General features: G+C 65.9%; 91 protein-coding genes, 1 tRNA gene, 1 pseudogene and 1 riboswitch. Of the genes and pseudogenes, 41 read left to right on the top strand and 52 right to left on the bottom strand.

Annotated elements, in window-relative coordinates; all coding sequences use genetic code 11:
- Window positions 1-74 precede the first annotated feature (74 nt).
- From MA09_RS02975 to MA09_RS02950, 6 genes are all read left to right on the top strand, one after another.
- The gene (locus tag MA09_RS02975; protein WP_036245303.1) at window positions 75-1100 is read left to right on the top strand and encodes an IS110-like element ISMass1 family transposase; all 1026 of its coding nucleotides are present in this window, start codon (window positions 75-77) and stop codon (window positions 1098-1100) included.
- 465 nt (window positions 1101-1565) lie between these two features.
- Window positions 1566-2456, top strand: a complete 891-nt coding sequence (gene prpB / locus MA09_RS02970) for a methylisocitrate lyase (RefSeq protein WP_036245302.1) — start codon at window positions 1566-1568, stop codon at window positions 2454-2456.
- A gap of 22 nt (window positions 2457-2478) precedes the next feature.
- Complete coding sequence (prpC, locus tag MA09_RS02965) at window positions 2479-3639, top strand: 2-methylcitrate synthase (RefSeq protein ID WP_036245301.1); 1161 nt, start codon at window positions 2479-2481, stop codon at window positions 3637-3639.
- A 9-nt stretch (window positions 3640-3648) separates the two neighbouring features.
- Window positions 3649-6255, top strand: coding sequence for a Fe/S-dependent 2-methylisocitrate dehydratase AcnD (gene acnD, locus MA09_RS02960; RefSeq protein WP_036245276.1), 2607 nt, complete (start codon window positions 3649-3651; stop codon window positions 6253-6255).
- 128 nt (window positions 6256-6383) lie between these two features.
- Entirely contained in the window at window positions 6384-7607 is a 1224-nt protein-coding gene (gene prpF, locus MA09_RS02955) for a 2-methylaconitate cis-trans isomerase PrpF (RefSeq protein WP_036245273.1), read from the top strand.
- Window positions 7608-7748: 141 nt separating this feature from the next.
- Entirely contained in the window at window positions 7749-10391 is a 2643-nt protein-coding gene (locus MA09_RS02950) for an EAL domain-containing protein (protein WP_051933112.1), read from the top strand.
- Window positions 10392-10429: 38 nt separating this feature from the next.
- Here MA09_RS02950 and xth read toward each other — a convergent pair whose 3' ends face one another.
- On the bottom strand, window positions 10430-11197 hold the full coding sequence (gene xth, locus MA09_RS02945; RefSeq protein WP_036245360.1) for an exodeoxyribonuclease III: 768 nt from the start codon (window positions 11195-11197) through the stop codon (window positions 10430-10432).
- 536 nt (window positions 11198-11733) lie between these two features.
- Here xth and MA09_RS02940 point away from each other — a divergent pair.
- From MA09_RS02940 to MA09_RS02930, 3 genes are all read left to right on the top strand, one after another.
- Window positions 11734-12084, top strand: a complete 351-nt coding sequence (locus MA09_RS02940) for a hypothetical protein (RefSeq protein WP_036245271.1) — start codon at window positions 11734-11736, stop codon at window positions 12082-12084.
- 2 nt (window positions 12085-12086) lie between these two features.
- The gene (locus MA09_RS02935; RefSeq protein WP_036245268.1) at window positions 12087-12302 is read left to right on the top strand and encodes a DUF1653 domain-containing protein; all 216 of its coding nucleotides are present in this window, start codon (window positions 12087-12089) and stop codon (window positions 12300-12302) included.
- 127 nt (window positions 12303-12429) lie between these two features.
- Window positions 12430-12840, top strand: coding sequence for a hypothetical protein (locus tag MA09_RS02930; protein WP_229440531.1), 411 nt, complete (start codon window positions 12430-12432; stop codon window positions 12838-12840).
- 122 nt (window positions 12841-12962) lie between these two features.
- On the opposite strand, the gene MA09_RS02925 is transcribed toward MA09_RS02930, so the two are convergent.
- Complete coding sequence (locus MA09_RS02925) at window positions 12963-14465, bottom strand: leucyl aminopeptidase (RefSeq protein ID WP_036245358.1); 1503 nt, start codon at window positions 14463-14465, stop codon at window positions 12963-12965.
- A gap of 76 nt (window positions 14466-14541) precedes the next feature.
- Here MA09_RS02925 and lptF point away from each other — a divergent pair, with 76 nt between their 5' ends.
- The 4 genes from lptF to MA09_RS23555 all read left to right on the top strand — a co-directional run bounded on the left by lptF (window position 14542) and on the right by MA09_RS23555 (window position 20307).
- Window positions 14542-15708, top strand: coding sequence for an LPS export ABC transporter permease LptF (gene lptF, locus MA09_RS02920; RefSeq protein ID WP_036245261.1), 1167 nt, complete (start codon window positions 14542-14544; stop codon window positions 15706-15708).
- Complete coding sequence (lptG, locus tag MA09_RS02915) at window positions 15705-16889, top strand: LPS export ABC transporter permease LptG (RefSeq protein ID WP_036245259.1); 1185 nt, start codon at window positions 15705-15707, stop codon at window positions 16887-16889. The genes lptF and lptG overlap by 4 nt, the downstream gene beginning before the upstream one ends.
- Entirely contained in the window at window positions 16889-17257 is a 369-nt protein-coding gene (locus tag MA09_RS02910; RefSeq protein WP_036245257.1) for a sirohydrochlorin chelatase, read from the top strand. Before lptG ends, MA09_RS02910 begins: the two co-directional genes overlap by 1 nt.
- Before the next feature lie 197 nt (window positions 17258-17454).
- Window positions 17455-20307, top strand: a complete 2853-nt coding sequence (locus tag MA09_RS23555; RefSeq protein ID WP_051933111.1) for a DUF4214 domain-containing protein — start codon at window positions 17455-17457, stop codon at window positions 20305-20307.
- A 6-nt stretch (window positions 20308-20313) separates the two neighbouring features.
- Here the strand turns inward: MA09_RS23555 and cobA are convergent, their stop codons facing one another.
- The 6 genes from cobA to MA09_RS02875 are packed head-to-tail and all read right to left on the bottom strand — an operon-like array spanning window position 20314 to window position 26323.
- On the bottom strand, window positions 20314-21051 hold the full coding sequence (gene cobA / locus MA09_RS02900) for a uroporphyrinogen-III C-methyltransferase (RefSeq protein ID WP_036245255.1): 738 nt from the start codon (window positions 21049-21051) through the stop codon (window positions 20314-20316).
- Between the two features lie 13 nt (window positions 21052-21064).
- Complete coding sequence (locus MA09_RS02895; protein WP_036245252.1) at window positions 21065-22372, bottom strand: sulfate adenylyltransferase subunit 1; 1308 nt, start codon at window positions 22370-22372, stop codon at window positions 21065-21067.
- Complete coding sequence (gene cysD, locus MA09_RS02890) at window positions 22372-23310, bottom strand: sulfate adenylyltransferase subunit CysD (protein WP_036245250.1); 939 nt, start codon at window positions 23308-23310, stop codon at window positions 22372-22374. The genes MA09_RS02895 and cysD overlap by 1 nt, the downstream gene beginning before the upstream one ends.
- A 38-nt stretch (window positions 23311-23348) precedes the next feature.
- Window positions 23349-24065 carry a phosphoadenylyl-sulfate reductase gene (locus tag MA09_RS02885; protein WP_036245248.1) on the bottom strand — a complete coding sequence of 239 codons (717 nt, stop codon included), beginning with the start codon at window positions 24063-24065 and terminating at the stop codon, window positions 23349-23351.
- A 13-nt stretch (window positions 24066-24078) separates the two neighbouring features.
- Complete coding sequence (locus tag MA09_RS02880; RefSeq protein WP_036245247.1) at window positions 24079-24642, bottom strand: DUF934 domain-containing protein; 564 nt, start codon at window positions 24640-24642, stop codon at window positions 24079-24081.
- Window positions 24635-26323: a nitrite/sulfite reductase gene (locus MA09_RS02875; protein ID WP_036245245.1), complete on the bottom strand. Its 1689-nt coding sequence runs from the start codon at window positions 26321-26323 to the stop codon at window positions 24635-24637. The genes MA09_RS02880 and MA09_RS02875 overlap by 8 nt, the downstream gene beginning before the upstream one ends.
- Before the next feature lie 191 nt (window positions 26324-26514).
- On the opposite strand from MA09_RS02875, the gene MA09_RS02870 reads away from it, so the two are divergent.
- The 3 genes from MA09_RS02870 to MA09_RS02860 all read left to right on the top strand — a co-directional run bounded on the left by MA09_RS02870 (window position 26515) and on the right by MA09_RS02860 (window position 30995).
- Window positions 26515-27453 (top strand): CysB family HTH-type transcriptional regulator, encoded by a 939-nt coding sequence (locus MA09_RS02870; protein ID WP_036245242.1) that lies wholly within the window; start codon window positions 26515-26517, stop codon window positions 27451-27453.
- Between the two features lie 34 nt (window positions 27454-27487).
- Window positions 27488-28159: a class I SAM-dependent methyltransferase gene (locus MA09_RS02865; RefSeq protein WP_036245240.1), complete on the top strand. Its 672-nt coding sequence runs from the start codon at window positions 27488-27490 to the stop codon at window positions 28157-28159.
- A gap of 121 nt (window positions 28160-28280) precedes the next feature.
- Window positions 28281-30995 (top strand): PEP/pyruvate-binding domain-containing protein, encoded by a 2715-nt coding sequence (locus MA09_RS02860; protein ID WP_161783188.1) that lies wholly within the window; start codon window positions 28281-28283, stop codon window positions 30993-30995.
- 106 nt (window positions 30996-31101) lie between these two features.
- On the opposite strand, the gene MA09_RS02855 is transcribed toward MA09_RS02860, so the two are convergent.
- From MA09_RS02855 to MA09_RS02840, 4 genes are all read right to left on the bottom strand, one after another.
- The gene (locus tag MA09_RS02855) at window positions 31102-33195 is read right to left on the bottom strand and encodes a catalase (RefSeq protein WP_036245235.1); all 2094 of its coding nucleotides are present in this window, start codon (window positions 33193-33195) and stop codon (window positions 31102-31104) included.
- 123 nt (window positions 33196-33318) lie between these two features.
- The gene (nhaA, locus tag MA09_RS02850) at window positions 33319-34536 is read right to left on the bottom strand and encodes a Na+/H+ antiporter NhaA (RefSeq protein WP_036245233.1); all 1218 of its coding nucleotides are present in this window, start codon (window positions 34534-34536) and stop codon (window positions 33319-33321) included.
- A 204-nt stretch (window positions 34537-34740) separates the two neighbouring features.
- A complete protein-coding gene (locus MA09_RS02845) occupies window positions 34741-36228 on the bottom strand; it encodes a sodium:alanine symporter family protein (protein WP_051933110.1) in 1488 nt (495 codons plus the stop codon).
- 237 nt (window positions 36229-36465) lie between these two features.
- On the bottom strand, window positions 36466-36906 hold the full coding sequence (locus MA09_RS02840) for a DUF2141 domain-containing protein (RefSeq protein ID WP_051933109.1): 441 nt from the start codon (window positions 36904-36906) through the stop codon (window positions 36466-36468).
- Between the two features lie 128 nt (window positions 36907-37034).
- Here MA09_RS02840 and MA09_RS23975 point away from each other — a divergent pair, with 128 nt between their 5' ends.
- Window positions 37035-37562, top strand: coding sequence for a sterol desaturase family protein (locus MA09_RS23975; RefSeq protein ID WP_081897383.1), 528 nt, complete (start codon window positions 37035-37037; stop codon window positions 37560-37562).
- Here the strand turns inward: MA09_RS23975 and crtB are convergent.
- From crtB to MA09_RS02795, 9 genes are all read right to left on the bottom strand, one after another.
- Window positions 37465-38439 carry a 15-cis-phytoene synthase CrtB gene (gene crtB / locus MA09_RS02835; RefSeq protein ID WP_036245229.1) on the bottom strand — a complete coding sequence of 325 codons (975 nt, stop codon included), beginning with the start codon at window positions 38437-38439 and terminating at the stop codon, window positions 37465-37467. The genes MA09_RS23975 and crtB overlap by 98 nt on opposite strands.
- Window positions 38436-40001, bottom strand: coding sequence for a phytoene desaturase (locus MA09_RS02830; RefSeq protein WP_051933108.1), 1566 nt, complete (start codon window positions 39999-40001; stop codon window positions 38436-38438). Before MA09_RS02830 ends, crtB begins: the two co-directional genes overlap by 4 nt.
- Window positions 39998-41176, bottom strand: coding sequence for a lycopene beta-cyclase CrtY (gene crtY / locus MA09_RS02825; RefSeq protein ID WP_036245226.1), 1179 nt, complete (start codon window positions 41174-41176; stop codon window positions 39998-40000). Before crtY ends, MA09_RS02830 begins: the two co-directional genes overlap by 4 nt.
- Window positions 41177-41180: 4 nt before the next feature.
- A complete protein-coding gene (locus MA09_RS02820; protein WP_036245224.1) occupies window positions 41181-42488 on the bottom strand; it encodes a glycosyltransferase in 1308 nt (435 codons plus the stop codon).
- Between the two features lie 17 nt (window positions 42489-42505).
- Window positions 42506-43522, bottom strand: a complete 1017-nt coding sequence (locus MA09_RS02815) for a polyprenyl synthetase family protein (RefSeq protein WP_081897382.1) — start codon at window positions 43520-43522, stop codon at window positions 42506-42508.
- Window positions 43523-43880: 358 nt separating this feature from the next.
- Complete coding sequence (locus MA09_RS02810; protein ID WP_036245222.1) at window positions 43881-44894, bottom strand: porin; 1014 nt, start codon at window positions 44892-44894, stop codon at window positions 43881-43883.
- Between the two features lie 150 nt (window positions 44895-45044).
- Window positions 45045-46190: an ATP-binding protein gene (locus tag MA09_RS02805; protein WP_229440530.1), complete on the bottom strand. Its 1146-nt coding sequence runs from the start codon at window positions 46188-46190 to the stop codon at window positions 45045-45047.
- Between the two features lie 251 nt (window positions 46191-46441).
- Window positions 46442-47233: a LytTR family DNA-binding domain-containing protein gene (locus MA09_RS02800; protein WP_081897381.1), complete on the bottom strand. Its 792-nt coding sequence runs from the start codon at window positions 47231-47233 to the stop codon at window positions 46442-46444.
- 103 nt (window positions 47234-47336) lie between these two features.
- Window positions 47337-48617, bottom strand: coding sequence for a sensor histidine kinase (locus MA09_RS02795; protein WP_036245216.1), 1281 nt, complete (start codon window positions 48615-48617; stop codon window positions 47337-47339).
- A 294-nt stretch (window positions 48618-48911) separates the two neighbouring features.
- Between MA09_RS02795 and MA09_RS02790 the strand changes: the two are divergent.
- A pseudogene (locus MA09_RS02790) lies at window positions 48912-49848 on the top strand (exopolyphosphatase).
- 31 nt (window positions 49849-49879) lie between these two features.
- Here the strand turns inward: MA09_RS02790 and MA09_RS02785 are convergent.
- The 3 genes from MA09_RS02785 to MA09_RS02775 all read right to left on the bottom strand — a co-directional run bounded on the left by MA09_RS02785 (window position 49880) and on the right by MA09_RS02775 (window position 54286).
- On the bottom strand, window positions 49880-52252 hold the full coding sequence (locus tag MA09_RS02785; RefSeq protein ID WP_036245214.1) for an EAL domain-containing protein: 2373 nt from the start codon (window positions 52250-52252) through the stop codon (window positions 49880-49882).
- A 129-nt stretch (window positions 52253-52381) separates the two neighbouring features.
- Window positions 52382-53650, bottom strand: a complete 1269-nt coding sequence (locus tag MA09_RS02780; protein ID WP_036245211.1) for a nitronate monooxygenase — start codon at window positions 53648-53650, stop codon at window positions 52382-52384.
- A 150-nt stretch (window positions 53651-53800) separates the two neighbouring features.
- A complete protein-coding gene (locus MA09_RS02775; RefSeq protein ID WP_036245209.1) occupies window positions 53801-54286 on the bottom strand; it encodes a YajQ family cyclic di-GMP-binding protein in 486 nt (161 codons plus the stop codon).
- A 192-nt stretch (window positions 54287-54478) separates the two neighbouring features.
- Here MA09_RS02775 and murB point away from each other — a divergent pair, with 192 nt between their 5' ends.
- The gene (gene murB, locus MA09_RS02770) at window positions 54479-55507 is read left to right on the top strand and encodes a UDP-N-acetylmuramate dehydrogenase (RefSeq protein WP_036245207.1); all 1029 of its coding nucleotides are present in this window, start codon (window positions 54479-54481) and stop codon (window positions 55505-55507) included.
- Window positions 55508-55518: 11 nt separating this feature from the next.
- Window positions 55519-56235 (top strand): SDR family oxidoreductase, encoded by a 717-nt coding sequence (locus tag MA09_RS02765; RefSeq protein WP_036245204.1) that lies wholly within the window; start codon window positions 55519-55521, stop codon window positions 56233-56235.
- A gap of 22 nt (window positions 56236-56257) precedes the next feature.
- Here MA09_RS02765 and MA09_RS25500 read toward each other — a convergent pair whose 3' ends face one another.
- The 7 genes from MA09_RS25500 to MA09_RS02735 all read right to left on the bottom strand — a co-directional run bounded on the left by MA09_RS25500 (window position 56258) and on the right by MA09_RS02735 (window position 64535).
- Window positions 56258-58882, bottom strand: coding sequence for an EAL domain-containing protein (locus MA09_RS25500; protein WP_081897380.1), 2625 nt, complete (start codon window positions 58880-58882; stop codon window positions 56258-56260).
- A 144-nt stretch (window positions 58883-59026) separates the two neighbouring features.
- Window positions 59027-59356 carry a YkgJ family cysteine cluster protein gene (locus tag MA09_RS23970; RefSeq protein WP_081897387.1) on the bottom strand — a complete coding sequence of 110 codons (330 nt, stop codon included), beginning with the start codon at window positions 59354-59356 and terminating at the stop codon, window positions 59027-59029.
- 271 nt (window positions 59357-59627) lie between these two features.
- Window positions 59628-60860 (bottom strand): argininosuccinate synthase, encoded by a 1233-nt coding sequence (locus tag MA09_RS02755; RefSeq protein WP_036245203.1) that lies wholly within the window; start codon window positions 60858-60860, stop codon window positions 59628-59630.
- A gap of 125 nt (window positions 60861-60985) precedes the next feature.
- Complete coding sequence (argF, locus tag MA09_RS02750) at window positions 60986-61909, bottom strand: ornithine carbamoyltransferase (protein WP_036245201.1); 924 nt, start codon at window positions 61907-61909, stop codon at window positions 60986-60988.
- Window positions 61910-62032: 123 nt separating this feature from the next.
- A complete protein-coding gene (gene rsgA / locus MA09_RS02745) occupies window positions 62033-62947 on the bottom strand; it encodes a ribosome small subunit-dependent GTPase A (protein ID WP_036245198.1) in 915 nt (304 codons plus the stop codon).
- A complete protein-coding gene (locus tag MA09_RS02740; RefSeq protein ID WP_036245196.1) occupies window positions 62944-63276 on the bottom strand; it encodes a 4a-hydroxytetrahydrobiopterin dehydratase in 333 nt (110 codons plus the stop codon). The genes rsgA and MA09_RS02740 overlap by 4 nt, the downstream gene beginning before the upstream one ends.
- Window positions 63273-64535 carry a M48 family metallopeptidase gene (locus tag MA09_RS02735; RefSeq protein ID WP_036245193.1) on the bottom strand — a complete coding sequence of 421 codons (1263 nt, stop codon included), beginning with the start codon at window positions 64533-64535 and terminating at the stop codon, window positions 63273-63275. The genes MA09_RS02740 and MA09_RS02735 overlap by 4 nt, the downstream gene beginning before the upstream one ends.
- A gap of 69 nt (window positions 64536-64604) precedes the next feature.
- Between MA09_RS02735 and orn the strand changes: the two genes are divergently transcribed.
- Window positions 64605-65189, top strand: coding sequence for an oligoribonuclease (gene orn, locus MA09_RS02730; RefSeq protein ID WP_036245191.1), 585 nt, complete (start codon window positions 64605-64607; stop codon window positions 65187-65189).
- A gap of 63 nt (window positions 65190-65252) precedes the next feature.
- A complete protein-coding gene (locus tag MA09_RS02725; RefSeq protein ID WP_229440529.1) occupies window positions 65253-67784 on the top strand; it encodes an ATP-binding protein in 2532 nt (843 codons plus the stop codon).
- Here MA09_RS02725 and MA09_RS02720 read toward each other — a convergent pair.
- The gene (locus MA09_RS02720) at window positions 67762-68712 is read right to left on the bottom strand and encodes an MBL fold metallo-hydrolase (RefSeq protein WP_036245189.1); all 951 of its coding nucleotides are present in this window, start codon (window positions 68710-68712) and stop codon (window positions 67762-67764) included. The genes MA09_RS02725 and MA09_RS02720 overlap by 23 nt on opposite strands.
- A gap of 45 nt (window positions 68713-68757) precedes the next feature.
- Between MA09_RS02720 and MA09_RS02715 the strand changes: the two genes are divergently transcribed.
- Window positions 68758-69054, top strand: coding sequence for a hypothetical protein (locus MA09_RS02715; protein ID WP_152594538.1), 297 nt, complete (start codon window positions 68758-68760; stop codon window positions 69052-69054).
- Here MA09_RS02715 and MA09_RS02710 read toward each other — a convergent pair.
- Window positions 69051-69743, bottom strand: a complete 693-nt coding sequence (locus tag MA09_RS02710) for a UPF0149 family protein (protein WP_036245186.1) — start codon at window positions 69741-69743, stop codon at window positions 69051-69053. The genes MA09_RS02715 and MA09_RS02710 overlap by 4 nt on opposite strands.
- 89 nt (window positions 69744-69832) lie before the next feature.
- On the opposite strand from MA09_RS02710, the gene MA09_RS02705 reads away from it, so the two are divergent.
- Together MA09_RS02705 and MA09_RS25450 are read left to right on the top strand one after the other, a co-directional pair.
- The gene (locus tag MA09_RS02705; protein ID WP_036245184.1) at window positions 69833-70840 is read left to right on the top strand and encodes a serine/threonine protein kinase; all 1008 of its coding nucleotides are present in this window, start codon (window positions 69833-69835) and stop codon (window positions 70838-70840) included.
- Window positions 70841-70953: 113 nt separating this feature from the next.
- On the top strand, window positions 70954-73314 hold the full coding sequence (locus tag MA09_RS25450; protein ID WP_081897386.1) for a hypothetical protein: 2361 nt from the start codon (window positions 70954-70956) through the stop codon (window positions 73312-73314).
- Window positions 73315-73401: 87 nt separating this feature from the next.
- Here MA09_RS25450 and MA09_RS02695 read toward each other — a convergent pair whose 3' ends face one another.
- Together MA09_RS02695 and MA09_RS02690 are read right to left on the bottom strand one after the other, a co-directional pair.
- On the bottom strand, window positions 73402-73806 hold the full coding sequence (locus MA09_RS02695; RefSeq protein WP_036245182.1) for a hypothetical protein: 405 nt from the start codon (window positions 73804-73806) through the stop codon (window positions 73402-73404).
- A gap of 120 nt (window positions 73807-73926) precedes the next feature.
- On the bottom strand, window positions 73927-74973 hold the full coding sequence (locus tag MA09_RS02690) for a DUF475 domain-containing protein (protein ID WP_036245179.1): 1047 nt from the start codon (window positions 74971-74973) through the stop codon (window positions 73927-73929).
- 188 nt (window positions 74974-75161) lie between these two features.
- On the opposite strand from MA09_RS02690, the gene MA09_RS02685 reads away from it, so the two are divergent.
- From MA09_RS02685 to MA09_RS02675, 3 genes are all read left to right on the top strand, one after another.
- Window positions 75162-75581: a divergent PAP2 family protein gene (locus MA09_RS02685; protein ID WP_036245176.1), complete on the top strand. Its 420-nt coding sequence runs from the start codon at window positions 75162-75164 to the stop codon at window positions 75579-75581.
- Window positions 75582-75831: 250 nt separating this feature from the next.
- Complete coding sequence (locus MA09_RS02680) at window positions 75832-77019, top strand: efflux RND transporter periplasmic adaptor subunit (protein WP_036245173.1); 1188 nt, start codon at window positions 75832-75834, stop codon at window positions 77017-77019.
- A 22-nt stretch (window positions 77020-77041) separates the two neighbouring features.
- A complete protein-coding gene (locus MA09_RS02675) occupies window positions 77042-80248 on the top strand; it encodes an efflux RND transporter permease subunit (protein WP_036245170.1) in 3207 nt (1068 codons plus the stop codon).
- Between the two features lie 433 nt (window positions 80249-80681).
- Here MA09_RS02675 and MA09_RS02670 read toward each other — a convergent pair whose 3' ends face one another.
- From MA09_RS02670 to MA09_RS02655, 4 genes are all read right to left on the bottom strand, one after another.
- Window positions 80682-81134: a hypothetical protein gene (locus MA09_RS02670; protein ID WP_051933106.1), complete on the bottom strand. Its 453-nt coding sequence runs from the start codon at window positions 81132-81134 to the stop codon at window positions 80682-80684.
- Between the two features lie 249 nt (window positions 81135-81383).
- Window positions 81384-82403, bottom strand: a complete 1020-nt coding sequence (locus MA09_RS02665; protein WP_036245168.1) for an NAD(P)H-hydrate dehydratase — start codon at window positions 82401-82403, stop codon at window positions 81384-81386.
- A 9-nt stretch (window positions 82404-82412) separates the two neighbouring features.
- On the bottom strand, window positions 82413-83174 hold the full coding sequence (locus tag MA09_RS02660; RefSeq protein ID WP_036245164.1) for a histidine phosphatase family protein: 762 nt from the start codon (window positions 83172-83174) through the stop codon (window positions 82413-82415).
- Window positions 83175-83284: 110 nt separating this feature from the next.
- Window positions 83285-84685 (bottom strand): L-cystine transporter, encoded by a 1401-nt coding sequence (locus MA09_RS02655; protein ID WP_036245161.1) that lies wholly within the window; start codon window positions 84683-84685, stop codon window positions 83285-83287.
- A 268-nt stretch (window positions 84686-84953) separates the two neighbouring features.
- Between MA09_RS02655 and MA09_RS02650 the strand changes: the two genes are divergently transcribed.
- Window positions 84954-86666, top strand: a complete 1713-nt coding sequence (locus tag MA09_RS02650; RefSeq protein ID WP_036245160.1) for a methyl-accepting chemotaxis protein — start codon at window positions 84954-84956, stop codon at window positions 86664-86666.
- 157 nt (window positions 86667-86823) lie between these two features.
- On the opposite strand, the gene MA09_RS02645 is transcribed toward MA09_RS02650, so the two are convergent.
- On the bottom strand, window positions 86824-87006 hold the full coding sequence (locus MA09_RS02645; protein ID WP_036245158.1) for a hypothetical protein: 183 nt from the start codon (window positions 87004-87006) through the stop codon (window positions 86824-86826).
- A gap of 801 nt (window positions 87007-87807) precedes the next feature.
- Here MA09_RS02645 and MA09_RS02640 point away from each other — a divergent pair.
- From MA09_RS02640 to MA09_RS02630, 3 genes are read left to right on the top strand one after another with little or no spacing between them, the layout of a single operon-like run.
- Window positions 87808-89091 carry a CmpA/NrtA family ABC transporter substrate-binding protein gene (locus MA09_RS02640; RefSeq protein ID WP_373887833.1) on the top strand — a complete coding sequence of 428 codons (1284 nt, stop codon included), beginning with the start codon at window positions 87808-87810 and terminating at the stop codon, window positions 89089-89091.
- A 27-nt stretch (window positions 89092-89118) separates the two neighbouring features.
- A complete protein-coding gene (gene ntrB / locus MA09_RS02635) occupies window positions 89119-90024 on the top strand; it encodes a nitrate ABC transporter permease (RefSeq protein ID WP_036245156.1) in 906 nt (301 codons plus the stop codon).
- A 13-nt stretch (window positions 90025-90037) separates the two neighbouring features.
- Window positions 90038-90844: an ABC transporter ATP-binding protein gene (locus MA09_RS02630; protein WP_036245153.1), complete on the top strand. Its 807-nt coding sequence runs from the start codon at window positions 90038-90040 to the stop codon at window positions 90842-90844.
- Between the two features lie 57 nt (window positions 90845-90901).
- Here the strand turns inward: MA09_RS02630 and MA09_RS02625 are convergent.
- From MA09_RS02625 to MA09_RS02585, 9 genes are all read right to left on the bottom strand, one after another.
- Window positions 90902-90977 (bottom strand) — tRNA-Lys (locus MA09_RS02625).
- Between the two features lie 73 nt (window positions 90978-91050).
- On the bottom strand, window positions 91051-91806 hold the full coding sequence (ybgF, locus tag MA09_RS02620; RefSeq protein ID WP_036245151.1) for a tol-pal system protein YbgF: 756 nt from the start codon (window positions 91804-91806) through the stop codon (window positions 91051-91053).
- A gap of 216 nt (window positions 91807-92022) precedes the next feature.
- Window positions 92023-92547 (bottom strand): peptidoglycan-associated lipoprotein Pal, encoded by a 525-nt coding sequence (pal, locus tag MA09_RS02615; RefSeq protein WP_036245148.1) that lies wholly within the window; start codon window positions 92545-92547, stop codon window positions 92023-92025.
- A 37-nt stretch (window positions 92548-92584) separates the two neighbouring features.
- Complete coding sequence (gene tolB / locus MA09_RS02610) at window positions 92585-93850, bottom strand: Tol-Pal system beta propeller repeat protein TolB (protein WP_036245146.1); 1266 nt, start codon at window positions 93848-93850, stop codon at window positions 92585-92587.
- A gap of 19 nt (window positions 93851-93869) precedes the next feature.
- Window positions 93870-94811: a cell envelope integrity protein TolA gene (tolA, locus tag MA09_RS02605; protein WP_036245144.1), complete on the bottom strand. Its 942-nt coding sequence runs from the start codon at window positions 94809-94811 to the stop codon at window positions 93870-93872.
- A 19-nt stretch (window positions 94812-94830) separates the two neighbouring features.
- A complete protein-coding gene (locus MA09_RS02600; protein ID WP_036245142.1) occupies window positions 94831-95262 on the bottom strand; it encodes a biopolymer transporter ExbD in 432 nt (143 codons plus the stop codon).
- 16 nt (window positions 95263-95278) lie between these two features.
- Window positions 95279-95962: a protein TolQ gene (gene tolQ, locus MA09_RS02595; protein WP_036245140.1), complete on the bottom strand. Its 684-nt coding sequence runs from the start codon at window positions 95960-95962 to the stop codon at window positions 95279-95281.
- Between the two features lie 45 nt (window positions 95963-96007).
- Window positions 96008-96412 carry a tol-pal system-associated acyl-CoA thioesterase gene (ybgC, locus tag MA09_RS02590; protein ID WP_036245139.1) on the bottom strand — a complete coding sequence of 135 codons (405 nt, stop codon included), beginning with the start codon at window positions 96410-96412 and terminating at the stop codon, window positions 96008-96010.
- Between the two features lie 235 nt (window positions 96413-96647).
- Window positions 96648-97394 carry an SDR family oxidoreductase gene (locus tag MA09_RS02585; protein ID WP_036245137.1) on the bottom strand — a complete coding sequence of 249 codons (747 nt, stop codon included), beginning with the start codon at window positions 97392-97394 and terminating at the stop codon, window positions 96648-96650.
- 157 nt (window positions 97395-97551) lie between these two features.
- Window positions 97552-97673: riboswitch (ZMP/ZTP riboswitch) on the top strand.
- 105 nt (window positions 97674-97778) lie between these two features.
- On the opposite strand from MA09_RS02585, the gene glyA reads away from it, so the two are divergent.
- From glyA to MA09_RS02540, 9 genes are all read left to right on the top strand, one after another.
- Entirely contained in the window at window positions 97779-99026 is a 1248-nt protein-coding gene (gene glyA, locus MA09_RS02580) for a serine hydroxymethyltransferase (RefSeq protein ID WP_036245135.1), read from the top strand.
- A 56-nt stretch (window positions 99027-99082) separates the two neighbouring features.
- Window positions 99083-99541: a transcriptional regulator NrdR gene (gene nrdR / locus MA09_RS02575; protein WP_036245133.1), complete on the top strand. Its 459-nt coding sequence runs from the start codon at window positions 99083-99085 to the stop codon at window positions 99539-99541.
- Between the two features lie 207 nt (window positions 99542-99748).
- A complete protein-coding gene (gene pilV, locus MA09_RS02570; protein WP_036245131.1) occupies window positions 99749-100264 on the top strand; it encodes a type IV pilus modification protein PilV in 516 nt (171 codons plus the stop codon).
- Window positions 100265-100302: 38 nt separating this feature from the next.
- Entirely contained in the window at window positions 100303-101205 is a 903-nt protein-coding gene (locus MA09_RS02565) for a PilW family protein (protein WP_229440527.1), read from the top strand.
- A 6-nt stretch (window positions 101206-101211) separates the two neighbouring features.
- Window positions 101212-101970 (top strand): pilus assembly protein, encoded by a 759-nt coding sequence (locus MA09_RS02560; RefSeq protein ID WP_051933104.1) that lies wholly within the window; start codon window positions 101212-101214, stop codon window positions 101968-101970.
- A 19-nt stretch (window positions 101971-101989) separates the two neighbouring features.
- Window positions 101990-102448, top strand: coding sequence for a type IV pilin protein (locus tag MA09_RS02555; RefSeq protein ID WP_036245125.1), 459 nt, complete (start codon window positions 101990-101992; stop codon window positions 102446-102448).
- An 11-nt stretch (window positions 102449-102459) separates the two neighbouring features.
- Window positions 102460-103014, top strand: a complete 555-nt coding sequence (locus MA09_RS02550; RefSeq protein ID WP_036245122.1) for a GspH/FimT family protein — start codon at window positions 102460-102462, stop codon at window positions 103012-103014.
- A gap of 146 nt (window positions 103015-103160) precedes the next feature.
- Window positions 103161-104255, top strand: coding sequence for a bifunctional diaminohydroxyphosphoribosylaminopyrimidine deaminase/5-amino-6-(5-phosphoribosylamino)uracil reductase RibD (gene ribD / locus MA09_RS02545; RefSeq protein ID WP_036245318.1), 1095 nt, complete (start codon window positions 103161-103163; stop codon window positions 104253-104255).
- Window positions 104256-104279: 24 nt separating this feature from the next.
- Entirely contained in the window at window positions 104280-104906 is a 627-nt protein-coding gene (locus MA09_RS02540; RefSeq protein WP_036245120.1) for a riboflavin synthase, read from the top strand.
- Between the two features lie 133 nt (window positions 104907-105039).
- Here the strand turns inward: MA09_RS02540 and MA09_RS02535 are convergent, their stop codons facing one another.
- From MA09_RS02535 to MA09_RS25165, 3 genes are all read right to left on the bottom strand, one after another.
- Window positions 105040-107976 carry a pitrilysin family protein gene (locus tag MA09_RS02535; RefSeq protein WP_036245117.1) on the bottom strand — a complete coding sequence of 979 codons (2937 nt, stop codon included), beginning with the start codon at window positions 107974-107976 and terminating at the stop codon, window positions 105040-105042.
- Window positions 107977-108068: 92 nt separating this feature from the next.
- Window positions 108069-110759 carry an EAL domain-containing protein gene (locus tag MA09_RS02530; RefSeq protein WP_036245114.1) on the bottom strand — a complete coding sequence of 897 codons (2691 nt, stop codon included), beginning with the start codon at window positions 110757-110759 and terminating at the stop codon, window positions 108069-108071.
- A 157-nt stretch (window positions 110760-110916) separates the two neighbouring features.
- Window positions 110917-111161: hypothetical protein (locus tag MA09_RS25165; protein WP_229440526.1), on the bottom strand; the 245-nt coding region annotated here is incomplete at its 5' end.

The raw sequence follows: 111161 nt of genomic DNA, 5'->3' as shown, positions 1-111161 counted from the left end.
TAATGAGATGGTCACCCTCCACCCTACAAGTTACTAAGCTTGTAGGGTGTTTTCATTTTTGGACGGAGGCCATCATGCAAGACGTCGCTCTCATCGGCATCGATCTCGGCAAGCACGGCTTTCACGTGCACGGACAGGATCGGCACGGCAAGGCGGTGTTGCGCAGGAAGTTCGACCGCAAGCACCTGATCACGTTTCTCGCCAACTTCCAGCCTTGCACGATCGTGATGGAAGCCTGTGCCGGCGCCCACTGGATGGCGCGGCAGCTGTCGGCACTTGGCCACGAGGCCAAACTCATTTCCCCTCAGTTTGTCCGGCCCTTCGTCAAGGGCAACAAGAACGACTTCATCGATGCAGAAGCGATCTGCGAAGCGGCCAGCCGGCCATCAATGCGTTTTGTCACGCCCAAGACTGAAGCCCAGCAATGCCTGTCGGCCCTGCACCGAACGCGCGAGTCGCTGATGCGCGACCGGGTCAAGGCAATCAACCAGATCCACGCCTTTCTGCTCGAGTTTGGAATCGGCCTGCCCAAAGGCCCGGCAATCATACGGCGCCTGCCTTCCGTACTGGCAGAGCACGCTCTGCCAGTACGGCTGGTCAGCCTGATCGAGAGACTGCGTGCCCACATCAAGTATCTCGACGAGCAGCTCGACGAGCTCGAAAAGGAGCTGGGCAGGCAACTGCAGGAAGACGACCTTGGACAGCGCCTGATGGCGATTCCTGGCGTCGGACCGATTACTGCGAGCGCCTTGTCGGCCGAGATGGGCGACGGCAAGCAATATGGCTGCGGACGCGATTTCGCCGCCTCGCTTGGCCTGGTGCCCCAGCAGCACAGTACTGGTGGGAGAGCGAATCTGCTGGGCATTAGCAAACGTGGCGACAAGAATATCCGACGCCTGCTGGTGCAATGCGCGCGATCCTACATGCGCGGTTTGGACCGGCATACCGACCGCCTGGCGCAGTGGGCCCGCTCCATGCTGGAGCGACGACACTCCAACGTCGTGGCGTGCGCACTGGCGTACAAGCTGGCCCGCACGGCCTGGGCCATGGCCGCACACCATACCGAATACAAAATGCAAGAGGCCGTCACATCGCTGTGACGGCCTCCCGAGCTTGCTGTACCTAACCACCTACTTGGTTTTGCGACGCTGATACTGGATGACGTGAACGGCACACCGGCCTGATGGATAACCTGGCAAAAAAATCGGCTCATCAAGCCGCAGGTTTTTTTAGGACCATCAGGCGCGAACTCTCATCGTGGCGCGGAGCAAGTCTCCAGCATGACGCCGGATAGATTTGAGCAAGCCAACTACATCATACAAAATCAGCTTGCAAAAAGGAGGGTGGCCATAGATTTTCTTGCCCGTTGGCCGGCTGGTGATGTTTCATTTGGCCTCCGTTTGTTTCATAATGAAACATCGATGAAACATCGGCTCAGACTCGACGATGCGCGGGCACCCGCAAGTGCTTGAATATAAAGAGAGGGAGCTTGCTGTCCGGGGGTGGCACACCACTTGCAATCAAGCGGGTGACATCCGTAACGCATCATTAGAAAGGTAAAAAGCATGAGCCAAACCTCCGCCGGCGCCGCCTTCCGCAAGGCCGTCCAGGAAGAATCCCCGCTGCAGGTCATCGGCGCCATCAACGCCAACCACGCGCTGCTGGCCAAGCGTGCCGGCTACCGCGCGATCTACCTGTCGGGCGGCGGCGTCGCCGCCGGTTCCCTGGGCCTGCCAGACCTCGGCATCTCCGGCCTGGAAGACGTGCTGATCGACGTGCGCCGTATCACCGACGTGTGCGACCTGCCGCTGCTGGTCGACATCGATACCGGCTTCGGCGCCTCGGCCTTCAACGTGGCGCGTACCGTGCGTTCGCTGATCAAGGCCGGCGCCGCCGCCTGCCACATCGAGGACCAGGTCGGCGCCAAGCGTTGCGGCCACCGTCCGGGCAAGGAAATCGTCGGCAAGGACGAAATGGTCGACCGCGTGAAGGCAGCCGCCGACGCCCGTACCGATGAGCAGTTCGTCATCATGGCGCGCACCGACGCGCTGGCGGTCGAAGGTCTGGACGCTGCCATCGAGCGCGCCGTTGCCTGCGTGGAAGCCGGCGCCGACATGATCTTCCCCGAAGCGATGACCAGCCTCGAGATGTATAAGCAGTTCGCCGATGCCGTCAAGGTGCCGGTGCTGGCCAACATCACCGAGTTCGGTGCGACCCCGCTGTTCACGCTGGATGAGCTGCGCAGCGCCAACGTCAGCATCGCCCTGTATCCGCTGTCGGCCTTCCGCGCCATGAACAAGGCGGCCGAGAACGTGTACAACGCGATCCGCCGCGACGGCACCCAGAAGAACGTGCTCGACACGATGCAGACCCGCGCCGAGCTGTACGACCGCATCGACTATCACAGTTTCGAAGCCAAGCTCGACGCACTGTTCGCCGAGAAGAAGACCAAATAAATCGATCACAGGAGATTCACGCATGAGCAACCAGAACAACGAGACCCCAACGTTCAAGCCGAAGAAATCGGTGGCCCTGTCCGGCGTCGCCGCCGGCAATACCGCGCTGTGCTCGGTCGGCAAGACCGGCAACGACCTGCACTACCGCGGGTATGACATCCTGGACGTCGCCAACTCCTGCGAATTCGAAGAGATCGCCTATCTGCTGGTGCACGGCAAGCTGCCCACAAGCGCCGAACTGAAGGGCTACAAGGCCAAGCTGAAGTCGCTGCGCGGCCTGCCGCAGGCGGTAAAGAGCGCGCTGGAAGCGCTGCCGGCCGGCGCCCACCCGATGGACGTGATGCGCACCGGCGTCTCGGTGCTGGGCTGCACGCTGCCGGAAAAGGACGACCACAACATCCCGGGCGCGCGCGACATCGCCGACCGCCTGATGGCTTCCTTCGGCTCGATGCTGCTGTACTGGTACCACTTCAGCCATAGCGGCAAGCGTATCGAGGTCGAGACCGACGACGATTCGATCGGCGGCCACTTCCTGCACCTGCTGCACGGCGAAAAGCCGCGCGAGTCGTGGGTGCGCGCGATGCACACCTCGCTGATCCTGTACGCGGAGCACGAGTTCAATGCCTCGACCTTTACCTCCCGCGTGATCGCCGGCACCGGTTCGGACATCCACTCGGCCATCACCGGCGCGATCGGCGCGCTGCGCGGCCCGAAGCACGGCGGCGCGAATGAAGTGGCGCTGGAAATCCAGAAGCGCTACGAGAACGCCGACGAAGCCGAAGCGGACATCCGTAACCGGGTGGCGAACAAGGAAGTCGTGATCGGCTTCGGCCACCCCGTGTACACCATCAGCGACCCGCGCAACGTGGTGATCAAGGAAGTGGCGCGCACCCTGTCGCAGGAAGCCGGCTCGATGAAGATGTTCGACATCGCCGAGCGCCTCGAATCGGTGATGTGGGAAGTGAAGAAGATGTTCCCGAACCTGGACTGGTTCTCGGCCGTGTCGTACCACATGATGGGCGTGCCGACCGCCATGTTCACGCCGCTGTTCGTGATCTCGCGCACCTCGGGCTGGGCCGCGCACATCATCGAGCAGCGCATCGACAACAAGATCATCCGCCCGAGCGCGAACTACGTGGGTCCGGAAGACCTGCAGTTCGTGCCGATCGCCGATCGAAAGTAATCAAGGATCATGAACACCAATCACCGCAAACCCCTCCCTGGCACGGGCCTGGACTACTTCGACACGCGCGCCGCGGTCGACGCCATCCAGCCCGGCGCCTACGACACGCTGCCATATACCTCGCGCGTGCTGGCCGAGAACCTGGTCCGCCGCTGCGACCCGGCCAGCATGCTGGATTCGCTCAAGCAGATCATCGAGCGCAAGCGCGACCTCGATTTCCCGTGGTTCCCGGCACGCGTGGTCTGCCACGACATCCTGGGCCAGACCGCGCTGGTCGACCTGGCCGGCCTGCGCGACGCCATCGCCCAACAGGGTGGCGATCCTGCCCTGGTCAACCCGGTGGTCCCGACCCAGCTGGTCGTGGACCACTCGCTGGCCGTCGAGTGCGGCGGCTTCGACCCGGACGCCTTCGCCAAGAACCGCGCCATCGAAGACCGCCGCAACGAAGACCGCTTCCACTTCATCGAGTGGACCAAGAAGGCCTTCCAGAACGTCGACGTGATCCCGCCGGGCAACGGCATCCTGCACCAGATCAACCTGGAGCGCATGTCGCCGGTGATCCAGCAGGAGCAGGGCGTCGCCTACCCGGATACCCTGGTCGGTACCGACTCGCACACCCCGATGGTCGACGCGCTCGGCGTGATCGCCATCGGCGTGGGCGGCCTGGAAGCCGAAAGCGTCATGCTGGGCCGCGCCTCCTGGATGCGCCTGCCGGACATCGTCGGTGTCGAGCTGACGGGCAAGCCGCAGCCGGGCATCACCGCCACCGACATCGTGCTGGCGCTGACCGAGTTCCTGCGCAAGTCGAAGGTGGTCTCCGCCTACCTCGAGTTCTACGGCGAAGGGGCATCGAGCCTGACCCTGGGCGACCGCGCCACCATCTCCAACATGGCTCCGGAATTCGGCGCCACCGCCGCGATGTTCTACATCGACGAGCAGACCATCAAGTACCTGCGCCTGACCGGTCGCGAGGAAGAGACCGTCCACCTGGTGGAGACCTACGCCAGGGAAGCCGGCCTGTGGGCCGACAGCCTGAAAAACGCCCAGTACGAGCGCGTGCTGTCGTTCGACCTGTCGTCGGTGGTGCGCAACATCGCCGGCCCGTCGAATCCGCACAAGCGCGTGCCGACCTCCGAGCTGGCCGCGCGCGGCATTGCAGGCGTGGTGGAGAACGAGCCCGGCCTGATGCCGGACGGCGCCGTGATCATCGCCGCCATCACCAGCTGCACCAACACCAACAACCCGCGTAACATGATCGCGGCCGGCCTGATCGCCCGCAACGCCAACCGTGCTGGCCTCACCCGTAAGCCCTGGGTCAAGAGCTCGCTGGCACCGGGTTCCAAGGCCGTCGCCCTGTACCTGGAAGAGGCCGGCCTGATGCCGGAACTGGAGAAGCTGGGCTTCGGCGTGGTGGCATTCGCCTGCACCACCTGCAACGGCATGAGCGGCGCGCTCGACCCGACCATCCAGCAGGAGATCATCGAGCGCGACCTGTACGCGACCGCCGTCCTGTCGGGCAACCGCAACTTCGACGGCCGCATCCACCCCTACGCCAAGCAGGCCTTCCTGGCCTCGCCTCCGCTGGTGGTGGCCTATGCGATCGCGGGCAGCATCCGTTTCGACATCGAGAAGGACGTGCTGGGCACGGACGCTTCCGGCAAAGAGATCCGCCTGGCCGATTTGTGGCCGAGCGACGAAGAGATCGATGCCGTGGTGACGAGCAGCGTCAAGCCGGAGCAGTTCCGCAAGGTCTATACCCCCATGTTCGCGCGTGTCGCGGATGATGGCGAAAAGGTCAGCCCGCTGTACGACTGGCGCCCGCAGAGCACCTACATCCGCCGCCCGCCGTACTGGGAGGGCGCGCTGGCCGGCGAGCGTACGCTGGCAGGCATGCGTCCGCTGGCGGTCCTGGGCGACAACATCACCACCGACCACCTGTCGCCCTCGAACGCGATCCTGCTCGATTCGGCGGCCGGCGAGTACCTGGCGAAGATGGGCCTGCCGGAAGAGGACTTCAATTCCTACGCCACCCACCGCGGCGACCACCTGACGGCGCAGCGCGCGACGTTTGCGAACCCGACGCTGAAGAACGAGATGGTGCGCGACGCCATGGGCAACGTGAAAGCAGGTTCGCTGGCGCGCATCGAGCCGGAAGGATTGGAGTCGCGCATGTGGGAAGCGATCGAGACCTACATGGAGCGCAAGCAGCCGCTGATCGTGATCGCCGGCGCCGACTACGGCCAGGGCTCGTCGCGCGACTGGGCGGCCAAGGGCGTGCGCCTGGCGGGCGTGGAAGCGATCGTGGCCGAGGGCTTCGAGCGCATCCACCGCACCAACCTGGTGGGCATGGGCGTACTGCCGCTCGAGTTCAAGCCGGGCGTGAACCGCCTGACACTCGGCATCGACGGCACCGAGACCTTCGACGTGATCGGCGCGCGTACCCCGCGCACCGACCTGACCCTGGTGATCCACCGCCGCAACGGCGAGCGCGTCGAGGTCTTGGTGACCTGCCGCCTCGATACCGCCGAGGAAGTGGCGATCTACGAGGCGGGCGGGGTGCTGCAGCGTTTTGCGCAGGATTTCCTCGAGTCGTCGGCGCCGAAAGCCGCAGCGTAAAACGCGAACGTGATTCGACCGCGTGGGCAGGGGACCTGCCCACCCTACGAACATCGATATCCGTAGGGTGGGCGGGTTTCCCGCCCACGCGGTCAACAATCGGTTGAGTCGCCACCACAAGGATTCATATGGCACATACCCCTCAAATCAAAATCCCGGCCACCTACATGCGTGGCGGCACCAGCAAAGGCGTGTTCTTCCGCCTGGAGGACCTCCCCGATGCCGCCCGTGTGCCCGGCCCGGCGCGCGATGCGCTGCTGCTGCGCGTGATCGGCAGCCCCGATCCCTACGGCAAGCAGATCGACGGCATGGGCGGCGCTACCTCGAGCACCAGCAAGACCGTGATTGTCGCCAGGAGCGAACGCCCGGACCACGACGTCGACTACCTGTTCGGCCAGGTCTCGATCGACAAGCCTTTCGTCGACTGGAGCGGCAACTGCGGCAACCTGTCGTCGGCGGTCGGCCCCTTCGCCATCGCCAGCGGCCTGGTCGACCCGGAACGCGTGCCGCAGAACGGCATGGCAACGGTGCGCATCTGGCAGGCCAACATCGGCAAGACCATCATCGCCCATGTACCGGTCACGAACGGCGAGGTGCAAGAGACCGGCGACTTCGAGCTCGACGGCGTGACCTTCCCGGCCGCCGAAGTGCAGCTGGAATTCCTCGACCCGGCGGCCGAGGAGGAGGGCGCCGGCGCGGGTGTGGCAAATTCGATGTTCCCGACCGGGAACGTAGTCGACGAGCTGGACGTCCCCGGTGTCGGACGGCTGGAAGCGACCATGATCAACGCCGGCATCCCGACCATCTTCGTGAATGCCGACGCGATCGGCTACACCGGTACCGAACTGCAGGACGCCATCAACGGCGACCAGCGCGCCCTGGCCATGTTCGAAACCATCCGCGCCCACGGCGCCCTACGCATGGGCCTGATCGCCAGCATCGAGGACGCGGCCAAGCGCCAGCACACCCCGAAGGTGGCCTTCGTGGCAAAGCCGGCAAGCTACGTCTCGTCGAGCGGCAAGCAGGTGGCGGCGTCCGACATCGACCTGCTGGTGCGCGCACTCTCGATGGGCAAGCTGCACCATGCGATGATGGGCACGGCGGCGGTGGCGATCGGCACCGCCGCCGCCATCCCGGGCACCCTGGTCAACCTGGCGGCCGGTGGCGAAGGAGGGGAAAGCAAGCGCTCGGCAGTGCGCTTCGGCCATCCGTCCGGTACCCTGCGGGTGGGGGCGGAAGCGGTGCAGGCGAACGGCGAATGGCGTGTTGCCAAAGCGATCATGAGTCGCAGCGCGCGGGTACTGATGGAAGGCTGGGTCCGGGTTCCCGGCAATTATTTCGAGGAGGCTTGAAATAAGCCTGCAGGTGAAGCAAGAATGATTGATGGGCCGTAACAACACGGCCCATTTTTGTGTCTGTTAGTTTTGGAACATCAAGGCTTTGTGGTTTATGATTGCTAAATGGCAAGTTAGCCGAGATAATCAAGAATCACTATGGACCGACACTCCCGCGAGCTCCAGCTCGCAGCCGGCAACGCCCCTGCCGACCAGCCGCTGGGCGATGGGGGCGACCTCGAGCACGAGATGCTGCGCATCGCCCTGCGCGACCAGCACGCCATCCTGGAAAGCGCGCCGGTCGGCATCGTCTTCACGCTGCCGGGCCAGTTCAAGTCGTGCAACCCGCGCATCTGCGAGATGCTCGACTATTCCTACTCCGACATGTGCGCCCTTCATCCGGCCGACATCTTCCCGACGCCCGAGGATTACCAGGCCCTGTTGGCCGAAGCCTATCCGGTGCTCGCTGCCGGCGGCCTGTACGAGAAGGGCGAGCAGCCGTTCCGCCGGCGCGACGGCTCGATCATCTGGGCGCGCCTGCGTGGCCGCGCGGTCGACCCCGCGGTGCGCGAGGCGGGCACGATCTGGATCGCCGAGGACGTGACCGATGTGCGCCAGACGCTGTTCGAGGTGCAGGCCATCATGAAGAACGCCACGATCGGCATCCTGTACACCCGCAACGGCATCATCCAGCGCTACAACCCGGCCTTCTCGGCGATATTCGGCTACCGCGACGGCGAGGCGCTGGGCCGCTCGACCCGCATCATCTACCCGGACGACCAGTCCTGGCACGACTTCGGCGCGCTCGCCTATCCGCAGCTGGCGCGCGGCATCCCCTATCGCGCCGAGACCGAGCTGGTGCGCAAGGATGGCTCGCGCGTCTGGAGCCAGCTCAACGGCTACCTGTTCAATCCCGAAGACCCGGAGCTGGGAACCATCTGGATGTTCGAGGATCGCACCCGCGAGCGTCTCGATGAGATCCAACTGCGCAATGCGCTGATGGAGAACCGCGCCATCCTCGACAACGCAGTGCTCGGCATCGCGGTGGTCAAGGACGGCGTCACCCTGCATTGCAACAGCAAGATGGAGGAGCTGTTTGGCAGCCCCGCCGGCGGCATGGATGGCAACCCGGTGCGCGCCTTGTACCCGGACGAGGCCAGCTGGAAGCTGGCGCGCATCGACACCGCGCGCAGCTTCGAGGCCGGCCAGGTGCACACGGCGGAATACCGGATGGCGCGTCGCGACGGCACGCTGTTCTGGGCGCGCCTGTCGGGCCGCCTGTTCGACGCTGCCGAGAAGACGGGGCGCAGCGTTTGGCTGATCGACGACGTCACCGCGCGGCGCGAGGCGGCCGACGCGATCCGGCGCGCGCGCGACGAGCTCGAGATCCGGGTGGCCGAGCGCACCGCCGAGCTGGCCGGGGCGAACGCCTTGCTGCAGGAAGAAATCGCCGAGCGCCGCCAGGCCGAGGCGCGGGTGCACCACATGGCCTACCACGACAGCCTGACCGGGTTGCCGAACCGCGCGCTGTTGTCCGACCGGCTCGAGTGCGCGTTGCGCTCGGCACACCGCAATGCCAAGGATGGCAAAGGTCGGCTGGCCGTGATGTTCCTCGACCTCGACCGCTTCAAGACCATCAACGACTCGCTCGGCCACGCCACCGGCGACCAGCTGCTGCGCGAGGTGGCGCGGCGCCTGTGCACGGCCGTGCGCGACAGCGACACCGTGGCGCGCCTGGGCGGCGACGAATTCGTGGTGCTGCTGTCGGATGTCGACGGCGCGCCGGACTGCGCGAAGGTAGCCGACAAGATCATCGACCTGCTCGCCACCCCGTTCCCGTTCGAGGGCCACAGCCTGCACATCTCGCCGTCGATCGGCATCTGCCTGTGCCCCGACGACGGCAACGACGTGGAAACCCTGATGCGCCATGCCGACGCGGCGATGTACCACGCCAAGGCGGCAGGGCGCAACAATTACCAGTTCTTCGACCAGCGCATGAACCAGGCGGCGGCCCGCCGCTTCGAGCTGGAGTCAAACCTGCGCGGGGCCCTGGCGCGCGAGGAATTCGAGCTGCACTACCAGCCCATCATCGACACCGCCACGCGGCGCCTGCATGCGCTCGAGGTACTGCTGCGCTGGCGCCGGGATGGAAAACTCCTGGTGGGACCGGACGAATTCATCCCCATCCTCGAAGAGAACGGGATGATCGTCCCCGTGGGCGAGTGGGTGATCCGCGCCGCCTGTGAACAGAACATGGCGTGGCAGCGCGAGGGGCTGCTTGCCGTGCCGCTGGCGATCAACCTGTCGGCGCGCCAGTTCATGCACGACGGGCTGGTGTCCTCGATCTGCCGCATCGTCGGCGAGACCGGGATCGACCCGTCGCTGGTGGAATTCGAGCTTACCGAAACCGCGCTGATGCAGCATGGCGGCCATACGCTCGACATCCTCCGCCAGATCAACGGCATGGGCATGCGCCTGTCGATCGACGATTTCGGCACCGGCTATTCGAGCCTGGCCTACCTGAAGCGCTTTCCGGTCCGCAAGATCAAGATCGATCGCGCCTTCGTGCGCGAGCTGGAAGCCAGTTCGGAGGACCGCGCCATCGTGGCGGCGGTGATGGCGCTGGCCAACAGCCTGGGGCTGTCAGTGGTGGCCGAAGGCGTCGAGACGGAAGGGCAGTACGAGCTGCTGGGCGGCTATGGCTGCCAGTACGCACAGGGATACCTGTTTGCGCGCCCGCTGCCGGCTGCGGAGGCGGCGCGGCTGCTCGTCAGTCCGGTGCCGGACGCAGTCGAGCAGTAGGGTGGGCGGGTCCCCCGCCCACCCTACAAAGGCATGTGTCAGTCTTCGAGGGTCGCGACCACGGGCACATGATCCGACGGCTGCTCCCACTTGCGCGTCTCGCGGTCGATGTGGCAGGCGATGCAGCGACTGGCCAAGGTCTCGCTCAGGAGGATGTGGTCGATCCGCAGGCCGCGGTTGCGGCGGAAGGCCATCTGGCGGTAGTCCCACCAGCTGTACTGTTTTTCCGACTGCTCGAACAGGCGGAAGGCGTCTTTCAGTCCCAGCCCCATCAGCTCCTGCATCGCTTCGCGTTCAGGCGGCGTGAAGTGGATGTGGTTTTCCCATTCGGCCGGGTCGTGCACGTCGCGCTCTTCCGGCGCGATGTTGTAGTCGCCCAGCAGGGCCAGGTTCGGATGCGCGCGCATCTCGGCGGCGATCCATTCGCGTAGTGCGGCCAGCCAGGCCATTTTGTAGGCAAACTTGTCGCTGCCGATTTCCTGCCCGTTCGGCATGTAGGCGCAGACGATGCGCATGCCGGCGATGGTCGCGGCGAGGATGCGTTGCTGCTCGTCCTCGAAGTGCGGGTTGTTCTTCTGGATATCGTCGATCGGGTGCTTCGACAGGATCGCCACGCCGTTATAGGTCTTCTGGCCAGTGAAAGCGGCGTGGTAGCCGGCGGCCTCGATGTCGGCCAGCGGGAATCTGTCGTCGGTAAGCTTGGTCTCCTGGATGCACAGGACGTCGACCGGATTGGCTTCCAGCCAGGTGAGCAGGTGCTGGAGGCGGACTTTCAGCGAATTGACGTTCCAGGTGGCGATCTTCATGGGCGGCAGGGCGGGGAGCAAAGGCGGCATGATAACCGTTTGCCGGATGGGCGAACAGCTGGCCGCCTTATCCATCATCATTTCACGGTTCCATCTGCTCTTGATCTATTGCAACGCATGTTGCGATAGGGGGCCATGCCGACCGCATCATGGCGAATGGTATGACAGTGGTATTTATACTAGTCACCCAGCAATTGTTATTGAAGGGCCACTAACATTGTGTACCGTACAAGTGGCTATGCTAGAATTGCTTAATAAATTAATAAAGAAGTTGGCGAATTTGTCCCGTGCGGACTATAAAAACGTTCGCAAAAGAATTAAACTAGCGCCACGGCATTTAACACTGTTTCTCTGTGGAATATACTAATTGCGCTAAGGCAACTAAAGTTGTACCATTTACGAATCCAGGAACAAGTTCGGTTGTCCCATGCGTGCTCAATCGTGCGGGCATGTTGGCAAGGTGCAAAATGGTACTATTCGAAACCTTGTTTTTTCGATAGCAAATGAACCCGAACGCTGATTTACAAAGGACTGAAATGCGCACTGCATTCGAAGCGTGGGCCCAACGCGAAGGCCACATCACCCGCCGCCGCGAAGACAAGCCCGAGGAATACCTCGTCTATGAAACCCAGCGCCGCTGGGTAATCTGGCAGGCGGCCCTGACGCATGGCGCCAAGGCCGCGGCCGAGGCGCCGTCGAAGTTCGCCAAGGAAGCCGAGCAGAAGCCTGCTGTCACGCAAGACGAAGCGGCGGTGCGTAACCGCGTGCTCAACGAAGTGCTCGACGCCTTCAGCGAGCTGGACGAGGCCGCCGGCATGGAAGGCGTGCTGAAGGTCATCCAGGGCCTCAAGAAGAAGCAGAAGACCCTCGAGGACAGCAAGGTCTGATCTTGCCGGCTGCCAGGCGCTACCGCCATTACAAGGGCGGCATCTACGAGCTGGTCTGCGAAGCCGTGATGGAAGCAGACCATACTCCCGTGATGGTCTACCGCGGCCAGGACGGCGCCGTCTGGGTGCGTCCGCGGGCTGCCTTCTTCGAGACCGTCAGCGTCGATGGCGCCATGGTGCCGCGCTTTACTGCACTGTGCGCCGACCAGGACAAATAGCGTCTCTGCCCTCAGGATATGCTTTCGCCTGCCGTTAATGGGGCATACAGCATTTCTGGTGGGCTCCATGTCGCGTTTCTCCCGCAGGCTTTTCCTTTCCGTACTTCCCTCGTTATCCGCAGCGCTCGTGCTGGGTGCTTGCGCCACCGTGTCCGATGCGCCTCTGCAACAGCAGGTCGAAGTGCACGCCGTGCTCGACTACCAGGAAGTCGGCGGAGTGGGATGCCTGCTGACCAACAACCTGGGACGCTGGTTCGTCGTGGCCCCCGGGCGCGTCACCATCTCGCGCAGCGCCGAGCCCCTGGTCGTCAGTTGCAAGAAAGAGGGCATGGGCACGGCGCAGGAAGCCTTCGGCTCGCGTCCCGATGCGATGAGCCTGATGGGCAATGTGATCATCAGCGCCGGCATGGGATTCGCGGTGGATAAATATTCGGGGGCCAGCTGGTCCTACCCGGCCAACCTGACGGTGCTGATGGCACCGGCCAAGCCGGCGGCGGAACTGGCGGCATCCCAGCGGGTCGAGAGCCCGGTGTTCTGAAGCGTAAAAATGAAACAGCCCCGCACGCGGGGCTGTTTTTTTCTGGGCTATTTTTCTCGGTGAAATAATATTTCACCTGAGAGCTGCGGTGAAAGGATATTTCATCGCAGCACTTTCGCGCATTACACGCGGTTCATCAGGAAGGTGGTCAGCAGCGGCACCGGACGGCCGGTCGCGCCCTTGGCTGCGCCCGACTTCCAGGCAGTGCCGGCGATGTCCAGGTGAGCCCAGGTGTACTTGCGGGTGAAGTTCTCCAGGAAGCAGGCCGCGGTGATCGAGGCTGCGCCCGGGGTGCCGATGTTGGCCAGGTCGGCGAAGTTCGACTTCAGCTGCTCGTTGTAGTGTTCGCCCAGCGGGAAACGCCATGCCACGTCGCCGGCCTGCTTGCCGGCGTCCAGCAGTTCCTCGGCCAGTGCGTCGTGCGCGTCGTCGTGGCGGGTGAACAGGCCGCTGGTGTGGTGGCCCAGGGCCACGATGCAGGCGCCGGTCAGCGTTGCGATGTCCACGACAGCGGCCGGCTTGAAGCGCTCGGCGTAGGTGAGGGCGTCGCACAGGATCAGGCGGCCTTCGGCGTCGGTATTCAGGATTTCGATGGTCAGGCCGTTCATCGAGGTCACGATGTCGCCCGGCTTGGTAGCACGGCCCGACGGCATGTTTTCGCAGGCCGCCACGATGCCGACCACGTTCAGCTTCAAGCCCATCTCGCCGATGGCGCGGAAGGTGCCGAGCACCGAACCGGCACCGCACATGTCGTATTTCATCTCGTCCATGTTCGGCCCCGGCTTGAGCGAAATGCCGCCGGTGTCGAAGGTGATGCCCTTGCCGACCAGCACCACCGGCGCATCCTTCTTGTTGCCGCCCATGTGCTTGAGCACGATGAACTTCGGCGCTTCGTCGCTGCCCTTGGCCACCGACAGGAAGCTGCCCATCTTCAGCGCCTCGAGCTGCTTGCGCTCCAGAACTTCGATGTCGAAGCCATACTCGTCGGCCAGCGAACGTGCGGTATTGGCCAGGTAGGTCGGGGTGCAGACGTTCGGCGACAGGTTGCCCAGCTCCTTGGTCAGCGCCATGCCGTTCGAGATTGCGATGGCCTGGGTCAGGACCGGCTTGAGTGCGGTGGCGGCGTTCGCGGCATCGGCGGCAATGGTGATCTTGCGCACGCCGGCAGGCGCCGGATCCTTCTTGCTCTTTTGCGTATCAGTTCTGTGTTCGGTCTCATTGGCGGCGATCACCAGTGCGCGCACCGCCCAGTTGATGTCGCGGTCTTTCACATCCGCGAGCGGGAATGCGATAATGGCATCCTGGCTGCCCAGGGTGGCGAACACCTTCACGGCTGCGCTGACGGCGGTGTTGTAGTTCTTTTCGGTCACGGCTTCGGCCGTGCCCATGCCCACCAGCAGCACGCGTGCCGCGGCGACGCCGGCCACGCCGCGCAGCAGCAGGGTTGAACCGGCCTTGCCGCTGATGTCGCCGGACTTGACCGCCGCGGTGATGTCGCCGCCGGCATCCAGGGCCTTGGCAGCCTGCGACAGCGTCTTGTTTTCGAACACGGCAACCGCCACTACGCCGGCTTTCGCAGCGGCCAGGGTGGTCTTGGTGTCGAATGCTTTTATGCTAAAGTCCATTTTTTGGTTCTCCGGTTTGTTTTCGCGGCGCATTTGCTTACCAACGTGCCTAACCTGCAATTATAGCTATTATTGAATGATCTTTCGACGCGCCCTGCAACGTGAATTGGCCAGCTCGGCCGGCGCCACTTTTACGGTGCTGTTCACGATCCTGGTCACCTGGACGCTCATCAAAGTCCTGGGCACGGCCGCCGGCGGCAAGGTTGACCCAAGCGACGTCCTGGCCCTTATCGGTTTCGCCATCCTCAATTACTTGCCCACCATCCTGACCCTCACGGTCTTCATCTCGGTGCTGGCCGCGGTCACGCGCAGCTACCGCGATTCCGAAATGGTCGTCTGGTTCGCCTCCGGCAGCTCCCTGATGCGCTGGATCCGCCCGGTGCTCACTTTCGGCCTGCCGATCGTCGCGCTGGTCGCGGCGCTGTCGCTGGTGGCGGCGCCATGGGCAGCCCTGAAACGCGCGGAATTCGTGGAGCGCTTCCAGAAGCGCGAAGACCTCAAGCGCGTGGCGCCCGGGCAGTTCCGCGAATCGTCCTCCGCCGACCGCGTGTTCTTCGTCGAGCGTTCCACCACCGGCGCCACCGTGGTGCAGAACGTGTTCGTCAATTCGCGCGACAAGAACGGCAATACCTCCGTGGTCGTCGCCAAGGAAGGCGTCATCGAGACCGATGCCAAGGGCGGCCAATACCTGGTGTTGAGCAACGGCCGGCGCTATTCCGGCACCCCGGGGCAGGCCGACTTCCAGTCGATGGAGTTCGACCGCTACAAGATGCGCGTCGCCACCCGGATGCCGGTACTCGGCACCGACACGCCGACCAATGCATTGCCCACCTCGGCGCTGCTGCAGGTCGAGAACCAGTACACCCGCGCCGAGCTGCTGGCGCGCATCTCTCCGCCCATCATCTGCCTGGTGCTGATGCTGCTGGCCATCCCGCTCGGCTTCGTCAATCCACGCGCCGGCAGTTCGGCCAACATGATCCTGGCGCTGCTGATCTTCTTCACCTACCTGAACCTGAACAAAATGATGGAGAGAAGCGTCCAGCGTGGCAGGCTCGAATTCGACATGGCCTGGTGGCCCTTGCACCTGGCCGCTGCGCTCACGGTGGCGGCGCTGTTCGCCTGGCGCCTGAACGTCAACCACCGCTGGCATCCGCTGGCCTTGCTCAATGCCTGGAAACGGCTCCGCGGCGCCCGCCGCAAGGCCCTGGCACCCCAGCCGCTGGCCAGGGTGGAGGCCGAATGAGCATCCTGCAACGCTACTTCGCGGTCAACATCCTGCAGGCGGTCGCCTTCGTGGCGGTCGCCTTCCTCGCCCTGATCTCGTTCATGGACCTGACCCAGGAGCTGCCTTCGGTGGGCAAGGGCGGCTACGAATTCGAGCATGCGTTGATGTACGTACTGCTGCTGGTGCCGGGCAACGTCTACCAGGTGATGCCGGTGGCGGCCCTGATCGGCACCATCTACACGATGGCGCAGTTCGCCTCGAGCTCCGAGTTCACCATCATGCGCGCCTCGTCGATGTCGACGCGGATGGCGGCCTCGATGCTGTTCAAGGTCGGCCTCGTGCTGGTCCTGGTCACCTTCATCTTCGGCGAACTGATCACGCCCCGCACCGCACCTTTGGCCGAGCGCGTGCGCCTGTCGGCCAAGGGCTCGGCCATGTCGGCCGAGTTCCGCTCGGGGATGTGGACCAAGGACAGCATCCATGCCGAGGGCGTCAAGGGCCCGGTGACCGGCACGCGCTTCTTCAACGTGCGCCAGATCCGCCCGGACGGCCAGCTGGTCGACGTGCGCCTGTACGAATTCGATGCCAACATGCGCATGCGCGCCCTGATCACCGCCAGCAGCGGCAGCTATCGCGGCAACAATACCTGGCGCCTGGCCGGCGTCACCGAAACCATGTTCTCCAACAGCCGCGTGCTGCCCGCGCCGGGCACCCCGGTGCCGCAGGGCCAGTCGATCGCCGCCGCCTTCGGCCAGGACACTGCCGCCGTCTCCACCCGCAAGCTCGACACGCTCGACCTGGCCTCGGAAATCACGCCCAAGATCCTGTCCGTGTCGCGTTCCGATCCCGAGCGCATGTCGGCCAACGAACTGGCCGTCTACACGCGCCACCTGGCGGAGAACCGCCAGGAGACCGGGCGTTTCAAGGTGGCATTCTGGAAGAAGCTCATCGATCCGCTGTCGATCCTGGTACTGATGGCGCTGGCGCTGCCCTTCGCCTACCTGCACACGCGCAGCGGCGGCGTAAGCCTCAAGATTTTCGTGGGCATCATGATCGGCGTCGGCTTCCTGCTGCTCAATGCCCTGTTCTCGAACCTCGGCCTGCTGACCGCGCTGCCGGCTTTCCTCACGGCCGCCGCACCGAGCCTGCTGTTCCTGTTGCTGGCCATTGGCGCCCTGATGTGGGTGGAAAGGCATTGATGAAACGCGCACTCGTCCTCTTCGCACACGGCGCCCGCGCCCAGTCCTGGGCGGCGCCTTTCGAGCGCCTGCGTGACCAATCGCAGCTCAGGCTGCCTGGCGTGCAGGTAAGGCTGGCCTTCCTCGAACTGATGGAACCGCGCCTGCCGGAGGCGGTCGGTGCACTGGTCGCCGAAGGCGTCGACGACATCACGGTGGTGCCGGTGTTCCTGGGGCAGGGCGGGCACCTGCTGCGCGACCTGCCGCAACTGGCGGAGGGCATCCGCAGCGCCCATCCGGGCCTGCGCCTGCAGCTTGCAGGAGCGATCGGCGAAGACCCGGAGGTGCAGGCGGCGATGAGCGATTACTGCATCCGCGCAATGGGCTAAGCACACTTCTTTCCAGCTTGTCCAGTTTTCTGCTGATAAAGCACTAACAGGCTTGGCAAACCCGGCAATATTACGTTGGTTTTCCGCCATATTGCCACACGGAATTTAATTTCCGTCTTTAAATACAGATTTCCGTAGGGCATCATGTTTCTGTCCAGTCCGCGCGCCGCGCGGCCTACTTTCAGAAACATGCGCCCATGAGCACCGATACCATCGATTACGCACCCGTCGGCATCCTCGACGACCGCGACTATCTTTTCACCACCCTGCGCACCGGCGATATTGCCGCCACGCTGACCCCGATCGACTGGGGACTGCCGACCGGCGGCCGCTGGGTCATCGACGCCCAGTCGGTGCCGGGACTGTTCTCGATTTCCTACAACCCGGCGACGGACACCACGGCGCGCCTGATCGTCAAGGACGCGGCCTTGCTGCCGGCTGCCGGCAGCGGCGTGACCGTCACCGTGCACTACTACGACCGCTACCAGATCGACGGCTACGGCAATCCGCTGCCGGGTAAGGGGATCGCCGAGACGCTGGTGTACAACGTCGAAGCGGGCAGCTCGCGCGACCTGGCCGGGTTCGGCAGCGAGTTCGGCCTCGGTGCGGCCGCGCCGTCGGGCAACCCCGAGCTGGCGACGCTGTCGACCGGCTCCTTCATCGTGGTGTGGCAGGCGCCCAACGGTAGCGTCGTCGGACAGCTGCGCAGCGCCGCCGGTGCCGCACAGGGCCCGGTGGTCGCCATCAGCTCGACCAGCGACGGGGCGGTGGAGGGCGCGCCGGTAGTGGCCGCGCTGGCGGCTGGTCGTTCGGTGGTGGCCTACACCAGCACGGATGGCGCCGGTAGCCGCATCGCCTACCGCGTCCTCGACGCCAACGGCAACCCGGGCGCCGAAGTCGTCGTGGGGGCTGCAGGCCCGGATACCGCCATGCCCGACGTGGCCGCATTGCGCGACGGTTCCTTTGTCGTCGCCTGGCGCAGCGCCGGCCAGGTGCATGTCCGCACGGCCGACGCCAACGGCAACCTGCAAGGTAGCGAACAGGTATACGGAACGCTGGGCACGGCCTTCAGCCCGAGCATCGCGGCAAGCGCCGGCGGCTATGTGGTCGCCTGGGGCGAACTGGGCGACGGCAACGTCTATGCCGCGCAGGCCGGCGGTGCGCCGATCCTGGTGAGCGGAGACGGGCTGGCCGCCAGCATCGCCACGGCGGCGCCGCAGCCGACGGTCACCGTGCTGGCCGGTGGCGGCTTCGTGGTGACCTGGGACAGCTATGCGAATTCCCCTTGGGGCTTCGCGAGCAGCGACATCTTCTTCCAGCGCTTCGACGCCGCCGGCAAGCGCCTCGGCTACATGACACAGGCGAACCTTGACGCCGGCGGCGGCCGTTTCGAGGCAACCACGGTCGCGCTTGCCGACGGCGGCTTCCTCATCGCATGGCAGAGCGCGGGCGGCGATTTCGATGGCAATGGCGTTTTCGGCCGGCGCTTCGGTGCCGACGGCGCCGCGATCGACGCGCGTGAATTCGGGATCAACGAAATGCGCCAGGGAGACCAGGCCAACCCCGTCTTGAGCGCGCTGGCCAACGGCGGATTCGCTGCCGCCTGGATCGATACCCAGGCCGACGGCACGGTCCAGGTCGAGGCCCGTGTGCTGGCCGGGCGCGAGCCGGCACCGGTGGGGTCCGCGCCCACGGTAAGCACGGCTCCGGCTCCGGCAGTAACACCGACCCCGGTCGTGACGCCTGCACCCGCACCGGCACCTGCACCGGCGCCGGCGCCGGTCGCTCCCGGAACTTCCGGGAGCGGCACCCAGACTGGCGGCGGAGCGGCAGCCACCTCGTATGGCAATCACCTCGGCGACGTGTTCGCTGCCCAGGCAGGAAGCCAGCGGATCGACGGACTGGGAGGCATCGACACCATGGTCTTTGGGGGGCGCAAAAGCGCCTACGGCATCGCACTCGGCAGCACCGGCGTCGTGGTGAACGATTTCTTCGGTTCCGGCGGTACCGACACCCTGGTGAATATCGAGCGCCTCCAGTTTGCCGACACCGCGCTCGCACTCGACATCGAAGGCAATGCGGGTCAGGCCTATCGCCTGTACCAGGCGGCGCTGAACCGCACGCCGGACAAGGACGGCCTGGGACATTGGATCAACGCCCTGGACAATGGCGCGAGCCTGGAGCAAGTCGCGCGCGGCTTCACGGGCAGCACGGAGTTCATGAGCCGCTTCGATGCGCGCACCGACGCCCAGTTCGTCGATCTCCTGTACCAGAATGTCCTGCATCGCCCCGGTGACGCCGAGGGCCGCAGCTTCTGGATCGGTGCGCTTGCTTCGGGCACCGCGTCGCGCGAACGCGTCCTCGCCGATTTCAGCGAAAGCGCCGAGAACAAGGCGCAACTGAGCGGCGCACTTGCAAACGGCATCGAGTACAACCCCATGATCAGCGGAAAAACGGGGAATGACGTGTTCAGGGCCATGCTGGGAAGCCAGAAGTATGACGGCGGCGCCGGCATCGACACCCTCGTCTACGAGGGCGCCAGGAACGAGTTCACGCTGGCGCGCGGCGCGGCCGGCATCACGGTCACCGACCGCGTCGGCGGCAGCGTCGACACGCTGGTGAACATGGAGCGCATCAAGTTCGCGGACGTGTCGATTGCGCTGGACATCGACGGGCATGCCGGCCAGGCCTACCGCCTGTATCAGGCGGCACTGAACCGTGCGCCCGACAAAGCGGGCCTGGGCGGCTGGATCAACAGCCTCGACCAGGGCGCCAGCCTCGCCCAGGCGGCGCGCGGCTTCATGGGCAGCGAGGAATTCGCCCGCCTGTATGGAAGCTCGACCACCGACGCCCAGTTCGTCGACCTGCTGTACAACAACGTGCTGCACCGCGCCGGCGATGCCGAAGGACGTCAGTTCTGGATCGATGCGCTGTCGGTCCACCGCGCGCCGCGCGAGGAGGTGCTGGTGTCGTTCAGCGAAAGCCCGGAAAACCAGGCGCAGGTGATCGGCACGATCCAGCACGGGATCGAGTTCACCCCCTGGGTATAAGGAGATTCAGTCGGACGGCTGGTGCTCGCGTCGCGCGAGCGCTTCGCCAAGCATCACCAGCACGGGCCCATGCCCGGGCTCGAGCCCGCGCGCCAGGTCCGACAGCGTCAAGCGCAGGATGCATTCATCCGCCCGGCTGCAGTTTTCCACGACAACGACAGGCAGATCCGGTCGCCGCCCTTCCGCCAGCAGGCGCTCGGCGGTTGCCGCCGCCTCGCGGCCGCCCATGTACTGGACCAGGGTGTCGGTCTCGGGCAGGGCGGGTGGTGCGGCATGCCGATGGTCGGGCTGGTCGGGCGCGGTGCTGGAAGTGAAGAAGGCGACGCTGCGCGCCACGCCGCGCTTGGTGAGCGGCTGCTTGGTCGCTGCCGCCGCCGCGACCGCGGTGGTGATGCCGGGGACGACTTCCACCTCGATGCCGGCCGCTTCCAGCGCCCGCAATTCCTCGTCGGCGCGACCGAACAGCATCGGGTCGCCGCCCTTCAGGCGCACCACGTGGCGGAACTTGCCGGCACATTCGACCAGCTGCTGGTTGATGAGGGTCTGCGCCGTGGAGCGCTGGCCCGAGCGCTTGCCGACGGAGATCAGCTCCGCCTGCCGGCACAGGTCCAGCATCTCGGGCGTGACGAGGGCGTCGTAGAGCACGACGTCGGCCTGCCCCAGCAGGCGCGCGCCGCGTACGGTGATGAGGTCGGCGGCACCGGGTCCGGCTCCTACCAGATAGACTTTGCCCAGTGCCGTCATACCTCTCCTTCGTTTATTGATCCAGACGGATCATACCTGCCGCAACGGTCTGGTGGGTGACTTCGTCGATCAGGATGAAGGCGCCGGTGGCGCGGTTGTCGGCGTAGGCGTCGGCCGCCAGCGGCTGCTGGACGGTGATCTGCACGGTGGCGATGTCGTTCAGCTTCAGGCCTTCAGCAGAATGGCGTTGCTGGGTGTTGACGTCCAGGATGCTGTCGACCTGCTTGATCTTGGCCGCGGTCTGGCGGGTGCCGTGCTTGATCCAGTACTTGCGGCGCGCATCCAGCGGCTCGTCCGACATCCAGCACACGTCCGCCACCACCTGCTTGAGCTGGGTCGCCGGCTGCTCGCTGCTTGCCAGCAGGTCGCCGCGCGAGATGTCCAAGTATTCGTTCAGCAGCAAGGTGACCGACTGCCCGGCCACGGCCGTCCGCAGCGAGCCGTCGAAGGTGACGATCTCCTTCACCGTGGCGGTCTGGCCAGAGGGCTGCACCACCAGCTTGTCGCCCACGGACACCTTGCCCGACTCGATGCGGCCCATGTAGCCGCGGAAGTCCTTGGCCTCGTGGCCGTTGTGGCGCGCCACCAGCTGCACCGGGAAGCGGAACGGGGCGGCGTGCGACTCGTCGTAGACCGACAGGCCTTCGAGCAGCTCGATCAGGGTCGGGCCCTGGTACCACGGCATGTTCTCGGAGCTCGTCACCACGTTGTCGCCGCTGAGTGCCGACAGCGGGATCGCGGTCACGTCCTTCAGGCCGAGCGATTGCGCAAACTCGCCGTAGGCGGCGACGATGCGGTCGTACACGGCCTGGTCGTAGTTCACCAGGTCCATCTTGTTGACGGCCACGATCACGTGCTCGATCTGCAGCAGCTTGGCGATGGTCGAGTGGCGCTTGGTCTGCACCAGCAGCTCCACGCCGCCATCTTCGCGCAGCTTCACCTTCGAGACGTCCACCAGGATGATCACGGCGTCGGCGGTCGAGGCGCCGGTCACCATGTTGCGGGTGTACTGCTCGTGGCCCGGGGTGTCGGCGATGATGAACTTGCGCCTCGGCGTGGCGAAGTAGCGGTAGGCCACGTCGATGGTGATGCCCTGTTCGCGCTCGGCTTCCAGGCCGTCGGTCAGCAGCGACAGGTCGATGGTGTCGCCCACGGTGCGCTTGTGCTTCGAGCGCGAGACGGCGGCCAGCTGGTCGGCGAAGATGCCCTTGCTGTCGAACAGCAGGCGGCCGATCAGGGTGCTCTTGCCGTCGTCGACGGAGCCGGCGGTGATGAAGCGCAGCAGACCGCGCTGGTTCAGGTTGTCAGTCAGGGCGTTCATCAGAAATATCCTTGCTTCTTGCGTTTTTCCATCGAGGCTTCGGAGGTCTGGTCGTCCATCCGGGTCGCGCCGCGTTCGGTCACTTCGGTGACGGCCGTCTCGGCGATGATGTTCTCCACGGTGCTAGCCAGCGAGGCCACCGGGCAGGTGCAGGAGATGTCGCCCACGGTGCGGAAGCGCACGGTACGGGTCTCGACCTGCTCGCCCTCGCGGGCCGGGGTCAGTGGCGTGAGCGGCACCAGCAGGCCGTTGCGCGGGATGACCTGGCGCTCGTGCGCGAAGTAGATCGACGGCAGGGCCAGCTTCTCGCGGGCGATGTACTGCCAAACGTCGAGTTCCGTCCAGTTCGAGATCGGGAACACGCGCATGTTCTCGCCCGGGTGGACGCGGGTGTTATACAGGTCCCACAGTTCCGGGCGCTGGGCCTTCGGGTCCCACTGGCCGAATTCGTCGCGGAAGGAGAAGATGCGCTCCTTGGCGCGGGCCTTCTCTTCGTCGCGGCGGGCGCCGCCGATGCAGGCATCGAAAGCGTGTTCGGCGATGGTTTCCAGCAGGGTCACGGCCTGGGCGGCGTTGCGCGAATCGGTCTGCGGGTTACGCAGGCGCACGGTGCCGCGCTTGATCGAATCCTCGACCGAGCCGACGATCAGGCGCTCGCCCAGTTCCGCCACGCGGGCGTCGCGGAAGGCGATCACTTCGTCGAAGTTGTGGCCGGTGTCGATGTGGACCAGCGGGAAGGGGAACTTACCCGGGCGGAAGGCCTTTTCGGCCAGGCGCAACAGGACGACCGAATCCTTGCCGCCCGAGAATAGCAGGGCAGGGTTGCTGCATTCGGCCGCCACTTCGCGCAGGATGTGGATGGCCTCGGATTCGAGGGCGTCGAGGTGGCGCGCATTCACGTCGGTGAGGACGGCCGGATTGTCGAAAACTGTCGTCATGTTGTTTTGCCTGCTTATTGGCTGATGGTGTGACCTGCTTACGCGGCCACGGATTTGATGCGAATGAGTTTGCCGTCGACCAGGTGCAGGCCGCATTCCTTCGATTCGGGGTTTTCCCACCACCACCGGCCGGCGCGCACGTCCTCGCCCGGCTGGATCGCGCGGGTGCAGGGTTCGCAGCCGATCGACGGGTAGCCGCGGTCGTGCAGGGCGTTGTAGGGCACTTTATTGGCGCGCAGGTAGTCCCACACGTTTTCCTCGGACCAGTCGGCCAGTGGATTGAACTTCTGCATGCCGTGCGCGGCGTCGTCCTCCTGCACCGCCAGTTCGGCACGCGTGGTCGACTGGGCGCGGCGCTGGCCGGTGATCCAGGCCTGCTTGCCCTGGAGCGCGCGGCCGAGGGGCTCGACCTTGCGCACGCGGCAGCACTCCTTGCGCATCTCGACGCTGTCGTAGAAGGCGTTCAGGCCGTTCTGCGCCACGTAGGCCTCGACCGCCTCCGGCTGCGGGCGGAACAGGGCGATCTCGACGCCGTAGGTCTCGCGCACGCGGTTCAGCATGTCCAGGGTTTCGGCGTGCAGGCGGCCGGTCTCGAGCGAGAAGATCCCGATCGGCAGTTGCGCCTTCAGGATCAGGTCGGTCAGGACCATGTCCTCGGCGGCCAGGCTCGACGCGAACACGGCGGGCGAGTAGTCGCGGGCAATGCGCGCCAGGATGGCCTGGGTTTCTTCGACGCGATGGTGCAGGTCGCTCATGGTGCTTCCTTTTTTAGATGCCGGCGCCGACGTCCGTCAGTTCCGGCGGCGTACCACGCGGCGCACGGCGGAACAGCGGCAGCGGCTGGTCGACCGAAGCCTGGTAGGTTTCCGAGAACACGGTCAGGCCCTTGAGGGCGTCGTGGATGCTGCGGTCCTGGCGGGTGGCGAAGGCATCGAAGCCGACGCGCGACATGGGCCACAGCTGGTCGCGCAGCACGTCGCCGATGGCACGCAGCTCGCCATTGTAGCCGAGGCGCTTGCGCAGGTTGAAGGCGGTCGAGTAGCCGCGGCCGTCCGAGAACTTCGGGAAGTCGACGGCGACCACCTTGAGGCGCTGCAGGTCTTCCTTGATGGCGGCTGCCTGCTCGTCCGGCGCCAGCCAGACGCCGATCTCGGCGCGCTGCGAGAGGCTCTCGCGCTGCGCCTGCCACACGGGGAGCGGCACGATGAACTTGCCTTCCGGGACCTCGACGGCCTCGGGCGTTTCGCCTTCGGCGAGGCGCAGCACGCTCCAGTCGTCCTCGACCACTTCGCGATGTTTGATGATCTGCTTGTGCAGGACGAAATTAGGCATAGTGGTCTTCCCCAACCAGTTCGCCCGCCGCGATCGGCGTGGCATAGACATGTTCCTTGAACGGCGCGATGCCGAGGCGCTGCACGGTGTCGACGAAACGTTCGCCTTCGTAACGCTCGCGCACGTAGACGTCGAGCAGGCGCTGGATGACTTCCGGCATCTGCACCGCCGAGAAGGACGGGCCGATGATCTTGCCGATGCTTGCATGGTTGCCCTGCGCGCCGCCGATCGACACCTGGTACCACTCGCTGCCGTCCTTGTCGACGCCGAGGATGCCGATGGCGCCCACGTGGTGGTGGCCGCAGGCGTTGATGCAGCCCGAGATGTTCAGTTCGATGTCGCCGATGTCGTGCTGGAAGTCGAGGTTGTCGAAACGCTCGGCAATCGCCGCCGCGATCGGGATCGACTTGGCATTCGCCAGCGAGCAGAAGTCGCCGCCCGGGCACGAGATGATGTCGGTCAGCAGGCCGATGTTCGGCGTCGCCAGGCCCTTGGCCTTGGCCAGCTGCCACAGCTCGAACAGCTTCGACTGTTCGACGTCGGCCAGCACCAGGTTCTGCTCGTGGGTCACGCGCAGTTCGCCGAAGCTGTACTTGTCGGCCAGGTCGGCCACGAAGTCCATCTGCTCGGCGGTCGCGTCGCCCGGCGGCACGCCGGTCTTCTTGAGCGACAGCACCACGGCGGCGTAGCCCGGCACCTTGTGCGGCTTGACGTTGCGGTTGACCCAGTTGGCGAAGGCGCGGTTGTCGGGGTGGGCAGCAGTCGGGTCGATGTCATCCAGCTTCGCGTAGGCGGGCGGCTGGAACCACTGGGCGACGCGGTCGAATTCTTCCTGGGTCAGGGTTTCCGGACCGTCCTTCAGGTCGGCCCATTCGGCTTCGACCTGGCGGGTGAATTCTTCCACGCCGACGGCCTTCAGCAGGATCTTGATGCGGGCCTTGTACTTGTTGTCGCGGCGGCCGTGCTGGTTGTACACGCGCATCACGGCTTCGGTGTAGGTCAGCAGGTGCTGCCACGGCAGGAATTCGCGGATGACCGAGCCCAGGATCGGGGTACGGCCCATGCCGCCGCCGGCCATGAACTTGAAGCCGACTTCGCCGGCGTCGTTACGCACCAGGGTCAGGCCGATGTCGTGGATGGCGATCGCGGCGCGGTCTTCGACGGCGCCGTTGATCGCGACCTTGAACTTGCGCGGCAGAGCGATGAACTCGGGGTGGAAGGTGCTCCACTGGCGCAGGATTTCGGCGAACGGGCGCGGATCGATGATCTCGTCGGCGGCCACGCCGGCGAATTCGTCGGTGGTGATGTTGCGGATGCAGTTGCCCGAAGTCTGGATGGCGTGCATCTCGACCGAGGCCAGGTCCTCCAGGATCTGCGGCGTTTGCTCGAGCTCGATCCAGTTGTACTGGATGTTCTGACGGGTGGTGAAATGGCCGTAACCACGATCGTACTTACGGGCAATATGAGCAAACATGCGCATCTGCTTCGATGCCAGCAGGCCATAGGGCACGGCCACGCGCAGCATGTAGGCGTGGCGCTGCATGTACAGGCCGTTCTGTAGGCGCAAGGGGATGAATTCTTCTTCGGTCAGCTCATCGTTCAGGCGGCGTTCTACCTGGCTGCGGTACTGCGCGATGCGTTCGCGCACGATGAGATGGTCGTAGTGGTCGTAGCGGTACATGGTCTCGTCCAGTGAGGGCAGACCCGACAAACATTGTCCACCCGTTAAATGTATGGCCAAGTGTACGGATGGGTGCTTATATTCCAAACTACGGAGATTTCATTTGCTTATATGCGTAACTTGAATAAGCATCTTAAAATGTCGTCTGCTGACGCTTTAACAAGACCAAGACAAGAAAACCGACCACCACAATGAACCTTCACCAGCTGCGCTTCGTGCGCGAAGCCGTGCGCCAGAATTACAACTTGACCGATGCGGCCAAGGCGCTGTTTACCTCCCAGCCGGGGGTGTCGAAAGCGATCATCGAGCTCGAGGAAGAGCTCGGCGTTGACATTTTTACACGCCATGGCAAGCGCATCCGCGGGCTGACCGAGCCCGGCCGGCTGGTCCTGCAGTCCGTCGAGCTGATCATGCAGGAGATCGACAGCCTCAAGCGCATCGGCAAGGAATACGCGGCCCACGACAGCGGCAGCTTCACCATCGCCACCACCCACACCCAGGCGCGCTACATGCTGCCCAAGGTGGTCCAGGCCTTCATGCAGAAGTTCCCGAAGGTGCGCTTGTCCTTGCTTCAAGGGAATCCCAGGCAGATCGCCGACATGGTGAAGAATGACCAGGCCGACCTTGCCATCGCCACCGAATCGATCGCCGCCATCGAGGGGCTGATCACGCTGCCGTGCTACCAGTGGGAGCACGTGCTGGTGGTGCCGCTCGAGCACCCGCTGCTGCGCTCGAAGGCGGTGTCGCTGGAGGAGATCGCCGGCTACCCGGTCATCACCTACGACGCCGCCTTTGCCGGCCGCAGCAAGATCGACCATGCCTTCGGCCTGCGCAACCTGAAGCCGGACGTGCTGCTGGAAGCGATCGACGCCGACGTCATCAAGACCTATGTCGAGCTGGGCATGGGTGTCGGCATCATCGCCGGCATGGCCTTCGACCCGGAACGCGACCGCAACCTGCGCGCGATTCCCGTCGGCCACCTGTTCGGCATGAACACGTCGCGGGTGGCCATCAAGCAGGGCGCCTACCTGCGCAGCTACATCTACACCTTCATCGAACTGCTCGCCCCGACGCTCAACCGCAAGATGGTCGAGTCCGCCATGCGCGGCGGCGAGAATTACGAACTTTAACTGCGACGAACTGTAAAAGTATTAAGGAAACACCATGAGCAACGAACTTGGCAAGAACGCTGTCGCCGACTTCTACACCGCGATTGCGGACCACTACGACGCCCAGTTCCACGACGAGACCGACGAAGACCGCCAGGACGACCTCGACGACGTCGCCGAGCAGGTCGCGGAGCTGATGCGCGGCCATGCCGTGCTGGAGCTGGGCTGCGGCACCGGATATTGGACCGACGTGATCGCGGAGACGGCGCAATCGGTGCTGGCGACCGACATCAGCGAAGCGATGCTGAACGTGGCGCGCGAGCACGGGGAAGGGCTGGAGAACGTGCAGTACCGCGTGGTCGATGCCTTGAACCTTCCGACCGACCTCGGAAAATTCACCGCGGTATTCGCAGGCTTCCTGTGGTCGCATTTCAGGAAGGAGGAGCAGGACGCCTTCATTGCCGGCCTGCGCGCCCGTGTCGGCGCCAATGCGCTCCTGGTGCTGATCGACGACGAATACGTCGAAGGCGCGAGTCCGACGATCGCGCGCACCGACCTGCAGGGCAATACCTGGGCCCAGTTCGTCGACGCGGAAGGCCATCGCCACGAGCTGCCCAAGAACTACCCGACCGACAGCGCGCTGCGCAAGCGCCTCGGCACGGCGGTCCGCGAGATCAAGATCGGCCGCTGGGACAGCTGCTGGGCGCTGACCTGCCGCCTGAAGTGATGCCCGCAGGGATGGGCAGGCCTCCAGTCGCCAAAGCCTCCGGCAGGGACTGTGGCGATGCCGCTATGCAACCCATCCCGTGCCTGCTATATTGTTAAAATACAAAGCTATGCGAGGCAGCATGGATGCGCAGATGGAGCGGGCGGGCCAAGCGGCCAGGGCAAGGTCGGGACTGGAAGCGGGGGATGCATGTGTGCTCCAGATCGGCGGCACTCATCCGGTCCCCCGTCATGTGGCCGGAGGCAAGGCGTATTCCCTCCACCTGCTGGCCTGCGCCGGATTCCAGGTACCTGCCGCGCAGGTCCTGACGACCGGGTTCTTCGCGCCATGGATCGCGCAACTCGACGGCATGCCGGCCTGGAATGCGCTCATCCGTGCCGCGCAGGACGACTGGCCGGCGCATTGCGCCGAACTGCAGGCTGCATTGGAAACGCTCGCCTGGACGCCTGCGCAGGCGCGCGTGCTCGACGGGCTGATGCGCAGACACGCAGCCCGGGATGGCGAAGCGCGCTTCGCCGTGCGCTCATCCTCGCCGGAGGAAGACCTCGATACGGCATCGTTCGCGGGCATCTACCGCAGCTGCCTGGGTGTGCCGGGACAGGACATCGGGCAGGCTATCCGTGCATGTTTCGCATCCTGCCTGGATCTTCCCGTGTTTGCCTACAAGGCTGCGTGCGGTCTGCCGGTGTTTGCGCCAGCCATTGCCGTCATCGTCCAGCAGCAGGTGGATAGCGATGTGTCCGGGGTTGGCTTCTCGATCAATCCCTTGACGAACGACCATGACGAGGCGCTGGTCAGCGCCAGCTGGGGGCTGGGGGACGCTGTTGTCGATGGACGGATCGTGCCCGATCAGTTCATCGTGGACAAGGCCAGCGGGCGCATGCTCGGAAGTATGTTGGGTAGCAAAAAAACCAGCAGCGTACTGGCGCCCGAAGGCGGAACCCGGCAACGTGCAGAACGCCGTGGCGGCGAAGCCTGCCTGCGGCCCGCGCAGCTGCATGCGCTATCGGATGCGCTCGTGCGTATCGAGGCCTTGTTCGGCAGGCCCGTCGACGTGGAATTCGCCTACGCCTCCGGCACCCTGCAACTGCTGCAAGCCCGTCCCGTGACCACCTGGGTACCTCTTGCTGCCGACATGATGTCGCAGCCGGGCGCGCCCCGCACGCTGTACATGGACATCTCCCTGGCCAAGGGCGTCACGACCAACGCTCCGCTTTCGCCGCTGGGGCAGGACTGGCTGAGGCACAGCATCGCCTCGCTGGTGCGCCATTTTGCCGGGGACATCGACTTTCCGCTCGACCGCGCCGATGGATGGCTATGCATCAATGGCGGCCGCATGTACCTGAACCTGTCGCGGATCCTGTGGCTGGCGACACCCCGGCAGCTCGCACGGAGCAATGCACCGACGGACGAATTGCTCGGCCGTACGCTGGCGACGATCGATATCGCACACTACCGTTCGCCGGCCCGGCCCTCGTGGCTGCCGCTGATGCGCGTTCTGCCGCGCATTGTGTGGAAATTAAGGCGCTCGATGTGGCGCAGCCTGCAGGCATTCGTCGCTCCGGAATACGCCCATCGCCGGTACCGCGCACGCGAGCGCGAGCTTATCGCCGCCCTCGCGGAGCCGGTAGGCGACGACACGACACTGCCCGCGCTGCAACGGCAGCTCGGCACATTCATGGTGGAGTCCGTCATCGATACCGCCATGCCCGCGATGATCGCGGGTTTGGGCGCATCCGGCGCCCTGGCCCGCCTCGCGCGCAAGGACTGCGTCATCGAGAAGGAGCTGGTCGGGAAGCTGACGCAGGGCACCAGCGGCAACCTGGTGGTCGAGATGGGGATCGCGATGTTCCGCCTGGCACGGATGCTGCCGTCCACCGACTTCAAGGATCCCGGCCTGCTGGCGCAGCGCATCCGACGTCGCGAGGTGCCCGATGCATTCCTGACCGCGTGGGATCGCTTCATGGAGACCTATGGATGCCGCGGCCCCGGCGAGATGGATTTGGCTAACCCGAGCTACCGGGACGATCCGGCCATGCTGCTGCGCCAGCTGTCTTTCATGACGGGGGCAGCCCCCGAACACGATCCCGAAGCCGCGCACCGGCAGCTGGCAACACAGCGGGAAGAGGCATACCGTCAGCTGCTCCAGCGCTTTGGGCCGGTACGGCGCCTGCTGCTGAAGCGCCTGTATGCGACGAGCAGCCTGTTTGCCGGTACGCGCGACACGCCCAAGTACTTCAACCTGCTTGCACGCCAGCGCATTCGCGAACACGCCCTGGCGACGGGCGCCGAACTGGCGGCAGCGGGCCGGCTGGACCGCGCAGACGACATCTTCGGACTGTCCTATGCCGACCTGGAAGCGGGCACACACGGCGCAGACGCATGCTTGCGGGACCGCCGCCGGGAGCGCAGCAGCTTTCTCGACCTGCTGGCACGCCAGGTCACGCGCTTCCCGGCGCTGATCGACTCGCGCGGCCGCATCCTGCGTGCTCCTCCGTGCGCGGGCCAGGCAGGCCGGCTGAGCGGGTTTGGGATATCTGCCGGCATCGTGCGGGGGCGCGTGAAATGCCTGCGTACGGCGCATGAAAAGGAGGTGGCACCGGGCGACATTCTGGTGGCGCACACGACGGATCCGGGCTGGACGCCGCTCTTCGTCAGCGCGGGCGCCATCATTCTCGAGGTTGGCGGCGTGCTGCAACATGGCGCGCTGGTGGCACGCGAGTTGAACAAACCCTGCGTGGCAGGCATCGACGACGTGTTTGCGCATCTGCGCGACGGCATGCTGGTGGAGGTCGACGGCGAACACGGCACGGTGTCGATCATCGAAGCGGTCTGAAGGCCGCCGGAGAAACTGCGTGGTATCGGACACTGCTGCTACACGGGCGCCCACGCTCGGGATTGCAGCCGAGCGCGGGCGCCATTGGCAGCGTCGGACATCCGGCTCAGGGCAGCATGCGCACCGAGGGCTCGCGTGTCCACAGCCGCTTGCCGGCCGCCGCCACGAAGTCGCGGGCGCTTGATGCGGGCATGATGCCGTCGTCGGCCTTCACGCCGGCGACCTGCAGCAGCCCCGCCGCGCCGCTGTCGTGTGCGATGGCCTTCAGGTGGCCGTAGGCGTCGCGCACGAAGTCGATCGCCGCGGATTCGCCCGCCAGCTTCTTCGTTCCTTCCTCGGTCAACACCAGCGCCACCGCATCGACCAGCACCGACGGCGTGCCGGACAGCTGGCCGTCGGCCGCCAGCCAGCTGCCGTCGCTCAGGCGTGCGCCGCCCACCTTGGGCGCCACCAGCTTGACCTTCACGCCCGCCGCCTCGGCAGCGTCGCGCAGCGCCGTGATGGTGGCGGCGTCGGAACCGTCCGAAAACAGGATGCCGATGCTGCGTCCTTCCGGCGAACCGGTCATCTTGCCGATCAGCTGGAGGGCGGGCGAAGGCGGCAGCTCCCGGACCGGCGCGGCAGTCGGGGGCGCCGGCGGCAGCTCGGTCATGCCGAGCCCGTCGGCCACCCGTTCGGCCAGCGATCCGTCGATATGGCGCAGGTGGCCGACCATGGCTTCGCGAATATGGACGTGCTCGACCTTGGACAACTCGAACACCAGGGCCGAGGCCAGGTGGGCCTGCTCGAGGTCGGTCTGGCTGATGTAGAACTGGCGCGCCTGGCTGTAATGGTCGGCGAAGCTTTCGGGGCGAATCCGACCCTTGTTGCCGGTGTCCGCCGGCGTGGCATGGCTGCGGAAACCGCGCACCGGGTCTTCGCGCGGCGAAGTCGGATCGAGCGAGCTCGGTTCATAGCTGACGCGGCCCTTGGGCACCCGCATCTGCATGTGGCCGTCCCGCTGGTGGTTGGCGAACGGGCACTTCGGCGCATTGATCGGCAGCTGGTGGAAGTTGGGTGAGTTGTGACGCAGGATCTGCGTGTCGAGATAGGAGAACAGGCGGCCTTGCAGCAGTGGATCGTTGCTGAAGTCGATGCCGGGCACGACGTTGGCGGGGCAGTAGGCGACCTGCTCGGTCTCGGCGAAGAAGTTATCCGGATTCCTGTCGAGCACCATGCGACCGACCACGGTCAGCGGCACCAGTTCTTCCGGGATCAGCTTGGTTGCGTCGAGGTGGTCGAAGGGGAAGGTGTCGGCCTGTTCCTGGGTGAACAGCTGGACCGCCAGCTCCCACTCCGGGAACTTGCCGGCCTCGATCGCTTCGTACAGGTCGCGCCGGTGATAATCCTGGTCGGCGCCGGCGACCTTGACGGCTTCGTCCCAGATGTGGGACTGCATTCCCAGCTTGGGACGCCAATGGAACTTGACGAAGGTGGATTCTCCCTTGTCGTTGACCAGCCGGAAACTGTGCACGCCAAAACCTTCCATCATCCGCAGCGAGCGCGGGATGGTGCGGTCCGACATGGCCCACATGATCATGTGCATCGACTCGGGCGTGAGCGAGATGAAATCCCAGAAGGTATCGTGGGCGGCGGTCGCCTGCGGATAACCCCGGTCCGGCTCCATCTTCACGGAGTGCACCAGGTCCGGGAATTTCATGGCGTCCTGGATGAAGAACACCGGGATGTTGTTGCCGACCAGGTCCCAGTTGCCTTCCTGGGTGTAGAACTTCACCGCGAAGCCGCGCACGTCGCGCGGGGTGTCGATCGAACCACGGCCGCCCACCACCGTGGACAGGCGGACGAAGACAGGGGTGCGCACCCCGACTTCGCTCAGCACGCGCGCCATCGTGTAGTCGCCCAGCGAGCGGGTCAGTTCGAAATAGCCATGCGCGCCGGCGCCGCGCGCGTGGACGATGCGCTCCGGGATGCGCTCGTGATCGAAGTGCATCATCTTTTCGCGGAAGACGAAATCTTCCAGCAAGGTCGGCCCGCGCGCACCGGCCGGTCTCAGGGAATTCTGGTTGTCGGCGATCGGGACGCCCTGGTTGGTCGTGAGTGGCGGGTGGCTGCCGCCGGCGCGCTGGTGCAGTTCGCCTCCCTGGCCGGTCTCGGCATGGGCTGCGGATGGCTGTCGCGGACTTGCTTTGGTGTCGTTCATGAATTGGCTCCTTGGTGTCCAGAAAGGGAGTGGACATGGCTGGGCCATGTCCGTCATGCACTTGCTTGCTAGTCATGCCCCGCGGCCGGCGCGGTTCGACGCGCCGGGCCGGCTGCTCCGCGATCAGCGCGCCGTGTCGGGCGCTTCGAAGTCCAGGGTGTTGGTGTCGGTATCCGTGGCCAGCGGCGCGCCCAGCAGCTTCAGCCAGACGAAGCCGGCGACGCCCGCCACCAGCGAGGCCACCAGGATCGCCATCTTGGAGGCGTTGATGGTCTCGTTGGCGCCCACGAAAGCCAGGTTGGTGATGAAGATCGACATCGTGAAGCCGATTCCGCCCAGCAGGCCGGCGCCCAGGATGTGGCGCCAGGCCAGGTCCAGCGGCAGGCGGCACAAGCCGAGCGACACCGCGGCAAAGCTGAACAGGAAGATGCCGACCGGCTTGCCGGCGACCAGGCCGAGGATGATGCCCAGGCTGTTCGCGCTCAGCAGTTCCGTGGTCCAGCCGGCGCCGATGATGATGCCGGTGTTCGCCAGCGCGAAGATGGGCAGGATCAGGAAGGTCACCGGCTTGTGCAGGATGTGCTCGAGTCGGTGCGAGGGCGATTTGGCATCGTCTTCCTTGCTCGAGTACGGAATCGCGAAGGCCAGCAGCACGCCGGCGATGGTTGCGTGCACGCCTGACTTGAGCATCAGGAACCACATCAGCGCGCCGCCCACCAAATAGGGCAGCAGCGCCATCACACGCAGCACGCGGTTCATCGTCATCAGGCCGGCGAACACGGCCAGCGCGCCCAGCAGGTAGAGGAAGGACAGGTCGGTGGTGTAGAACAGGGCGATGACGATGATCGCCCCGAGGTCGTCCATCACGGCCAGCGCCGTCAGGAAGATTTTCAACGAGGCCGGCACCCGGCTGCCGAGCAGGGCCAGCACGCCGAGCGCGAAGGCGATATCGGTTGCCATCGGGATGCCGACGCCGGCCTGGGTGGCGGTGCCGCCGTTCAGGCCGAAGTGGATCAGGGCCGGCACCGCGATGCCGCCCGCGGCGGCCAGCATCGGCAGCATCGCGTTCCTGAGGTCGGACAGCTCGCCGTTGTACAGCTCGCGCTCGAGCTCGAGGCCGATCAGCAGGAAGAAGATGGCCATCAGGGCATCGTTGACCCAGTGCTCGATGCTCAGTCCCGCCACGTACTGGTGCCAGAAGCCGATGTAGGCCGGGCCGAAGGTCGAATTGGCGACGCCGAGCGAGACCAGCGTGCACAGGATCAGGATGATGCCGCCGGCCTTGCTCGATTCGGTGAATTCCTTGAAAGTCTGGGAGAGAGGGCGCTCGATGCGGATCATGCGGTCCTCCGTGCGCGGAGGCTTGGGACTGCGGGAGCTGGGACGGCGGAATGGCTGCTGTTCATATGGTCGCGAATAAGCCGCGTGGCGGCCCGACCATCGCGCATCCTGCCGTACCGGAATTGGTACGAACACCCGCAGGCAAGTATAGCAGAAATGGCAAGCGGCCGCAGCGTACGGGGCGCGGCCGCTCGAGACGGGGGCTTAGCCGGTGGTTTCGGTCGCTACCGTGCCGCCGGTCGCCTTGCCCTGCTGGGCCTGGCTTGCGCGCTGTACCCAGTAGTCGGCATTCTTGATGCCCAGCGCCACCGGATCGAAGACCGGGTCCTTGCCCTGGGCTTTCTGGGCTTCGTAGTCGCGCAGGCACTTGAAGGCCACGTTACGCATCAACAGGATCGCGATAATGTTCAGCCAGGCCATCAGGCCCACGCCCAGGTCGCCCAGCGCCCAGGCCGCGTCGGCGGTGCGGATGGTGCCGTAGAAGGTCGCGCCGATGATCCCGAGCTTGAGCAGGAAGGCCATCCAGGGACGGCCGGTGCTGCGGTTGATATAGGCGATATTGGTTTCGGCGATGTAGTAGTAGGCCACGATCGTGGTGAAGGCGAAGAACACCAGGGCGATGGCGACGAACAGCGCGCCGAAGCCGGGCAGGATGTTCTCCAGCGCGGTCTGCACATAGCCCGGACCGGCCGCCACGCCCTGGATGCCGGTGAACATGGGGGAGCCGTCCGGCGCCTGCACGTTGTACTGGCCGGTAATGAGGAGCATGAACGCGGTGGCCGAGCACACGAACAGCGTGTCGACGTACACCGAGAAACCCTGTACCAGGCCCTGCTTGGCGGGGTGGCTGACTTCCGCGGCGGAGGAAGCATGCGGGCCGGTGCCCTGGCCTGCTTCGTTCGAGTACACGCCGCGCTTGACGCCCCACTGGATCGCCATGCCGAGGATGGCGCCGAAGGCGGCGTCGGCGCCGAAGGCCGAGCTGAAGATCAGCGAGACCACCTCCGGCAGCTGGCCGATGTGCAGGACGACGACGATGCAGGCGACCACGATGTAGCCGAGCGCCATGAAGGGAACCACGAACTCGGCGAAACTGGCGATGCGCTTGACGCCGCCGAAGATGATGAAGGCCAGCGCGATTGCCAGCAGCGCGCCCGTGGTGGTGGTCTCGACGCCGGCGGCGGTCTTCAGGCTCTCGGCGATCGCGTTGGCCTGCACGCCCGGCAGCAGCAGGCCGGTGGCGACAATGGTCACCAGCGCGAAGATCACCGCGTACCACTTCATGCCCAGTCCCTTCTCGATGTAGAAGGCGGGACCGCCGCGGTATTGCTTGTTGATCGATTCCTTGTAAACCTGGCCGAGGGTGGACTCGACGAAGGCCGAGCTGGCGCCGAGGAAGGCCACCATCCACATCCAGAACACCGCGCCGGGCCCGCCGAAGGTGATGGCGGTGGCGACGCCGGCGATGTTGCCGGTGCCGACGCGTCCGGCCAGCGTCATGGTCAGGGCCTGGAAGGACGAGACACCCTGGTCGGAGCTTTTCCCTTCCATCAGCAGGCGGCTCATTTCCCGCACGTGGCGCAGCTGCAGGAAGCGGGACCGGATCGAGAAATACAGGCCGGCGCCCAGGCATAGCGCGATCAGCGCCGTGCTCCAGACGTATTCGTTAAGGGTGTTGACCAACTCATTCATGTGCTTTTTTTCCCCGTAGCAAGGAGATACGGGCTTTGTGGGCCCGTCTTCGTGTTATGGACACGGCCGGAAACGCTGCCCGGCCTCTCGTGGATAGCAAAGATACATGAAGAGTTAACCGATTCCTATCGTTATTTTCGGCTGCGCCCGCCATGCCTCGGAATCGTGCGCTCCACGCGCCGGCAGGCAGCGCTGCAGGGCAAGCAGGCACGCTTTCGGTGCGCCAGCCGGTGGCCGTCAATGCAGCCGGATCGGTGCGACTGTCGTCCCGTCCCGCACTTCGATGGCCGCGTCGTCGAAGCCTGGCGGGCCGAAACGGCTGGCGGCATCGCGGCTGAAGCCGTAGTTTTCCTTGGGGATGCCGATGAAATTGCGGTCCAGTTGGCCGTTCGCGTTTTCGTCCTGGTAGGCCAGCACCGCCCAGGTGCCGGCCGGGATGTCCTTCAGGCTGACCACGGTCTCGCCGGCCTGGGCCGGCACCGAGGCGCTGTAGGCGCACTGCTTGAGGAAGCGCTCGCGGTCGCATACGGCGACGTTGACCTTGCCCTTGCCGCCGGCGACGTTCGTGACCCGCACCTCGACGGTGGCGGCGGAAGAGGGCAATGCCGCCGGCAGCAGGGTACAGGCGAGCACGGCCGCAGGTGCGGCGGAAAGCAGGGCGCGGAGCAGGTGACGCATGGAGGTCCTTTCGTTGATCGTGGGTGGGTTTGCTTGTACCGTCGCTGAACCGCAGCGGGGACGTTTGTCATTTGCGCGGGCCCGGGCCTGTGGTAGGCTCGACATATCTTTTCGAACCTGATCGCACCATGCTGCTCAACGCCCTCATCGTCGTGCTCACCGTCGTGCTGATGGAAGTGTTTTCCATCGTCGCGCACAAGTATGTGATGCATGGTTTCGGCTGGGGCTGGCACCGCTCGCACCACGAACCGCGCACGGGGTGGTTCGAGAAGAACGACCTGTACGCGGTGGTGTTCGCGGGCGTGGCGATCGCACTGATCTGGTTCGGTACCGAAGGCGCCTGGCCGCTGCAGTGGATCGGCGCCGGCATGACCGCCTACGGCGCCTTGTACTTCGTCGCCCACGACGGCCTGGTGCACCAGCGCTGGCCCTTCCGCTACACGCCGCGCAGCGGCTACCTCAAGCGCCTGTACCAGGCCCACCGCATGCACCATGCGGTCGAGGGCAAGGATGGCGCGGTCTCCTTCGGCTTCCTGTATGCGCCGCCGGTCCATAAGCTCAAGCAGGCCTTGCATGCGCAGCACGGGGGACGTCCACCGCGGCGCCAGGACGCTGCCACAGCGCCGCAGGACGCGTCCGTACCGCAGGATCACTGAAGCGCGAGCCAATGGCGCTTCCGGCGCCCTTTGCCAGCAGCCACAGCTTCGTCGCCTTGGTCGTGCCGGCGCGCTCGTCCCAGGCGTGCGGCCCGCGCCGCTTCACCTCGATGCCGATCTGCCGGTAGACGTTGCGCGCGCTGGCGATCGCCCAGGCCGAGCGCAGGGGCAGGGCGGCGATGCCTTCGCTGGCCGAGTCATAGTAGGGTTCAGCATGGTCCACCAGCCGTGCCGCCACTTGCGCCAGTTGCGCGCGGTGGCGCGGTTCGGCCAGCGCAGAGGGCGGGATGCCCGCTTCGCGCAGCCACTGCGCCGGCAGGTAGCAGCGGCCCATGCGGGCATCCTCGACGATGTCGCGCGCGATGTTGGTCAGCTGGAAGGCGAGGCCCAGGTCGCAGGCGCGGTCCAGCACGCGCGGATCATGGGCGCCCATGATCGAGGCCATCATCAGCCCGACCACGCCGGCCACGTGGTAGCAGTAGCGCAGGGTATCCTCGATGGTTTCGTAGTGCGTCTCCTGCACGTCCATGGCGAAGCCGGCCAGGTGGTCGAGCGCGAAGCGCGGGTCGATGCGGTGGCGCAGCGCCACTTCCTGGAAGGCCGCGAAGGCCGGGTCTCGCATCGGCTCCCCAAGGTAGGCGCGCCGGGTCTGGTCTGCCAGCACGGCCAGCTTGGCGGCCGCATCATGCGGCGCGCTGGCGGCGACATTGAAACCGAGCTCCTGGCCATCGACGACGTCATCGCAATGGCGGCACCAGGCGTACAGCATCAGCACGCTGCGCCGGGTCGCCGGGTCGAACAGGCGCGCCGCGGCGGCGAAGCTCTTGGACCCGACCTCGATGGTGCGGGTGGCATGGTCCATCAATGCTTCGCTCATGCCCGCAGCTCCTGCACGGCTGGCATGACGATGCTGGACTGCGCGGCTTCGCCGATCATCAGCCCGGCGGTCGCCTTGGCCGAGCCGATCACGCCCGGTACGCCGGCGCCGGGGTGGGTGCCGGCGCCGACCAGGTAGAGGTTGGCCAGCTGGCTGTCGCGGTTGTGCGGGCGGAACCAGGCGCTCTGGGTCAGGATCGGCTCGAGCGAGAAGGCCGAGCCGAGGTGGGCATTGAGCTGGTCGCGGAAGTCCACCGGCGTGAAGAAGCGGCTGGTGACGAGCTGGCTGCGCAGGCCCGGCATGTAGCGCTGCTCGAGGTAGTCGAGAATCCGGTCGCGGTAACGGGGACCCTCGGTCGACCAGTCGATCGGCGCATTGCCCAGGTGCGGCACAGGCGCCAGCACGTAGTGGCTGCCGCAGCCGGGCGGGGCCAGGGACGGGTCGGTCACGCAGGGCGCGTGCAGGTAGAGCGAGAAGTCCTCGGCCAGCTGCTGGCCCTGGAAGATGTCCTTGATCAGCTCGCGGTAGCGCGGACCGAAGCAGACCGTGTGGTGCTGGAGCTGGTCGTGGTGCTTGTCGAGCCCGAAGTAGAGCACGAACAGCGAATTGCTGAAGCGCTTCCTGCGCAGGGCTTCGCCTTGCGCCGCGCCGCGCGGGTGCTGGCCGAGCAGCTTGGCATAGGTGTGCACCACGTCGGCATTCGAGGCGACCGCGTCGGCGCCGAACAGGCGGCCGTCTTCCACCCGCACCCCGGTCACGCGATTGCCCGACGCTTCGATCTGCGCCACCGGGGCGTTCAGCTCGATGCGCCCGCCGATGTCCTGGAACAGGCGCACCATGGCGCGCACCAGGGCGCCGGTGCCGCCGCGCGGGAACCATACGCCCCATTGCCGTTCCAGTGCGTGGATGAGCGTGTAGATCGAGCTGGTGGCGAAGGGATTGCCGCCCACCAGCAGCGAGTGGAAGGAAAAGGCCTGGCGCAGGTGCTCGTCCTGGATGAAGCGCGCCACCATGCCGTACACGCTGCGCCAGGCCTGCAGCCGCGCCAGCTGCGGGCCGGCGGCGATCATGTCGCGGAAGGACAGGAAAGGTACGGCGCCGAGCTTCAGGTAGCCCTCGTCGAACACGGCCTTCGAATAGGCCAGGAAGCGGCGGTAGCCTTCCACGTCGGCAGGATTGCGCGCGTGGATCTGGCGGTCGAGCGACTCCTGGTCGTTGGCGTAATCGAAGTGGCTGCCGTCTTCCCAGCACAGGCGGTAGAAGGGCGTCACCGGCATCAGTTCGACGTAGTCGGTCATGCGCTTGCCGGCGACCGTGAACAGCTCCTCGATGCAGGAGGGATCGGTAATGACGGTCGGGCCGGCGTCGAAGACGAAACCTTCGTCCTCGTAGACATAGGCGCGGCCGCCCGGCTTGTCGCGTTTTTCGAGCAGCGTGACCTGCATGCCGCTGGCCTGCAGCCGGATGGCGAGCGCGAGGCCCCCGAAGCCGGCGCCGATCACCACGGCCTGTTTTCCTCCTTCGATGCGGTCGCGCGCCTGCTCGCATTTATGCTCGTTCATGCTGGTTTCCTGATCTGGTCGGGGTGGATCTTGCATGCCGCTGCCAGGGCTTGCGCCACCGGCACCGGCGGTTTGCCGCTGAGTAACCGCGCCTTGTCCGCCAGGCGCGGCCGACCGGCATAGAAGCGCGCGATCAAGGGTGCCGGCAGGCGATAGAAGCGCTGCATCACGCGCCAGCGCTGCTCGGGGCGGCCGGCGAGGAAGAGCATCCGGTTGAGCAGGCGGAAGAAGCGCTGGCCTTGCCATTCGCGCCGCGCTTCCTCGCGGATCGCCGCGAACAGCTGCGGCGCGCCAAGGTCGGGCAGGGCCGCGATGCGCTCGGCCAGGCGCACCGCATGCGGCAGCGAATAGCCGGTGGTCGGATGGAACAGGCCGGCGCGCAGGCCGCTGCTGGGCTGGCCGGCCAGGTCGTCCCAGAAGGCGTCGAAGTCGCCGGCCAGCACGATCGGCAGCGAGCCGTGTTCCTCGCGCAGCACCTCCGCCACTTGCCAGCCACGCGCCTCGGCATAAGCCGCGATGTTGGCGCGCAGCTGCTGCGGCTGCCAGGCGGCGCTGTCGACGTAATGGGTGTCCTCGACCAGCACCCGGTCCGGGCCGAAAGGCAGCAGGTAGACGAAGCGGTAGCCGCCCTGCTGTTCGACGGTGGCGTCCATGATGGTCGGGTGGGTCAGGCCGTGCGGCGCGGCCAGGCGCAGCTCCTGGCCGAGGAAGGTCTGGTAGCCGAGCGAGAGCCGCTCGGTCGGGCGCATGCCGCGCCCGTCGATCACGGCGCGCGCCTGGATGACCTGGCCACCCGGCAGGCGCACGCTGGTCGGCGTGACGGCGTCGATGCGCACGCGGGTGAGCAGGGCGGCGCCGAGCGCCGGCTCGATCACGCGTGCGAAATCGCTTGAGGCAATGCTGGCGTAGCCGCCTTCGAGCGTGCGCGCCAGCTCGGGGAAGGCGACGTCGTAGCGCGGCCAGCGCCGCGTGACGAGCGGGGCGATCCAGGCCCCTTGGTCCGGGCTCAGGTCGCTGTCGTGGAAGGACCAGGTGTGGTTGCCGCCGATGTGCTCGCCTGCCTCGAGCAGCAGGACGCGCAGCTCCGGGCGCAGGCTGCGCAGGTGCCAGGCCAGCAGGCCGTTGGCGAGTCCGCCGCCGGCCAGCACCAGGTCGTAGTCGACATTGGAGGCCATGGGCTTATCCAAGGGAGGCGGCGTCCATGGCGAGCGGCTGACGCGCGTCCCGCAGCGCCGCCTCGATGATGTCGGCCGCGCGCACCGTGCCGCCGGCGCCGGCCACGCTGCGGGCCAGCGCGTCAAGGCGCGCGGCAAAGTGGTCCTCGGCGAGCAGGCGACCCAGCAGCCGCGCCAGGCGCGCGCTGCCGGTAAAGCGCGCGGAAGCCTTCAGTCCGATGCCCGCATGGACCACGCGCGCCGCGGTGCCCGGCTGGTCGAAGGCGATCGGCAGGGCCAGGATCGGCGTGCGGGCGGCGATCGCATCCATCACCGTATTCGACCCCGCGTGCGAGACCACCGCGTCGGCGCGCGCCAGGACCGCCTGCTGGTCGGCGAAGTCGCAGACCCAGGTGGCGCCGGCCTGTTCCAGCAGGCGCTCTTGATGGGCATCCAGGCCACCGCAATGGGCAACCAGCAGCTGAACGTCGAGCGCGCGGCAGGCATGAGCAACTCGTTTGAACAGCGCCAGGCGCCCGCCCTGCATGGTGCCGAGGGAGGCGAACACGAAGGGACGGTCGGCCGCGATCGCGGGCATGGCCTGCCGGGCCGGGCTGCCGGCGCGCCTGCCGGTGGGGCGCAGCGGACCGACGTGGTGGAAGTGAGGCGGCAGCGCGCGGCGCGGGAAGTCGAAGGCGGCCACGGTCTGGCTGACCTGGGCCAGCGGCGACAGGCATTCGTGCAGGCCATCGCGCGGCTTCAAACCGAAGCGGCGCGCATTGGCCGCGATGCTGCGCCGGTGCGGCGCCATCATCCAGTCGTAGACGCGGGTGCTGCCTTCGTAGATGGCGCGCGCACGCTCGTCCTCGGCGTAGTCGAATGGCATGACGGGCAGCGGGATGCCCGGTTCGCGGTTCACCGGCAGTGCGCAGGCCACCGAAACGAAGGGCAGTCCGAGCCCTTCGGCGACCAGTGCGCCGGCTGCTTCCATCTGGTCGGCGATGATGGCGTCGACCCCGAGGGCGTCGATGGCGCGCGGCAGTTCGCGGCACAGCATGTCGGTGCTGCCCGCCATGTCGAGGATGACGCGGCGCAGGCCGAGCGGACCGCCGGGATTCGCGGCACGCTGCAGTACGGCCGCCAGTGAACCGGGGGGATGGGTGCTCGCGCCCACTGCGTGGAAGCCGGCGCGCGGATCGCTGACGTAGGCGCTCGCATCGGGCCGGTGCATGAAGGTGACGCGGTGGCCGCGCTCGACCAGTTCGCCGGCTAGCGCGCCCAGGGCGCTGAAATGGCTGTAGAACGCGGGTGCGACGACCCCGAAGTGCGCCATGCGATGTTTCCCCAGTTTCAGTTCACCAGCACTTCGCGGCTGCGCGCGTTGTCGGCAACCTGCACGGCGCCGTCGGCAGGAAAGTGCAGGCGCGCGCGGCCCTGTGCGAACAAGCCCGTCATAAAGCGGCTGGTGGCGGCCCCGGCGCCGAGCGCATCGTTCAGGTGGCGTTCGGCGTCCTGCAGGTGCCTGGCCAGTCGGCGCTGTGCCTCCTCGATGCCGAGGGAGGCGAGCAGGGTGGCCTTGCCGAGGTCCTTGCCGGTGTCCTTGCCGCTTTCGGCGCCGGTAAGGGCAATGTCCTTGCCTGGCAGGTCGAGCAGGTCGTCGCGGATCTGGAAAGCGTGGCCGGCCGCCAGCGCGAAGGCGCGCAGCGATGCCGCCACGCGCTCGTCGGCCTGGCAGATGATGGCCGCCATGTCGACGGCGACGCCGAGCAGTACCCCGGTCTTGAGTTCGTTGGTGGTGGCGATGGCGTCGAGCGTGCGCGCCCCGCCGTGCAGGTCCTCGCCGTGCAAGTCCTGATATTGGCCGCGCACCAGGCCCTGGCTGCCGACCGTCTCGGCCAGCTTGGCAACCAGGCGGGCCCGGGTGACGGGGGGAATGTCGCCGGCGCTCGCCAGCACGCCGAAGGCGCGGCTCAGCAGCGCGACCGACGCCAGGATGGCGACATCCTCGCCGTACTGGACATGGACGGCTGGCTTGCCGCGCCGCAGTTGGGCGTTGTCCATGCAGGGCAGGTCGTCGAGCACCAGCGATGCCGCGTGCACCAGTTCGACCGCGCAGGCGACGTCGACCAGGGCCGGCGAGCTGCAGCCGAGGTCGCGCGCTACCAGCATGACCAGCAGCGGGCGCATGCGCTTGCCCGCGCTGAGTGCGCTTGCGCGCATGGCCGCGCTCAGCAGGTCGGCCTGGTCGCCCGACTCGGCCAGCAAGATGGCCATGCGCTCCTCGACGCGTTCGCGCAGTGCGAGCAGGCCGTGCGGATCGTGCTCGTCGCCTGCTGCCATGGCGAAGCCATTGATGGAAGCGTTCAAGGCTCCATTGAACCGCTGTGACTTTCTTGCCATGTGCTACCCCCTTATCGTCGAGAGCCAGGAACAGTAATTGCCAAATTTGCCGACGATCATACCGGAAGCAATGTTGAGCATTAGTTAATTGTTTCAATTGTGCGCACCGTTGTTGAGGTGCATGCGTGCTCCAGCCTGCGAACCACCGCATTGATGTAGCAAACATATTAAACTTGAAATTTAGGCCAGAGTCGCCCACGCCGGAACGGGTCAGCGGGTCAAGCCCGGGACGAAGCTTGCCTTGCGGAGCTGGGCGGGGGGAAAGAAAAAAGGCCGGCAAGGCCGGCCTTCTTCAGGTACGCGGCCTGCGCCGCGCGGGGGAAGCTTAGAACGAGTGGCGGACACCCACGTTGAACACGCGCGGATCGGCGCCCAGGGCGGTCGCCGGCGGAGCCAGGGTCACCGACGACGAGGTGATGCCGAAGGCGGCGCGGCCGTTGTTGCGCAGCTGAGCGTAGGTGGTGTAGATGTTGGTACGCTTCGACAGGGCATAGGTGTAGGCCAGCGTCACGGTGTTGCCCTTGGCGCCGGTTTCGATTTTCTGCTGCTGGAAGCTCAGGAAGAACTTGTTCGGGCCGGCGGTGTAGGAGCCGCCGACGGTGGCGTTCTTGTACTCGTTGTTGGCGCCGGTCGGGTTGGCCACCAGGTAGCTGCCCTTCAGCTCGAACGCACCCATGGTGTAGCCGGCGCCGAATGCGTATTCCTTGTCGTCGCCAGTCGCCAGGCGCTCGAGCTGATGGTAGCCGGCACCCAGGTACAGGGCGCCAGCCTTGTATTCCAGCGACACGCCCATCAGGTCGCCCGACGGGTCGACGGCGCGCTCGCCGGTCGAGTAGGCTGCGTTGACGGTGAAGCCGCCGGCTGCGTTGCTCTTGTAGTTGACCGAGTTGGCCAGGCGGCGGGTCAGGCGGCCGGTGGTGAAGGCCGACAGGTTGCTGCCGTACAGGCCCTGGCCCAGCGCGTCGCTGGCGGCTGCCACGGCGGCGATCGGGCTGTATTCGCGGCCGACGGTCAGGGTGCCGAAGTTGCCTTGCAGGCCGACCACGGCGCGGCGGCCGAACAGGGTCGAATCGGCTGCGCCGGTATCGAGGGCAAGGCCGGCTTCGATGTTGAACAGCGCTTTCAGGCCATTGCCCAGGTCTTCGGTACCGCGGAAGCCGATGCGGCTGCTCGACTGGTTGCCCGAATTGACTACGGTACGGCTGTCTTCACCCGGTGCGTCGGTGTCTTCCACGCCGATCGATGCGTCCATCACGCCGTAGATCTGGACATTGGTCTGGGCGTTGGCGAAAAGTGGCAGGGAGGACAGCAGCGCAGCTGCCAGGTACTTGAACTTCATGAAGAGCTCCTTTGGTTTGGACAGGGTGTCGAGTTCTCAATAAACTCAGATCGACGCGGATATTACCTAGCGAATATGTCTACTTAATGACATGTTGCTATGTGACATCCTGATATGCCAAAGGAGCAAAGCAGCATAGGCGCTGGCCGTTCAGTTGTTGGCATCCTCCCCGATGATGCGGCCGGCCAGCGGCAACACGATCTCGATGGTGGTGCCGGACATGCCTTCGCTGCTGATGGTGATTTCGCCGTGCATGGCCCAGACCCGCTCGCGCATGCCCACCAGGCCGAGCGACGCCTTCTTTTCCATGTCTTCGGCACGGATGCCGCGGCCGTCGTCGCGGATGTTCAGGAGCAATTCGTCGTCGGTGCGGTCGAGGTTGAGTACGACCTGGGTCGCCCCCGCATGGCGCGCGATGTTGGTGAGCGCCTCCTGCACGATGCGGAACACGGCGGTGCTGGCGGTATCGTCCAGGCGTAGCTCGGCTTCTTCGGCCAGCAGGGTGCAGGCAATACCGTGGCGTTCCATGAATTCTTCGCGCAGGCCCTGCAGGGCGAAATACAGGCCGCCTTCGTCGAGCGCGCGCGGGCGCAGGTTGGTGGCAATGCGGCGCAGCGAGGCGATCGCCATCAGGAGGTTGCTTTCCATGCCCTCGATCAGGCGCTGGCTGGGTTCGGGCAACTGGTTGTTCCCCTGCAGCAGGGTCAGATCCATGCGCAGCGAGGCCAGCAGCTGGCCCAGGTCGTCGTGCAGCTCGCGCGCGATATGGGTGCGTTCTTCTTCGCGGATGGTCTGCAGCGCCGAGGACAGCTGGCGCAGCTGGTCGTGCGAGCGCGCCAGCTTTTGCTGTACCAGGTGGCGTTCGGAGACGTCGCGCAGGATCACGGTGCAGACCTCGTGCCCGTCATGCTCGACGGTGGAGATCGAGCCTTCGATCGGGAACAGCTGTCCGTTGGCGCGGATGCCGGTCACGGCGTAGTCGGTGGCGCGCCGTCCAGCGCGCCCGCCGCCGGTCGGGAAGTAATCGTAGGGCGAGTGGGCGTTGCGCCCCGGGGGCTGGATGAAGCGCGCCAGCGAGCTGCCCTGCATGGCGCCGACGCTGCTGGCAAACATCTGGGCCGCGGCCGGATTGGCGAACAGGATGACGGCCTCTTCGTCGATGGAAAGGATGGCGTCGCTGGCGCTGTGCACGATGCGGCGCCCGTCGAAGGCGCGCACCGGGCGGTGTACGGCGCGCGCACGGCGCAGCGCAGCGACCGCCTGGCCAGTGCAATACCCGCCAAGGAACGAGAACACGAGAACTGCCGTGCCCGGGCCGCGCCGGCGGAGGCGTCGATGTGGTGTCCGCTGTGATGTCATGCAGGCGCTGCAGGGAAAGGCCCGTGGAGGCCGGGAGCTCTACATTACGGCGTGGGGGAGGGGGTGGTGTTGATGCGAGACAAAGGGGGGCGGAGTGGGGGCGGATGGTCCTTGACGGCGCCTGGGTCCATGCCCGTCGCAGGCGCCGCCGGCGCCCACGCACCCTGCAAAGGCGGGCGGGCCGCCGATCACATCTGCTTGAACAAATGCAGGAAGCTCCGGCTCACTTCCAGCTTCTCCGGCCTTCCCTTGACCAGCACCAGGTGCCTTCCGCGGATGTCGCGCGTCACACCCTCGATCGCATTGACGTTGACCAGGGTGGCGCGGTGGATCTGCCAGAACAGCGAGGGATCGAGCTCTTCGGCCAGGTCGCGCACCGGCTTGCGGATCAGGGCCTCGAAGCTGGCGGTCTGCACGCAGGTGTACTTTTCGTCCGAGCGGAAGAACAGGATGTCTTCCACCGGGATCATGCGCAGGTCCTGGCCGATGCTGGCCTGGATCCACTGCAGGTGCTTCGGCTTCGGCGAGGCGATCTTCTCGGCCAGCTGCGACAGCATCGCCTGCACGCTGTCGTTGACGCCGGCACGGTCGTTCGGGCGTTCCAGGCGCTGCTTGAGGCGATCCACCGTGATCTTCAGGCGTTCCGGCTCGGTCGGCTTGAGGACGTAGTCGATCGCGCCGCGCTCGAAGGCTTCGACCGCGTACTGGTCGTAGGCGGTGACGAACACGATCTGGCTGCGGTCGCCGATGTCGCGGGCCGCTTCCATGCCGGTCTTGCCGGGCATGCGGATGTCGAGGAAGGTCAGGTCCGGCTTGAGCTGCTCGACCAGTTCCACCGCTTCCTCGCCGTTCTTCGCTTCGCCGAGGATCTGCAGCTCCGGCCAGGCCTCGGACAGGCGCAGGCGCAGCTGGTCGCGCATGAGGCGTTCGTCATCGGCGATGATCGCGGTAGGTGCGGCAGATGCGGCGGCGGTAGGCATGGTCGTCCCTGTAGCTATGATGATGATTGTTTGATTATTCAATGAAACAGCGCGGCAGGCAAGCACCGGCCGGGGGCAGGCCGGGCACGGCATGCAAGACGGGTCAGCTCGACTTGGCGAGCTGGTAGGGCACCTCGATCATGGCGATCACGCCACTCGGGCTGTTGGCCGCGATGTGCAGCTTGCCGGCCTCGCCGTGCAGCAGCTTGAGGCGGTCGCGGATGGTCTGCAGTCCGAGGCCGGTGCCGTCGCTCGGTACTACCCCGAAGCCGACGCCGTCGTCGGTGACGGTGACGAGCAGCTTGCTGTCCACCACCTCGGCCTGGATCTTGAGGGTGCCGCCTTCCGGCTTGCATTCGAGGCCGTGCTTGATGGCGTTCTCGACCATCGACTGCAGCATCATCGGCGGGAAGGCCGCGCTGCGCAGGCCGTCCGGCACCTGCATCACCACGGTCAGGCGTTCTTCCATGCGCATCTTGAGCAGGGCCAGGTAGGCGGTGACCATGTCCACTTCGCGACCGAGGCCGGTGACGACGGCGTTGTCGCGCATCTGCGGCAGCACCGCGCGCAGGTACTGGATCAGGCTGCGCTGCATGGCCGAGGCACGCGGCGGGTCGACCTGGATCAGGTGTTCGACCGAAGCGAGGGTGTTGAACAGAAAGTGCGGCTCGACCTGGGCCTGCATCATCTGCATCTTCGTTTCCGACAGCTGGCGCTGCATGGCTTCGCGCTCGGCCGCCGCGTTGGCCAGCTGGGATTGCGCTTCGGCGCGCTTCTTGCCGCCAACCAGGGCCTTGGTGCCGAACAGGGCCAGCACGAACAGCAGCACGAAGTTCATGAACCAGGTCGAGGCCTGCTTGTGGTAGCGCGATACCTTCTGCTCGGCGGCGTCTTCCACGGCCGCGTCGATGGCGTTCGACAGTTCCTCGCTGATCTGCGGCGGCAGCTCGATGTGGACCGATTCGCCGCTGCTGCCGGCGGCCGGGACCGGCGGAGCGCTCGGCGCCGAAGGGGCGGACGGCGCGTCGGGGGCACCGGGCGCGTCAGGCGGGCCTTCGACGTCTGGAGGGACGGGTGGCGCGGGCGGTTCGGTGGCGCCGCTGCGCGGCCGGTTGCGCGGATGGAAGCGGATGCCGCTCTCGTCGATCAGGATGGCGGCATCGCTTCCGCGCCGGTCGCGCTCGGCGCGCGAGACGTATTCTTCGCCAGGGCCCGAGAACAGTTCTTCCTGCAGGATGGCGCCAGCGGTCAGGGTCAGGATCGCAAACAGGAAAAACTTCCACCACGACAGCTGGGTGACCCAGGTCGCCACGGCGTCGAAGCCGCGGTAGAGCCACGACAGGACGCTCGAAAAATAATGCGGGTTAGTGTTCCTTGCTTGCATGTTGGTTTTCGCTCTCGGTGCAAGCGGCGAGTGTACCTCTTCGCCGCCTCCGCGCGCCGGAAATACAACATTTTCGGCGTCTACAACTGTTGGGATGATGCAACTTTACCTGTCGCCTTCTCGCATAGCCAGTGCTGTGCGACAGCCTGCACGATCCGGGGAATGAATTGCGTCCAGACCAGCCAGGATGCGCCACCGCAAAGGCTGACAATCGGAAACATTGCAAGGTATGATCTTTTGGACCTGCGTTATCCTGGCGCGGTCCCGCTTTCCGACTCCAGAAAGGAAGTGCAGATGTCAGCCGACCACCAACAATTCCGACTCGTAACCCGCAGCGACTTCGACGGCCTGGTGTGCGCGGTGCTGCTGAAGCACCTCGACCTCATCGACGACATCCTGTTCGTGCATCCGAAAGACATGCAGGACGGCAAGATCGCAATCAGCGCACGCGACATCACGACCAACCTGCCCTATGTACCGGCGGCCCACCTGGTCTTTGACCATCATGTATCCGAGACCATCCGCAACATGGGCAGGCGCGAGAACCACATCATCCACCCCGAGGCCCCCTCGGCGGCCCGCGTGGTCTACGACCACTACGGCGGCGCCAGGACCTTCCCGGCCGCCTGGAACGAGATGATGGCGGCGGTCGACAAGGGCGACTCGGCCCGCTTCTCGCGCGAAGAGGTGCTGTTCCCGCAGGGCTGGAATCTGCTGAACTTCCTGATGGACGCGCGCACCGGCCTCGGGCGCTTCCGCGAGTTCCGCATCTCGAACTACCAGCTGATGATGGCGCTGATCGATTACTGCGCGAAGCACGATCGAGGAGATCATGGAGCTGCCCGACGTGCGCGAACGCACCACGCTGTACTTCGAGCACAGCGACGCTTGCCGGGAGCAGATCCGGCGCTGCGCCCGCGTCCACGGGAACCTGGTGGTGCTGGACCTGCGCGACGAGGAGGTGATCTATGCCGGCAACCGCTTCATCATCTACGCACTGTTCCCCGAGACGAACATCTCGATCCACGTGCTGTGGGGCGTAAAGCAGCAGAACACCGTGTTCGCGACCGGAAAGTCGATCCTGAACCGGACCTCGAATACCAACATCGGCGCCCTGATGCTGGAATACGGCGGGGGCGGGCACGAGAACGCAGGCACCTGCCAGGTGGACAATGAAATGGCCGAGGACGTGCTCGGCGCCCTGATCAACCGCATCAACAAGGACGGGTAGGGGTGATCTGGTCCACTGGACCAGATCACCCCTACCGGGCGTGGTTGCGCTGGTCGAGCATCCGGCGCACCGCTTCGGGCGCCAGCGGTTCGCTGAACCATTGCCCCTGCAACTGGTCGCAGCCGTGCGAGCGCAGGAATTCCACCTGCGCCTCGGTTTCCACCGCTTCGCCCACCACCGCCAGGTCGAGGTTGTGGCCGATGTCGATCAGGGTCTTGGCCAGGCAGCTGCGGCCGCCCTCGCGGGCAATCTCGTGCACTGCCGCCTTCGACAGCTTCACCTGGCGCACCGACAGCTGGCGCAGGAAGGACAGGTCGGAAATCCCCTTGCCGAATTCGTCGAGCGAGAGCGCCACGCCGGCCTCGCGCAGCTGGGCCGACAGGTCGCGCCCGAGCCCCGGATTGCGGATCAGGTCGGCCTCGGGAATCTCGATTTCCAGGCTCCCTGGCGGCAGCCCGTAGCGCTGCATGCGCTCGGCGATGCCGGGTATGAAACCGTGCTGGCTGTACTCGCGATGCGAGACGTTGACCGACACCGGCAGGCCGGTATAGCCGAGCTGGCGCAGCTCCTGCAGGAAGGCGCATGCCTGGTCCAGCACCCAGTTGCCGATTTCGATCATCTTGCCCGATTCCTCGGCCTCGGCCAGGAAGGCGGCCGGCAGCATGACGCCCTGTTTCGGATGACGCCAGCGCAGCAGCGCCTCGAAGCCGCGCACCTTGCCGCTGCGCGCATCCATGCGCGGCTGGAACAGCAGGAACAGCTCGTCGTGCTCGATCGCGCTGCGGATGCTGTCGGCCAAGGCAGCGCGCTTCTGGCTGGCCGAGCGCATCTCGGGCGAGTAGAAATGCACGCCGCCGCCATTGCCCTTGACGTGGTACATCGCCATGTCGGCTGCGCGCACCAGCTCGGCCGGCGTGGCGCCGTCCTGGGGGAACAGCGCGACTCCCAGGCTGGCGCCGACCGGGATCTCGTTGCCGCCGAAGGCCACGGGCGTCGTCATCGCGCGCCGCAGGCGCTCGGCCATGCGCAGCGTAAAGCGTACCGAGGGCTGGTCGACCAGCACCAGCACGAACTCGTCGCCCGACATGCGCGCCACCGTGTCGCTGTCGCGCACGGCAGCCTGCAGCCGGCGCGCCACCACCTTGAGCACCACGTCGCCGGCCTCGTGGCCGAAGGTATCGTTGATGGTTTTGAAGTTGTCCAGGTCGACGAGCACGGTCGCCACCATCGCCCCGTGGCGCTGGGCCAGGTGCACCGCGTGGTCGAGGCGGTCCCACAGCAGGGTGCGGTTGGCCAGGCCGGTGAGGGGATCGTGGTTGATCTCGTGCTCGAGGTGCTCGGTACGCTGCTTGGTGGCCGTGACGTCCTGCAGGATGCCGATGAAGTGGGTCACCTCGCCATGCTCGTCGCGCACCGGGGTGATGTTCAGGTCGTTCCAGAAGATCTCGCCGTTCTTGCGCATGTTGCGGAAGACGACGTTGACCGGGCGCCGCTCGGCCAGGGCCAGGCGCACCTGGCTGCGCTCGTGGGTGTCGAAGTTTGGGGCCTGCATGAAACGCGCATCGTGCCCGATCGCCTCGGCAGCCGGATAGCCGGCGATGCGTTCGAAGGCCGGGTTGACGTATTCGATGATGTTGTCGCTCCCGACACAGCGGGTGATGACGATGCCGTTGCTGGCCGCATGCAGCGCGCGTTCGCTCAGCAGCAGCTGGCGCTCCTTCTCGCGCCGCTTCGCGATGTCGATGCCCATGCCGAACAGGTACTGGTCGCCGTTGCAGGCGACGCGCGCCCCGCCGACCAGCATCGGGGTTTCGCGCCCGCTGCGCGACACATAGTTCATCTCCATCGAGACCTCGGCGCCTTCCTCGAATACGCGCCGGATGTTCTCGGCGGCCAGAGGACGGTCGCGTGGTTCGAACATGTCCATCACCTGGGCCGCGGCGAGCTCGTCCGGCGTCATTTCGGTCAGGCGTTCGAGGTTGTGGTTCCAGAGCAGGAAGCGGCCCTCCCGATTGAGTGCGTAGAAGGTGCCGGGCAGCAGGTCGACGACCGCGGACAGGGGCGTATCGCCGACGCGTTCGGCTTCGGAAACCGATTCCGACGGCGTGATGACGACGCCGGCGCTCCATCCGTGCGGTTCGCCGTCGGCGCCGTACTGGCGCAGCAGGGTCAGGGTGGCGAAGCCTTCGCGCCCGCCGGAGAAGCGCATCCGGATGCGCCCGCCGCCGGCAGCGGCCAGGGCAGGCCAGCGCGCATTGTCGGCGACGAGCTCGGTGAGGGCCCGTCCCGGCGCTTGCCCAGGGGTCCAGCCGAACAGCTCGGCGCATGCGGGATTCCAGGTCGCGACCTTGCCTTCGTCATCGGTCAGGAAACAGACCTGCGCGGACGGTTCGATGATGGACATGCCTGCACCCTTCGCGAAAAACGCTTGTGGGACATTCAGCTTACACGCCTTCGCAAGGGGAGGGCGCAAGACAAACAAGCCACGGCGAGCCGTGGCTTGTGGGATACCGAACGGCCGTGGAGCGTTGTGTCAGGCCGCCGCCGTCTCCTGCTTCGGCGGCAGGGCGATCTCGTTGTTGACGCTGAACTGGTAATCCTCGAACACGTGCTGGGCCGACAGGATCTGGTAGCTGCCGTCCGCCAGGCGGTGGGTGGTGTCCTTCAGGCGGTAGGTGTAATGGCCGCAGGTCCAGCAGTTGAAGTTGCGCATGTGCGTGCACAGGCAGGTCTTGTCGAACACCGAGATGTTCTTGCCGTCCGGGCTGGCCTGCACTTCGCGGTTGTACGAGTTGATGTAGGCGCAGTTGCCGGTGGCGTCCAGCAGGTAGCCGTAGGACTCGCAGCCCGGGCGGATGCCGGAGCCGATCGCCGGCGTGCTCTTCAGCATGCGCATCGGATAGCCGGTCGGCGACACGCCATTGACGATGATGTCTTCCTCGCTCGCGCGGAAGTATTCCTGCTTGACGTGGTCCGGCATGCCGCACTCGTGGGTGACGGTGAAACGGGTCGCTACCTGCACGCCGCCGGCGCCCTTTTCCAGGAAGCCGACCGCGTCCGAGCCGGTGAAGATGCCGCCCGCGGCGATGACGGGAATGTCCAACTGCTGCTCGCGCATGTAGGCATGGATCTCGTCCATGATGGTATGCAGGTTGTACTGCTTCCAGTCGTCGATGCCGAAGCCGAGGTGGCCGCCAGCCAGAGGGCCTTCGACGATGATGTAGTCGGGCAGGCGGCTCAGTCGAGAGACCTTTTTCAGGAACAGCTGCAGCGCGCGCACGGACGAGACGATGATGCCCAGTTTGGTGTCGCGGAAGCGCGGATGGTCCTTGATCAGTTCGAAGGAACCCAGGTGCAGGCCGGCCGACATGGTAATGCCGTCGATGCCGGCGTCCATCGCCGCCGACAGGCGGGTGCGCAGGGTCTCCTTGGGCGCGTTCATGGTCAGCTTTTCCATGCAGTTCACGAAGATCAGGCCGTCGCCTCGCTTCGCTTCCATGGTCGAGCCGACGTGCAGGCGGGTGGCCTCGGCCAGGCGGTCGAGGTCGAACTGGACCACCGCCTTGTTCATGTTGTTGATGTTGAACTTGTAGAGCTTGGTCTTGTCCTTGACGAAGGTGGTGTCGAACTTGCGGTCCGACACGTCCTGCACCATCGCATCGGAGATATGGCCGATGCCGCCGAGACGGGCAGCCTCGAGGGCCAGCTCCGACGTCGAGATATCCACGCCCATCCCGCCAATCATAATGGGCACGTATTCCTTGTTGCCCAGCTTCAGGCGGAAATCATCAACACGTTTCATTGCAATCCTTAAACCGCCGTAGTTCCCTACGCGTATATATGCATTGACAAACCGCGCGTGCGCGCGGTCGTCATTCTACCCCAAGGCGGGGCAGGGTTTGCGCGACTATTCGTCGCGCGACATTGCCTTCGAGGAGATCTCGAGGTGCCCTCAATCGCGGAAGTTGTTGAAGGCCAGCGGCAGCTCCTGCACATCCTTGCGCAGCAGGGCCATGGCGGCCTGCAGGTCATCGCGCTTGGCGCCGGTGACGCGCACCGACTCGCCCTGGATGCTGGCCTGCACCTTCATCTTGCTTTCCTTGATGAGCTTGGTGATCTTCTTCGCGTCTTCGGTCTCGATGCCGTTGCGCACCTTGATGACCTGCTTGACCTTGTCGCCGCCGATCTTCTCGATCTTGCCTTCGTCGAGGAAGCGCACGTCCACCTTGCGCTTGGCCATCTTGTTGATCAGGACGTCCTTGACCTGGCCAAGCTGGAAATCGGAATCGGCGAACAGGGTCAGTTCCTTGTCCTTCTGCTCGACATTGGCCGAGCTGCCCTTGAAGTCGAAGCGGGTGGTGATTTCCTTGTTCGATTGTTCGACAGCATTCTTCACTTCGACCATGTCTGCTTCGCAGACGACATCAAACGATGGCATGGTGGTTTCCTTTTTTCTTGGTGATGCTAACTAGATGAATCCCTCTATTTTACCGGACAACGCCTGGCGCAGGCCACCACATTTGCCCGCACGGCAACGATGTGCGGGTCTTACGCCCGGGCTTGCCTTCGCATTTGCTCCCGCATTGACTCCCGCATTTACTTCTATAATGGCCAAAAACACTGTCACCTTATGCAAGCCGACCTGCCACTCCTTCACGATTTTTCGCTCGCTTCCCTGAACACCTTCCGCATTCCGGCGCGGGCCCGTCATTACCTGCGGGTGGACGGAGCGGCGGAACTGGACACCGTGCGCCGCGACCCGGCGCTCGCCGGCTTGCCGCGCCTGGTGCTCGGCGGCGGCAGCAACATGCTGTTCACCCGCGACTTCGAGGGCATCGTCCTGCACATGACGGGCGTGGGCAAGGAAGTGCTGGGCGAACAGGACGGCCGCATCCTGGTGCGTGCGAAAGCCGGCGAGAACTGGCACGCGTTCGTCCAGTGGACGCTGGCCCAGGGGCTGGGCGGGCTGGAAAACCTGTCCCTGATCCCCGGCACGGTCGGCGCGGCGCCGATCCAGAACGTGGGGGCGTATGGCACGGAAACCAGGGACGTCTTCCATTCCCTGACGGCCTACGACATGGCCAGCGGCGAAGTCTGCACGCTGGGCGCGGCCGCCTGCCGCTTCGCCTATCGCGACAGCATCTTCAAGCATCCGGAAGGGCGCGACCTGGTCGTGCTGGACGTCACCTTCGCGCTGCCGGCGAGCTGGTCACCGAACCTGCGTTATGCCGAGCTGGCCAGGGCGGTGGAGGAGGCGGGTTTGGCCTCGCCGACGCCGCAGGACATCGGGCGCACGGTCGAAGCGATCCGCCGGCGCAAGCTGCCGGACCCGGCCGAGATCGGCAACGCCGGCAGCTTCTTCAAGAACCCGGTGGTGAGCAGGGAGCATTGCGCGCGCCTGCTGGCCGAGTTCCCTCTCCTGGTGCACCATGCACAGGCGGACGGCAGCGAAAAGCTGGCGGCCGGCTGGCTGATCGACCAGTGCGGCTGGAAGGGCCGGGCGCTGGGGGCGGCAGGGGTGTACCCGAAGCAGGCCCTGGTGCTGGTCAACCTGGGCGGGGCAACCGGCGAGGAAGTGGTACGGCTGGCGCGCGCGATCCAGGCAGACGTCAAGGCGAAATACGGCGTCGAGCTCGAGCCGGAACCTGTATTCATTTGAAGGAGGCGGGCATGATCAAGGCAGTCGTGACGGGCCACAGCCGTGGCCTGGGCGCCGCGGTGGCGGCGGAACTGGTGGCGCACGGTATCCCGGTGCTGGGGCTGGCGCGCGGGCATGCGGAGATTGGCGAGGGCATGGAACAGGCCGTGGTCGACCTGGGCGACGCGCAAGCGCTGGCCGCCTGGCTGGGCGGCCCTACGCTGCGCTCCTTTCTTGCAGGCTGCGACACGGCGCTGCTGGTCAACAATGCCGGGGTGGTAACGCCGGTCGGCCCCCTGGCCGAGCAGGACCCGGAAGCAGCCCTGCGGGCGGCCATCCTGAACGTCGGCGCGCCGCTGGCGCTGGCTGCAGCCTTCGTGCAGGCAGCGCCGCAGGCCGAGCGGCGCATCCTGCACGTCTCGAGCGGGGCCGGGCGCAGCGCCTACCCGGGCTGGAGCGTCTACTGCGCCACCAAGGCCGCGCTCGACCAGCACGCGCGCGCGGTAGCGCTCGACGGCGACCCGCGGGTGCGCTGCGTGAGCCTGGCGCCTGGCGTGATCGACACCGACATGCAGGCCGAGATCCGGGCGACGCCGGACGCGAAGTTTCCGCTCAAGCAGCGTTTCGTCGACATGAAGGAGGGCGGGGTGCTGGTGGCCCCAAGCGATTGTGCCGCGAAGCTGGTGGATTGCCTGCTGGCGAAGCGCTTCGGGCACGAGCCGGTCGACGACCTGCGCAACGGCGCCTAGCGCCGGACCGGGGCGGAAAGCGCTACTGCCACGCCAGCATGGTTTCGAACAGGTCGGCCGGCACCGGCCGCGAGAACAGGTAGCCCTGGCCATAGTCGCAGCCCGCACGGCGCAGGCTGGCGCACTGCTCCTGGGTTTCCACGCCTTCGGCGATGACCTTCAGTCCCAGCTTGTGGGCCATCACGATGATGGTCTCGGTGATGGTGCGGCTGAAGTTGTCATGGACCAGCTCCTTGACGAAGGACTGGTCGATCTTCAGGTAGTCGATGTCGAGGCGCTTCAGGTAGCTCATCGACGAGTAGCCGGTGCCGAAATCGTCGATCGACACCTGCATCCCGCTCGACTGCAGCGCGGCCAGCTTGGCCATCACGGTGTCCGACAGGTTCAGCAGCAGGCCTTCGGTGATCTCGACGTTGATGCAGTTCGGGCCCAGACGGATCTCGTCCAGGTGTGCCACCCAGTCGGCGGCGTCGGCCTGGACCTGGAACTGGACCGGCGACTTGTTGATGCTGACCTGGAAGTCGCGGCCCAGCAGTTCCGACCAGTGCTTCGAGTACTGCGCCGCGGTACGGAACACCCAGTCGCCGATTTCGTGGATCAGGCCCGATTCCTCGGCCACCGCGATGAAGGTGTCCGGCGACAGCAGGGCGCCGGAGGCATGGCGCCAGCGCAGCAGGGCTTCCGCCTTGGCGATCCGGTTCGATACGAGGTCGACGATCGGCTGGAAATACAGCTCGAGCTGCTTGCCGGGGACGGCATTGCGTAGCTCGGCAAGCAGCTTGAGGCGCCGGATGGCGGCCGCCTGCATGTTCGCTTCGAAAAATGTCAGCTGGTTGCGCCCGCCCGACTTGGAGCGGTACATGGCGTGGTCGGCGTTGCGCATCAGTTCCTCGGGGTCGTGCGCGTCTACGGGGAACCGGGCGATGCCGATGCTGCCGGCAATGTACAGGAGCTCCTGCTGGACCTGGAAGGGCTGGGCGAGCGCGTCCAGGATCGCCTGCGCGACCGCCTCGACATGCGCCAGCTCGCGCGTCTCGGTCAGGATCACCGTGAATTCGTCGCCGCCGAGGCGCGCCACCGTATCGCCCTTGCGCACGCAGGCCCCGATGCGCCGCGCCGCCTCGACCAGCAACAGGTCGCCCGCGTCGTGGCCGAGCAGGTCGTTGACTTCCTTGAAGCGGTCGAGGTCGATGAACAGCAGCGCGACTTCGCCGGCTTCGTCCTCGGCGTGGCGGACCGCCTGCTCGAGGCGGTCCCGGAACAGGCCCCGGTTGGGCAGGCCGGTGAGCGTATCGTAGTTGGCGCGGCGTTCGAGCTTCTCGGTAACCTGGCGTATGGTTTCTTCGCTCTGCTTGCGGCCCGAAATATCGTCGATGAAGCCGTACCAGGTGGTGCCGCCGTCCGTGGCCGGGACCGGTGTCGCGATCAGCTCGCGCCAGCGCTGCTCCCCATCCGGCATCTGGACCTTGAACTCGGCGTGCAGCGGCTGCAGCTGGGCGGCCGAGCGTTCGAGCGCGTGCAGCAGGCGGACCCGGTGCAGCGGCAGGATGCGCTCGGCCAGGCAGCCCGGGTCGGCCTGGATCGCCTCCGGCGCCAGGCCGAACAGGGTATGCACCATGCCGCTGATGAAGGGGCAGGCAAAGCTGCCGTCGGTGTGCTGTGCCAGCTCGAGCAGGGCGCCCGGCACCTGCTGCGCCAGCTGCGCCAGCCGTTCATGGCTCGCGGCCAGCGCCTGGCGCACCTGGTAGGCCTCGGTAATGTCGGTGAGGGTGCCGATCATGCGCAGCGGCTTGCCTTGCGCGTCGCGCTCGACGATGCTGCCGCGCGAGCGTACCCGGATCCATTCCCCGGTGAAGCGCTGGATGCGGTACTCGCAGGTATAGCCGGCGGTGTCGCCGGCGAGGTAGCGTGCGAAGCAGCGGTGCACACGCGCCGCATCTTCGGGGTGGATGCGGCTGCGCCAGGACTGCTGCTGGCTGCTGCTCACCGCGCCGGTGGCGCCCATGATGTCCTTCCACTTGGCGGAGTAGCTCACGCAATCCTCGTCCATGCGCCAGTCCCAGACGCCTTCGCCGGTGGCGTCCAGCGCCAGCGCCAGCCGTTCTTCGTCACGCCGCAAGGACTCGGCCAGCCGGCCCTGGGTCGCGAAGGCTTCCCCCAGTGCCCGGTGGGCCTGCTGCAGTTTCTCCTCGCGCGCGATGACGTCGGTAATGTCGTGCACGGTTCCGGCCAGGTTGATGCACCGGCCTGCCGCGTCGAACACAGGCGTGATCGACACGCGTCCTACCCTGCGGCCGGCAGGAAAGTCGGTGTGTTCCTCCCAGCGCTGGGTCTGGCCGGTACGGATAGCCATGTGGTAATGGTGCAGCACCAGCGACAGGGAGGGTTCGGGGATGACCTGGTCGACGGTCTTGCCGATGACCTGTTCCGGTTGCAGGTGCGTGGCCATGTAGAAAGCCGGGTTGACGTAGCTGAAGCGGAAGCTCTTCGGACCTTCGACGTCGAGCTGGTAGACGACGTCTTCGATGTTGCCGAAGATGATGTCGACGGCCCGGCGCGCGGCCACGCCCGGCCCCGCGCCGGGCGCCACAGGAGAGGCGCGGTTCCGGTGCCCGTGGAAGCTCTTGGTGTCGTCCTCGGGAGACATGGGCGCTCGATGGTTGACAGGGCCTGGCGGCTATTCTAGCGCGAAGGGGAGGAACAGGGTTGTCCGGTGCTCAGGCGGCGACGGTGGGGAGAAGTCGTGCTTCCATGCGTGCACATGATGCAACTTAGCGCAACATAGTGCAACTTAGCGCAACTTAGTACAACTTAGCGCCGGCAGTCCGTGCAGTTCGCGCGCCCGCGCGCACTTCTCGTCCCCCATCTGCACCTCCCTGCACGGACTCGGCCGATACGGATACACGCCGCACGCCATCCTTCCCGCATCTCCCTTGCCCAGTGCCGCACAATAGGGCGTCGACGAGTTGGTCCCCCTCATGCAGGAAATATGCGGCGTGACCTGCTCGGTCCACCCGCCGGGCAGCCCACGCTCGGGCGCTTCGGCCCAGTAGAAGGACACACGAAACGACTTGCAGCAGGCGCCGCAGTCCAGGCAAGGATTGTCACCAAGATCGCTCATGGCGTGCAATATTAGCATCGCCGCACCCATGAAAAAAGCCGCCCGCAGGCTAATGCCGGTTAGTTAGGAAGGACTGTAGGGTGGGCGGGGTAATGCCGGGCAATGCCCGGAATGACAAACGCCCACGCGGTGATAGTTGAGATACGAAAAATCGACCGGGCTGCTGTGATTTGACCGCGTGGGCGGGAGACCCGCCCACCCTACGGATGAGCGGCGCCTCTTAAGTGACAGGCATTGGCCCGCAGGCGGCTCGCGATGCGCTTGTTGGAGCTTACTTGCTACGTGCGGCGCGTGCCTTCGCCGCAATCCGCATGCGCAGCGCGTTCAGCTTGATGAAACCGCCCGCGTCCGCCTGGTTGTAGGCGCCGCCGTCTTCGTCGAAGGTTGCGATGTTCATGTCGAACAGCGAATCGGTCTTCGAATCGCGCGACACCACGATCACGTTGCCCTTGTAGAGCTTGACGCGCACCCAGCCGTTCACGGTCTGCTGGGTGTGGTCGATCAGGGTCTGCAGCGCGACGCGCTCCGGGGCCCACCAGTAGCCGTTGTAGATCAGCGAAGCGTAGCGCGGCATCAGGTCGTCCTTCAGGTGCGCCACTTCGCGGTCCAGGGTGATCGATTCGATCGCACGGTGGGCCTTGAGCATGATGGTGCCGCCCGGAGTCTCGTAGCAGCCGCGCGACTTCATGCCGACGTAACGATTTTCCACCAAGTCGAGCCGGCCGATGCCGTGCTTGCCGCCCAGGCGGTTCAGCTCGGTCAGCACTTCGGCGGCGCTCATGCGCTTGCCGTTCAGGGCCACGATGTCGCCCTTCTCGTATTCGATGTCGAGGTACTCGGCTTCGTTCGGCGCTGCTTCAGGCGAGACGGTCCAGCGCCACATCGATTCCTCGGCTTCCGCGCTCGGGTTCTCCAGGTGACGGCCTTCGAAGGAGATGTGCAGCAGGTTGGCGTCCATCGAGTAGGGCGCGCCGCCGTTCTTGTGCTTCATGTCGATCTCGATGCCGGCGTCTTCCGCGTACTTCAGCAGTTTCTCGCGCGACAGCAGGTCCCACTCGCGCCACGGGGCGATGATCTTGACGTCCGGCTTGAGCGCATAGGCGCCCAGTTCGAAACGCACCTGGTCGTTGCCCTTGCCGGTCGCGCCGTGCGACACGGCGTCGGCGCCGGTCTCGTTGGCGATCTCGATCAGGCGCTTGGCGATCAAGGGACGCGCGATCGAGGTGCCCAGCAGGTATTCGCCTTCGTACACGGTGTTGGCGCGGAACATCGGGAACACGAAGTCGCGCACGAACTCTTCGCGCACGTCGTCGATGTAGATGTTTTCCGGCTTGATGCCGAACTTGATCGCCTTGGCGCGCGCAGGCTCCAGTTCTTCGCCCTGGCCGAGGTCGGCGGTGAAGGTGACGATTTCGCAGTTGTAGTGATCCTGCAGCCATTTGAGGATGACCGAGGTGTCGAGGCCGCCGGAGTAGGCGAGGACTACTTTTTTAATGTCGCTCATGGAAGATTCCAGTGTGGGGAGGGAGGTGGGGTCAAGATGGTCAGCCGGCCCGCTGTCGGAAACAACGGGGCCGACGATCAAACTAATGGTGGTGAAAAGTGATCAGGGATGTTACCTGTCTTCGCTCAGTTTGTGATCCTGCCGAGCAGCAGGTATTCGATCAGCGCCTTCTGCACGTGCAGGCGGTTTTCCGCCTCGTCCCAGACGACCGACTGCGGACCGTCGATGACTTCGGCGGCGACCTCCTCGCCGCGGTGGGCCGGCAGGCAGTGCATGAACAGGGCGTCGGGCGTGGCGCGCGCCATCTTGGCGGCATCGACGATGAAGCCGTCGAATGCTTTCAGGCGCTCGGCGTTTTCCTTTTCGTAGCCCATGCTGGTCCAGACGTCGGTGCTGACCAGGTGCGCACCTTCGCAGGCGTCGGACGGATTGTCGAACAAGGTGTAGCGCTGCGTCGATACCAGCTTCGGATCGAGCTCATAGCCCTTCGGGGTCGAGACGTTCAGGTGGAAGCCGAACACTTCGGCCGCCTGCAGCCAGGAGTACAGCATGTTGTTGGCGTCGCCGATCCAGGCCACCGTCTTGCCCGCGATCGGGCCGCGGTGTTCATAGAAAGTGAAGATGTCGGCCAGCACCTGGCAGGGATGGTGTTCGTTGGTCAGGCCGTTGATGACCGGGACGCGCGAGTGGGCCGCGAAGCGCTCGATGATGTCCTGGCCGAAGGTGCGCACCATGATGATGTCGCACATGCGCGACATGACCTGGCCCGCGTCTTCCACCGGCTCGCCGCGGCCCAGCTGGCTGTCGCGGGTGTTCAGGTAGATCGCCGCGCCGCCCAGCTGGTGCATGCCGGCCTCGAACGACAGGCGGGTACGGGTCGAGCTCTTCTCGAACACCATCACCAGGGTGCGGTCGACCAGCGGGTGGTACACCTCGTAGGCCTTGAACTTGCGCTTGATGACCTTCGCGCGCTCGATGACGTATTCGAATTCGTCGGCGCTGAAGTCGGAGAACTGCAGGAAATGCTTGATGGGCTTTGCGACTGGCATATCGTCTGTGCGTCTTTGCTTAACTGTTATCCCTTGAATTATAAGGGTTTTTATTTGACGTTAGGGAAAGTGCTGATTTTCGTAGGGTGGGCAGGAAAACCTGCCCACCCTACAAGAAGCGTGTCAATACAAAGTCTGCGACGACTCGTGCAGCAGCTGCGCATACAGCTGGTGGCGCATCTTCGCAATTTTTCCTTCCTCGACCGCGCCCAGCACCGCGCAACTGGGCTCGGCCAGGTGGCGGCAGTTGTAGTACTTGCAGCCGCCAAGGTAGGGCTTGAACTCGACGAAGGCGCGCTCCAGCATCCCTTCGGTCAGGTGGTACAGCCCGAACTCCTGGAAGCCGGGCGAATCGATGATCGAGGCGCCGGAGGACGAAACATCGGGCAGCCAGTACAGGCGCGTGAAGGTGGTGGTGTGCTTGCCGGTGTCGAGCGCTTCCGAGATCTCGCGCACGGCGATGTCGGCGTCCGGCACCAGGAGGTTGATCAGGGACGACTTGCCCATGCCCGACTGGCCGATGAAGATCGAGGACTGGCCGGCGAGCAGGGGCATCAGGGTCTCCACCGCCTGTTCGGGCCGCGCGCGGGCCGACAGCTCGTGCACCGGATAGCCGAGCGAGGCGTACAGGCCGGCACGCTCGCGGGCGCGCGCCAGCGGTTCCTCGACGTCGACCTTGTTCAGGATGATGTGGGCTTCGATGCCTGCCGCCTCGGCCGCCACCAGCGAGCGCGAGACCAGGTCGTCGGCGAAGCTCGGTTCGGTGGCGACGACGATGAACAGGCGCGAGATGTTCGCCGCCAGCAGTTTCGATTTGTACTGGTCCGAGCGGTAGAGCAGGGTGGTGCGGTCGGCAATCTTCTCGATCACGGCCTGGTCGCTCGAGGTGCGCTTCAGGAACACGACGTCGCCGACGGCCACGTTGGTCTTCTTGCCGCGCGTGACGCACTGCAGCTTTTCGCCGTTCGCATCGGCCAGGTAGTGGCGGCCGTGGGCGGCGATGATGGTACCGGTGAGGTTGTCGATGCGGTCGCTCATGCAGCCGGTCCTTGCGCGTAGATTGCGTCGGCCCGGGCCGCGCAGATGAAATCGTTGTCGGTCAGCGCGCCGCCGGCCGAGTGGGTCGTGTAGGCCACGGTGCAGCGGCGGTAGCCGACCGTCATGTCGGGATGGTGGTTCTGTGCCTCGGCCATGCTCGCTACCGCGTTCACGAAGGCGATCGTGGCGCGGTAGCTGGGGAAGGCGTAGTCACGGGCGATGGTGCCGTCGATGGCCTGCCATTCCGGTACCTCGGCGAGGCGCGCAGGGATGGTGGCAGGGTCGAGCGCGGGGGCGCCGTGGGTGCAGTGCTGGTCGATGAGCTTCATGCGGCCCCCGTCATCAGGTGTTTCACCCGCACCGATGCCGGCGGGTGCGAATCGTAGAAGGCCGAGTGCAGCGGGTCCGGCGTCAGGGTCGAGGCATTGTCTTCATACATCTTGACCAGGGCCGACACCAGGTAGCTGCTGTCGGTATGCTTGGCGGCGAAGGCGTCCGCCTCGAACTCGTGCTTGCGCGAAGTGATCGAGTTGAGCGGCGACAGCACGAAGGTGAAGGTCGGCAGCACCAGCGCGAACAGGATCAGGGCCATGCCGTCGTTCGGGGCCCCCATCATCGGCAGCACGCCCAGGCCCGTGTAGAACCAGGCCTGGTTCTTCAGGTAGCCCAGCAACGCCAGGAAGCCCAGGGAAAGCGCGAACATCACCACGATGCGCTTGATGATGTGGCGCAGCTTGAAGTGGCCCAGTTCGTGCGCGAGCACGGCCTCGATCTCGTGCGGGTCGAGGCGCGACAGCAGGGTGTCGAAGAACACGATGCGCTTGTTGCTGCCGAAGCCGGAGAAGTAGGCATTGCCGTGCGCGCTGCGCTTGCTGCCGTCCATCACGAACAGGCCTTTCGCGGCGAAACCGACGCGCGCCATCAGGCCTTCGATGCGCTCCTTGAGGCTCGCATCCTGCAGCGGGGTGAACTTGTTGAACATCGGCGCGATCACGGTTGGGTAGAGCACCATCATCAGGAGCTGGAAGCCGCTCCACACGCACCAGGCCCACAGCCACCACAGGTCGCCGCTTTTCTCCATGAGGGCCAGGATCACCCACAGCAGCGGCAGGCCGATCACGGCGCCCACCAGCGCGCCCTTGAGCATGTCGGCAATCCACAGGCTCGGTGTCATCTTGTTGAAGCCGAAGCGTTCTTCCAGCACGAACTGGCGGTACCAGTCGAAGGGCAGGTCGAGCAGGCCGGACAGAATCGCGAAGGCGACCACCAGGGCCATCTGGTGCGTCATGCCCGGGCCGGTGACGCCCAGCAGCGCGGTTGAGATGGCCTGCAGGCCGCCCAGCAGGGTGAAGCCGATCAGCACCACGCCGCCCCACAGCATCGAAGCGATCCCGAGGCGGGTCTTGGCCACCGTATAGTCGGCCGCCTTCTGGTGCGCCGCGAGCGGCACCTTTGGCGCAAACTCGGCCGGTACGCTGGCGCGGTGGCGCAGCACATGCCGGATGTGCCGGTTGGCCAGCCAGAAGCGCACGCCCAGCGTCAGCGCAAAGAAAACGACGAACAATACCGAAAACCCGAGTGAAGACATGCTGTGCCTGTGAGAAAATGCAGGATTACGCCAAAAATTAGTGCGGTACCCATAAGCGAAGAGAGAATTATGTCACAAGCTACACAAACCGAAGGCGCAGGCGCGGCCGTGCGTCCGAACGAATTCAACCTGGTCTGGCTCGACATGGAAATGACCGGCCTGGACCCGGACAACGACCGCATCATCGAAGTCGCCGTGGTTGTCACCGACCCCGACCTGAACATCATCGCCGAAGGCCCGGTGTTCGCCATCCACCAGTCCGACGAAACCCTGGACAAGATGGACAACTGGAACAAGGGCACCCACGGCCGCTCCGGCCTGATCGACCGCGTCAAGGCCTCGACCGTCACCGAAGCGCAGGCCGAGCTGGAACTGATCGCCTTCCTCAAGCAGTACGTCCCGGCAGGCAAGTCGCCGATGTGCGGCAACTCGATCTGCCAGGACCGCCGCTTCATGGCGCGCGGCATGCCGAAGCTGGAAGCCTTCTTCCACTACCGTAACCTGGACGTGTCGACCCTGAAGGAACTGTGCCGCCGCTGGAAGCCCGAACTGGCGTCCGGCTTCAAGAAGCACCAGAAGCACACCGCCCTTGCCGACATCGTCGAGTCGATCGAGGAACTGCGCTACTACCGCGAGCACTTCATCAAACTCTGATAAAACTATTTCCTGCCTGCAAATATGTGCGGCAGGCAATGAGAGGTGTGCGACAATCGGACCATGTCCTTCCCCACGCACACCATCGATGACGGCATGCGCATGCGCATCCGCCGCCATGACTGGAGCCAGACTCCGCTCGGTCCGCCGGCGGACTGGCCAGCGGCGCTGCGCACGGCCGTCGACATGGTGCTGCACTCGGCCTTTCCCATGTTCCTGGCCTGGGGGCCGGACCTGATCTTCCTCTACAACGATGCCTACACGCCGCTGCTCGGGCAGAAGCACGGGCGCGCGCTCGGCGCGCGCTTCCGCGACCTGTGGGCCGAGGTCTGGAAGGACATGGTGCCGCTGATCGACCGCGCCCTGTCGGGCAAGCCGGTGTATTTCGAGGACATGCCGATGACCGTCACCCGGCGCGGCTATCCCGAGCGCGCCACCTTCACCTTCTCGCATGCGCCCCTGATCGGCGACGACGGCCAGGTGGCAGGCTTGTTCTGCACGGTGATCGAAACCACGCGTCGCGTCGCCGCCGAGCGCCGCGCGGCCTTCGAGCTGACCGTGTCGGACGCGCTGCGCCCGCTCGCATCGAGCGAGGAAGTGATCGCCACCGCCAGCGCGCTGCTGGGCGGCGAACTGCATGCGGGGCGGGTGGTGTACGCCGAACTGGATGAAGCCAGCGGGCGCTTCTCGGTGCCGCGCCGGTGGGCGCGCGACGGTCGCAAGCCGTCCCGCCCGAGCTTCAGCCTCGACGAGTTCGGCCCCGCCGTGGGCGCGGCCCTGCGCGCAGGCGACATCGTGCGCATCCATGACACCGCGCGCGACGTGCGCACCATCGGCTACCGCAGCGCCTACATTGCCGACCAGATCGGCTCGCTGCTGGCCATCCCGCTGGTGAAATCGGGCCGGCTCACGGCCTGCCTCGGGATCGACTGCCCGCAGGCGCGCCACTGGAGCGACGACGACGTGCAGCTGGCGCGCGACGTGGCCGAGCGCACCTGGGCGGCGGCCGAGACCGCGCGCGCCCAGGCCGCGCTGCGTGCGGAACGCGACCGCAGCCGCCACATCTTCGACACCATCGCCGAAGGCTTCGCCGTGTTCGACGCCGACTGGAACATCGTCGAGATGAACGCCGAGGGCCTGCGGCTGTGCCGCGTGAAGGCCCAGGACGTCATCGGGCGCAACCACTGGGAAGTGTTCCCGCACACGGTCGACATGGACGCCGGCCGCATGTACCGCGAGGTGATGGGCACCCGCGTCGCCTCGGCCGCGATCTATGCGCACACCTTCCCCGACGGCGAGCGCATCTGGACCGAGGTGCGCGCCTACCCGATGCAGGACGGCAGCATCGCCTCCTTCTTCCGCGACATCACCGACCGCAAGCTGGCCGAGGAAAAGCTGGTCGAGGCCGACCGCCGCAAGGACGAGTTCCTGGCCATGCTGGCCCACGAGTTGCGCAACCCGCTGGCCCCGATCAGCGCCGCCGCCGAACTGCTGCGCATCGGCCGGCTCGAGGAAGCCCGGGTGCGCCAGAGCAGCAACATCATCGGGCGCCAGGTGCGCCACATGACGCGACTGGTGGATGACCTGCTGGACGTCTCGCGCGTCACGCGCGGGCTGATCACGCTCGAGCGGTCTCCGGTCGGCATGCGCGGCGTGGTGCAGGAAGCGGTGGAGCAGGTCAAGCCTGCGATGGATGCGAGGCGCCAGCGATTGTCGGTGCACCTGCCGCCCTCGTGGGCCCAGGTCGAAGGCGACAAGGCGCGCCTGGTGCAGGTGGTGGCCAACGTGCTCGGCAACGCCACCAAGTACACCCCGGAGGCCTGCGCCATCGACGTGCGCGCCGAAGTGCGGGCCGAAGTGGGGACACGTAAGGGCAGGAGTGCCCTGGTGATCAGCGTGCGCGACGAGGGCATCGGCATGGAGCCGGAGCTGACGGAGCGGGTATTCGACCTGTTCACGCAGGCCGAGCGCTCGTCGGACCGCTCGCAGGGCGGTCTGGGACTGGGCCTGGCCCTGGTGCGCAATCTGGTCGAGCTGCAGGGCGGATCGGTCGCCTGCTCGAGTCCGGGGCTGGGCAAGGGCAGCACCTTCGTGATCACCCTGCCGCTATTGGCGAATGCAGAATCCGGAGCGCCTCCGGCCGCGTTGCCCGCTGTGCAGGCGGGAGCGCCGCAGCCGCTCAGGATCCTGGTGGTGGACGACAACGTGGATGCGGCCGAGACCCTCGGCCTGCTGCTGGCGGCGCACGGCCACGAGGTGGTGGTCGAGCACGAGCCGTTCCGGGCATTGGACCGGGCCCGCAGCGTGGCGCCCGACGTGTGCCTGCTCGACATCGGCTTGCCCGGCATCGACGGCCGCGAACTGGCGCGGCGCCTGCGCGCCCAGCCAGAAACCGCGTCAAGCGTGCTGATGGCCGTCACGGGCTATGGACAGCAGCAGGACCGCGAGCAGGCCCTGGCGGCCGGCTTCCAGCATCACCTGGTCAAGCCGGTCGACTTCGACGCGCTGGTGCGCCTGCTCGACGAGGTGCGGGCGGCGCCGCAGGACGCCGCCCAGGTGTCGGCGCGCTTTCTCAGCGCATCTGGGTGTAGTTGACCGGGATGTAGCGGTAGCCCTTGCCGGAAGTGGCAAGGTAGCCCAAGCCCGGGAACTGCAGGTGGGCGCCCCCGATCATGTAGCCGCCCTTGGCCGCGGCGTCGAATTCCTTCTTGCGCGCTCTGGCTGCGGCCTTCTGGTCGCTGTCGAACTGGATCGTGACGCCCGGATTATCCATCTGCACGGCTGCCACGTGGATCAGGTCGCCGATCACGAGCAGCTTCTGGCCGCCGCTCTCGACCAGGTAGGTGGTGTGGCCCGGGGTGTGGGCGCCGGTCGGGTTGGCGCGGATGCCCGGCACCAGCTCGACGCTGCCTTCGAAAGGCTTGAAGCGGCCGGCCTTCACGTAGGGGCCGAGCGCAGCCTGGGCACCCTGGAAGGGGGCCTTGTCCTTGGCCTTGTCCATGTTCGCCTGGCTCAGCCAGTAATCCGATTCCGCCTTGCTGGCGCGCACGGTCGCGTTCGGGAACACGGCCGCCGAGTTGTCGACCAGGCCGCCGACGTGGTCGCCGTGGAAGTGGGTGATGTAGATCTCGTCGACCTGTCCGGGCTGGTAGCCGGCGGCCTGCATGTTGGCGACCAGCTTGCCGAGGGTCGGGCCGAAGAAGCTGCCGGCGCCGGTGTCGATCAGGACCAGCTTGCTGCCGGTGTTGACCAGGTAGGCGTTATCCGAGGTTTCCAGCGGCGTCTTCAGGTGCGACGCGGCCAGGGCAGCGGCCGTCTTCTTCGCATCCTGGGCCAGCAACTGGTCGACCGGCAGGTCCACCGTGCCGTCCGACAGCGGGGTGATTTCGAACTGGCCGAGCATGATGCGGCTGTAGCCCGGGGCCGGGGTTTTCGCCATCGGGGCGGCGGCCAGGGCGGAGCCGGCGAAGCATGCGGCGGCAAGGGCAAGGGCGGACAGGGTACGTTGTTGGATTGTTTTCATCGCGGGTCCTTGTGTCTGGTTTCTGCAGCAAGCTGCCGCAGTGTGTTGCGCATCGTACATGATTGCATAGAGGAATGCTCACCGTTTGCGCGGGAGAAGACGCGTCTGCGCAAGCTGGTCGAGCCGGATTTCGTCGCCGTCGAGGCAAGGGCGCCGGTCACGGCACTCGTGAGGCGCTTCCACGACGGGGCGAAACAGGTGTTCGTGGTGGACGGGGAGGGCAGGCTGGCCGGGAGGGTGCAGCCCGGCGACCTGCTGGTGGGACTCGATCTGGGGGTAATGGAGGGCGGCTGCGTGGCGGCCGCGCCTGAACAGCCGCCCCGCGGGCGTGACGCAGCCTAGCCGGCGTCGGCGCCGCAGCACTTCTTGTACTTCTTGCCGCTGCCGCAAGGGCAGTCGTCGTTGCGGCCGACCTTCGGTTCCTCGCGCTTGACGGTTTCGACCGCGGCCTTGCGGCGCGGCAGCCAGTAGCGGTAGATGGCCGGGATGTTGGCTTCGATCTCCAGCGCCAGCCCGTGCGCCTTGCGCGGGTCTTCGACCTCCGGCAGTTCGGTCTCGTCGATCTCGTCGGCGCCCAGCAGGTAGATCGGGCGCATCAGTTCGGCCACTTCCGAATCCCAGATCGCTTCCCACGAACCCGGACGCAGTTCCATGCCTTCCCAGAAGCCCCAGCACCAGGCTTCGGCGTCGATCAGGTTGTCGCCCCCGACCTCGTGCTCGCAGAACAGCGGCTCGAATTCCTTCGGCGCGGCTTCGAAGGTGATCAGGACTTCGTTCATGAAGCGCATGATCAGGTTGACGATACGCTGCTCTTCCCTGCTGTTCTTCCACTTCGGCGCCTGCTTGCCGTCCTCGCCCCAGACGCGCGGCAGCCACTCGGCCGGCATGATGGTTTCCGGGCCGATCGCGATTGCGGTCAGGTAGCCGTGCAGGGTGTCCATCGTCATCGCGTCCTCGGGGGAGCGGTCGGACAGCAGGAACTGGTCGAGTTCGTCGAATTCTTTATCGGTAAGGGGCTCGTCGAGATGCATGGGGTGCTCTTGTTTCATATGAAGGCGCCAGTGTAACGCCTGCGTGGGCGAAGAGCATAGAAAACCTGCGTGGCGCGTACAATGCGCGGATGGAGAATCCGTCTATTGAAACAAGCAAGCACACCCACCCGTATTCCCGGCTCGACCCGCAAGCGGTGCTGGAGGCCGTCGAGAGCGTCGGCCTGTACGGCGACGGCCGCCTGCTGGCGCTGAACAGCTACGAAAACCGCGTCTACCAGGTCGGCCTGGAGGAGGGCGCGCCGGTGGTCGTCAAGTTCTACCGGCCCGAGCGCTGGAGCGACGAGGCCATCCTCGAGGAACACGCTTTCGTGGCCGAGCTGGCCGAGCAGGAGATTCCCGTGGTACCGGCGACGATCATCGACGGGCGCACGCTGCACAGCTACGCCGGCTACCGCTTCGCCGTATTCCCGCGCCGCGGCGGACGGGCCCCGGAGCTGGGCGACTCGCGCACCCTGGAATGGATCGGGCGCTTCATCGGCCGCATCCACGCCGTCGGAGCGGCACGGCCGTACGGGGCGCGGCCCGAGATCAACCCGCAGACCTTCGGACGCGAACCTTTCGAATTCCTGCGCGCCCACGGCTTCATCCCGCCCGAGCTGACGGCGACCTGGTCCAGCGTGGTCGAGCAGGCGCTCGAGGGGGTGGCGCGCTGCTACGACCGGGCCGGCGAGCTGCCGCCCCTGCGCCTGCACGGCGACTGCCACGGCGGCAACGTGCTGTGGACCCCGGACGGCCCGCACTTCGTCGACTTCGACGACAGCCGCATGGGCCCGGCGGTGCAGGACCTGTGGATGCTGCTCTCGGGCGAGCGCCAGGAGATGGTGGGCCAGATGGCCGACGTGCTGGCCGGCTACGAGGACTTCTGCGAATTCCACCCGCGCCAGCTCTACCTGGTCGAGGCGCTGCGCACTCTCCGCCTGATCCATTACTCGGCCTGGCTGGCAATGCGCTGGGACGATCCGGCCTTCCCGGCGGCTTTTCCGTGGTTTAACACCCAGCGCTACTGGCAGGATCGCATCCTGGAGCTGCGCGAGCAGGTGGCGCTGATGGACGAGCCGCCCTTGTGGCCCGTATAGCGGGAATTGCGCCTGTTTTGCCGTCCAGTTCGGCGTGACATGCGCGCGCAATTTCCCGGATAATGGGGTGGACGCCGCCTGCGTCCTTCAGCGAGAACGTCACCGAGAACGCCATGGAACCCATCAAGCCCGAGCACGACAAGTACGACGATAGCGACTTCACGATCGACCTTTCCCATGCCGGGAGTGTCGTGCCGCAGGCGCCGGTCGAGCCGCCACGGCCACCGGCACCGGCGGCCGGCCGCGGCCCGATGGACATGCGCGAGATCCAGGAGGCCATCGCCCGCGTCGAGGCCGAGGCCAAGGCCAATGTCGCCGCCGAGAGCCGCGCCCATGCCGAGGCGCGCGCCCGTTCGCTGGCCGAAGAGCGCGCCGCACTGGATGCCGCCGCGACGGCCGCCGCGCTGGCCAGCGCCCAGGCGTCGGAAGAGGCGATCGCCGCCGAGCGCGAGCGCCTCGAATCGCTGCGCGCCGCCGCCCAGGCCTCAAGCGATCGGCTGGAAGCGATCCGCCAGGAGACCGCCGAGCTGCGCGCGCGCGTGCAGCAGGAAACCGAGACCCGGATGGCGCTCGAATCGCGCGGACGGCTCGAAGAAGAGGCGCGCCGCCGCGCCGCCGCCCAGGTGGAAGCCCAGGCCGAGATGGCGGCCCAGGCTGCGAAGGCCGCCGAGGAGCTGCTGGTCCAGACCGAGCAGGCGCGCCTGCAGGCGGCCGAGCGCATGGCGGCGGTGGAAGCGGCCAAGGAAGAAGTGCTGCACAACGCCAGCGCCGACGCGCGCGTGGCGATCCTGGCGCGCGAGCGCGAGCGGGCCGAGCGCGCCGCCCGCCAGACCGCCGAGAAGCTGGCCCAGGCCGAAGCCGAGGCGCTGGAACTGACCCAGCAGCGCGAGCGCGCCGACCAGGTGGCGCTGGCCGCCGCCTTTGCCCGTGCCGCGGCCGAGGCGCGGGCGCTGGAAGAAGCGCGCGCCCTGGCCCATATCGAGCAGGAACGCGAGGCGACCGCGCAGGCCCAGGCCGAATCCGAGCGTGTCGCGGCCCAATCGCTGCGCATGCGCCTGCAGACCGAGAAGGAATTGCGCGACACCGCGACCCACCGCGAACGGCTGGAGCAGATGGCCGCCGCCGGCGCCGAGGCCCGGCGCGAGGCCGAGACCCGCATCCTGGCCGCGACCGAGGCGCGCATCGAGGCCGACCGCAAGCTGCGCGACGTGGCCGAGGAGCGCGCCCGTGCCGAAGAAGAGGCCAGCCTGCAGGTGCAGGCGCGGCTGGATGCCGAGGCCGTGGCGGCCCAGCATGCGCGCGAGCGTGCCGCCGCCGATGAAGCGGCGGCCCAGGCGGCGCGCCGCCTGGCCGAGGAGGAACAGCGCCAGCGCGCGCTGGCCGAAGAACGGGCAAGCCTGACCCAGGCCGCGGCCGATGCCAGGGCGCAGGAAAACGCGCTGGAGGAGGCGGCGATGGCCGCGGTGCGCCAGCAGGCCGAAGTGCAGCAGCAGGCCTTGGCGGCGGCTCGCTTGCGCGCCGAGCAGGCCGAGCGCCTGGCCCAGGCCGAGCGCGAGCGCGCGGCAAGCGAGGAAGCGGCGCTGGCGCGGGAGGGTGAGCGCCTGCAGGCCGAACACGAGCTGGCACGGGCCGCCGAGGCGCGTGCCCGGGCGGCCGAGGCGGCCGCCGCGCAATTACGCGAGCAGCTCGATGGCGAGCGCCGCGCGGAAGCGGCGCAGGAGGCGGCCCTGGAAGCGCAGCGGGCGCTGGCGCGAGCGGCGATCGAGGAAGCGGAGCATGCCGAGGCGGCAGCCGGCGCCCAGCGCGAGCAGGCGCGCCGCGCGGCCGAACTGGCCCGGGTGCAGGCGGAGCGCGCCGAGGCCGAGCGGCGCCAGCGGGAACTGCTTGACGCGGCCGTGCTTGAAGAACGTGCGGCGACCGAGGCTGCGCGCGAATCGCTGGCCCTGGTCGAGCGCAAGCTGGCCGCGCAGCGCCAGCAGGCGGCATCCGATGCGCGCGCCAACGAGGCGGCCGCCGCACGGCTGGCATCCGAACAGGCGGCGGCCCAGGCCGCCCAGGCGCGCGCCGCGGCCGAGGAAGAACAGGCAAGGCTGGCGCGCGAGCGCGAGATGGCGGAACAGGCCGCGCTCCAGGCCGCGGTCGAGAAGCGCGAGGCCCAGCGGGCACTGCTGGAGTACGCCCAGCGCCACGCCGAGATGCAGCGCAAGGCGGCTGAAGCGACCCGGCGCATGGCGGACGCGCGCAAGGAACTGGCGGCACTGGAGGCGCAGCGTCATGAGGAGCAGACGCAGGAGCTGGCGGGGCTCGATCAGGCCATCGGCGAACGCAAGGCCGAGGCCGAGCATCGTGTGGCCTCGGTGAATATCACGCGCGAAGTGCTGGGACGGTTCAAGAGCACCCAGCAGGCGTCGGCGTCGCATGCGGCAACCAGGCTGGCGGATGTCATCCTCAATCAGAGGAAGACCGGGGAGTAATTCCTTGCGCTAATGATGCAGCGCATGCATTCCGTGAGCGTGATATGCCGCGCATATCATTACCCCCTTACTAATACGTGGGGCGTATCACTGCGACTGCGGCGCCTCGCTCGGCGCTACCGGATTCACCGGTCCCGTGCTCGCCCGGGTTGCAAAATATTGCGTTTCGCCGAAGCAGGTGGTCGGAATCCCCACGTGCTGCTCGTAGGTGATCTGCACCCGCTGGCCCATCGCACTCTGCAACTGCTTTACCACCGCTTCATCGCGCACGGTGAAGGCAAAGCGTTCCGGAATCGCTCCCGGCATGCTGGACAGCAGGATCTCGCCTTCCCAGGTCTTGCACAGCCAGCCTTTCTTGGAAAACTTCTGCAGGTAGCCCGCCCGTTCGCCTTCCGAATACGACCACGTCAGGGTGAACCAGGTGTACAGCGCGAACAGCACGATGATCGCGGCGATGGCGGACAGGAGGATGGCGGTAGCGCGTTTCGGCATGGTCTAGGAGTAAACGTGGGTTGAGTTGTCAGGATGGCAGTATCGCAGCCGGGCACATTCTGCCACGGATGGGCAAAATCACAAACTGCCGGGAGCGACGTCCCCGGTGCACAAGCCCTCTCAGGCCAGTTTCTTGGCAAGGTGCGCGTGGCGCCGCCGGTAGCGCACCGAGGACCACAGCGACACCAGGATGAAGGCCAGCCCCGACAGCCCCGTGAACCACTCGGGAATGTGATAGTGGACGCTGATGAACATGATGGTCGCCAGGATGCCGATCGCATAGTGCGCCCCATGTTCCAGGAACACGAATTCTTCCAGCGTGCCCTTGTAGACCAGGAACACCGTCATCGAGCGCACGAACATGGCGCCGATGGCCAGGCCCAGCATGATGATCACGACATCGTTGGTGATCGCGAAGGCCCCGATCACGCCGTCGAAGCTGAACGAGGCATCCAGCACCTCGAGGTAGAGGAAGCCGCCGATGCTGCCCTGGGCGATCATGCGGCCCACCGCCGGGTCTTCTTCTTCCTTCTCGAGCAGGGCGCTGAGCCATTTCACCCCGATGTAGATCAGCACCCCGGTGACGCCGGCGATCAGGACCGGCAGCTTGCGCGCCGGCTCCATCAAATACATGGCGCCGCATACCGCCAGCAGGGTGATGGCGATGGCCAGGCCCTCGGTACCGTATTTGCCGACTTTTTCCTCGATCCAGCCGAGCCAGTGCAGTTCCTTCTGTTCGTCGAACAGGAAGTTCAGGAAGACCAGCATCAGGAAGGCGCCGCCGAAGGACGCCACCTCGGCGTGCTTCTCGGTCAGGTGGCGCGAGTACTCCTTCGGGTTGTCGATCGCCATGTGCCAGACCTCGACCAGGCCGAGCCCGGTCGCCGCCGACACGATGACGAGCGGGAAGATCAGGCGCATGCCGAACACGGCCACCAGGATGCCGACCGTGAGGAACAGTTTGCGCCAGAACTCGTTCCAGCCGCGCAAGACCGAGGCGTTCACCACCGCATTGTCGAAAGAAAGCGACACTTCGAGCACGCCGAGGATGGCCGTGATCCAGAGCGCATGCAGCATGCCGCCGATCCCGCCATGCTCGTAGCCCCACCAGCCAGCCAGGCCCATCAGGATGACCGTGACCGCAATCGACAACCGGAAATGCCGCATACCGCCCCCTTGCCTGTCCCGTCTAATTGGAGGAATATTACCGTCCCAGGTGGTGTGGCGGCGCTACGGATGTCCTTGATTGCTCGCGGTTTTTATATCGGCGCGGCCTTGCTTCTGAGATAATTCCGCCCGGCATCAGGCATGGGCATCGGCCTGCCTGCAGCAATTATCTTCACCTGGATTAGGACATGGATCTCGCATACCTCGTAACACCCGTGCTGACCTGGATGGTGGTCGGCCCGATCAAGTTCTTGATTACCAGTGCGCGCCAGCGCCGCTGGGCCTTCAACCTGGTGGGCAACGGCGGCTTCCCCAGCAACCATAGCTCCGTCGTCAGCAGCATGGCGACCCTGATCGCGCTGCGCGAGGGGATCGGCCATCCGGCCTTCGGCGTTGCGGTGACCCTGGCCTTCATCGTGATGATCGACGCGAACAGCCTGCGCCAGCACGTGGGCCGCCAGGCCGCGGCGATCAACCGCCTGGCGCGCGAGGCCGTCGGCCACACCGTCCTGCGCGAGCGCATGGGCCACACCCTGGTGGAGATCGGCGGCGGCATTGCCACCGGCATCGGCATGGGCTTCCTGATCCACGCCGTCTTCGGCGCCTGAGCGGGTAAATACATGGGCGGACAGTTCCGGACGTCCGCCTGTCCGCGCATTGTCCGGAAATGGGCACGTTTCAGTCCGCCTGGAATGCAGCTCGTCGCGAAATATCGCATTTCATCCCTCGAATTCCGCAGTATGCAGAGTCGTCACTTGAAGTTGGTAGGGCACTACTTGATACTGCGCGCTGGCTGTTCATATCCGCATTTCTGCATTTTTACAAGAACACATACTGAGTCCTTCTCTGGAGAACCACATGCTGCGCAAATCACTACTCGTCCTTGCCATCGCCTCGGCGCTCGTCGCCTGCAGCAAGGAGTCCAAGGAGCCTGCCAAGCCGGGCCAAGAAGGTGCCCAAACCGCCCAGGCCGGCAAGGATGATCCGAAGGACAAGCGTCCCTCGCAGCTGAAGGTTGCCTCGGAAGACGTGCTGACCATCCAGAACGACACCCTGTCGAGCGGCCCGGTCGTCACCGGTTCGATCCAGCCGGAGCGCAAGGCCGACCTGCGCGCCGAGGTCTCGGCCGTGGTGCTGCAGGTCCTGCGCGAGAACGGCGAACCGGTCAAGCGCGGCGACGTGCTGGTACGCCTGGATGAAACCGCGATCCGCGATACCGTCGCGTCCGCCGACGAGGCAGTGCGTGCCGCCACCCAGGCCCTGGACCAGGCCAACCGCCAGCTGGAGCGCATGAAAACCCTGCGCGCCTCGGGCATGACCTCGGCCGTCGGCCTGGATGAGGCCGAAGTGCGCCGCAACAGCGCCCAGAGCGAACTGTCGGCCGCCAAGAGCCGCGCCGCCACCGCCCGCCAGCAGCTGTCGCGCACCGTGGTGCGCGCCCCGTTCGACGGCATCGTCTCCGAGCGCAAGGTCTCGGCCGGCGACACCGCCACCATCGGCAAGGAACTGGTCAAGGTCATCGACCCGAACAGCATGCGCTTCCAGGCGAGGGTCTCGGCCGACGAGATCGCCAACGTGAAGCTCGGCCAGAAGGTCAATTTCCGCGTCAACGGCTATGGCGAGCAGCAGTTCGCCGGCGTCGTCAAGCGCATCGACCCGGCCGCCAACGCCGTCACCCGCCAGGTCGAGGTGGTGGTGGAGTTCGCCGACAAGGCCCAGCCGAAGGTGGCCGGGCTGTACGCCGAAGGCCGCATCGACGCCCAGAGCACCAGCGCCCTGATGCTGCCGGAAGGCGCGATGGTCAAGGCTGGCGACAGCGCCTATACGTGGCGCATCCGGGACAAGACCCTGAACAAGGTTCCCCTGGTAGTCGGCGCGCGCGATCCGCGCACCGGCAACGTCGAAGTCAAGCAGGGCCTGGTCGCCGGCGACATCGTACTGCGCTCGCCGAGCTCGAATCTGAAGGATGGCCAGAAGGTCGAGTTGCCGACCGCGCTGGTGGCCAGCGCGAGCGCGGCCAATCAGGTCGCGGTGCAGGGCAAGTAATAGGGAAATAAGGATAAAACAAATGTTCCTGTCTAATTTTAGTGTCAAGAGACCGGTTGCGACCGTCGTCATGATCGTGGCGATGATGTTGATCGGCCTGCTTGCCCTGTCCAAACTGAAGGTCAACCAGAACCCGGACGTCGAGCAGCCAGGACTCTCGGTCAACATCCCGTATCCGGGCGCGTCGCCCGAGACCGTCGAGCGCGAGATCACCAACCGCCTGGAAAAGCAGCTGTTGGCGGTCCAGGGCGTTACCGAGATCAATTCCAACTCGTACGAAGGCGGCGTGTCGATCTGGATGGAGTTCAACTTCGGCCGCAACGTCATCGAAGCGTCGGACGACGTGCGCAACGCCATCGCCGCGGTGCGCTACAAGCTGCCGGTCGAGATGCGCGAGCCGGTGCTGCGCCGCTTCGACATGAGCGCCCAGCCGGTGATGCAGCTGGCGCTGTCGTCGAGCACGCAGTCGCACGCCGACATCTCGCGCTATGCTGAAGACGTGCTGGCCGATAAGTTCCGCGCTATCGAAGGCGTCTCGACCGTGAACGTGAACGGCGCCCTGCGCCGCGAGCTGTCGGTCCTGCTGCGCGCAGAGAAACTGCGTGAGTTCAATGTCTCGGTGTCGGAAGTCACCAACGCCCTGCGCACCCAGAACACCAATGCCCCGGTCGGCAAGCTGCGCAGCGAGCTGGACGAGAAGGGCATCCGCCTGGTCGGCCGCATCGAGCGTCCCGAAGACTTCTCCCAGATCGTGGTCAAGCGCAACGGCGACCAGATCGTGCGCCTGAACCAGGTGGCCGAGATCAAGGACGGCTTTGCGGACGTCAATAGCCTGTCGATTCGCAGTGGCAAGCCGAACGTCGGCCTGCACATTGCCCGTTCGCCCGATGCCTCGACCGTGTCGCTGGCCAAGCGCGTCCACCAGGTGGTCGAAGAGGCCAACAAGGAAATGCCGCAGGGTACCAAGCTCGACGTCGTCCAGGACGGCGGCGAACAGGCCCAGAGCAGCCTGAACAACGTGATCGAAGCCCTGGTGCTGGGTGCGATCCTGACCATCTTCGTGGTGTACGCCTTCCTGAATTCCTGGCGTTCGACCCTGATCACCGCGCTGTCGCTGCCGACCTCGGTGCTGGCCGCCTTCATCGCCGTGTGGCTGTGCGGGTTCACGCTGAACTTCATGACCCTGCTGGGCCTGTCGCTGGCGATCGGCGTGCTGATCGACGATGCGATCGTGGTGCGGGAAAACATCGTGCGCCATATGGAAATGGGCTCCGATCGTCGCACCGCCGCCCTGGAAGGTACCGCCGAGATCGGCCTGGCCGTGGCCGCGACCACGTTCTCGATCATGGCCGTGTTCGTGCCGGTGGCCTTCATGCCGGGCGTGTCCGGAGAATGGTTCCGTCCGTTCGCACTGACCGTGACCTGCTCGGTGATCGTGTCGCTGCTGATCTCGTTTACGCTCGACCCGATGCTGTCGGCCTACTGGGGCGACCCGCCTGACCACGCCCATGCCCCGAAGAAGGGACTGAGCCGCGTGCTGCAACGCTTTAACATCTGGTTCGACCACCAGGCCGACCGCTACGGCCGCGTGATCGAATGGGCACTGCACCACCGCAAGTGGATGGGCGCCATCGCCGTCCTCAGCTTCGTCGGCGCGATCGGCCTGCACATGGCCTTCGGCGGCTCGAGCTTCCTGCCGAAGAGCGACCACGGCACCATCATGGTCGAGATCCGCACGCCGGCCTCGTCCAGCCTGGAATACGCACGCCGCAAGGTGGAAGCGGCTGCCGAGGCGGCCCGTTCGATCCCGGAAACCAAGGACACCAACAGCTACGTCAACCTGGACGGCGGCCGTGTCTACGTCGACATCGGCAAGCGCAGCAAGCGCAAGCGCACCGGTGCCGAGATCGGCGCCGAACTGCGCGCCAAGATCGCTCCGCTGGTCGGCGCCGAGTACACCGTCATCGACGACCTGGGCGGCAACGGCAAGCCGGTCCAGATCGAGTTCACCGGCCCGGACTCGCGCAAACTGATGGAACTGACTTCCGCCTACATGGAGAAGTTGCGCGCCGTGCCGGGCGCCGTCGACGTGACCCTGTCGGAACAGGATCCGAAGAACGAACTGCAGATCGTGCTCGACCGCGGCCTGGCCAACGCCATGGGCATCTCGGTGAACGACGCCGCCCAGGCCCTGCGCGTGGCCTTCGCAGGCATCGAAGTGGGCGACTGGGTCGACCCGACCAGCGAGACCCGCGACGTCGCCGTGCGCCTGCATCCGGACGACCGCGTCAACACCGACAGCATCGAGCGCCTGCCGATCGCCGTGGCCGGCACCGGCATGATGGTGCCGCTCGAGCAGATCGCTACCATTACCATGGGCAAGGGCCCGTCAGCCATCCGCCACAAGAACGGCGAGCGTCTGATCACCGTGTCGGCCAACGCCCAGGGCCGTTCGGCCGGCGAAGTGACCGCCGACGCCATGAAACTGGCCAAGAGCTTCGACTTCCCGCCGGGCTACGGCCTGTCGCTGGGCGGCCAGGGTGAAGACCAGCAGGAACTGTTCACCGAGATGATCATCGCGCTGTTCTCGGGCATCCTGCTGATGTACCTGATCCTGGTGATGCAGTTCGGCTCCTTCACCGCACCGGTGGGCGTGATGCTGTCGCTGCCGCTGTCGCTGATCGGCGTCGTGCTGGCCCTGATCCTGACCAAGAACACGCTCAACCTGATGAGCATGATCGGCGTCCTGATGCTGATGGGCCTGGTGGCAAAGAACGCGATCCTGCTGATCGACGCCGCCCGCGTCCTGGAAAAGGAAGGCATGGACCGTGAAGAAGCGCTGATGCAGGCCGGCCGCAAGCGCCTGCGTCCGATCCTGATGACGACCTTTGCGCTGATCGCAGGTATGTTCCCGGTGGCGATGGCGTTCGGTGATGCGGGCCAGTTCTACCAGCCGCTGGCCATCGCGATCATCGGCGGCGTGATCACCTCGACGCTGCTGACCCTGCTCGTCGTCCCGACCTTCTACGACAGTATCGAGATCGCCCGCGACCGCATGGCGGCCAAGTTCGGCCGCCGCGCCAAGCGCTACAATTCGGCCCTGGCCTTCCTGGTGACCTTCGTCGAGGCCATCCTGACCTTGACCCTGGTGCGCTTCGTGTTCCGTGTCATCGTGTTCATCGGCCGCTTCGTCTCGGGCCGCGGCCGCGGAACCCCGCAGCCGGCATAAGCGCCGCGCGCAGCTTCGCCTGCCGCAAGAGCCAGCCTTCGGGCTGGCTTTTTTTTTCGCCGCGACATCGCCGCGGAATGCGCGCAAGGTACGCGGGAGGGTAGAACGACGGCGTGCGGCAGGTCCTGGCGAGTACGCCGGAACCCGAAGAGCGACGTGAAGGCGTGGCAGCGAAAGCGCAGGAGCGCAGACGCGCAGAACGAAAGGGGATGCTTGAGAAGGCTGGAGCCGGCAGCTTCAGCGCTGGGGAGCGGCAACCGAGCCCGAAAGGTTAGTTGGACCTTTGGAGGAGGCAACGCAGGAAACGACTAAGCCAGCCCTGCCGGGCTGGCGATCGCCGCTGCAAATACGGCCACGAAACCAGCTTCCAGTGTTAGCCGGAAGTCCCGGAGCCCGCAGCGCGGGCCCCGTTCGTTGCCAGGCGGATGGCGGATCAGCCGCCCGAGGTGCCGCCGGTGGTGCCGCCGGTGGTGCCGCCGGTGCCGCCGGTGCCCGAACCGGTAGTGCCGGTGGTGCCCGAAGTGCCCGAGGTACCGGTGCCGGTTGCGCCGGTGCCGGTGGTGCCGGTTGCGCCAGTGCCGGTGGTACCGGTCGCGCCGGTGCCGGAGGTGTCGCCGGTGGTGCCGGTTGCGCCGGTGGTGCCGGTGCCGGTTGCGCCGGTGCCCATGTCGCCGGTGGTGCCGGTGGTGCCGGTGCCGGTTGCACCGGTGCCGGTGTCACCCGTGGTGCCGGTGGCGCCCGAGGTGGTGCTCGGGGTGGTGGCCGAGGTGTCCGGCGTGGTGGTCGTGGTGTCGGTCGCCGGCTCGTTCTTGCGGCAAGCGCCCAGCAGGGAGGCCAACACAGCAGCAGTCAGCAGGATTTTTGGTGCTTTGGTCAGTGCTTTCATTGTTTAACTCCTCGTTCACGTCTATCTTGTGCCGCAGCGTCCAGGTGAGGCCTTGGGCTACTACGGCGCCAGGTTAGGTCCTCTGAGGGTTCGGGAACCCAGCAGTGGAACCATCAGGGAACCGACGCAATACGCGGCCCCGGTCAGTGCACGAATCGACCTGATTAGACTGGTGGCTGGGCCGCCAGTTCGTCGAATCGCATACTGTCGTACTCGATTCCGCCGCACTAGGCCACGGAATGCCGGTGATCAGGAATGGTCGATTCCCGTTCCCCGGCCCACCGGCGTTTGCCGGATGGTCTCGGTGTCGCCGGCATACTTGCCTGCGATCTGTTCCAACAGCGCAGGTATCTCTTGTGATATTTCCCGCGCTAGATATCCCAATGTGCCCATGCGCTCGGCGAGGCGCTCGCCGGCACGCGCATGCAGCGCCACGCCCCAGCAGGTGGCCTGGTCCAGCGGCGCCCCGCGGGCGGCGAGGCCGGCAATGACACCGGCCAGCACGTCGCCGGATCCGGAGATGGCCAGGCCCACGTTGCCGCCTTCATGTTGGTACAACGTTCCATCCGGCGTTGCGATGACAGTGCGCGCACCTTTTAATGCGACCACCGCATTCCAGGCCCGTGCCGCCTCCAGGGCGCGCGGGTCGGGCGCATCATTGATGTCCTGCTTGGGCGTCCCGGTCAGGTGTGCCATCTCGCCTGCGTGCGGCGTGAGGATGACGGGACGCTCGAAACGCCAGGGCGCGCCTGGGGGCCAGCCTGCAGGCGGATGCAGCAGCGCGCCCATGGCGCAGGCGTCCAGCACCAGTTGCGCCCCGGCTGCTTCCAGGCGCGGCAGCAATGCATGCACCAGCGCGGCCGTGGCCGGCTCGTCGCGCATGCCCGGTCCGATCAGCACCGCGTCGACGCGCTCGGCCAACGGGTCGAGGCAAGCGAGCGCGTCCATGCTGAAACCGGCGCTCGCTTGCTCGGCCAGTCCGATGACGCGTGCCTCGGGCATGGCCAGGGCCACCAGCTGGGCCACGCTCTGGCCGGTGGCAATGGTGAGCTTGCCGGCGCCCGCGCGCAGCGCAGCGGTGGCGGCCAGGATGACCGCACCCGGCATTTCGCAGGAGCCGCCCAGCACCAGCACATGGCCGCGGATTTCCTTGTCGCCTTCGACGGCCGGCATCGGCACCGGCCAGCCGCGCAGCAGGGCTGCGTCGACGTCCTGCACGGCAGTGGCGCGCGGACGGGTATCGCTGAGCGTGTCGATGAGCGGTTCCATTGGATGGGCTTATGCCTTCGGTGCGGCAGGCAGGTCCTTGCTGGCGGTGACGGGGGTGCCGCTCGATTCGAGCGGCGCCACGAAGTTGACGAGGCGCAGGGCGAGATGGCCGCCCTTGCCGAGGCCGGGGTCGTATTCGTAGGAGGTGACCGAGCAGTTCGGCACGTCGCCGGCGCGGTCGAATTCGAGGATGGTTTTTTCGTCAAGGCGCTCGAACAGGTAGCGGAAGCAATTGACCGTGACCTGGTGCGCCACGATGAGCACACGTTCGCGGCAGAACTCGCGGTTCAGGGTATCGACCACGCTGCGCAGGCGCAGGATCACGTCGCACCAGCTTTCGCCGCCGGGCGGGCGGAAGTAGAACTTGCCGACGTGCTGGCGCTGTTCGTAGAGCTCGGGGTGGTGGTGCGCGATGCCGTAGGTGGTGAGGCGGTCGAGGATGCCGAATTCCTTTTCGCGCAGGCGCTCGTCGGATTCGACCACCATGCGCGATCGATCCAGGCGCTGCATCAGGATGTTGGCGGTTTCTGCGGCGCGTACATAGGGCGAGTACAGGACCACCGTCGGCTGCTGCTCGGGCGGCAGCGAGGCGAACCAGGAACCGAGCGCCTGCGACTGGCGCTCGCCCAGCTCGGACAGGGGGACGTCGACGTCGCGGTGGGCGATGTCGATGCGGTGCCCGGCGGACGCTTCAGCGAGCTCCCGCGCGACGTTGCCGGCGCTTTGTCCATGCCTGACCAGCCAGACTTCCTGTGGCCACTTTTGTTCCATCACCTACCCGTCTTTGATATTGACATGACATCATCATAGACGGATTCGACGGGCCGAAAGCGCACGATTGCGGGCTTTCCGCAGACGCTCGCCGTGGCGTCGGAGCCCTCTTACACAGCTTGCGATTCGCTGTCTAAATTGATTTCCGCATCGCTATGAAACACGCGCAGATCGGTCTGTCCGAGGACGCGGCTGGTCAGCGTACCGGCGGTAATGGAACCGCTGACATTCAGTGCCGTGCGGCCCATGTCGATCAATGGTTCTACCGAAATCAGGAGGCCCGCCAGCGCCACCGGCAGATCCATCGCCGACAGCACGATGAGGGCGGCAAAGGTGGCGCCGCCGCCCACCCCGGCCACGCCGATCGACCCGAAGGCGACGATCGCCAGCAGCGGCAGCAGGAAGGAGGCGGTGAAGGGATCGATGCCGACGGTCGGCGCAATCATCACCGCCAGCATGGCCGGATAGATGCCGGCGCAGCCGTTCTGGCCGATGGTGGCGCCGAAAGAGGCGGCGAAGTTGGCGATGCCTTCGGGCGTGCCGAGGCGCGCGGTCTGGGTCGCCACGCTCATCGGGATCGAACCGGCGCTGGTGCGCGAGGTGAAGGCGAAGGCCAGCACCGGGAAGATCTTCGCCACGAAGCGCAGCGGGTTCAGGCCGCTGCCCGCGACCATCATCAGGTGCACGAGGAACATCAGCGCCAGCGCGCAGTAGGAGGCGGCGACGAAGCTGGCCAGGCTGAGGATGTCCTGCAGGCTCGAACCGGCCACCATCCTGGCCATCAGCGCGAACACGCCGAAGGGCGTCAGGCGCAGCACCAGGGTGACCATGCGCATCACGATCACGTGGGCCACATGGACGAAGCCGCTGAAGGACTCGAACACCTCGGGCTTCTTGCCGGCGATGCCGGTGGCCGAGATGCCGATGAAGATCGAGAACACGACCACCGCGATGGTCGAGGTCTTGCGCGCGCCGGTCATGTCCAGGAAGGGATTGGCCGGGATGAAGGACAGCAGCATGGACGGCAGCGAGATCTCCTTCGCCGCGGCCAGGTTGCCCTGCAGGTAGTCGCCGCGCGCCACTTCCGCGGCGGACGCCGTCAGGCCGACCGCGCTCAGGCCGAACAGCTTGGCGATCAGGATGCCGATGGCGGCCGCCACGACGGTGGTGGCGATCAGGATGCCGATCGTCAGCGTGCTGATGGTGCCGAGCGAGGCGGCATTGCGCAGCTTGAGGATGGCCTGCACGATCGAGACCATGATCAGGGGGATGACGATCATCTGCAGCAGCTTCACATAGCCGCTGCCGACCACGTCCAGCCAGGCATTGGCAGCGGCGATGTCGGACGAACCGGCGCCGTGGACGGCCTGCATGGCGGCTCCCAGCACCACGCCCAGGCCCAGGCCGGTGAACACGCGCTTGGTAAACGAAACCTGGTTCGCCTGCAGGCGGTAGAGCAGCACGCACGCGACCAGTGCGACGACCAGGTTGATCAGGACGGGGAAGTTCATTGGAGCCTTTGCGAATAGCTGATGCGCTGCGGAAATCAATCGCAGCATTCTATAGCCAAATGGATATCGACGCCGGAGCAGGGGAGGAGCCTGGCCACGCGACGGCCATGCTTGGACGGAGGCGGAGAGGGGTCGCGGCGAGCTCAGCTGTAGCGCAGGGACAACATTCGCCCGGTTTTCACGGAGATATCTAGCTTACCCGCAATGGGTATGTTGAAATTTCCACAGTACAATTGTATTGATGCACATATTCTTTCCTAGGCTCCCAATGTTTAAACATCTGACCATCAAGACCCGCCTTGTATTCGTGATCGCTTTCCTGGCTGCCGAGCTCGTCGCTGGCGCCGTCGTGGGGCTCTACAACCTGGCGGTGGCGAACGCCGAGCTGAAAAGCCTGCACGACAACCGCGTCGTCGCTCTAGGACAACTCAGCCGCGTCATGCAGCTGGTTACGCTGAACCAGTTACTGGTCGCCAAGGCTGCGCCTCAGGAAGACAGCGGCAAGCGCAATGCCATCTTGTCGGAAGTCGATGCCAACCTTGCCGAGGTGTCATCGACCTGGAAGGCCTACGAACAGACCGAACTGACAAGCGAGGAAGCGGCGCTCGTTGCGAAGTTCGTCGAATCCAATACCGCGTTTGTCGCGCAGGCCCTGCAGCCCGCCATCGCGGCCGTGCGCGCTGGCGACGGCGCGCTGGCGAACCAGATCATTGCCGGCGACATGGCGCGCCTGTTCCAGCCGGTGCGGACGAACGGCGACAGCCTGATCGCGCTGCAGCAGCGCGTGGCCAAGGAGGAGTACGAGCGCTCCCAGGAAACCTATGAAACCGTGCGCCTGGTCTGCCTGGCCGGCCTCGTGTTCGGCCTCCTGATGGCGGTGGTGGTGGGCTGGGTGCTGGTGCGCGCGATCGTCCGTCCGCTCGAGCGGGCGGTGCAGATTGCCGGCGCCGTGGCCGCGGGCGACCTGACGCAGCAGATCGACGTCAGCTCGAACGACGAAACCGGCCGCCTGCTGCAGGCGCTGAAGGACATGAACGCGGCGCTGGTGCAGATCGTCACCCGCGTACGCGCCGGCACCGACACCATCGCCACGGCATCGGGCGAGATCGCCGCCGGCAACCTCGACCTGTCCACTCGCACCGAGCAGCAGGCCGGTTCGCTGGAAGAGACGGCATCCTCCATGGAAGAACTGACCTCGACCGTCAAGCAGAATGCCGACAATGCACGCCAGGCCAACGCACTGGCGGCCTCGGCCCAGCAGGTGGCGGGCAAGGGTGGCGAAGTGGTGGAGCAGGTCGTGCGCACCATGGGCGCGATCAACAATTCGGCAACCCGCATCGTCGACATCATCACGGTCATCGACGGCATCGCCTTCCAGACCAATATCCTGGCGCTGAATGCGGCGGTGGAGGCAGCGCGTGCCGGCGAGCAAGGCCGCGGATTCGCGGTGGTCGCGGGTGAAGTGCGCAACCTGGCGCAGCGCAGCGCGGCGGCAGCCAAGGAAATCAAGGCGCTGATCGACGACTCGGTCGAGAAGGTGCACCACGGCTCCGAGCTGGTCGACCGGGCCGGCGCGACGATGGCGGAAATCGTGCAGAGCGTCGGCCGCGTGACCGACATCATGGCCGAGATCACTGCCGCGAGCCAGGAGCAGACTGCGGGCATCGAACAGATCAACAGCGCCGTGACGCAGATGGACCAGGTGACGCAGCAGAATGCCGCGCTGGTCGAGGAAGCCTCGGCCGCGGCGCAGTCGCTGCAGCAGGAAGCGGCGGAGCTGGCGCAGGCGGTCGGCATCTTCCGTCTCGCGGCGCAGGCAGCGCCGACCAGCCCTGTGCGGGTGCCGGCGCTGGTCGCGCGCCCTGCCAAGGTGAAGGTCCCGGCACGCAGCGAGGCGAAGGCGGCGGCCCCAGCGCAGCCTGTGCGCAAGGCTGCGAAGGCGCAGGCCGCCGAAGCCACCGAGGGCTGGGAAGAGTTCTGACGACGTCCGGCTAAGGAGGGGCGGCCACCGGGCCGCTGCTGCGCCGCACGTCAACCAGGCAGCGAGCTTGCAGGCTCGCTGCCTTTTTCATGGCGTGCACTCGTGCGTGCGCACGCCCGCCGTGTGCGGTGTTCTTGCGCCGGTCCTGCGGTTGCGCTTATTCGAGGGTGATGAGGAGCGCCGCCATGCCAAGGCCCAGTCCGACAGCCACGCCGATGCGCTGGCGCAGGCGGCGGCTGTTCGCCACGATGCCCCTTGCAAACGTGCGCTTCGGCGCGCGCGGGTTGCTACGGTCTACGGTACCAGGGTGGATGCGTGGATGCGAGTGCTCGGTGTTCATTGCTAATTCCTTTTGCCATCTCCACCGGAGACAGGCGTTCAAGATGTGAGGGGGATTGCTGGAGCGTTTGCCGACAGGAGAGTCCGGCTGGTTCGCGCGTCGCGCCAGCCGTTCAGGCAAGCCGGGCAGTGCAGGCATCCAGCACGTGCGTGTCCCGGGCGTGCAGATGAGAAGCAGTCGACATGCGGTGCCAGTAACGCGTCACAAAAAAACCAGTCCGCGATGCCTCCTGCAAGATAGGGGCATCAGATGTTGTCTATTTTACATGTGCATCCAGCTAATACAAGGGCGCACACGATTGGTGTCGTTTTCACGATGTTGCTCTAAATAAACAATATGTTCCGATCCACCGGCAATGTCAAGTAATTGTGTCATGGGGGCGGGACGCAGCAACGATAGCGATTGCAGTTTCGGGAATCATATGACCGGCGAGGTCATCGTGAGTTCGGAAAACGATACAAAAAATCTAAGTATTCCCAGTTATTGAATCATGTTCTTCCATCGACAAGAGGCGATGCGGTACCGCCTTGTCCAGTCGTGCCCTGCGGTCCAAAATGATGCAATGCACAATCATCGTGCGGATGTGCGCTACCGCATAGCGCATTCGTGGTCGTAGCGGATGCGATTTCGCTCTGTGGCCGTTCATGGCACGGAGATTGCATATTGACAGCTGCGCAACGAAGCGCACGTGTCCTGCCAGCGCCGGCAGGGCCCACCAAGACAACGACGTCTACCCGGAGCATGAAAGCGTTCATGTCGGGGTATGCGTCTTTTTTTTCGCCCGATTACATAGGGATCGCGATGGAATATCAACAACTCGAAGCGAAGCGTGCCATGCCACAAACTGTCGACGGAGTGAATGTGACGCGCAGGAAGCTCGTGCAGGCCACAGGCCTGGCGGCAGGCACAGGCCTGCTGGGTCTGGCAACGGGTGGAGCGTGGGCGGCCGGATCGGACAAGCCGGAAAAAGAAGAAGTCCGGATCGGCTTCATTCCACTGACCGATTGCGCCTCGGTCGTGATGGCCTCGGTACTGGGCCTCGACAGGAAGTACGGCGTGAAGTTCGTGCTGAGCAAGGAAGCCTCCTGGGCCGGCGTGCGCGACAAGCTGGCCAACGGCGAGCTCGACGCTGCCCACGTGTTGTATGGCCTGCTGTACGGCGTCCAGACGGGCATTGGTGGCCAGAAGCGGGACATGGCGGTGCTGATGGGCTTGAACAACAACGGCCAGGCGATCACGCTGTCCAGCCAGCTGGCCGGGAAGGGCGCGACCGACGGTGCCTCGCTGGCCAGGCTGATGCGCGCCGAAAAACGCGAATACACCTTCGCCCAGACCTTCCCGACCGGGACCCATGCGATGTGGCTGTACTACTGGCTCGCGGCCAACGGCATCGATCCCATGAAGGACGCCAAGGTCATCACCGTGCCGCCGCCGCAGATGGTGGCCAATATGCGGGTCGGGAACATGGACGGCTTCTGCGTCGGCGAGCCCTGGGGCCACCGCGCCATCATGGACAAGGTCGGCATCACCGCCATCACCACCCAGGACATCTGGCGCGACCATCCGGAAAAGGTGCTGGGCAGCACCCTCGACTTCGCCAAAAAGCATCCGAACACCTGCCGCGCCATGATGGCTGCCATCCTCGAGGCCGGCAAATGGATCGACGCCTCGCTGGCCAACAAGAACAGGATGGCCGAGGTCATCGCCGCCAAGTCCTATGTGAACACGAGCAAGGATGCGATCGACCAGCGCATCATGGGCCGCTACCAGAACGGGCTGGGCAAGACCTGGGACGACGCGCACCACATGAAGTTCTACAACGACGGCCTGGTCAACTTCCCCTTCCTCTCGGACGGCATGTGGTTCATGACCCAGCATCGCCGCTGGGGCCTGCTGAAGGACGACCCGGACTACCTGGCCGTGGCATCCAGTGTCAACCAGGTCGAGCTGTACAAGGAGGCCGCGACCATGACTCGGACGCCGATTCCAAAGAGCCCGCTGCGCAGCTCGACGCTGATGGACGGCGCCCTCTGGGACGGCAGGAATCCGAAAGCCTACGCCGCCTCGTTCAAGATCAAGGTCTAAGCTCTCACCCACCCGGAAAGGAGTGCCATGAACGCCATCCTGAAATCCATTCCCAAGCCGTCCGCTGCCATCGTGGACCCGCTTGCTTCCGCGCCGGTGGCGCGTCCCCGGCCGCAGCGCAAGCCGGCGGCCGTGGCGGCGCGCGGCGCGCAGCCCCTTGCCAGGGCAGTGCTGCTGGTGCTGCCGCCGCTGGCGGGCATCGCGCTGGTGCTGCTGGCCTGGCAGATCATCGCCAGCCGCAACGCGGCCTTCCCGACGCCGCAGGCCACCTTGCAGGAAGCGCTGGCCCTGTTCGCCGACCCGTTCTACCGCAACAGCCCGAACGACCAGGGCATCGGCTGGAACGTCCTTGCGTCCTTGAAGCGGGTGGCGCTGGGCTTTGGCCTGGCCGCCCTGGTCGGCATCCCGCTCGGCTTCATGATCGGCCGGGTGCGCTTCATCGGCGGCATGTTCGCCCCCATCATCAGCCTGCTCAAGCCGGTGTCTCCGCTGGCCTGGCTGCCGATCGGTCTGCTGGTGTTCAAGTCCGCCGATCCGGCCGCGATCTGGTCGATCTTCATCTGCTCGATCTGGCCGATGGTCATCAACACCGCGGTCGGCGTGCAGCGCGTGCCGCAGGACTACATGAACGTGGCGCGCGTCCTCAACCTGTCGGAGTGGAAGGTGCTGACGAAGATCCTGCTGCCCTCGGCCCTGCCTTACATCCTGACCGGGGTACGCCTGGCGATCGGCACCGCCTGGCTGGTGATCGTGGCGGCGGAAATGCTGACCGGCGGCGTCGGCATCGGCTTCTGGGTCTGGGACGAATGGAACAACCTGAACGTCGCGCACATCATCATCGCCATCGTCATCATCGGCGTGGTCGGCCTCTTGCTGGAGCAGGCCCTGGTGGCCTTGGCCCGTGCCCTGACCCACGAACAAACTGCGAACTGAAAGGGGAGTAAGCATGGACCATCCGAAATTCATCGACATCGCCGGCGTGGAGATGGCCTTCCACACTAAGAAGGGCGTGTTCCAGGCGCTGCAGGGCATCAACCTGGCCGTGCGCAAGGGCGAGTTCATTACCCTGATCGGCCACTCGGGCTGCGGCAAGTCGACCCTGCTGAACCTGATCGCCGGGCTGCTGAAACCGACCGAGGGCGTGCTGCTGTGCGCCAACCGGGAAATCGCCGGGCCCTCGCCGGAGCGGGCGGTGGTGTTCCAGAACCATTCGCTGCTGCCCTGGTTGACCTGCTACGAAAATATCCATCTCGGCGTGGAGCGCGTGTTCGGCCGCGACGAGTCGCGTGCCCGGCTGCGCGAGCGGACCCAGGCGGCGTTGGCGCTGGTGGGGCTGGGCAGTGCGGAGGGCAAGCGCCCGCACGAGATCTCGGGCGGGATGAAGCAGCGGGTCGGCATCGCCCGGGCGCTGGCGATGGAGCCCAAGGTGCTGCTGATGGACGAACCTTTCGGCGCCCTCGACGCGCTGACGCGGGCGCACCTGCAGGACGAACTGCTCAAGATCGTCGCCGCCACCAGGTCGACCGTGGTGATGGTGACGCACGATGTGGACGAGGCGGTGCTGCTGTCGGACCGGATCGTCATGCTGACCAACGGCCCGGCGGCGAGCATCGGCGAGATCGTCGAGGTGGGTTTGGCGCGGCCACGCGACCGGGTGGCGCTGGCGCAGGACACGCGGTATACCGAGTATCGCAAGGCGGTGCTGGAGTTCCTGTACCGGAAGCAGGCGCATCCGGCGGTGGAAGCGGCTTGAGGGAAGTGGATCCGAAAACAAAAACGCCAGCCCGAAGGCTGGCGTTTCTGCTGATTCTGGTAGGCCGTGCTGGGCTCGAACCAGCGACCAACGGATTAAAAGTCCGCTGCTCTACCAACTGAGCTAACGACCCGAAAGAAGCAGGATTATAGGATGTGCCGCGCCCGCTGTCAAATGCTGCGCGGCATCATCGCAGGCGCGTGAACTTATTTCAGCGACGCCAGGCGGTCCTTGGCGGTGCGGGCCGCGCTCGACTCCGGATATTTCGACACCAGTTGCTGCAATGCCTTCCTGGCGTTCTTGCTGTCCTTCAGCAAGGCATAGCTGCTGCCGATGTTCAGCATCGCGTCCGGCACCTTCGGGCTGGTCGAGTAGGTCGTGGTCACGACTTCCTGGGCCGCGATCGCCTTTTTATAATCGCCCAGCGCGTAATAGGCGTTGCCCAGCCAGTACTGCGCGTTGGCGGCGTAGGCCGAATCCGGGTAGCGGCGCACGAAGTCCTGCAGGGCGGCGGTGGCGCCCTTGTAGTCGCCGGACTGGAACATGGCGGTCGCGCTGTCGTAGGCGCTCTTTTCGGACGGCAGTACCGAAGCGACCTGGCCGTCGACGGTTTCCTGCTGCGGTTCGACCTTCTTCAGGCGCGCGTCGAGGTCGGCGTACAGCTGCTTCTGGCTTTCCTGGGCGCGGCTGATCTGGTTGGCCAGCACTTCGATCTGGCCGCGCAGGCGCGAGATTTCCTGCATGGTCTGCTCGTGCTGGTTCAGCATGTCGAGCTGGGCGGTCCTGTCCGATTTGGTGTCGATACGGGCGTTCAGCTCGCGGGCGACGGCGTCGACCTTGGCGCGCAGGTCGAGGATGGCCTTGCGCGCTTCATTGTCGCTGAGCAGGCTGGCGGATGCCTGCAGCGGCATCCAGGCCATCAGGGCCAGCAGGGCAAGGCGGGACGGGGACATTTTAATCATGGCAGTTCTTTCCGATAGCTGAGTAAGAGCGCCTGACAAAACCTCCATGGCTGCGTTGCACCGTCTTGCCGTACAGGTGTACTGTCTGCGACGGTGCGCCTTGCCCTGAAGGTTTTATCAGACGCTCGAAAAACGGGGCGGATGCAGTCTGCACTGCTGTCCGCCCCGCTGTCAATCGGCCTAGCCTTAAGCCGTATCAGCCTAGTTAATCAACTATTACTGATAGACGATGTCGGCGCGGCGGTTTTCCGCCCATGCCTCTTCGTTGCTGCCGGTCGCTTTCGGCTTTTCTTCGCCCAGCGAGACGGCTTCCATCTGGTTGTCCGACACGCCCAGCGAGGCCATCGCACGGCGGACGGCTTCGGCACGCTTCTGGCCCAGGGCCAGGTTGTACTCGGTGCCGCCGCGCTCGTCGGTGTTGCCCTGGATCAGGACCTTGCGGTTGGTGTTCTTGCTCAGGTAGCCCGAGTGGTTGGCGACGACCGGCTTGCCGTCTTCGCGCACGACGAAGCTGTCGTAGTCGAAGTAGACGCTGCGGTTGGCCAGCACGCCTTGCGGATCGTTCAGCGGGTCGACGCTGCCGGTCTCGACCGGACGGACGTCACGGGTGTCGGCCGGTGCCGGCGCGGCTTCCGGGGTCGGGGTCTTCTCGACGACCGGGGTTTCCTGCAGCTTGGTCGACGAGCAGGCGGTCAGCAGGGCAGCCGAAGCGATGAGGGCCAATTTCTGGAAATTGCGCATGGTTTTTCTCCTTGTCTATTAAAGTTTTACTGCTTTTTTACTTCATGAAGGGACCCCAGCTGGGCTCCCGAATGTTTCCCGCATTGGTGGTTAAGCGCTGCTTGACCCGACCATCCACCGAGACCACGGCCAGCGAGACACGCCCGCCACCTTTGGTCGCATACATGATGTACTTGCCGTTTGGCGAAAAACTCGGTTCGGTGGCCCCATCGGCCAGGCGCAGTTCCTGGCCGCTGGCCAGGTCCATCGCGTAAAGGGAGAAATTGCCGTTGCGCTGGGAAATCCAGGCCAGTGTCTTGCCATCGGAAGACACGCGCGGGCTGATATTGTAATTGCCATTGAAGGTCACACGGGTCGGCGTGCCGCCCGAGACGCTCATCTTGTACACCTGCGGGCCGCCGCTGCGGTCGCTGGTGAAGTAAATGGTCTGGCCGTCGGCCGAGAACTGCGGTTCGGTGTCGATCGCCGGGTTGTTGGTCAGGCGGCGGTGGCCGGTGCCGTCGGAGTTCACGGTGTAGATCTCGGTGTTGCCGTCCTTCGAGAGGGCCACGGCCAGGGTGCGGCCGTCCGGCGACCAGGCGGGCGCCGAGTTGTTGCCCTTCAGGTTCGAGATCACGTTGCGGCGCCCGGTCATCAGGTCCTGCAGGTAGACCACCGGCTTGCGGTCTTCCATCGACACATAGGCGACCTTGGTGCCGTCGGGCGACCAGGCCGGCGAGATGATCGGCTCGCGGCCGCGCGCGGCGATGACTTCGTTCTCGCCGTCGGCGTCGGCCACGGCCAGGGTGTAGTTGCGGCCGGCGCGGTCTTCCTTCACATAGGCGATGCGGGTCGAGAAGACGCCGCGCACGCCGGTCAGCTTTTCGTAGATATCGTCGGCGATGCGGTGGGCCTGCAGGCGGATGTACTTGGGCTGGACTTCGCCGCCCAGCTGCGAGATCTGCGCGCCCTTGACGGTGTCGTGCAGCTTGTAGCGCACCGCGAAGCGGCCGTCCGGGCTGCGCGTGACGCTGCCGACCACCAGCGCGTCGGCGCCGCTGGCACGGAAGGCGGCCAGGTCGACGCTGGCGCTGTCGCTGATGGTCTGGCGGGCGTCGATGACCTTGAACACGCCGCTGCGCTCGAGGTCGGCGCGGATGATGTCGGAGACGTCGTCAGGCGCCAGGTTTTCGTCGGCGAAGGCGGCGACCGCAACCGGGATCTGGTTGCTGCCGACACCGGCGATCTCGACCTTGATCTGGGCCTGAGTGGCAGTGCCCATCAGGAGGGTAGCGCTAAACAGCAGGTAGTGGAGTTTTTTCATATCTGTCTCTGAAACCGAATCAGTCGTAGTCTTTCATCGAGAAGTTGACATCGAGTACGCGCTCTACCGTCCCATCCTTTTTCTTGGGAAGCGGGGATGCCTTTTTGATACCATTTTCCACTGCTCTGTCAAACTCAGGCACACCGCTGCTTTTTACCAGGCGCACCGACATGATCTCGCCGGTCGGCAACTGCTCGACCTTGAAGATGGCCTTCGGATTGCCCGGCATCGTGGTGCTGCCGCCATAGGCGGTCGCGCTCTTGATGGCGGCGGTGATCGCGGCCACGTAGCCCGCGTCGGCCTTCGGCGCGGTCGATTTCTCGGCCGTGCCGGTCGTGCCCATCGCGCCGGCCATGCGTTTCAGGTCTTCCTGGCGCAGTTTCTCGAGCTTGGCGGCTTCGGCCTTTTCCTTTGCAGCTTTTTCCTTTGCAGCCTTCTCGGCAGCGAGCTTCTCAGCCTTCTTCTTTTCCTCGGCTTCTTTCTTGGCGAGTTCCTTTTTTTCGCGCTCGGCGTCGTCCTTCTTTTTCTTTTCGGCGAGTTCTTGCTTGCGCTCCTCTTCCTTGCGCTCGCGCTCCTTCTTCTCGGCCAGCTCACGCTTTTCCTGTTCCTTGCGCTCTTTTTCGCGCTGCAGCTTGATATCCGGCTCTACCGGCGCAGGACGTTCCACCGGCGGCGGCTCGACCGGACGCGGCGGTGGGGTAGGAGCGGGCTCGGGTTCGGGCTCCGGTTCGGGGGCGGGCGGGGGCGGGAGCGTGGGCGCCGCGGCGGTCTGCACCGACATGTCCCAGACTTCGGCCTCGACGGCGACCGGCTCGTTGCTCTGCCAGCTGATGCCGAAATACAGGAAGCCCAGCAAGACGGCGTGCACGGCCACTGCCAGCAGGAAGGCTGGCAGGCGGCTCGGTTCTGGCGGCACGCGGTAGGGCGCGCCGGCGGTGGCAGGCTGAGGGACGTGCTTCATTGCGGCAGACATCTGTTCTTCACTTGGTGGCGAGTCCCACCCGGTTGATGCCCATCTTCTTGGCTTCGGAGATCAGCTGGATCACATCGTCGTATTTGCTGTCGCGGTCGCCTTCGATCAAGACCGGGTAGTCCGGATTCTCTTCGTGCAGGGCGCGCAGGCGGGCGAGCAGGGCGGTGCGGTCGGCCACGTCTTCCATGGCGGCCTTCTGCTTGCCGCCGACGCCGATCGACAACTTGTTGTCGGGCTGGACCGCAACACGGATATAGGTGTCCGGCGGCAGCGCCGATTTCTCCGCGGCCGGCAGGTTCACCACGCTCGGCGCCTCGTTGGCCGGCACCGCCATGAAGATAATGAGCAGCACCAGCATCACGTCGATGTAGGGCACGACGTTGATTTCGGATTTAAAGGCGCGTTTGCGTCCACTGCGCAGGCTGCTGTTCAAAGCCATGACGGTCCCCCTCGCTTCAGCGCGCCTGGCGCTGCAGGATGTTCGAGAACTCTTCGACGAAGCTCTCGAAGCGGATCGCCAGGCGATCGATGTCGTGGGTGAAGCGGTTGTACGCCACCACTGCCGGGATTGCCGCGAACAGACCGATCGCGGTGGCGATCAGCGCTTCGGCGATGCCGGGCGCGACCACGGCCAGGGTGGCTTGCTCCACGCTGGCCAGGCCGCGGAAGGAATTCATGATGCCCCACACGGTGCCGAGCAGGCCGATGTACGGGGAGACCGAGCCGACCGAGGCCAGGAAGTTCAGGTGGATGTCGAGGGCGTCGAGTTCGCGCTGGAAGGCGGCGCGCATGGCGCGGCGCGAGCCGTCCAGCACCGGACCCATGTCCGAGAGATCGCGTGCGGCCTGCTTGCCCTTGATGAATTCGCCCATGCCCGATTCGAAGATGCGCGCCAGCGGACCGCTCTGGTCGCGCTGGGCGCTGGCGCTCTGGTGCAGGGTGTGCAGGTTGCCGCCGGCCCAGAAGCTGCGCTCGAACTGCTCGGTTTGGCTGCGTGCGGCGCGCAGGGCGAAGGCCTTGCGGAAGATATAGGTCCAGCTCACGATCGAAAGGATCAGCAACAAGGCCATGATCAACTGCACCAGTACGTGGGCATTGAGGATCAAGGCGGACAACGAAAGGTCTGGGGTCTCGGTCATCGGGTAGGGTTCGGTTAAACTAATCTTGTCAAATAAGCACGCGCCTCATGCGGCGCGCATTTTATCAGCAGCCTCGTCGGGAAGCGAACGCGGCCGCATGGTGGCGGTGTCCACGCAGCCGACCTTGACGCTGGCACTGGTGAGCAGCAGGTCGCCCTTCCAGGCCTGTTGGGCGAACTGGACCGAGGCACGGCCCAGCTTTTCGACAGTGGTGCGGATGGTCAGCACATCGTCCAGGCGGGCCGGCGCATGGTAGTCCAGGGACACGCTCTTGACGACAAAGGCGGCACCCATGGTTTCCAGCAATTCCTGCTGGCCGACGCCTGCCGCGCGCAGCCATTCGGTGCGCGCACGCTCGAAGAACTTCAGGTAATTGGCGTAAAACACGATGCCACCGGCGTCGGTATCTTCGTAATAGACCCTGACTGTCCAGTCAAAAGCTGAAGGCATTTCCCCTGCCATTAAATGAAAATAGGAAACATTTTACGCGATTTCTGCCCTCCTTATGTACGCTTGCGAACATATGGGAAAGGAACCGGTCGAACATGCCTGATGGAAAAGACAGCTACGGTGCGCAGTAGTAGACGTGAAACATAGCCGATAGGCCAATTACTGTAACACTTTCTCACAATTGCAGAGCGCGCGATACAGTCCAACAGTCCGGTGGACTGTTGGACGCCTGGCTTTAGTTGCGCTTGATGGCAAACGGCGCGAAGCCCTGGCAGGTCGGCATCATCTCGATCCGGTTCACGTTCACATGTGGCGGCAGGGTCGCGATCCAGTAGGCCGTGTTGGCGATATCCTCGGGGCTCAAGGGCGTCGTGCCTTCGTACACCTTGGCTGCAGCCGCGTCGTCGCCATGGAAGCGCACGTTCGAGAATTCGGTGCCGCCGCACAGGCCCGGCGCCAGGTCGGTCGCGCGCACGCCGGTGCCGACCAGGTCGGCGCGCAGGTTCAGGGTGAACTGCGCCACGAAGGCCTTGGTTGCGCCATAGACGTTGCCCCCTGGGTAAGGGAAATGGCCGGCCACCGAGCCCAGGTTGATGATCAAGCCGCTGCCGCGCGCCACCATGGCGGGCAGCACGGCGCGGGTCATGGTCACCAGGCCCTGGCAGTTGGTAGCGATCATGGTGTCCCAGTCTTCCAGCGGTACCTCATGGGCCGGCTTGGTGTTCAGCGCCAGGCCCGCATTGTTGATGAGCACGTCGATGTCGCGCCAGTCTTCCGGCAGGCCGCTCAGTGCCGCCTCGATCGAGGCGCGGCTGGTGACGTCCAGGGTGATGGGCAGGGCCTTGTCGCCCAGTTCGCGCGCCAGCTTGTCGATGCGCTCGGTGCGACGGGCGGCGAGGATGGCACGGTGGCCGTTCTGGACGAAAACGCGCGCCATCGCGGCGCCGAAGCCGGCCGAAGCGCCGGTGATGAAGACGATCATGGTTGGTCCCGAGGGCTGTGGATGAAGAGCTAGCTGAAAATTGTAGCCGAAATGGCCACAAGTCCGCTGGCGCCCTTTGCGCCTCCTCCAGGCTTGCAAGGAAGACAGCAGTTTCCTTGCCCTAAGGGGCATGGATCACATACAATCTGGAGTCATTTACGTCTCACGTAACTGGCGAAACACCGTGCGCCCGCGAATTGTCATTTGTGCGGCGGCGGTCAAGGTGGGCACCCACCGGGGAACGTGAGATGTCACCCGCCGTTCGCCTGGGCAGCCATCAACTGGCATCGCGCCGATGTGGAGAAGGTCTGGCTGCCTTGCGCCTGCCGGCCCCGCCGCTCGACGCTGCCCGTTGCCTGGTATTTCTCTCGATTGGAGTTTTACATGTTTGCAAAAGACCATACGCTCGCCAATATCGACCCGGAACTGTGGGATGCCATCCAAAAAGAAAACGTTCGCCAGCAAGACCACATCGAACTGATCGCTTCCGAGAACTACACCTCGCCGGCCGTGATGGAAGCGCAGGGCTCGCAGCTGACCAATAAATATGCCGAAGGCTATCCGGGCAAGCGCTACTACGGCGGCTGCGAATACGTCGACGTCGCCGAGCAGCTGGCGATCGACCGCCTGAAGCAACTCTTTGGCGCCGAAGCCGCCAACGTGCAGCCGAACTCGGGCTCGCAGGCCAACCAGGGCGTGTTCTTCGCCATGCTGAAGCCGGGCGATACCATCATGGGCATGTCGCTGGCCGAAGGCGGCCACCTGACCCACGGCATGGCCCTGAACATGTCCGGCAAATGGTTCAACGTCGTCTCCTACGGCCTGACCGAGCAGGAAGACATCGATTACGAAGCCATGGAACGCCTGGCGCGCGAGCACAAGCCGAAGATGATCATCGCCGGCGCTTCCGCCTTTGCCCTGCGCATCGACTTCGAGCGCTTCGCACGCATCGCCAAGGAAGTCGGCGCCTACTTCATGGTCGACATGGCCCACTACGCCGGCCTGATCGCCGCGGGTGAATACCCGAACCCGGTGCCGCACGCCGACTTCGTCACCTCGACCACCCACAAGTCGCTGCGCGGCCCGCGCGGCGGCATCATCCTGATGAAGGCCGAGCACGAGAAAGCCATCAACTCGGCGATCTTCCCGGGCATCCAGGGCGGTCCGCTGATGCACGTCATCGCCGCCAAGGCAGTGGCCTTCAAGGAAGCGCTGTCGCCGGAATTCAAGGAATACCAGAAGCAGGTGGTCAAGAACGCCGCCGCCCTGGCCAATACCCTCACCGAGCGCGGCCTGCGCATCGTCTCGGGCCGTACCGAATCGCACGTGATGCTGGTCGACCTGCGCGCCAAGGGCCTCACCGGCAAGGAAGCCGAAGCGATCCTGGGCCAGGCACACATGACCTGCAACAAGAACGGCATCCCGAACGACCCGCAAAAGCCGTTCGTCACCTCGGGCATCCGCCTCGGCAGCCCGGCCTTCACCACCCGCGGCTTCAAGGAAGAAGACGCGGTCAAGGTCGGCCACCTGATCGCCGACGTGCTGGATAATCCGCACGACGCCGCGACCATCGAGCGCGTGAAGGCCGAAGTGAAGCAGCTGACCGACAAGTACCCGGTGTACGCCAAGTAAGCAACCTCGGGGCCGCGCTTGCGGCCCCTTTCGATGAAAGAGCGGCACCCGGCGCCATGAAATGTCCTTTCTGCCAGCATGAAGATACCCAGGTCCTCGACACCCGCGTGTCCGAGGAGGGGGACGCGATTCGTCGGCGCCGGCGCTGCGCGAAGTGCGACAAGCGCTTCACCACCTACGAGCGGATCGAACTGTCGATGCCGATCATCGTCAAGAAGAACGGCAGCCGCACCGAGTTCTCGTCGAACAAGCTGCGCGGCAGCCTGATGCTGGCGCTGAGGAAGCGCCCGGTCGCGGCCGAAGCCATCGACACCGCGGTGGCCACCATCGAAGAAAAGCTCCTGACCAGCGGCCGCCGCGAGGTGGACACCGGCTACGTCGGCGAGCTGGTGATGCAGGAACTCAAGCGTCTCGACAAGATCGCCTATATCCGCTTCGCCTCGGTCTACAAGAATTTCGAGGACCTGGCCGAGTTCCAGGAAGCTATCGCCGAAGTCGGTCAGCCGCGCAAGTGAGCGCCTAGCAATCCCCTCATTAGCGGCCCCGGGTCGTCTCGCCGTCCTGGCGAGGCGCTCAAAACCAGCGCGCGAGCAAGCGTCGCTACGCGTGCTTAACAGTTCCCCGGACCCGATTGCGCCAGCTCACGGCTGGCCCCGCCACGCCTGATAACTTCGCAGCTCGCAAGCGCAAGCTGGGTTCGCAGGCTATCGAAGGAGGGTGCCGTGAAGGGGAAGGTTCAGGGTTTCACGCTGGCCGAGGTGCTGGTCGCACTGTTCGTGCTGGCGGTCGGCATCGTCGGCGCAGGCGCCACGCAGCTCACCGCCGAGCGTACCCGTCAGCAGTCGGCGCTGATGTCCGAGGCGTCCCAGCTGGCGGCCTCGCTGGCCGCGCGCATCCAAGTCAACCGTTCGGTGGCAAGCCTGCCTGACGGCGCCAATCCCTATCTCGCCTTGTCCTATGACGCGGCAGAAGGCCCGCCGGTGGCCGGCGCCGGCTGCTTCGGCGCCCCCTGCACACCGGCCCAGCTGGCCGAGTTCGACCTGCACGAAATCCGCCAGGCGGTGTACGCCCGGTTCCCGCGCGGCCGCATCGCGGTATGCCGCGACAGCTCGCCCTGGGACAGCGCCGACAAGCGCTTGCGCTGGAGCTGCGACGGCAATGCCAGCGCGCTGCCGGTCGTCAAGCTGGGCTGGCAGGGTACCGGCGATGCGCCCGGCTACGTTGGGGTGATCCGATGAGGTCCCGCGCGTGCAGGCCGCCATGCAGGCAGGGCGGGATGACGATGCCCGAGCTGCTCATTGCCATGAGCGTCGGCCTGGGCGTGCTGCTCGCCGCCGCCAGCCTGTTCATCTGGGCCAACCGTGCCTTCGCCGCGCAGGCGGAGACGGCCGCGATGGACGATGCCGGACGCTATGCGCTCGAAGCCATCGCACGCGCCGTGCGGCAGTCGGCGGCGGCCGACTGGGAAGGCAGCGGCGGTCCGGATCCGGACGCGCCGGCACGCCTGTCCGGCTTCGACGCGGGGAGGGTGGGCCAGGCTGGATCCGGTATCGACAATGCCCTGCCGGACGCCGTGAACGGCAGCGACGTGCTGGCGGTCCGTTTTCCCGGCACCGGCGCGCCGCCCAATGGCGACGGCACGAGCCTCGACTGCGCCGGATTCAGCGTGCACCGCAACGAGGAAGGCTGGAGCATCTTCTATGTGGCCCGCAATGGCCAGGGCCACGCCGAGCTGCGCTGCAAGTACCGCGGCCATAGCAACTGGTCGGCGGACGCGGTGGTCGGCGTCGTCGACAGCTTCCAGGTGCTGTACGGGCTCGATAGCGATGCCGACGGTACGCCGGAACGCTACCTGAACGCCAGCGCGCTGGCCGGGCTGGACGCAGGCCTCGTGCTCGCCGGCAGCACCGCGGCCGAGCGCGACGCCGACCTGCGCCGCCGCACCCATTGGAAGAAGATTGCCAGCGTGCGCGTGGCCCTGCTGATGCGCGGACCGGTGAGCCGGCTCGCGTCGGCACGCAATGCCGTCCACGAACTATTCGGGCGCGACTATGGCACCCTCGCAGGCGCCGTCGATGCCGGCACCCGCCTGCAGGAAGCGGAGTTGGCGGGTCCGGAAGCGCCGCGCTACCGCAAGGTGTTCGGCACCACGATTGCACTGCCTGCGCGCATGCGGTGAGGCCGCATGCGCGTATCCGTCCACCCGTCATGTCGCCACGGCGAGCGCGGCGTCGCGCTGCTCACGGCGCTGCTCTTGACACTGGCCGTCCTGATGACCAGCGTCGCCGCGGCGCGCTCCGCGATCAACGGCGCGCGCGCCGCCGGCCACGAGCGCGACCGGATACTGGCGCTGCACGCCGCGATGGCGGCGTTGGCGGATGCCGAACACGACATCGAAGGCGGTCTGGACCCGGGCTCGGCACGTGCTGCGGCGCTGGCGAACGCAACCCCGGGCGCCTTTGCCGCCGGCTGCCGCGGCGGCACGCCTTATGACGGCCTGTGCGAGCGTGCGCCGGATGCCGGCGACATCTTCGCAGCGCTGGCGGACGACCAGGGGCCGGCGGTCGAGTTCGGCACATTCACGGGGGCGCTGATCCCGGCAGGAGAGGGGGCGTTTTCCGTCCGGGCGCCGCGCTACCTGATCGAACGGATGCCGTCCGCGGCCGGTGCACTGCTGTACCGGGTGAGCGCGCTCGGCTTCGGCAGCATTCCGACGACCCAGGTGGCCGTTCAGGCGTACTACCGGAAGCTGCTGGCAGGCGCTCCGGCGGCAGGCGCCGGCCCATCCGGGCCTGGACAGGGACAAGGCCCCGGAACAGGACCGGAAGCGCCGCCGGAACCGGAGGGCCCCGGCTTGCCGGAGACGGCGGGTGGGCCCGGCATCCGGGTAGGCTGGCGCGAGATCGGCAACTGGCGCGAGACGGTCGCATCGGTGGGCAAGTAGAGGCGGGAACGGAGGATTGATGAGGAACTGTCGTGGGTTCACGCTGGTGGAAATCCTGATCGTGCTGGCGATCGTCTCGATCCTCGGCGCGATCGCCTACCCGGGCTATATGCGCCATGTGGTCAAGACCCGCCGTGTCGAGGCGCAGCTGGCGCTGGTCGATGCCATGCAGCGGCAGGAGCAGTACCGGGCGCTGCACCATACCTACATTGCCTTCTCGATGGCCTCCACCGACGCGGACAGCCGCCAGTTCCGCTGGTGGCTCGGTGCCAGCCCGGAAGAGAGTGCCTACGAGCTCGACGGGCGTGCCTGCGAAGGGCAGGCCATCAGCCAGTGCATCGAACTGCGCGCCCGGCCGGGCACCGCGAACGTCGATGCCGGCTTCCGTGATCCCGACTGCGGCGTCCTGAGCTTCGACAGCACAGGCGCACAGGGTGCCGAGGGTGCTGCCAGCAGCGGGCAGCGCTGCTGGCCATGAGGGGCGCGCCGATGCGCCGGCCAGACCGTGGCGCCACGCTGGCCGAACTGGCCGTGGTGCTCGCCATTGCTGCCGCGGCCTTCGCCGTGGCCGCGCCGGACCTGCACGCGCTCGTCACGGCGCAGCAGCTCAAGGCCGCCTCCGGCGAACTGCATGACGCCATCCTGCACACCCGGGCGCAGGCGATCGCCCGCAACGAACAGGTCAAGCTGGCGCCGCGCGACCCCGGCGGAGCCGACTGGACGCGGGGCTGGACGGTGTTCATCGACCGGGACGGCGACCGCCAGCCAAGCGCGGCGGACGAGGTGCTGGCGGTGCACGGGCCGCTGCCGCAAGGCGTCCGGATCGACTTTTCCTTCACCCAGTCAGCGCCGCCACAGTACATCGCCTACAATGGCGCCGGACGCAGCTGCAGCGACACCAACAGCGGTGCAGCACGGCTCGGTACGCTCTCGCTGTTCCACGGGGGGCAGACCCGGCGTATTAAAATCAACATGCTCGGACGCATACGGCAGTGCAACCCGGCGCGCGACGACGGCTGCGAGGGCGCGCAGGCACCGCGCTAGCCGCAGCCGCATAGATGGCAGCGGCGCGGCAGCGGCGCGGCAGCGGCGCGGCAGCGGCCCCGGGAACGGAAGCGGGCAGGGCCTTGATAGCGGAACGGAACACCTTGGCAAACGACACGGCACAGATTCTCAACGATACCGACGGCATGGCGCTGGCCCTGCACTGGGCGGCGAAAGGCATGTACCTCACGGCGCCCAATCCCCGGATCGGCTGCGTGATCGTGCGCGATGGCGCCGTCATCGGCGCCGGCCACACCCAGCCCGCCGGGCAGGCGCACGCCGAGATCCAGGCGCTGCGCGACGCCCAGGCGCGCGGCAACGACGTGCGTGGCGCCACCGCCTACGTCACGCTGGAGCCGTGCAGCCATTACGGCCGCACGCCGCCGTGCTCCAACGCGCTGGTGCAGGCCGGCGTCGGGCGGGTGGTGGCCGCCATGACCGACCCCAATCCCCTCGTCGCCGGACGCGGCCTGGCCCAGCTGGAAGCCGCAGGCATCGCCGTCACCTCGGGCGTGCTGGCCGAGCAGGCCCATGAACTGAACATCGGCTTCTTCTCGCGCATGCGGCGCGGCCTGCCCTGGGTGCGCCTGAAAGTGGCCGCCAGCCTGGACGGCGCCACCGCCCTGGCCGGTGGCGAGAGCCAGTGGATCACCGGACCGGATGCCCGTGCCGACGGCCACGCCTGGCGCGCCCGCGCGCAGGCGATCCTGACCGGCATCGGCACGGTCAAGGCCGACGACCCGCAGCTGACCGTGCGCGGCATCGATACCCCTTTGCCGCCGCGTCGCGTGATCGTCGACAGCCGGCTCGAGATCGACCCGGGCGCCCGCATCCTGCAGGGCGAGCCGTGCTGGATCGTGGCCGCCGTCGACGTGCAGGGAAAATGCGCAGAGAAAGCCGCCGCCTTGCGCGCGGCGGGCCATGACGTATTCACTCTCCCGAATGCGCAGGGCAAGGTCGACCTGCCCGAGCTGATCCGCGAGCTCGGCCGGCGCGAAATCAACGAGGTGCACGTGGAAGCCGGCTCGAAACTGAATGCGTCGATGGTGCGCGAGGGCTGCGTCGACGAACTGCTGGTCTACCTGGCGCCCAGCCTGATCGGGCCGGGGCAGGGCATGTTCGCGCTGCCGCCGCTGGCGCGCCTTGGCGACAAGCGCCAGCTGCGCTTCCACGACGTGGCGCGGGTCGGCGAGGACATCCGCATCCTGGCCCGCTTCGCCAACACAAACATTCAACACTGAGTCAACACTGAGGAACAAGTTCACATGTTTACTGGAATCGTCGCCGCCGTCGGCAACATCACTTCGGTCACCCCGCTCGAAGGCGGCTCCTTCGCGGGCGTGCGCCTGGAAGTCGACGCCGGCCCCTTGGGACTGGCGGACGTCGCGCTGGGCGACTCGATCGCCATCAATGGCGCCTGCATGACCGTTGTCGCCAAGACCGACAAGGCCTTCACCGTGGACGTTTCGCGCGAAAGCCTGAACAAGACAGTGGGATTGGCGTCGCCCGGCGAAGTCAACCTGGAAAAGGCGCTGACCCTGGCCGAGCGGCTGGGCGGCCACCTTGTCTCCGGCCATGTGGACGGGCTGGGTACCGTGCACAGCTTCGAGCCGGTCGGCGAATCGCGCGAGCTGGTCGTCGATGCGCCCTGGGAGCTGGCCAAGTTCCTCGCCTACAAGGGCTCGGTGGTGGTCAACGGCGTGTCGCTGACGGTGAACCGGGTCGAGGACATCGAAGGCGAGGGCGGCAAGGTATGCCGCTTCTCGATCAACCTGATCCCGCACACGATCGAGGTGACGACGCTCAAGCACCTGAAGGCGGGCTCGAAGGTGAACCTGGAGATCGACCTGATCGCGCGCTACGTGGAGCGCATGCTTTCCGCGAAAGATTGAATCGTAGGGTGGGCGCATATCGGGCCAGTGGCCGATATGCGTCCACGCGGTCAAGCAGCAGCAAGATCATTGCGTCCGAGAGCGGAGCCGATAGCGATCATCGCGCGGGCGGGAACCCGCCCACCCGACAACATCAACCGCCAGGCGCCGTGTTGCCGCTGCCGGACGCCGCCACCGCCGTAGCGGTCTGCTTCTCCGGATTCAACACCACCTGCACGTAATTCTGCTCGTTGAAGTAGCGCCGCGCGGCCGCGCGGATCTCCTCCGCCGAAATCGCCCGCACCTGCTTCTCGACCTCCAGGATCGCCCCTGGGTCCGTCCCTTCGCTCAGCGCCGTCTGCAAGTAACCCAGCCAGTAGCCGTTCTCGCGCAGCGAGCGGCGGTGGTTCTGGATCCAGTTGCTCTTCACCTTGTCCAGGTCGGCGGCCTCCGGCCCCTCGGCCTGCAGGCGCCTGATTTCGTCGAAGGTCGCCGCGATCACCTTGTCCACGTGCTCCGGCCCGGTCGGCAGCGTGACACCGATCGAATAGTTCCCGTAGGGGATCTTGCTCAGCACCCCCGATGCGCCGCCGCCGTAGATCAGGGCCATCTTCTCGCGCAGCACGCCGATGAGGCGCAGGTTGACCACTTCGAGCAGCGCAGCCAGGCGCAGCTGCTCGGCGTCGCTGAACTCGGCCGTTCCGGTGAAGGTCAACGAGATCGTGCTCTTCGGTTCCGTGCCGCTACGCACTTCGCGCTTGACCACGCCCGTCGCCGGGCGCAGGCCGACGTCGCGGTAGGCCACCGTGAGCTCGGACGTCGGCAGGCTGCCGAGGTAGGTCGCCAGCAGCGGCTTGAGGGCGGCCACCTCGAAACTGCCGACCAGGATGAAGGTCAGGTCCTTGGCGCTGGAAAAACGCTGGCGGAAGATGTCGATGCTGCGGTCGAGGTCGATCTGCTCGTATTCCTCGGCCTTCAGGGTGCGCGGCGCGCGCGGGTGCTTGTTGTACAGCGCCGCCATCACCGCGTCGCCGAAGCGCGCGCCCGGTTGCGCGGTCTGGTTGCGCGCCTGCTCGGCTTGCTTGCCGACGTAGGAGCGGAACAAAGCTTCGTCGCGCCGCACACCGTGGAACTTCAACCAGGTCAGCTGCAACATGGTCTCGATGTCGGTGGCGCCCGAGGCGCCCACCACCACGTCGGTATAGTTGGCCAGGCCGACGTCCACCTGGGCCGCCTTGCCGGCCAGGATCTTGCGCATGTCGAGCGGGGTGAAGTCCCTGACGCCCATGCTGGCAACAATGGCATTGGCAAAGCGCGCATTCAGGATGTCCTGGTCGCCGTACAGGCTCTGGCCGCCGAAGCGGGCGGCGCTCATCATTACCTGGTCGTTGCGGAAGTCGGTCGGCTTCAGGATCACCTTGACGCCGTTCGACAGCGTCAGGCGCGTCAGGCCGAGCGCCGCATCAATCGACTCTGCCACGATCCTGCCCGGCGAGGGCGGACGGTCCATCAGGCGCGCCGCCACCGCCTTCTCATCGTGCGGGCGCAGTTCGGCGCGCTCGGCGCCGGCGACCGCCGCCAGCAGTTGCGGGCCCTGCGGCGTATCGTCACGGGTCACGCCGGTGTACAGCACCAGCTTGCCCGAATCCGCGGGAATGGTGCGGCGCGCATAGGCGTTGACTTCGTCGAGCGTAATGCCGGGCACCAGTTCCCTGACGTAGCGGTATTCGGTATCGATGCCGGGAATCGCTTCCTGCTGCAGGAAGTTGCGGATGTACTCGGCGGCATAGGTGCTGGAATCGCTCTTGGCGCGCTCGTTCCAGGCCTGCTCGTACTGGCGCATCAGGCTTTTCTTGACCCGCTCCAGTTCGGCCGCGCCGAAGCCGTAGCGGCGCGCACGCTCGTTTTCCTCCACCAGGGCGGTCAGGGCCGCTTCGGCGCCGCGCGGGCCCAGCGCGGCCGAGGCATTGTAGGAACGGTAGCGCGGGGTCAGCTTGCCGAGCGAGCTGCTGGCGCCCATGAAGGGCGGTTCCGGCAGCTGCGACAGTTCCTGCAGGCGCTGGTTGAGCATGGCGGAAAACAGCGATTGCACCAGGTCGTCGCGGTAGGCGCGGATGGTGCCGGCTTCGATCACCGGCTGGACCGGGTAGCGGATCAGCACCGCGTTGCCGGTGGCCTCCTTGTCGGTGACCACCAGCGCCTGGGTAGCCTGGCGCGCCGGAATTTCGGCATAGGCACGCGGGCGCGCCGGCACCGGGTTCTTCAGGTGGGCGAAATGCGCCTTCACCAGCTTTTCGGCCCGCAGTGGATCGATGTCGCCCACCACCACCACCGCCATCAGGTCGGGACGGTACCAGTCGCGATAGAAACGGGCCAGGGCCTCGGGCTTGAAGTTGCGCAGCACCTCTTCGGTGCCGATCGGCAGGCGCTCGGCGTATTTCGACCCATTGAAGATCGCCGGCATGATCTGCTTTCCCATGCGGTCCGAGGCGCCTTTGCCGAGGCGCAGCTCTTCCAGCACGATGCCGCGTTCCTTCTCGACCGCCTCCGGATCGAATTGCAGGCCGTGGGCCCAGTCTTCCAGCACCTGGAAGGCCCTGGACACATGTTCCGGCTTGTCGGTGGGGATCGGCAGGATGTAGACGGTCTCGTCGAACGAGGTATAGGCGTTCAGGTCGGCGCCGTAGCCGACGCCGATCGACTGCAGGTAGGACACCAGCTCGTGCTTGCGGAAGTTGGTCGAGCCGTTGAAGGCCATGTGCTCGACAAAGTGGGCCAGGCCGCGCTGGTCCTCGTCTTCGAGGATGGAGCCGGCCTTGACCACGAGCCGCAGCTCGAGCTTGCGTTCGGGGCGGGCGTTGCGCTGGATGTAATAGGTCAGGCCGTTCGCAAGCTTGCCTACCTTGACCTGCGGGCCGACCGGGATCAGGGCGTCGAGGCGCAGCACAGAGGCGGCATCGCCGGTGGCCTTGGCAGTGGGAGCGGCGCCCGCCGCCTTGCCGGTGACCGGGACGGCCGCGGCCGGGCCTGCCAGCGCGTGTGCGCAGAGCAGCGCGGCCAGGCAGAGGCCGCGTACGACATTCTTGCTCATCGGGGATCCATTCTGTGGACGAGTATGCATTCTACCGCGCATGCCGGACTGCACTGTTGCGTTGTCGTATATGCGTGTTCAAAGCGGCATGTTCAAAGCGGCATGTTCAACACCGCGACACGCCCATTGGACAGCAGCTGCGCCATCTCGTGGGCCGGCACCGGGCGGCTGTACAGGTAGCCCTGCATCACATCGCAGCCGATCAGGCCCAGGAAGTCGCGCTGCCCGACCGTTTCCACGCCCTCGGCCACGACCGCCAGCGACAGGCCCTGGGCCAGCGCGATGGTGGCCTGGGCGATGGCGGCGCTGCTCTGCTCCGTGGTGATATTGCGCACGAAGGTCTGGTCGATCTTCAGCTTGTCGAGCGGGAAGCGCGACAGGTAGCCGAGCGAGGAATAGCCGGTGCCGAAGTCGTCCAGCGACAGCGACACACCCATGGCGCGCAGCTCGGCCATCTCGGCCTCGGCCACGGCGCTGTCGCCGAGCATCACGCTTTCGGTCAGTTCCACCTCGAGGTAGCGCGGTGCCAGGCCGCTGTCCGACAGAGCCTTGCGCACGACACCGCTCACCGAGCCGGCCTTGAACTGGTTGGCCGAGACGTTGACGGCCACCCGCACCGGGCCCAAGCCGGCGTTTTGCCAGGCCTTGTTCTGGAAGCAGGCCTGGCGGATTACCCATTCGCCGATCGGGTGGATCAGGCCCGTGTCCTCGGCCAGCGGAATGAAGTCGCCCGGCGAGACCGTGCCGATCTCTTCGCTGCGCCAGCGCAGCAGGGCCTCCACGCCGACCACGCGACCGTCGATGCGCGAGACCTGCGGCTGGTAGTGCAGGGCCAGTTCCTCGCGCTCGATGGCGCGCCGCAGGCGCGTCTCCAGCGCCAGCCAGCGCAGCGCCTGGGCGTTCATCTCGCCCTTGAAGAAGCGGAAGCCGTTGCGTCCCGCGCCCTTCATCTCGGTGAGCGCCGCGTCGGCGGCTTTCAGCAGGTCGCCCGGGGCGTTGCCGTCGCGCGGGAAGATGCTGATGCCGACGCTGCCCGTGACCACCACGTCGTGTCCACCCACCGAGTGCGGCTGGGCGATGGCGTCGATCAGGCGGCGCGCGGCCAGGATGATGTCTTCGGTATCGTGGCAGCTGGTGAGCAGCAGGACGAATTCGTCGCCCGACAGGCGCGCCACCGTGTCGGTCGGGCCGGCGATCTCGCCCACCCGGCGCGCCACTTCGCGCAGCACGGCGTCGCCCGCCGCGTGCCCGAGGCTGTCATTGATGCGCGAGAGGCGATCGACGTTGAACAGCAGCAGCGCCAGCTGGCCGTCGCCCTGGCGCGCGGCAGCCATGGCCTGCTGCAGGCGGTCGTTGAACAGCGAGCGGTTGGGCAGCAGCGTGAGGCCGTCGTGGTTGGACAGGAAGTCGAGTTGGTGGTGCGCGGCCTTCAGCGCCGACAGGTCGGTCGACACCGAGACATAGGCGGTCAGCTTGCCGGACTCGTCGTGCACCGCGCTAATGCTGAGGCGCTCCGGGTAGACCTCGCCGTTCTTGCGGCGGTTCCAGATCTCGCCGCGCCACTGGCCGTCCTGTTCCAGGCAGTGCCACATGCTGCGGTAAAAGGGGGCGTCATGCCGGCCCGAGCGCAGGATGCGCGGGTTCAGGCCCAGCACCTCGGATTCGCGGTAGCCGGTGATCTGCTCGAAGGCCGGGTTGATCGCGACGATCCGGGCCTCGGCATCGGTCATCAGGATGCCTTCCTGGGTGCTGTCGAAGACCTGGCGCGCCAGCTCGAGGCGGTGCTCGCTCTCGCGCAGGGCCTTGTCGGCGTCGGCGCGCGCCAGCGCCTCGAGCTGCAGCTGGGCGGCGTGGCGCTGCACGACGTCGTACAGGTTCAGGTTTTCATGGGCCACCGCGAGCTGGGCGGCCAGCGCCGTGGCCCAGCGCTCTTCCTCATCGGTGAAGGCCGGTGCGCCCGGGCAGCGCGCGCAGTACAGCCAGCCGTGCGGGTGCTGCAGGTCGTGCACCTGCAGGCCGAGGAAGCTTCCCATGGGCGGGTGACAGGACGGAATGCCGTCCAGCAAGGGATCGCCTTGCACCAGGCGCAGCGGCGCCCTGGCGCGCAGCAGCATGCCGGGTAAATGGCCTTCGTCCAGCGCATCGGAAGCGAGCAACTCGGGCCCCAGCGCCCAGGTGTCGAGGTGGCGCACGCTGCGTTCGCCCCGGTCGAGCAGGCACAGCGCGGCGAAATCGGCATGCAGCACGCGGCGCGCGGCATCCAGGAAGGACGCGGCCAGGGTCTCGACGCGGCGCTCGCCGATCAGGGACAGGCACATGCGTTCCAGTTCGGCCAGGCGCGCACCGAGGTCGAAGGGCAGGGCGCGGTCGTTTTCCGGCGCCGGCTGCGGCACCGGCAGCGGCGGCGCGCCCTCAAGCACGCCCAGTTCGCCATTGATGGCATCGAGGATCTGCTGTGGATCGGCCGGCTTGGGCAGGACGGTGGCGACGCCGCAGCGCGCTGCCATCGCCCGGGTTTCGCATTCGGCATACACCGCCGAGAAGAAGATCACGCGGATGCTCCGCAGGTCCGGGTCCTGCCGCAGGTGCTGGACCAGCTCATAGCCGTCCATGACGGGCATCAGGAGGTCCGTAATCACCAGGTCGGGGCGCTGGGCGCGCGCCAGGGACAATGCCTCGGCGCCGTGTTCGGCCTCGAGCAGGCGGTGGCCCGTGAAGCCGAGCAGCGCATTCAGGAAGGCGCGGTTGCTTGGCCGGTCGTCGACGATCAGGATCGTAGCCATTCACTCCCGCCTTTCGTGCGAAAGCGGACAAGCGTCGAATGAATGCGGAACGACCGCCATGGCTACTCCAGAAAATGGCCGCGCCGCGCCGGGGGGGAGCCTCGGCGGTACATGCGACCGCAATGTTTTTATCATAATCGAGTCAAGCGTGGACACGCTACTTCGTTGCGTGGAGGAAGCTCAGCTTAACAATGATGGGCAGGGCGATGTGAGCGAAAAAATTTATTGTTGCCATGTGGCAACAACCGTTGACGAATTCGTAGTGCCGTGCTGAGGAGGATCGCCAGTCCCTCGGTTGAAAGGCGGTAAATCCTTTAAAATAACGGATTACACAAAAATCCCCCCGTTTCAAGGAATCCGTATGTCTATCTCCAGCACCGAGGAAATCGTTGCCGAATTGCG

Origin of the sequence: Massilia sp. BSC265, assembly GCF_000740675.1 — a bacterium.
Lineage (GTDB): Bacteria > Pseudomonadota > Gammaproteobacteria > Burkholderiales > Burkholderiaceae_D > Telluria.
This window is presented reverse-complemented; position numbering and strand designations above follow the sequence as displayed.

Excerpts from the sequence above, each read along its gene's own strand:
- MA09_RS02975 (WP_036245303.1), top strand. The coding sequence starts at position 75 with ATGCAAGACGTCGCTCTCATCGGCATCGATCTCGGCAAGCACGGCTTT.
- prpB (WP_036245302.1), top strand. The coding sequence starts at position 1,566 with ATGAGCCAAACCTCCGCCGGCGCCGCCTTCCGCAAGGCCGTCCAGGAA.
- prpC (WP_036245301.1), top strand. The coding sequence starts at position 2,479 with ATGAGCAACCAGAACAACGAGACCCCAACGTTCAAGCCGAAGAAATCG.
- acnD (WP_036245276.1), top strand. The coding sequence starts at position 3,649 with ATGAACACCAATCACCGCAAACCCCTCCCTGGCACGGGCCTGGACTAC.
- prpF (WP_036245273.1), top strand. The coding sequence starts at position 6,384 with ATGGCACATACCCCTCAAATCAAAATCCCGGCCACCTACATGCGTGGC.
- MA09_RS02950 (WP_051933112.1), top strand. The coding sequence starts at position 7,749 with ATGGACCGACACTCCCGCGAGCTCCAGCTCGCAGCCGGCAACGCCCCT.
- xth (WP_036245360.1), bottom strand. The coding sequence starts at position 11,197 with ATGAAGATCGCCACCTGGAACGTCAATTCGCTGAAAGTCCGCCTCCAG.
- MA09_RS02940 (WP_036245271.1), top strand. The coding sequence starts at position 11,734 with ATGCGCACTGCATTCGAAGCGTGGGCCCAACGCGAAGGCCACATCACC.
- MA09_RS02925 (WP_036245358.1), bottom strand. The coding sequence starts at position 14,465 with ATGGACTTTAGCATAAAAGCATTCGACACCAAGACCACCCTGGCCGCT.
- lptF (WP_036245261.1), top strand. The coding sequence starts at position 14,542 with ATGATCTTTCGACGCGCCCTGCAACGTGAATTGGCCAGCTCGGCCGGC.
- lptG (WP_036245259.1), top strand. The coding sequence starts at position 15,705 with ATGAGCATCCTGCAACGCTACTTCGCGGTCAACATCCTGCAGGCGGTC.
- MA09_RS02910 (WP_036245257.1), top strand. The coding sequence starts at position 16,889 with ATGAAACGCGCACTCGTCCTCTTCGCACACGGCGCCCGCGCCCAGTCC.
- MA09_RS23555 (WP_051933111.1), top strand. The coding sequence starts at position 17,455 with ATGAGCACCGATACCATCGATTACGCACCCGTCGGCATCCTCGACGAC.
- cobA (WP_036245255.1), bottom strand. The coding sequence starts at position 21,051 with ATGACGGCACTGGGCAAAGTCTATCTGGTAGGAGCCGGACCCGGTGCC.
- MA09_RS02895 (WP_036245252.1), bottom strand. The coding sequence starts at position 22,372 with ATGAACGCCCTGACTGACAACCTGAACCAGCGCGGTCTGCTGCGCTTC.
- cysD (WP_036245250.1), bottom strand. The coding sequence starts at position 23,310 with ATGACGACAGTTTTCGACAATCCGGCCGTCCTCACCGACGTGAATGCG.
- MA09_RS02885 (WP_036245248.1), bottom strand. The coding sequence starts at position 24,065 with ATGAGCGACCTGCACCATCGCGTCGAAGAAACCCAGGCCATCCTGGCG.
- MA09_RS02880 (WP_036245247.1), bottom strand. The coding sequence starts at position 24,642 with ATGCCTAATTTCGTCCTGCACAAGCAGATCATCAAACATCGCGAAGTG.
- MA09_RS02875 (WP_036245245.1), bottom strand. The coding sequence starts at position 26,323 with ATGTACCGCTACGACCACTACGACCATCTCATCGTGCGCGAACGCATC.
- MA09_RS02870 (WP_036245242.1), top strand. The coding sequence starts at position 26,515 with ATGAACCTTCACCAGCTGCGCTTCGTGCGCGAAGCCGTGCGCCAGAAT.
- MA09_RS02865 (WP_036245240.1), top strand. The coding sequence starts at position 27,488 with ATGAGCAACGAACTTGGCAAGAACGCTGTCGCCGACTTCTACACCGCG.
- MA09_RS02860 (WP_161783188.1), top strand. The coding sequence starts at position 28,281 with ATGGATGCGCAGATGGAGCGGGCGGGCCAAGCGGCCAGGGCAAGGTCG.
- MA09_RS02855 (WP_036245235.1), bottom strand. The coding sequence starts at position 33,195 with ATGAACGACACCAAAGCAAGTCCGCGACAGCCATCCGCAGCCCATGCC.
- nhaA (WP_036245233.1), bottom strand. The coding sequence starts at position 34,536 with ATGATCCGCATCGAGCGCCCTCTCTCCCAGACTTTCAAGGAATTCACC.
- MA09_RS02845 (WP_051933110.1), bottom strand. The coding sequence starts at position 36,228 with ATGAATGAGTTGGTCAACACCCTTAACGAATACGTCTGGAGCACGGCG.
- MA09_RS02840 (WP_051933109.1), bottom strand. The coding sequence starts at position 36,906 with ATGCGTCACCTGCTCCGCGCCCTGCTTTCCGCCGCACCTGCGGCCGTG.
- MA09_RS23975 (WP_081897383.1), top strand. The coding sequence starts at position 37,035 with ATGCTGCTCAACGCCCTCATCGTCGTGCTCACCGTCGTGCTGATGGAA.
- crtB (WP_036245229.1), bottom strand. The coding sequence starts at position 38,439 with ATGAGCGAAGCATTGATGGACCATGCCACCCGCACCATCGAGGTCGGG.
- MA09_RS02830 (WP_051933108.1), bottom strand. The coding sequence starts at position 40,001 with ATGAACGAGCATAAATGCGAGCAGGCGCGCGACCGCATCGAAGGAGGA.
- crtY (WP_036245226.1), bottom strand. The coding sequence starts at position 41,176 with ATGGCCTCCAATGTCGACTACGACCTGGTGCTGGCCGGCGGCGGACTC.
- MA09_RS02820 (WP_036245224.1), bottom strand. The coding sequence starts at position 42,488 with ATGGCGCACTTCGGGGTCGTCGCACCCGCGTTCTACAGCCATTTCAGC.
- MA09_RS02810 (WP_036245222.1), bottom strand. The coding sequence starts at position 44,894 with ATGAAGTTCAAGTACCTGGCAGCTGCGCTGCTGTCCTCCCTGCCACTT.
- MA09_RS02800 (WP_081897381.1), bottom strand. The coding sequence starts at position 47,233 with ATGCCTACCGCCGCCGCATCTGCCGCACCTACCGCGATCATCGCCGAT.
- MA09_RS02795 (WP_036245216.1), bottom strand. The coding sequence starts at position 48,617 with ATGCAAGCAAGGAACACTAACCCGCATTATTTTTCGAGCGTCCTGTCG.
- MA09_RS02785 (WP_036245214.1), bottom strand. The coding sequence starts at position 52,252 with ATGTCCATCATCGAACCGTCCGCGCAGGTCTGTTTCCTGACCGATGAC.
- MA09_RS02780 (WP_036245211.1), bottom strand. The coding sequence starts at position 53,650 with ATGAAACGTGTTGATGATTTCCGCCTGAAGCTGGGCAACAAGGAATAC.
- MA09_RS02775 (WP_036245209.1), bottom strand. The coding sequence starts at position 54,286 with ATGCCATCGTTTGATGTCGTCTGCGAAGCAGACATGGTCGAAGTGAAG.
- murB (WP_036245207.1), top strand. The coding sequence starts at position 54,479 with ATGCAAGCCGACCTGCCACTCCTTCACGATTTTTCGCTCGCTTCCCTG.
- MA09_RS02765 (WP_036245204.1), top strand. The coding sequence starts at position 55,519 with ATGATCAAGGCAGTCGTGACGGGCCACAGCCGTGGCCTGGGCGCCGCG.
- MA09_RS25500 (WP_081897380.1), bottom strand. The coding sequence starts at position 58,882 with ATGTCTCCCGAGGACGACACCAAGAGCTTCCACGGGCACCGGAACCGC.
- MA09_RS23970 (WP_081897387.1), bottom strand. The coding sequence starts at position 59,356 with ATGAGCGATCTTGGTGACAATCCTTGCCTGGACTGCGGCGCCTGCTGC.
- MA09_RS02755 (WP_036245203.1), bottom strand. The coding sequence starts at position 60,860 with ATGAGCGACATTAAAAAAGTAGTCCTCGCCTACTCCGGCGGCCTCGAC.
- argF (WP_036245201.1), bottom strand. The coding sequence starts at position 61,909 with ATGCCAGTCGCAAAGCCCATCAAGCATTTCCTGCAGTTCTCCGACTTC.
- rsgA (WP_036245198.1), bottom strand. The coding sequence starts at position 62,947 with ATGAGCGACCGCATCGACAACCTCACCGGTACCATCATCGCCGCCCAC.
- MA09_RS02740 (WP_036245196.1), bottom strand. The coding sequence starts at position 63,276 with ATGAAGCTCATCGACCAGCACTGCACCCACGGCGCCCCCGCGCTCGAC.
- MA09_RS02735 (WP_036245193.1), bottom strand. The coding sequence starts at position 64,535 with ATGTCTTCACTCGGGTTTTCGGTATTGTTCGTCGTTTTCTTTGCGCTG.
- orn (WP_036245191.1), top strand. The coding sequence starts at position 64,605 with ATGTCACAAGCTACACAAACCGAAGGCGCAGGCGCGGCCGTGCGTCCG.
- MA09_RS02725 (WP_229440529.1), top strand. The coding sequence starts at position 65,253 with ATGTCCTTCCCCACGCACACCATCGATGACGGCATGCGCATGCGCATC.
- MA09_RS02720 (WP_036245189.1), bottom strand. The coding sequence starts at position 68,712 with ATGAAAACAATCCAACAACGTACCCTGTCCGCCCTTGCCCTTGCCGCC.
- MA09_RS02710 (WP_036245186.1), bottom strand. The coding sequence starts at position 69,743 with ATGCATCTCGACGAGCCCCTTACCGATAAAGAATTCGACGAACTCGAC.
- MA09_RS02705 (WP_036245184.1), top strand. The coding sequence starts at position 69,833 with ATGGAGAATCCGTCTATTGAAACAAGCAAGCACACCCACCCGTATTCC.
- MA09_RS25450 (WP_081897386.1), top strand. The coding sequence starts at position 70,954 with ATGGAACCCATCAAGCCCGAGCACGACAAGTACGACGATAGCGACTTC.
- MA09_RS02695 (WP_036245182.1), bottom strand. The coding sequence starts at position 73,806 with ATGCCGAAACGCGCTACCGCCATCCTCCTGTCCGCCATCGCCGCGATC.
- MA09_RS02690 (WP_036245179.1), bottom strand. The coding sequence starts at position 74,973 with ATGCGGCATTTCCGGTTGTCGATTGCGGTCACGGTCATCCTGATGGGC.
- MA09_RS02685 (WP_036245176.1), top strand. The coding sequence starts at position 75,162 with ATGGATCTCGCATACCTCGTAACACCCGTGCTGACCTGGATGGTGGTC.
- MA09_RS02680 (WP_036245173.1), top strand. The coding sequence starts at position 75,832 with ATGCTGCGCAAATCACTACTCGTCCTTGCCATCGCCTCGGCGCTCGTC.
- MA09_RS02675 (WP_036245170.1), top strand. The coding sequence starts at position 77,042 with ATGTTCCTGTCTAATTTTAGTGTCAAGAGACCGGTTGCGACCGTCGTC.
- MA09_RS02670 (WP_051933106.1), bottom strand. The coding sequence starts at position 81,134 with ATGAAAGCACTGACCAAAGCACCAAAAATCCTGCTGACTGCTGCTGTG.
- MA09_RS02665 (WP_036245168.1), bottom strand. The coding sequence starts at position 82,403 with ATGGAACCGCTCATCGACACGCTCAGCGATACCCGTCCGCGCGCCACT.
- MA09_RS02660 (WP_036245164.1), bottom strand. The coding sequence starts at position 83,174 with ATGGAACAAAAGTGGCCACAGGAAGTCTGGCTGGTCAGGCATGGACAA.
- MA09_RS02655 (WP_036245161.1), bottom strand. The coding sequence starts at position 84,685 with ATGAACTTCCCCGTCCTGATCAACCTGGTCGTCGCACTGGTCGCGTGC.
- MA09_RS02650 (WP_036245160.1), top strand. The coding sequence starts at position 84,954 with ATGTTTAAACATCTGACCATCAAGACCCGCCTTGTATTCGTGATCGCT.
- MA09_RS02645 (WP_036245158.1), bottom strand. The coding sequence starts at position 87,006 with ATGAACACCGAGCACTCGCATCCACGCATCCACCCTGGTACCGTAGAC.
- MA09_RS02640 (WP_373887833.1), top strand. The coding sequence starts at position 87,808 with ATGGAATATCAACAACTCGAAGCGAAGCGTGCCATGCCACAAACTGTC.
- ntrB (WP_036245156.1), top strand. The coding sequence starts at position 89,119 with ATGAACGCCATCCTGAAATCCATTCCCAAGCCGTCCGCTGCCATCGTG.
- MA09_RS02630 (WP_036245153.1), top strand. The coding sequence starts at position 90,038 with ATGGACCATCCGAAATTCATCGACATCGCCGGCGTGGAGATGGCCTTC.
- ybgF (WP_036245151.1), bottom strand. The coding sequence starts at position 91,806 with ATGATTAAAATGTCCCCGTCCCGCCTTGCCCTGCTGGCCCTGATGGCC.
- pal (WP_036245148.1), bottom strand. The coding sequence starts at position 92,547 with ATGCGCAATTTCCAGAAATTGGCCCTCATCGCTTCGGCTGCCCTGCTG.
- tolB (WP_036245146.1), bottom strand. The coding sequence starts at position 93,850 with ATGAAAAAACTCCACTACCTGCTGTTTAGCGCTACCCTCCTGATGGGC.
- tolA (WP_036245144.1), bottom strand. The coding sequence starts at position 94,811 with ATGAAGCACGTCCCTCAGCCTGCCACCGCCGGCGCGCCCTACCGCGTG.
- MA09_RS02600 (WP_036245142.1), bottom strand. The coding sequence starts at position 95,262 with ATGGCTTTGAACAGCAGCCTGCGCAGTGGACGCAAACGCGCCTTTAAA.
- tolQ (WP_036245140.1), bottom strand. The coding sequence starts at position 95,962 with ATGACCGAGACCCCAGACCTTTCGTTGTCCGCCTTGATCCTCAATGCC.
- ybgC (WP_036245139.1), bottom strand. The coding sequence starts at position 96,412 with ATGCCTTCAGCTTTTGACTGGACAGTCAGGGTCTATTACGAAGATACC.
- MA09_RS02585 (WP_036245137.1), bottom strand. The coding sequence starts at position 97,394 with ATGATCGTCTTCATCACCGGCGCTTCGGCCGGCTTCGGCGCCGCGATG.
- glyA (WP_036245135.1), top strand. The coding sequence starts at position 97,779 with ATGTTTGCAAAAGACCATACGCTCGCCAATATCGACCCGGAACTGTGG.
- nrdR (WP_036245133.1), top strand. The coding sequence starts at position 99,083 with ATGAAATGTCCTTTCTGCCAGCATGAAGATACCCAGGTCCTCGACACC.
- MA09_RS02565 (WP_229440527.1), top strand. The coding sequence starts at position 100,303 with ATGACGATGCCCGAGCTGCTCATTGCCATGAGCGTCGGCCTGGGCGTG.
- MA09_RS02560 (WP_051933104.1), top strand. The coding sequence starts at position 101,212 with ATGCGCGTATCCGTCCACCCGTCATGTCGCCACGGCGAGCGCGGCGTC.
- MA09_RS02555 (WP_036245125.1), top strand. The coding sequence starts at position 101,990 with ATGAGGAACTGTCGTGGGTTCACGCTGGTGGAAATCCTGATCGTGCTG.
- MA09_RS02550 (WP_036245122.1), top strand. The coding sequence starts at position 102,460 with ATGCGCCGGCCAGACCGTGGCGCCACGCTGGCCGAACTGGCCGTGGTG.
- ribD (WP_036245318.1), top strand. The coding sequence starts at position 103,161 with ATGGCGCTGGCCCTGCACTGGGCGGCGAAAGGCATGTACCTCACGGCG.
- MA09_RS02540 (WP_036245120.1), top strand. The coding sequence starts at position 104,280 with ATGTTTACTGGAATCGTCGCCGCCGTCGGCAACATCACTTCGGTCACC.
- MA09_RS02535 (WP_036245117.1), bottom strand. The coding sequence starts at position 107,976 with ATGAGCAAGAATGTCGTACGCGGCCTCTGCCTGGCCGCGCTGCTCTGC.
- MA09_RS02530 (WP_036245114.1), bottom strand. The coding sequence starts at position 110,759 with ATGGCTACGATCCTGATCGTCGACGACCGGCCAAGCAACCGCGCCTTC.